Here is a 114666-nt window from a genome sequence, read left to right on the forward strand (position 1 = left end):
CTACGGTTGACAAAGAGCCCTAAATATAACAAGAATCCGTCCCTTTCGAGACGGATTGTGGTGCGGGAAACAGGACTTGAACCTGCATGTGCGTATTGCACACTAGAACCTGAATCTAGCGCGTCTGCCAATTCCGCCATTCCCGCTTGTTGGTGGATGGGGGTGGATTCGAACCACCGAAGTCTGCGACGGCAGATTTACAGTCTGCTCCCTTTGGCCACTCGGGAACCCATCCAAGCCATGGTACTCAGACTGTCTTCGTCGCCGGTGCCAGCTTCATTTGGAGCTGGCGATGGGACTCGAACCCGCAACCTGCTGATTACAAATCAGCTGCTCTGCCAATTGAGCTACGCCAGCTGGCCGCATACTTGGGCGCTTATCTGAGCCTCAGTCAGCCGCGAAACCACAGGGGATTTCAAACTGACAGATGCTATTATACCGCAACCGGAGCAAATGTCAAGAACCATCCGCGATTCTTAACACGATGTTGTGGCCGCGCGTTCGGCGCAAAACTCCGCGCAGAATTCCGTTTGACCTTTGACCGACGCTCCGGATAATCACGATAGGGGAGAGTGTTTTCGCGCCTATGGACTTGCGCCTGCCGACTATCTTTACAGAATCGCTGCATAGGCGCAGACTACACGGCGGTTTTCTTACCTTTCATCATCCGGCTTTTGCTGTTTGCGTTGCGCCGGTCCATGAGCAATCCGGTCCCCGTCGGAACAAGCATGATGGATGCATACGCTGCCATCCGCCATTGCCTCGCCTTCCATTTTTCTCGCCAGCGGGCGTGTTCGCAAATCGCACATGCGGTCAGCCTTCCGGCCGCGTTCGTTGTGGCATACAGGCGTTCCGGCTGCGAGCATTTTCGACAATATTTCCGTATTCAACCCCCACCAACGTCAGCCCCTTCGCCGGCGCGGTCGGGCCTAAGTCCAGGCGGTCGCGGCTTTGAATCGCGCGCCCGACCGCGCCCGGGGCGAGCTTTAAGCTGCCTACGGCGATCAGCGTACCGGCGGCGATGCGCACCATGTTGTAGAGGAAGCCCTTGCCGCGCACCGTGAAGACGATAAAGCCGTCATTGCCGCGCGCGACCGCGCATGCGTAGATGTCGCGCACGGTGTCTTTGACCGCCGAGCCGCTGGCCGCAAAGGCGGCGAAGTCGTGCCGGCCGACGAGCGAGAGCGCCTCGCGGTGCATGAGGTCTGTATCGAGCGGGTAGATCACATGCGCCGACAGGTTGCGATAAATTGCGCTGGCGTGCGGACCGTCCCATATGCGATAGGCGTAGCGCTTGCCGGTGGCCGAGAAGCGGGCGTGGAAGTCGCCGTCCACGGCCTCGGAGGCCGTCACCCGCACATCGGGCGGCAGCATGGTGTTGAGCGCGTAGGCGAACTTGTCCGGGGGGATGCGCGAATCGGTGTCGAAGTGGGCCACTTGCGCAAGCGCGTGCACACCGGCGTCGGTGCGGCTGGCCCCGACAATCGCCGCCCGCGCGCCGGTCAGCCTCGTCAGCGCGTCCTCGACCACCTGCTGCACGCTGAGCGCGTTTTCCTGGCGCTGCCAGCCGGCGTATCCGGTTCCGTCGTAGGATATGGTCAGCTTGATCCTCATACCGGCAGCGCCACCACCAGCGCGATCAGGAGCGCCATCGAGATCAGCGCGTACAGGTCGAGCCGCGTGTACCTGAGCACCTTCATGCGGGTGCGGTGTTCGCCGCCCCGATAGCAGCGCGCCTCCATCGCCAGCGCCAGCTCGTCCGCGCGGCGGAACGCCGACACGAACAGCGGCACCAGCAGCGGCAGCATCGCCTTCGCGCGCCGGGTCAGGTTGCCGCTCTCGAAGTCGGCGCCGCGCGCCTTTTGCGCCTTCATGATTTTGTCGGCCTCCTCCATCAGCGTGGGGATGAACCGAAGCGCGATCGACATCATCATCGCCAGCTCGTGCGCCGGAAAGCCGATGCGCTTGAGCGGCCGCATCAGCCGCTCGAGCCCGTCGGTCAGCGCGATCGGCGAAGTGGTCAGGGTGAGCAACTGCGTGCCAAACACCAGCAGGACCAGCCGAAGCGCCATGTAGCTCGCCATGCGCAGCCCCTGCCAGGTGATCGCGAACGAGCCGATGCGCACGATCGCGTCGCCGTCCGGCGTGAACAGCACGTTCAGCGCAAACGTCAGGGCGACGATGAACAGGATGGGCCGGATGCCCTTGAACATCAGCTTGATGCGCACAGCGGATATCAGCGCCGCGCCCAGAATGTAGCCAAACATCAGGGCGTAGGACACGAAGCCCTTGCACAGAAACACCGCCACGATCACGGCCGCGGTCAGGATCAGCTTCATGCGCGGATCCAGCCGGTGTACGACCGAATCGCCGGGGAAGTACTGGCCGAGCGTGATGTTAACCATGCGCCGCGCCCCCCTTCAGCACCCGGACGATCGCCGCCTCCACGTCCTCCATGCGCCACAGCCCCTCGGGCAGAGCGAACCCGGCCTTGTGAAGCGCCCGGCTCAGTTGAGCGGCGCGCGGCAGGCCCAGCCCCATCGCCTCGAGCGCTTCCGCCTGGGCGAACACCTCGGCGGGTGTGCCGTCGAGCGCCAGGCGGCCCTTGTTCATCACCAGCACCCGCCCGCATAGGCGCGCCACGTCGGTCATCGAGTGCGACACCATGACGAGCGTCAGGGCGCCCTCGGCGTGCAGCGCCTTGAGCATTTCGAGCATGTCGCGCCGCCCGGCCGGGTCGAGCCCCGCGGCCGGCTCGTCGAGCACCAGCGTCTTGGGCCGCATCGCCAGCACCCCGGCAATCGCTGTGCGGCGCTTCTGCCCGCCCGACAATTCGAACGGCGACCGCTCGAGCAGTTCCTCGGGCAGCCCCACCTCCCTGGCCGCTTCGCGCGCGCGCGCTTCGGCCTCGGCCTGCGAAAGCCCCAGATTCTTCGGCCCGAACGCAATGTCGCGCACGACCGTCTCCTCAAACAGCTGGTATTCGGGGTACTGGAACACCAGCCCCACCCGGCAGCGGATCGCCTTGAGGTCGGCTCCCTTCTGAAACAGGTCCACCCCGTCGACGAGCACGGTGCCGGAGGTGGGCCGAAGCAACCCATTGAGATGCTGCACCAGCGTCGATTTGCCGCTGCCGGTGTGGCCGATCAGCCCCACCAGCTCGCCGTCCCTGATCGTCGCGCTCACGTCCTCGACCGCGATCGAGGTAAACGGACTGTCCGGCGCGTATACATGCGTCAGATTTCTGATTTCAATCGGCACAGTGCCACCGCCATTTCATCGACCGTCAGGATGCCGTCCGGCACCCCGACGCCCTGTCTTTGCAGTTCGATGCCCAGCGCCGTCATCTCCGGCACCGCCAGCCCGAGCGCATCCAGCTCGTCCGCGCGGGCGAACACCGCCCGCGGTTCGCCCTCCATGGCGATTCGTCCCCGGTCCATCACCAGCACCCGGTCGGCGAGCGCGGCCTCGTCCATGAAGTGGGTGATCCACACGACCGTCACGCCCTCTTCGCGGTTGATGCGCCGAACCACATTGAGCACGGCCTCGCGCCCCGACGGGTCGAGCATCGCGGTGGCCTCGTCGAACACGATCGCGCGCGGGCGCATCGCCAGCACCCCTGCGATCGCCACGCGCTGTTTCTGCCCACCCGACAGCATGTGGGGCGCGCTCTGCGCCGCATCCTGCATGCCCACGAGCGCGAGCGCCTCGTCCACCCGGCGGCGGATCTCGGCGGGTTCCACGGCCATGTTCTCAAGGCCGAACGCCACGTCCTCCTCGACGACGGTCGCCACCAGCTGGTTGTCCGGGTTCTGAAATACCATGCCGCATGACCTGCGCACGTCCCAGGCGTTCTCGGGGCGGGTCGCGTCGATGCCCGCCACCGCAATCTTGCCGCTCGAGGGCGTAAACAGCGCGTTCATCAGCTTGGCCAGCGTCGATTTACCGCTGCCGTTGTGGCCGAGAATCGCCAGGAACTCGCCCTCGCATATCGTCAATGAAACGCCGGCCACCGCCTCGCCCGCCTCCTGCGGATAGGCAAAGTGAGCGTCGTTTATCTCAATGATCGCTTGCTTGTCTGCCGTCATCTGCTCGCATCCCTCCTTGGGGACATTATGGCATGCGCTTGGATAAATTCCGATCCCTACTATATCATTCTCACGTTAAATATGGAGCAATCTCATCAATTGATTTTTGCGCTACTTCCCAGATTAACATTGACGGAGTAAGATATGTTTGGTATAAAATTGTCAGACTTAAATTGAAGAAGGAGCGATGCTGCATGAATAAGAAGACCATCCGGGACATCGACGTGAAGGGCAAGAAAGTGCTGGTGCGGTGCGACTTCAACGTGCCGCTCGACGCTGAGGCTAAGATCACCGACGAGACCCGCATCAACGCGGCGCTGCCCACGATCAAGTACCTGCTCGAAAACGGCGCGCGCGTCATCCTGTGCTCGCACCTGGGCCGGCCCAAGGGCGAATTCAACATGAAGTACTCGCTCGCGCCGGTGGCTGCCTCCCTGAGCGGCAAGCTGGGCTTTGACGTGAAGCTCGCCAAGGACGTCGTCGGCGAGGACGCGCAGCGGCTGGCCTCTTCCGTCGAACCGGGCCGCGCGGTGCTGCTCGAGAACGTGCGCTTCCACGCAGAGGAGGAAAAGAACGACCCGGCGTTCGCGAAGAAGCTCGCAGACCTCGCCGAGCTGTATGTGTCGGACGCGTTCGGCACCGTGCACCGCGCGCACGCCTCCACGGCGGGCGTGGCCAATTACCTGAGCGCGGTGGCGGGCTTCCTGATCGGCAAGGAGCTCGACTTCCTGGGCGGCGCGATCGAGAACCCCAAGCGCCCGTTCGTCGCGATTCTGGGCGGCGCGAAGGTCAAGGACAAGATCGGCGTCATCACCAACCTGCTCGAGAAGGTGGACGCGCTGATTATCGGCGGCGGCATGGCCTACACCTTCCTCAAGGCCAAGGGCTACGGCATCGGCAACTCGCTGCTGGACGAGGAGCGCATCGACCTCGCGAAGGACCTGATGGCCAAGGCCGAGCAAAAGGGCGTGAAGCTGCTGCTGCCGGTTGACAGCGTCTGCGGCGACCAGTTCAGCAACGACGCCAAGATCGTGACGGTCGACAGCGAGGCCGGCGTGCCCGAGGGCTACATGGCGCTCGACATCGGCCCGAAGACGATTACACTGTTCGAGAACGCGGTCAAGGACGCCAAGACCGTCGTGTGGAACGGCCCGATGGGCTGCTTCGAGATGCCCAACTTCGCGGAGGGCACGCTGTCGGTGGCCAAGGCGCTCGCGGCGTCCGATGCGACCACGATCATCGGCGGCGGCGACAGCGCGGCGGCGGTCACCCAGATGGGCCTGGCCGACAAGATGAGCCACATCTCCACCGGCGGCGGCGCGTCGCTCGAGTTCCTCGAGGGCAAGGTGCTGCCCGGCGTCGCGGCCCTGAACGACAAATAGCCACAACCATTACGACGATAAATTGTAGGAGGAATATCCCATGCGCAAACCGATCATTGCCGGCAACTGGAAGATGAACAAGACCCCCGAAGAGGCGGTCGCCCTCGTGAAGGAACTGATCCCGCTGGTCAAGGACGCCAAGTGCGACGTGGTCGTGTGTCCGCCCGCCGTGTGCCTCGGCGCCGTCAAGGACGCGATCGCCGGCACCAACGTCAAGCTCGGGGCGCAGAACGTACACTTTGCGCAAAGCGGCGCGTACACCGGCGAGCTGTCGGCCGACATGCTCAAGGCCGTGGGCTGCACCCATGTAATCATCGGCCACTCCGAGCGCCGCCAGTACTTTGGCGAGACCGACAAGAGCGTCAACCGGCGCACCGTGGCCGCCGTCAAGGCCGGCCTTACCCCGATCATTTGCGTGGGCGAGCTCAAGGACGAGCGCGAAGACGGCTACACCGACCCGATCGTGTGCTGCCAGACGCTGATGGCGCTGACCGGCCTGACCAAGGAAGAAGTCGCCGGCGTGGTCGTGGCCTACGAGCCGGTCTGGGCGATCGGCACCGGCCTGACCGCCACCGACGAGCAGGCCAACGAGACGATCGGCGTGATCCGCAAGGCGATCGCGGGCCGGTACGGTAAGGACGTGGCCGAGCAGGTGCGCATCCAGTACGGCGGCTCGATGAAGGGCTCCAATGTCCGTGGCCTGATGGCGCAGAGCGAGATCGACGGCGGCCTGATCGGCGGCGCCAGCCTGAAGGCGGCCGACTTCGCCCAGGTGGTGAATTTCTGATGACAACCACCGCACTAATCATCCTGGACGGCTTCGGCGTCGCGCCGCCCTCCGATGCCAACGCCATCCACGTGGCGGGCACGCCCAACATCGATCGGTTTCGGGCGGCCTATTCGGCCACGCAGATCGGCGCGTCGGGCCGCGACGTGGGCCTGCCGGACGGCCAGATGGGCAACAGCGAGGTGGGCCACACCAACATCGGCGCGGGCCGCGTGGTCTACCAGATGCTGGTCAAGATCACCAAGGACATCGAGGACGGCGTGTTCTTCGAGAACCCGGCGCTGCTTAGCGCGATGGAAAATGCAAAGAAAAAGAACACCGCGCTGCACCTGATCGGCCTTGTGTCGCCCGGCGGCGTGCACTCGCACCAGGAGCACCTGTACGGCCTGCTGAAGATGGCCAAGGCGCACGGCCTCTCGCGCGTATACGTACACGCGCTGCTCGACGGGCGCGACGTGCCGCCGTCCTCGGCCGCGCTTTACATGCGCGAGCTGGTCGCCGAGATGAATGCAATCGGCGTCGGCCGCGTGTCCAGTGTGATGGGCCGTTTCTACGCAATGGACCGCGACTTCGCCTGGGACAGGGTAGAGAAGGCCTATGCCGCCATGAGCTACGGCGAGGGCGTCAAGGCGAGCGACCCGGTCCGGGCAATCGAGGACTCCTACGCGAACCACGTCACCGACGAGTTCATGCTGCCTACGGTGATCGAGGGCGGCGAGGTGATCGGGGAGAACGACTCGGTGGTGTTTTTCAACTTCCGGCCCGACCGCGCGCGCCAGATCACCCGCGCGTTCGTGGACCCCGCGTTCACGGGCTTTGCGCGGCGGCGGTTCTTACCGCTGACCTACGTGTGCATGGCGCAGTTCGACGCCACGATGCCGAATGTGCAGGTCGCCTACCCGCCCGACACGCTGGCGATGACGATGGGCGAATACGTCTCGGGGCTGGGGCTTACGCAGCTGCGCATCGCCGAGACGCAGAAGTACGCGCATGTGACGTTCTTCTTCAACGGCGGCGAGGAGAAGACCTTCCCGGGCGAGGATCGGATCCTGGTGCCCTCGCCGACGGTGGCTACGTTCGACATGAAGCCCGAGATGAGCGCGTACGAAGTCACAGAGGCGGTGCTCAAGGAGATCGAGGCGCGCAAGTACGACGTGATTATCCTGAATTTCGCCAACTGCGACATGGTGGGCCACACGGGCATCATGGAGGCGGCGGTCAAGGCGGTCAAGGCGGTCGACGAGTGCGTGGGCCGGGTGGTGGACGCGATCGTCGCCCAGGGCGGCAAGGCGATCATCACCGCCGACCACGGCAACGCCGACCAGATGGAAGACCCCGAGACCCACGGCCCGTTCACCGCGCACACCACCAACCCGGTGCCGGTGATCGTGGTCGACCCGGCGCAGCCGAAGCATACGCTGCGGAAGAGCGGCAAGCTGTGCGACCTGTGCCCCACGATGCTGACGCTGATGGGCCTAAAGCAACCCGCCGAGATGACCGGCGAAAGCTTGATCCTGTCCTAACGCATCCCACACGCGCACGGTTACGGGGATTCTCAAGGGGCAAAGTCCCTGTGGGGGTTGGAGGGCGCCAGCCCAATGAGCAGGGGAGCATCCACGCCAACGGCGCGGGACGACCACTGCGAATTGAGTGGAGGGCCCAACGCACCCCGTTCCTGTTCCGGTTGGTAAAACCGCGGCAACGGTTCTCGACTTGCTGGATGCGGTTTTTCGCGGTAAGCATGACGACAGGAGATAAACGAATCGCCATGCAGTCCGACCTACACGGCGATTCCATAAAAGGATAACCGGCGGGCGCAAGCCCATGGGATACGACAACGGTCTTCCTCGCTTTGATTGTATCAATTTAGCCGCCGCGCAGGGTCGAAGCACCCTTGCGCGGCGGCTTTTCTTTAGCTGAACGCATCCATCATCCGATCAAAGAACGACTTGCGCTGCTCGTATTCCTTGCCGGTCATCGTGCCTTCGAACTGGCGCAGCAGGTCCTTTTGCTTGTCGGTCAGCTTCTTGGGCACCTCCACGTTGATCTCGATGAACAAATCGCCCTTGGCCCCGCTGCGCAGCGAGGGGATGCCCTGGCCCTTGATGCGGAACACCGTACCCGGCTGCGTGCCTTCGGGCACCGCATACTTGATCGGCGCGTCCAGCGTGGGCACGTCGATCTCCGCGCCCAGCGCCGCCTGCGTCAGCGAGACGGGCACGGCGCAGTGCAGGTCGGTGCCCCGGCGCGTGAAGTACTTGTGGGGCTTAACGCGCACCAGTACCTGCAGGTCGCCCGGCGGGCCGCCGCGCACCCCCGCTTCGCCCTGGCCGCTCACGCGGATCACCTGGCCGTCGTCGATGCCGGCGGGGATCTTCACCGTGCGGCGCTTGGTGACGCGCACTTGGCCCTGGCCGCCGCACTTTAAGCAGGGATCCTTGATTACCTTGCCGGTGCCGTGGCAGGCGTCGCAGGCGCGCACGTTCTGGATGCGCCCGAACGGTGTGTTCTGCGTCACGCGCACCTGGCCCGCGCCCCTGCAGGCCGAGCAGGTCTGGGGCTGGGTACCCTCCTTGGCGCCGCTGCCGTGACAGGCGGTACAGGTTTCGCGGCGCGTCAGGTTGATGTCCTTGGAACAGCCCTTGGCCGCCTCTTCGAACGACAGCGTCACCTCGTAGCGCAGGTCGTCGCCCTGCATGGGGCCGCTATGCTGTCCGCCGGTCGCGCCGCCGCCGAAGAACGCCGAGAAGATGTCGTCGAACCCGCCGAAGCTTGCGCCGCCACCCCCAAAACCCCCGAAGCCCTCGAAGCCGCCGTAACCATAGCCCTGTCCCGGCTGCTCGTGGCCGAACTGGTCGTAGCGCGCCTTCTTCTGGGCGTCGGACAGCACCTCGTAGGCCTCGTTGAGTTCCTTGAACTTCTCCTCGGCCTGCTTATCGCCGGGGTTCACGTCCGGATGCAGTTTTTTGGCCATCTGCCGATAAGCCTTCTTGATCTCGGCGTCGGAGGCCGACTTGGTCAGCCCCAGCACCTCGTAGTAATCACGCTTGGTCGCCAAGCGCACGCCCCCCTTTCCACAGGGCAAGGTGCTTGCCCCAAATCATCGGCAAGCACCCCTTCCCCCCTGCGGCCCGTTAGGTTGGATTAGTTGTTCTCCTCAAAGTTCGATTCAACCGTGCCGTCCTCGTTGACGCTGCCGCTCGCGGGGCCTTCGCCTTCAGGCCCGCCCTGCGTGCCCTGCTGCTGGTACACCTTGCCAAAGATTTCGTAGGTCATCTGCGCGAACTGCTCGGACGCCCGCTTGATCTCGGCGGCGTTATTGCCCTCGCGCAGCTTCTTGAACTGCTCGAGCTCATCCTTGAGCTTGGCCGCGTCGGCCGGATCGAGCTTGCCCTCCATTTCCTTCATGGTGCGCTCGGTCTGGTAGATCAGGCTGTCGGCGTGGTTGAACGCCTCGACTTCTTCCTTCTTGGCCTTGTCCTCGCCGGCGTAGCGCTCGGCGTCGGCCATGGCCTTCTTGATCTCGTCCTCGGACAGATTGCTCGAGGCGGTGATCGTGATCTTCTGCTCGTTGCCGGTGCCCAGGTCCTTGGCGCTCACGTGCACGATGCCGTTGGCGTCGATGTCGAACGTGACCTCGATCTGCGGTACGCCGCGCGGCGCGGGCGCGATGCCCGACAGCTGGAAGCGGCCCAAGGTCTTGTTGTAGGCGGCCATCTCGCGCTCGCCCTGCAGCACGTGCACGTCAACGGCGGTCTGGCCGTCGGCGGCGGTGGAGAATACCTGGCTCTTCTTGGTGGGGATCGTGGTGTTGCGGTCGATCAGCCGGGTGAACACGCCGCCCATGGTCTCGATGCCCAGCGACAGCGGCGTCACGTCCAGCAGCAGCACGTCCTTGACCTCGCCGCCCAGCACGCCCGCCTGAATCGCCGCGCCGATGGCCACGCACTCGTCGGGGTTGATGCCCTTGTAGGGCTCCCTGCCGACCACGCGCTGCACGGCTTCCTGCACCGCGGGGATGCGGGTGGATCCGCCCACCAGGATGACCTTGTCTACCTGCGAGGCGGCGAGCCCGGCATCGCGCAGCGCCTGGTTGAGCGGGGTGATGGTCTTATCCACCAGGTCGGCGGTCAACTCGTTGAACTTGGCGCGGGTCAGCGTCACGTCCAGGTGCTTGGGGCCGGTCGCGTCGGCGGTGATGAACGGCAGGTTGATGTTGACGCTCATCAGGCCCGACAGCTCCACCTTGGCCTTCTCGGCGGCCTCGCGCAGGCGCTGGAGCGCCATGCGATCCTGCCTGAGGTCGATGCCGTTCTCGCGCTTGAACTCCTCGGCCACGTAATCGATCACGCGGTTGTCGAAGTCGTCGCCGCCGAGGCGGTTGTTGCCCGCGGTGGCCAGCACCTCGAACACGCCGTCGCCGATCTCCATCAGCGATACGTCAAACGTGCCGCCGCCCAGGTCGTACACCAGGATCTTGTGCGCCTCTTCCTTGTCGAGTCCGTAGGCCAGCGCCGCGGCGGTGGGCTCGTTGATGATGCGCAGCACCTCGAGGCCGGCGATGCGGCCGGCGTCCTTGGTGGCCTGGCGCTGGGCGTCGGAGAAGTAGGCCGGCACGGTGATGACCGCCTGGGTCACCTTGTCGCCGAGGTAGGCCTCGGCGTCCGACTTGATCTTAGAAAGGATCATCGCGCTGATCTCCTGCGGCGTGTAGTCCTTGCCGTCGATCTTGACGCGGTGGTCGGTGCCCATCTCGCGCTTAATAGAGGAGATGGTACGGTCGGGGTTGGTGACGGCCTGGCGCTTGGCCACCTGGCCGACCAGCCGCTCTCCGTTCTTCGCAAAGCCCACCACCGACGGGGTGGTGCGGCTGCCTTCGGGGTTGGGGATGACGGTGGGCTCGCTGCCCTCCATGACCGCCACGCAGGAATTGGTGGTGCCCAGGTCAATGCCGATGATCTTGCCCATATGATGATCCTCCTAAATGAATCTGGATTGGATGTTGATTGTGTATGCTGCTATTCCGCGGCCACTTTCACCATGGCGTAGCGGATGATGCGGTCTTTTACGCGGTAGCCCTTTTGAAACACCTCGAGCACCATGCCGCTCTCGCCTTCCTCGGCGCGCATGACGGCGTTGTGCAGCTCGGGGTCGAATCTTTCATGAAGCGCCGGCACCTCCTCGAGGCCCAGCTTGCCCGCCTCTTCCATAAGCAACCGACGGGTCATCTTCACGCCCTCGGCGAGCGGGGATCCGTCGCCCGCCTCGTCGGCCGCCCGAATCGCCCGGTCGATGTTGTCGAGCGCCGGCAGCAGCGCGGTTAACGCTTCACATATGCCGTCCTGGTAGCCGTCCGCGCGCGACTGGGCGTTGCGGCGCTTGAAATTCTGAAAGTCGGCCTGCACCCGCTGCGCCATTAACAGGTACTCGTCGCGTTGCTTGACCGCGGTCTCGAGCGCCGCCTGCCATTCGGCGATGGGCGCCGCCCCGGCCTCCGGCTGTTCGGCTTCGGTGGCCTCGGCGTCGCTGAGTTGCTCCTCGATCTGCTCGCCCTCGTTGGGCATGGGTCTTTTCAGCTCCCTGTCCTTCAATGCTCACACCTCTTAATTCTCCGACAACATTTCGGTGATCATTCTGCCCATGTAGGACAAAACCGACAACACCCGGCCGTAATCCATGCGCGTGGGCCCGATGATGCCGATCGTCCCGCCGGCTTGCTTGCCCATGTGGTAGCCCACCGTGACCAGCGAGCACTCGCTAAGCTCGGGCAGGTCGTTTTCCGGCCCGATGCGGATCGTAAATTCCATCGCACCCGCCTGCTTGAGCAGCGGGTACAGCTTCTCGCGCGATTCGAGCACGCTCAGGAAGTGCTTGGCCTTCTCGACGTCGGCATACTCGGGGTGGCTGAGCAGGTTGGCGCTGCCGCCCACCATCACCTCACCCTTGGCCTCGTCCTCGAGCCGGTTCTCGATCACTTCCAGCACGCCGGCGAGCAGCCGGCGGTTTTCCTTCATGCCGACGAACAACTCCGCGAACCGGCGGCGCACCTCGGAAAGCGACAGGCCGTGCAGCTGGTTGGTGAGCATCTGCGACAGCTCGTACAGGTGGTGGGACCCAAGCGCCTCGGGTACGCGGATCACCGCGTCCTTAATGAGCCCGGCGCTCGTCACCACGATCACCAGCGCCTTCGACGCGCTGACGGGCACCAACTGCACCCGCACGATGCGCAGCGCCTCCACCTCGGGCGCGGTCACGAGGGCCGTGTACTGGGTGATGTCGCTGAGCACCTGCGCCGCGCGCTTGATGACCTGCTCCACCTGGGTGGCGCGCTGGTGCAGGTAAGCGGATATCCGCTCGGCGTCCTCGCGCCCAACCTCCGACACCTTGAGCAGATGGTCGACGTACAGCCGATAGGCCTTGGGCGAGGGCACCCGGCCGGACGACGTGTGCGGCTGGTCGAGGTAACCCAGTTCCTCCAGGTCGCTCATCTCGTTGCGAATCGTAGCCGGCGAAAACCCGACCCCCTGCTTGCGCGAGATGGTGCGCGAGCCGACCGGAACGGCGGTCATGATGTAGTCGTCGATGATCGCCTGCAAGATCAAAAACTTGCGCTCGTCCATCCGCATCGGCCGCCCCTCCCCTCGCTGTTAGCACTCTCGATGGTCGAGTGCCAGGTCTTGGGTATAGAGTAACACTCGGGCAAAGCTTTGTCAATGGGTTCAAACGCTAATTTCCGGTTAAAGGTCAGGAATGGTCAATCCGCATTCGAGCGGCCAAAGGTCGCCCTTACGGCAATGGACGCAATCCGGATCCGTCGGCCCGGAGCGAGGCGATGCGGGCATCGGCCCCTACTTATGATAGCGTTCCCCCGACGCTATTTTCCGCGCGCGGTAAATCTGCTCAAGCAGGATCACGCGCATCAGTGTGTGCGGGAAGGTCAGCCGGGAGAAGGACAGCCGCTCGTCGGCGCGGCGCAGGATTGAATCGCTTAAGCCCAGCGAGCCGCCGATCACGAACACCACGCGGCGGCCGTCGCCTGCCCAGGCGGAGAGCTTTCTCGACAGCCCGACCGAGTCGGGCGCGTCGCCGTCGATCGCCAGCGCCACCACCCGGTCGGCGGGCTTGATCTGCCGAAGCAGGGCCTCAGCCTCGCGGTCGAGCACCTGCTTTTTGAGCGCGGGCGCGGGCTTCGCGGGCTCGGGGCAGTCGTCCACCTCGGTCATCCCAAAGCGCCCGTAACGGCCGAGCCGCTTTAGGTACTCGCGGCAGGCCTCGCGCTGCCAGTCTTCCTTCAGCTTGCCCACGCACAGCACCAGCGCATTCATCGCATCACCCCGGCAATCATAAGCAGATTGATAAGGTACAGGCACAGCGCGGTCACGACGCCGGCGGCCAGTATCACCAGAGCCCAGGGCTCCATGGACTCCGGCGCACGCGCAACCTTGGCCGGCCGTCCCCGCGCGCCGCCCAGATGCCACGCCACGAGGAGCAGCCCCGCGTATATCGCGCCGAGCGTGCCGGCGCGCATCGCGGTCAGCCACACCTCGCGCACGCCGCCCAGTGCGTCGTACAACCGCTCGCCCGTCGCCTGTGCGCCCGGGCTCATGAGGAGCAGCAGCGCGTTGTAGAACGCGTGATGGATCATGGCGGTTACGACCGAATCGGTCGCCAATGTGAGCACGCCCAGCGCCAGTCCAATGACGAGCTGTATCGGCAGACCCTCGAAGCTTGCGTGCAGCGAGGCGAACAGCACGGTGGAGATGAAGAGCGCGGCGCGCGTGCCGCGGCGCTCCCAGGCGCTGAGCATCGCGCCGCGAAACATCCACTCCTCGCATAGGCCGGGCAGCAGCGCGCCGGTCAGCAACCGCGCGGCCAGGTGCCAGGGCGTGGCGGGCGGCGGCGCGCCGCCGCTCAGGCGACCACCGAGCGCCTCGATCAGCAGCAGCCAGAGCGTGCCCAGATTGCCCGCGAGCATGACGCCCACGACGGCCGCGAGCAGCGCGATGAGCACGCCCCACAAGGGCGGGCGCTTGAGGCGCATGCCGAGCGCCGAGCCGGGGTTTTGCACGGCGTAGCGGGCCACGGGCCAGAGCAAGAAACCCAATTGGAACAGCGCGGACAGCGCGGAAGCCGCCGCGCCGCCCCAGGCGGGCGAGAGATGCCGGGCCAGCGCGCCCAGCGCCTGGATGAGCACGAGCCCCGCCGCCGCGAAAAAATACATGATTGCGACCGCCGACAGCATAGGCCGCCGCGCCCAATCCCGGAACTCGCCGTTTATAGGATAATCGCCTTGCATGCGTATTCCCTCCGTCCCCGCGTAAGCGGTGATGGGTGTCCAGAGGGCAAAGCCCTTTGGCGGGGTCTGGGGCAGCGCCCCGGCGTCCCCCCGTTCCCCGTTTCCCGCGCCGCCGTCCCCGTGCCCGACGCACCGGAACCGCGCGGCCGAGTCCGGGCAAGGGCGACGCGGCTCTCCCGATGTTCTGAAATGTGAGGCGCCGCCCGAAAGGGCAGCGCCTCACATTTCAGGACGAGCCCGCTCCTGTTTCGTAAAACCTTGTCCCCCATTTCCCTCGCAGGGGCGACCTGCGGCCGCCCGCACCTGTCCGGCGTAGCCGTTGTAAGAGGCGTTGCCCATCATTCCCCTCCAAGGAGGGGAATGGGTCGGCTCGACCGCGAGGCGTCTTCCGTCTACCCAACCACCGCCGCTTCGCCCACCGCCAGCCGATACACCCCGCTCAACTGATCCCTCCGCGCCACGTCCAGCCCGATGTCGTCCCCCGGGCGGATTCCCGCCGCTTCCAGCACGTCGGCCACGGTGCGCCAGGCAAGTTCCGGGAAATTGTTCTCGCCGCTCAGGTGGCCGAGGATGATGTGCTTGACGCCCAGCGCGTATAGCTTGACCGCGGCGCGCCCAGCGTCCTCATTGGACAGGTGCCCGCGCGCGCCCAGGATCCGGCGCTTGAGCTCGTAGGGGTAGCGCCCGGCCTTAAGCATGTCCACGTCGTGGTTGCTCTCGAGCAGCAGCAAATCGCAGCCGGCGAGCGGATCAATCCACTTCTCGCTCAGGCAGCCTAGGTCGGTCGCGACGGCTACCTTCGCGCCCCGGCCCTCGAAGGCGTAGCCGACCGGCTGCGCCGCATCGTGCGGGATCGCAAAGGGCATCACGTCGATCGTCCCGATGTAGAAGTTTTGACCCGGCTCGATCACGCGCCGAAATGCCGGGTCGATCGCGCCGAACTTCGACGGCAGCGACTGCCAGGTGCCGGCGGTGGCGTAGATCGGCAGGCCGTGCCGCCGGGACAGGATGCCCGCGCCGGCCACATGGTCGGCGTGCTCGTGGGTAATCAGCAGCGCGTCCAGCTGCCCGACCTCCACGTTCAATCGTTCCAGCTCCCGCGCCACGCGCGAGCCCGACAGCCCGGCGTCGATCAGGATGCGCGTATCGTCCATCCGCAGGTAGATTGCGTTGCCGCTCGAACCGCTGAACAGCGGCGCAAAATCGAGTGTCATCGGTCAGTATGCCCTTCCTCTATGAACTCCATCAGCGCTGCGCGTACTTCCTCGGCGGAGGTCAGCGCGTTGATCCGCGCGCGCAGCTTGGCACAACCAGGCTCGCCCGACAGGTACCGGGCGATGTGGCCGCGCATCATCAGCACCGCGCTGCGCTCGCCGCGCAGCAGGATCTCTTCGTCCAGGTGCCGCATCGCCATCCGCACGCGCTCGGCGAAGCGCGGTTTCTCCCAAGACTCGCCCGAGAGCGCCGCGCGGATTTCGGCGAAGATCCACGGGTTGCCCTGCGCCGCGCGGCCCACCATTACGCCCGCGCAGCCGGTCTCGCGGATCATCCGAAGCGCGTCCTCGCCCGAGGCGACGTCGCCGTTGCCGATCACCGGGATGTCGAGCCGGCTTGCGGCCTCGCCGATCACCGACCAGTCGGCCTTCCCGGCATAGAACTGGTCGCGCGTGCGCGCGTGCAGCGCTACGGCGGCCGCGCCCGATTGCTCGGCGATTTTCGCAAGCGCCACGGCGTTTTGATGCCGCTCGTCCCAACCGCTGCGCAGCTTGACCGTGACCGGCAGGCCGGTCGTGCGCACCACCGCCTCGATGATCCTTCCGGCCAGCTCCGGCCGCTTCATCAGCGCCGAGCCGTCGCCGCCCGACACGATCTTATGCGCGGGGCAGCCCATGTTGATGTCGATGAACCGAAAGCCCCGGTTCTGAAGCCGCTTCGCGGCCTCGGCCATCACCTGCGGCTCGTGCCCGAACAGCTGCAGGCCCACCGCGTTTTCGTTCGCGTCCAACTCGAGCAGCTCGGTCACCGCGCGCGGCTCGCGCGGCGCGCTCAAATAACCCTTGGCGCTGAGCATCTCGCTGACCGACCAGGCCGCGCCCAACTCACCGCAGATGCGCCGGAAGGGCATGTCGGTCACGCCCGCCATCGGCGCGAGCGCCGCGCCGGCGCCCGGTTCAATCGCCCCGATTTTCATCCTTATTGTGCCGGTGCGGGCGCGGGCGTCGGCGCGGGCGTGGGCTCGAGGATCACCTGGGTCTGCGTCATGCCGGCGATCTTCCAGCGCCCCCCCGCGCGGTGGAGCGTCATCTTGTAGCGTCCGCCCTGCCAGGCCGGGGGACTGGCGGGCAACACACCGCTCTTGACCAGCGCGGCCTTTTCGGACAGCACCGAGCCGCGGATGGCGGACACGCGGTGCACCATCGTGGCCTGCGCCACGTCCTCCCAAGGCCAACTCCACACCCATTCGAGCTTGACGTCCGAATCGAACGAGGTGACCTTGTAGTTGCGGTAGGGCGACTGGTCGGAGAACCCGACCGCCAGCGCCTGGTCGCTCGACAGGAAGTCGTCGCGGAAGAAGCTGGGCAGATCCTCGGCGTCCTGACGGGTGAGCACCACCTGGGTGCGCAGCTTCATGCCGTCGGACAGCAAGATGTAGATGTTGGCCGTGTTCATGGCAAGGTAGAAAGCCAGGATCAGCACCGACACGATCACCGAAAAGATCAGCAGCCGCGAGGCGATGAACCACAAAAACCGGCGCACAAATTTCACGCGTTTCGCTCCATTTCTTGCTCTATCAATCCATGGTCCCGAGTATTTGACGCATATCCTCGATCATTTGCTCATCCTGCATGCGGAACTTGAACTCCACGCGCCGGGACGCGTCCTTGTCCACCGTGCCGTCGGCGGCGTAGACGGGGTTCGCATACGAGCGGCCGTTGGCGGTGGATATCTGGCGCAGTCGGCTCTTTATGCCGCCGGTCAGCGTCTGGTTCTCGTCGCTCAGGATGTAGCGCATCACCGAGTAGGCGCGATCCTGCGACAGCCGCAGGTTGTCCATGTAGCTGCCGTCGGTATCGGTGTGGCCCTCGATGATGATTTCCGAGATGTTGGCCTCGTTGGACGGGTCCATCAGCACCGATAGGTACACCGGCAGGAACTGGTCAAGCGCCGCCTTGCCGGTCTCCTTGAGGTCGGAACGGGCCACGTCGAACAGCACGTTGGCGTCCAGCGTGATCGAGCCGGTGCCCGCGTCGACCGACGCGCGGATGTTGGCCGAGCGCAGCGCCTCGCCGAGCGAGGCCACGATGCGCGCGCGCATGCCGACCAGCGCGTCCAGCTTCTGCTGTTGGCCCGCGAGCTGATCCTGCTGGTGGGTGAGCAGCGCCTGCTGCTCGTCGACCGTCGTCTGCTGGGCCGCCAGCTGCGCGCGCGCCTCGCCGAGCTGGCCCTCCTGCTCGGCCAATAGGACGCGGGCGGATTCGAGCTCGGCGCGCTGCTGTTCAAGCAACTGCTGCGAGGAGGTGAGCTCCTGCTGGGACAAGAGCAGCTTGGCCTGCTCGGAGATCAGGTCCTGCTCGCTTTGGGTCAGCTTGTCCCTTGAGGTTTGCAGCGCTTGGTCCTTCTCGCTGAGCGCGGCGTCCTTCTGCGCGAGCTCGGTCTGCTTCTGGTCGAGCAGGCCCGACTGGCGCATCAGCTCCGTCGTCTTGATTTCGAGCATGTCGAGGTATTGGTAGATGCTGTAGAACAGCACCAGCACAAACACCAGCAGCAGCGCGCTCATCAGGTCGGAATAGCACAGCCAGAAGCTGCCGCTCGACGACCCGCGCGCGCTTCTGCGCCGGGCATAATGGCGCATCGGTCCTCCTCCTATCGATTGGTGTAGGCGGCTTGCGCCAGCCGGTCCACCGCGTCGTCGAGCGCGGCCTGGGTGCGCCTGAGCGCGTCGGTCAGCCGGTCGGCCTGGTGGCCGTACAGGTTGGCGGCGGCATCCAGCGTGTCGGGCAGGCGCGCGACGGAATTTTTCACGTCCTCGATCAGCCAGGTCAGGTGATCCACCGCCTCGTTTGTGGACTTGAAGAAGCTGTTGTAGGTGCGGTCGATGTCCTTCGCGACGCCGCCGGTGAGCGCCTTGTGGTTGGCGGCGAGCAGCTCGCCCGACTGCTTGAGCGCGCCCGAGGCCTCGCGCATCGAAGCGGACGCCTGCTTGCTGTGCTCGCCGAAGGTTTCCACCAACCGCTGGCCGGTCGATTCAAAGCGATCGATCGACTTGGAGATTTCCCCTTGCAGCTTGCCGACCGATTGCAGGTAGCCGTTGTGCTGGCGCGCCAGCACGTCCAGCCGCTCAACATTGCCGGCCACGCGCTGGTAGGCCTCCTCGGCCAGCTGGGCGTTCTGGTCGAGCTTGGCGGTGTAGGCCTCCATCCGGGAGAGCATATTGCCGGTCAGCTGCGCGGTGGCGGCGATGCCCTGTGCCACGCGGTTCAGATCGACGATCGCTTGATGCACGACGTCGTTCAGCGCGCGCTGGTTCTGGGCGGTAGCCTCGAGCGTGCCCGCGAGCAGCTCGAACTGGCCGTTCACCGCCCTGTTCAACTCGTGGATGAAGCGCTGCACCATCACGTCCAGGCCCCGCAGCTGCTCGCGCGAGCTGTTGACCATAAAGTCGTCCAGGCTGCGCTGCATGCCGCCCACCGCGCGGCCGACCGCCGTGCCCAGCTGCTCGGCCATGCGCTCGGCCAGCGCGCCCGACAGGTCGCGCACCAGGCCCTGAATCAACGCGGTCTGCTCCTGTTGGTAGATCGCGATTTGCGTCATCGGCTCGACCGATACCACGCCGGCGTGCTGCCTCATGGCGGCGTAGAACGCGCCGAGCGCCTGCTGCGTCCGGTTCTCGGTCAGACGCACGAGGATCGTGCACGAAATCGCGCAGATTACGCCCACGATCGAGGTCATGAACGCGTACTGCATGCCGGGCACCAGCTGGCGGATGGCGCGCATCACCTGCTCGGCGTTGTCCATCGAGAAACCGCGCAAACCCGCCGATATGCCGATCAGCGTGCCCAGGAACCCGAGCGATGTCATGAGACCCGGCGCGGCCTCGGCAAACTGAGAATGGCCCGGCCCCAAGATCGCGGTATCCTCGTTGATGAAATCCTCCACGTCGCTGGGGTTGTGGAACGCGCCGTCGGCGAAGAACAGGTTGTTCAGGTATTCGCACCAGTGCGCGTACAGCGCGCCCTTGCCCAAAAACTCCTGCTCCTGCCATGACTGCTTGGCCTTATCGCCCTTGATGATGCGGCGCGCGGCGCGCCTGAGCAATCGGCCCGATTGCAGCACAGGCGCGACGCAACGCACCACGGCGATCGCGAACACCGCCGCGATCGCCAAATAGACGAGCGAACTGGCGGCGTCGGCGGCCAGCGTCGCCATCAAACCCTGTATAACCTCCGGCATGGCATATCCTTTCCACCCGATCCGGGCGACTCGAACTTGCGTAGATGTATCATTATAACACGCCCGCGCGCGCAGTTCAACGGTCAGCGTCCCAATAGATCGTCGGTGATCGCCGATGTCAGCGTAATCAATGTGACCGTCGGCGGATTGAACAGCCGGAAATTGGGCAGCGCGATCGCGTCGGTCACCGACAGGCCGGGCGAGGTGCACAGCTGGGTCGAGCCCAGCGCCTTCAGGCCCTGCACGTCCTCCGGGGCCGGGAACCAGCCGTGGCGGTCGAGCAGGGTGTTGGGCACGTACGGCGCGCCCAGGAACGGCAGCTTCCAGCCGCCGCCGCAGTAGTGCCCGGCCAGCACCAGGTCGACGCTCGGCAGGTACTGATGCTCCCGGTTCTCGCTTTCGCCCAACTGCTGGGCGACCTCGATGTACTCCTTGCCGGGCGGGTAGTGCGACAGGGCCAGATGCGTGTCCGCCGGTTTCATCGCGCGCACGGCGCGGTCGAGCCGGGCCGCGCGCTGCTTGCGGTAGTCGGTGAAAGGCAGGGTGCGGCGGTCGGCCTCGATCTCGTAGAGCACCCCGTCCGCCTCCTGGTCCACCTGAGCAGTCAGCGTCTTCAGCGTATCCTGAATGTCGAGGCTCAAATCGCCGACATTCGACAGCCACAGCGTGGTCTGGCCGACCGGCACGCCCTCGGTGGCCGAAAGATAGGTCGCGCCGCGCTGCTGCGCGCCCAGCACCCAGTCGCTGAGCACCAGTTCGTCGAGCGTCGAAGTGATCTGGCGCGGCTCGCTGAGCAGCGGGCTCGGGTCGGAGTCGCCGGCGATGAAGTACATGGGGCGCTTGGCCTTCAGCCCCTCGAGCAGGTCGTAGAACGGCTGCGGGTCGTTTGAGCGGCCCACCATGTCGCCGGTGAACACAGCGAGGTTGTAGTTCAGGCCGTTGACGGTGCGCAGCAACGAGGTCTGCTTGGCGCCGAACGAGCGGCCGTGCAGGTCAGAGATGTGCAGGATGGTATAGCCCTCGAGCTCCTTGGCCAGACCGACCACCGACACGGTCAGCCGCTCGACGCTGACGGAGGCGTTGTTGAGCACCATGAGCGCCACCGACATAATCAAAAAGATGCTGAGCAGGAAGATCGCGTACGAAAGGTTGCGCGGAATCGCCCGGCGGCTCGGGGCCGCGCCCCGGCGCTTCTTGTCTGCGGGCAGCTTGCCGGTCTGGGTGAAGGTATTGAACCCCTTGTAAAAACGCTCGCCCGCCCGCATGATGTAGGCGCCGCCCGTGCGCAGCGAGCGGCCCATCTTGAGCGCGCCTGCGGGGCCGGGCTGCGCGCGCCGGCGCTTCCGCCCGTCCTGCGCCGCGCCCGGCTTCTTCGCGCCCTCGGGCCGGGTTCCGCCCTTACGCTCTTCGTCGTTCTTCATGGGGAAAGTCGTTCCTCCCGCTGTGTCACTATTCGTTTATTATATCGCCTCGCGCCCGATGTGGCAAGTCCCGGCAGGATATGTTATACTGGTCAGCGTGGTGTCGGATTGCGGCACATACCGCAGGGGCACAGGCCGTCCCTGCAAGAGGGGACGTGGCATCATGGCGAAGGCGAAGACACGCTACGTGTGTTCGGAATGCGGGTACGAAACGACGAAGTGGCTGGGTAAGTGCCCGGAATGCGCCAATTGGAATACACTTACAGAAACCCCGCCCGAGGCGGCGGCCGTGCCGGAGAAAAAGCTCAGGCGCCGGCCGGGCGCGGGGGCCGCGGCGCTTAAGATCGACGAGATCCCCGAGGCGGGCATGGAACGGCTGTCGACCGGCGTCGCGGAGCTCGATCGGGTGCTGGGCGGCGGCGCGGTGGAGGGTTCGCTGCTGTTGGTGGGCGGCGATCCGGGCATCGGAAAATCGACGCTGCTCACGCAGGTGTCGGCGCACATGGCGCAGGCGGGGCACAGGGTTCTCTACGTGTCGGGCGAGGAGTCGGCGCGGCAGATCAAGCTGCGCGCCGCGCGCCTTAACGCGACGAGCCCCAATTTTTACATCCTGCCCGAGAACGACATGGACGTGATCGAGGCGCGGCTGAACGAGGTCGCGCCGCGGGTGTGCGTGGTGGACTCGATCCAGACGATGTATTTGAGCGATATGGCGAGCGCGCCGGGCAGCGTATCGCAGGTGCGGGAATCGGCGGCGCAGCTGATGCGCTACGCGAAGCTGTCGGGCTGCTGCGTGTTCCTGGTCGGGCACGTAACCAAGGAGGGCGCGATCGCGGGGCCGCAGGTGCTCTCTCACATGGTGGACGCGGTGCTGTCGTTCGAGGGCGACCGCCAGCACCAGTATCGGCTGCTGCGCGCGGTGAAGAACCGGTTCGGTTCGGTGAACGAGCTGGGCATGTTTGAGATGACGGGCGAGGGCATGCGCGAGGTGCCCAACGCGTCGGAGGCGCTGCTGAGCGAGCGCGCGCACGGCATGAGCGGCTCGTGCGTGCTCTGCGCGATGGAGGGTTCGCGCCCGGTGCTGGCCGACGTGCAGGCGCTGGTATCGACGACGGTGTTCGGCAACCCGCGGCGGATGGCGAGCGGCGTGGATCAGGGAAGGCTTTCGCTGCTGCTCGCGGTGCTTGAGAAGCGCGCGGGGCTTTTGCTGTACAATCAGGACGTGTATGTGAACATCGCGGGCGGGCTGGAACTGAGCGAGCCGGCGGCGGACCTGGCGCTGTGCGCGGCGGTGGCGTCGTCGGCGAAGAACGCGGTGCTGGGCGCGCAGGTGGCGGTGGTGGGCGAGGTTGGCCTGGCGGGCGAGGTGCGCGCGGTGGGCCAGGCCGAGCGCAGGCTGGCCGAATGCGCGCGCATGGGCTTCACCGACGTGGTGCTGCCCAAGGGGAACTTAAAGGGATTAAGGCCCCCCGACGGCCTGCGCGCGCACGGCGTCGCGACGGTCGCCGAAGCGCTGGCGAAGTTGCTCTAGGTAACCGCCGATCAAATCCCACGCGCGGAGGCGGCTGCCTTTGCGCCATCTTGCGCCTCAAAAATCCTCGACGCAGCGCCGCTACGCCTTCAGATTTTGCAAGCGCAATCTGACGAAAATTCAGCGCGCCACCGCACGCATGCCTTAATCAGCGCTTACCTAGGGATGGGGTTGACGGGCAGGTGGGCCCCTTGAAGGGGGGCCTGGGCCGATAGCCCAGCGGGGTTTGGGGGCGCACCCTCCCGCACCCAGTGTGCGCGGAAGGGTGCCAGCCCAATGGGCAAACGGGCACCGATTCTGTGCGAAACGGGGTTCTTTGACAGCCTGAGCGCCCATCGGGTGATGGGCGCTCAGAACTTATCTTTAGGGTTAGAAAGAAGTCATGGTAAATCCAGCGACCGAACGGTTCGCAGCATATTGGGCAAAATAGGATGTTGTCGTTAGGTCGCTCATAGAGGCAATGCCGCAAAGTGACTTTTGTCCGCTATACGGTTCATAGTATAGTGGGCCACCGCTGTCACCGTGGGCAAGCGCGATATCAGTACCAATCGCTTTCGTTAGCGTTCTTCCGGTGGAATCAACGACAGTCGCGTTGCTACTTATCACCTTCCCGCTTCCGATCGTAATACAACCGTTCGACCACACTGTAGCGTTAGTTGCGGGAAGTCCACCCTGGTATGGCGCGCTGATGCCCCCAATGGATATGCCTGCCATGTGGACATCGCTATTGGCTCTGGGGATTAGCGCACAGTCCATATCATTACCAAGGTAGATATCATCCACATCTCCAATGTATATCTCATCATCCCATGAATGATTCCCGGGATTGTATGTGTTGGTGTATGGCGGCGGCAAGTACATCATACGGCGTCCTGCCTGTTGACCATGTCCGCAAGTGAGAATACCGTACTTCGTCACTCCATTTTTTGTCCATTTCACTCCACATGTTGCTGAGCAATATCCAGCGTAAAACTCACCTCCGCCAAGAATAAGGCCCGCACCATCCTGTACGAACACCCCTGCCTGTTCTCTCCTAGTAAGTTCAGCGACATCGCCCATAACAGAAACAATAGGGTGCTCATCCCAAACCACCTTGTACATATCCGAATCTGGCGCGTATCGCTGAAGCCTTTTGCCGATATCAACGTCAGGTTGGTAGACATGCACCTCCAGTTTATTCTCTTGGGTGTTCACAAAGAGGCTCTGAATATGCAGTTCGTGCATCCGCGTACTTAGTTCTTCCTGAAGGTCCTCGAGTTGCCCAAGAGAGTACCGAACAGTATGCATCTTCACCATATCCGATTCGGAGATTCCGATCGGATGGCTGGGCAACAGATTCACGTGAATTGACTCGCCATCATCGTTCAGGTAGTACCCGCCATATTCGCCCTTGTCCAGCCCGCTTATCATCGAAAGCGCAAGCTCGCGCTTTTCCAACGAAGAATCGTGATCCATAACAACACCTCCAACAATCGTTCCGATCAAAAACAGCACAACTGTCACCGAGAGTGCGATGGCCATCGACCTCTTGCTTCTCATTGCAGCCTCCCCTCTACGCCTTCGACGCGCATGTTTACAACTTGGTTCCATATAAACACTTTGATAGCAAATATTTACTTGCAAACCCTCTAGGAAAGCGCTGGTTAAAGCACGCGTGCGGAGGCGAGCCGAATTTCCGTCAGATCGCGCTTGCAAAATCCTCGACGTAGCAGCACTACGCCGAGGATTTTGCAGGCGCGAGATAGCGGAAATTCGGCTCGCCTCCGCGCTTAGGATTTGGTCAGCGCTTCCCTAAATCTCCACCTCCAGCTTATACGTCCTGAGCCAGTCGTCGATCTGCAGCAGGTAGGCGATCATCTGCGGCCCGGCCATCAGCTGACCGTACCAGGGCGTTTCGCTCGCGCGCAGCCCGCCCGCCATCAGCGCGCGCACCGCGTCCGCGTCCAGCACCTTCAGGATCGGCGACGCCTTATCGCCCAGCACCTCCTGCATCCGCGCGCAGACCAGCTCCGCGTACAGTGGGTGGTGCGTCTTCGGATACGGGCTCTTCCTGCGCTTCAGCAGCCCCTCCGGCAGCAGGTCCCGCATCGCTTCCCTGAGCAGCCCCTTCTCCTGCCCGCCCAGGTTCTTGACCGCCCAGGGCACGTTATACATATACTGCACCAGCCGGTCGTCGCAGTAGGGCGTCAGCACGCCCACCCCGCTCGCGCCGCACATCGCGCTCGCCCGCTCCTGCAGCACCGGCATGAACCACTCAAAACACAGCCCATGCTGAAGGCGAAGCCGGGCTTCCTCGGCGCTGTCCTTCGTCAGCCGCGGCTGCCGCGCCGCCGACTCGTGGTAGCGCGCCGCCGCGTACTCGTTCAGCTTCAGCTTGTCCCGGAGGCTCTTCCTGAGCACCGACTCGCGCAGCGCGATTGAACCCGACCACGCGAAAGCGTCCCGCGCGATCAGCTCGCTCCGGTGGAACCAGGGGTATCCGCCGAACACCTCGTCCCCGCACTCGCCCGACAGCACGAACCGGTCCCGCCCCGCGATCTCGCGCGCGAACAGCATCAGCGAAGCGTCCACGTCGGCCATGCCCGGCATGCCCCGCGCCGTCATCGCTTCGTGCAACGCATTCATCAGCGCCTGCTGGCCGAGCCGCACCGTCCGGTGCTCGGCGCCCAGCAGCTTGACCGCCTGCTCGACAAACGGCCGGTCGCGCTCGTGCTGGTAGTCGTTTTGGATAAAGTGCTTTTCGTCCTCCTCGTATTCCACCGACCAGGTGCGAATCGGCCCCTGCCCCGTGCGGCTCAGCAGCGCGCTCAGCACCGTGGAGTCGAGCCCGCCCGACAGCATGCTGGCGGGCCGCGCCCACAGCACCTCGCCGAGCGCGTCCTCGACCAACAGCCGCACCTGCTCGATCGTGTCGGGCAGCGAGTCTGGGTGCTCGCGCGCTTCCAGCCGGAAATAGCGGTGCAGCCGCTGTCCCGCGCCGCCCGCCACCAGCGCCGTGCCCGGCTCAAGCGCCTTGAGATTGACGATCGGCGTCAGCCCCGGCGTGCGCGCCGGCCCCAGCGCGAACAATTCCTTAAGGCCCTGCGCGTCCACCGCACGCCGCGCGAACGGCGCGGCCAGCAGCGCCGAGGGATGATCGGCAAACGCGACCGACGCGCCCTGCGCCAGGTAAAACACCCTCTGCTCGCCCATCCGGTCGCGGCTGAGCACAAGGACGTCCATGTCCCGGTCGATCACCGCACTGGCCACCGGCCCCTCCAGGTGCTCGGGATAGCGCTCACCCCACAGCCGATAGGCCGCCAGCACCAGCGCCGACAGCCCGCCCGCGGCGTCCACCCGCACACCCGCCTCGCGCAGCCGCTCATGAAGCGCGTGCTCGTTGCGTATGTACCCCGCCGCACAGGCCATCGCGCCGCCGTCGGTCGCGCTGTGCGCGCACAGCGCATGCCGCCCCATCACCGCGTACGGCGCGTCGAGCGCCCCCATCAGCGCCTGCGGCTGTCTGGTGAAAAACAAACCCGCATACCTCATACCACCACTCCCCCCGGCATCGTATGCGGGCGGGGCGGAATTGTGCAGGCATCCCCGACCCCGTCCTTCCCATCCGCGCCGTTCCGTGTTATACTAACCGCAACGCTCATGCAAGGGTGGTGCCCCCATGCAGTTCACCGCGCCCAATGGGCCGGACGCGCCGGTCGAGCGGTTCATGCGCAAGCGGCCGCTCGCGCTGGCGGCGGCGTTGCTGGCGGTCGGAACGGCGGTCGGCGCGCTCGGCGTCGTGCCATGCGCGCTGTTCGGCGCGGCGGCGGCGCTCTTGGGCGGCTGGGTGCCGTTCGCGCGGCGGCCGGTGGCGGCGTTCGCCTTGTTTTTATTCGTGGGCGCATGGGGCGCGGGTGCGCTGGCGACGCTGCCGGGGCCCGAACCGGGCGACGGCGTGCTCGTGCGCGGGCGGGTGTGCGCCGCGCCGCGCGTCGAGGATGACCGCGTGACGCTGACGCTCGACCGCGTCGCGATCGACGGCCGGCCGGCGGACACGCGGCTCTGGCTCTACCGCTACGCGCCCACCGAGGTTAAGGTTGGCGACACCGTGACCGCCACCGTCGAGACCTGGCGGCCGCAGGGACAGCGTAATCCGGGCGGGTTCGACTTCGCCGCCTTCCTGCGCCGCCAGGGCGTACGGCTGTGCGCCACCGTCAAGGGCGAGGCGTTCCGCGTCGAATCCGGTCGGGCGTTATCGCCGATGCCGCTGCTCGAACGATTGCGCGCCGCGGCCGGCGCGGCGCTCGACCGGCTGTTTTCCGATCACGCGGCGCTTGCGCGCTCGATGCTGCTGGGGGACAAGGGTGCGCTGCCCGAGGAACTGCTCGAACAGTTCCGCACCGCGGGCGTCGCCCACCTGCTGGCGGTGTCGGGGCTGCACGTCAGCGCTCTGGCCGTGGCGCTGGCCTGGCTGCTCAGGCGGTTCGGCCTCGGGCGGCGACGCGCGTTCTTCATTACGCTGCCGCTGATTGCGCTTTACGCGCTGCTGGTGGGGCTGCCCGCGTCGGCGGTGCGCGCGGCGTTGACCTTCGCGCTGGCGGGCGGCGCGCGGCTGTCCGGCCGGCCCTACGACGCGCTGACCGGCCTTGGCGCGGCGCTTTCCATATTGTTGGCCGCGCAGCCGCTGTCGATCGGCGACCCCGGGCTGATCCTGTCGTTCTCGGCGATCGCGGGTATCCTGCTGCTCGCGCCCACGCTGCGCACGCTGCTGCGCTCGTCCGGGCGCAGCCGTCCGGTGCGCCATCTGCTGGACGCGCTCGCGGTGTCGCTGGGGGCGCAGCTGGCCACGCTGCCCGCGCTGTGCTGCCTGTACGGCGCGATCACCCCCTACGCTTTGCTGACCAACCTCATCGCGGTGCCGCTGGGCATGCTGGCCTTGCCGCTGATCGCGTTGGCGCTGCCCTTCGCGGCGCTGCCCGCCGCCGCCGCCGTCGCGCTGCCGGCCCGGCTATGCCTGGATGCGCTTACGCTGCTGACCGGCCGGATGAGCGCGCTGCCCGGCGCGGTGCTCGCCGCGCCCCATTGGCCATGGCCGCTGTGCGCCGCGTTCGCGCTTTTGTGCCTTGCCTGCTCGCCCTACCTGCGCGTGCCGGAGCGCCGGCGTGCGCTGCTGCTGCCGGGGCTGCTGCTGCTGTGCGCGCTGTCGTTCGGCTGGGCGCGACTCAATTGGCCCTCGGGGCTCGCGGTCACCTTTCTGGACGCCGGGCAGGCCGACGCCGCGGCTGTCAGCGCCGAGGGCAGGCTGTACTTCGCCGATCTCGGCAAGGGGCACTCGCCCGCCGCCGACTACGCGCGCTACACCGGCCGCCGCGCCTGCGCCGTGTTCCTGACGCACCCGCATAGCGACCACGCGGGCGGGCTCAAGGAACTGATGAGCCTGGGTTATGCGCCCGACCTCTATCTGTCCGGCCTCTGGGGTGATGTCGAGCCCGATCCGGGGATTCAGGCGCTGGTGGACGAGGCCGGGCGCCGGGGCGGCGCGATTCGCTACCTGTGGGCGGGCGACCGGGTGCAGTTGTCCCCCGGCGTGGTCTGCGAGGTGATCGCGCCCGAGCGTGGGTTCCGCCCGTCGAGCGGCAACGCGGCCTCGATGATGCTGCGCTTCGTGTACGGCGAAGGCTCGGTGCTGATCGGCGGCGACCTGCCCGCCTCGGCCGAGCCCGCGAACCCGCCCGAGGCGTCGCTGATCAAGGCGTCGCACCACGGCGCGGCCGACGCCACCAGCACCTTTCTGCTGCGCGCGGCCGGCCCCCTGGTCGCGGTGATCCCGGTCGGGCGCAACGGCTACGGCCATCCGTCGCCCGCACTGCTTGAGCGTCTGCGCGCGGCGGGCGTGGCCGCCTATCGCACCGACCGGTCGGGCGCGGTGACCGCCCGCATCGGCGCCGATGGAACGATTGAAATGGAGACGTTTTTATGACGGTGACCTGGACGCAATACTTCGACCAGATCAAGGGCGGCGACATCGCGCCCGTCTACCTGTTCACCGGGCCCGAGGCCTTCGTCAAGGAACAGGCGCTCGCCCGGTTGCGCGAGGCGCTGCTGCCCGCCGGGCTCGAGGCGATGAACGAGACGACCTTCGAGGGCTACGCCCCGGCACAGTCGATCATCGAGGCCGCGGAGACGCTGCCCTTCCTCAGCGAGCGGCGGTTGGTCGTCGTGCGCGACTGGCCGGCGCTGATGCCCGGCAAGATGCGCAACGAGGCGCAGGATGCCGACGCGCTCGTCGCCTGGCTGCCCCGCGCTCCGCAAAGCTGCTGCCTGGTGTTCTACCTGCGGGACGCGTTCGACGCTCGCAAGAAGGCCGGCGCGGCGCTTTCGAAGGCGGGCCGCGCGGTGGCGTTCGAGCATCTGCCCGACGACAAGCTGGCCTCGTGGCTGCAAGCGCGCGCCCGGCAGTCGGGAGGCTCCATTGATCCCGCCGCCGCGGCGCGATTGTGTTTCCTCGCCGGGCGAGACCTCACGCGGTTGGCCGGCGAGATCGACAAGCTGGCCGCCTACGCCGGCCCCGGCGGCATGGTTACCGCCGCGATGGTGGACGCGCTGGTGACGCCCTCGCTCGAATCCACGGTGTTTCAGATGATCGACTGCCTGATGGATCGGCGACTGCCGCGCGCGATCGAGCTGACGGGCGCGGTGCTGTCGTCGGGCGAGACGCGCATCGGCATCCTCGCGATGCTCACCCGCCAGATGCGGCTGCTCACCCACATGAAGCTGCTCAAGCTGGACGGCTTGCCGCTGCCCGCGATCGAGCGGCAGCTCTCGCTCAACCACTACGCCGCCACGCGGATGGAAAGGCAGGCCGCGCGGCTGTCCGCCGAGCGGCTCGAAGAAGCCTACCGCGCCTGCGTGGACGCCGACTTTGCGATCAAGCAGGGCAAGGCGCGCGACGAGGACGCGCTGAACGCGCTGCTGTTCACGCTGGGGGCGCTGTAGCATGGGGATTGATTTGGGCAGCGCGCGCCGCTGGGCGCGCGCATTACAGGAAGCCGCTGCGACGCCGGGCGCGCGCTGCGTGGACGCCACCATGGGCAACGGCGGCGACACCGAGGCGCTGTGCCGTCTGGTCGGGCCCGAGGGCCATGTGTGGGCGTTCGACGTGCAAGAAGCCGCGCTGGCCCAGACGCGCGCGCGGCTTATGCGCTCGGGGCTTCACGACCGGGCCACGCTGTTGCTGTGCGGGCACGAGCGCATGGCGGAGCAAATACCGGGCGAAATCACTCTCGCGGTGTTCAACCTGGGCTGGCTGCCCGGCGCGCCCGACAAGGCGCTGACCACGCGCGCGGACACTACGCTGCGCGCGCTGGACGCGGCGATGGCGCTGATTACGGTCGGCGGGCTCATCACCGTCTGCGCCTACCCCGGCCACGACGAGGGCGGGCGGGAGCTGAACGCGGTGCTCGGCTGGGCGTCAAAGCAACCGCCGCGCCTCGCCCAGACGATGGTTCAGCGTTACCTGAACCAGGGTGACGGCGCGCCGGTGCTGATCGCGTTGACCCGGCTTTGCTAGTCCACCCGCTCCAGCGGCTGCGCCCGATGCACGCACGCGCATGAGCGCCGAATCACCGGCTGCGCCCAGCGCGCGGCGTTTTGAATCACGCGCAATATGTGCGGGTCGTAGTAGGTGGGGTATGCCTCGTGTCCCGGCTGGAAGTAGAAGACCTTGCCGTAGCCGCGCTTGTAGGTCACGCCGCTGCGAAACACCTCGCCGCCCTTGTACCAGCTGATCGTCAGCAATTCGTCGGGCGCAGGGATGTCGAACGGCTCGCCGTACATCTCCTCATGGGGCAGCTCGATGGCGGCGGGTACCCCTTGCAGGATCGGATGCGCGGGTTCCACCGCCCAAACGCGGCAGTTGCCCCCGTCTTCGCGCCAGGTCAGGTTGCCGGTGGTGCCCAGCAGCATAAGGAAGGGCTTCGAATGATGCGCGGAGTGCAGGAAGATCGCGCCCATGCCGGCGTTGACATGCCGGCACACGCGCGCCGCCACCTCGTCCGCCACCTCGTCATGGGCGATATGCCCCCACCAGATCAGCACGTCGGTGTCCCGCAGGACCTCCTCGGTCAAGCCGTGCTGCGGCTCGTCCAGGCACGCCAGCCGGATTTGAAAGTCCGGCATGGCAATGCCCTGCGCCAGCGCGGCGTGCAAGCCGCGGGGATAGATCTTTGCAATCGCTTCGTCATGCTTCTCGTGACGAAACTCGTTCCAAATGGTGATGCGAATCACGCCTGACACCCCTCCTGCGTTGATAGCGTAATCTGGCGCCCTTCCTTCGCGGAGCGATAGATGGCGTCCAGGATCTGCGTGACGACGGCGGCCTGTTCCGGTAGCACCACCAGCTCGTTTTCTCCCCGGATCGCGCCCAGAAAGACCTTCTGCTCCGTGATCTCCGGGGTTTCGGAGGCCCCCTCGAAGAAGTCGACGTCGCCCGCCGACAGGTTGGGCTTGAGTTCATACTGGCGGTCGTGCTTGGTGCCGTTGATCGTCAGGCCGTCGAGCATGTCCGCGCCGGCCTTGGTGCCGCACAGCACGGTCTTGGCCTCGTGCACATCCAGCGTGTTCAGCGCCCAGCTCGCCTCCACCGTGATCGTCGCGCCGTCCTCCATGATGATGAAGCCAAAGGCGCTGTCCTCCACGGTGAACCGCCTTGGGTCCCACGGCCCGAAGGCGTTGGCGGGCTGCGTCTCGCCGTTGAGCTTGTGATAGACGGTGCCGACCACGCTCCTCGGCCTGTAGTTGTTCATCATCCACAGCGTCAGGTCCAGCGCGTGGGTGCCGATGTCGATCAGCGGACCGCCGCCCTGTTCCCGCTCGTCCAGGAACACGCCCCAGGTCGGCACCGCGCGGCGGCGGATCGCCTTTGCCTTGGCATAGTAGATGTCGCCCAACTCGCCGTTCTCGCACTCGCGCTTGAGGTAGGCGCTGTCCGGGCGGTAGCGGGCCTGATAGCCGACGGTCAACAGCCGGCCGGTTCGCTTGGCGGCCTCCACCATCCGCAGGGCTTCCCGATGGTTGATGGCCATGGGCTTTTCACACATCACATGCTTGCCGGCCTCAAGCGCCGCCACGCTGATCTCACAGTGCGAGCGGTTGGGCGTACACACATAGACCGCGTCCAACTCCAGCTCGATCAGCTCGCGGTAGTCGGTGTATACTTGGGCGTCCTTCGTGCCGTATTGCGTCGCGGCATCCGCGGCGCGCTGCCTGACGATGTCGCAAAAGGCCACGATGTCCGCCTCGCCGGTCGCCGCGATGGCGGGCAGATGCTTGCCTTTTGCGATGCCGCCGCATCCCACAATGCCTACCTTGAGCTTTGCCATGCGCTGTCATCCTCCTGACCATGTGTTATCGGGAGATTGCCAAGATCATTATAATCAAGTCACGGCCCTTGCGCAATCCCGATGTTGCCGCGCCTCGGCGAGCGTGATACAAATCCTTGTTAAGAATCGCGAATTTTGCGTCGAAGGCGCTGTGAACCGCCGCGTCGCGCTTTGCGCAATGCCGGGAGGCGCCTCATCCGCCAAGCCCCAAACCTTTTTGTTTACATGGGTCCCCGCTTCATGTTATACTATTGACATATTCTAGGTGCGAAGACATCTTCGACGGGGAGGGGATGACGGCGATGGAACAGGCGGTCGTTCATTACAAATGTCCGTCATGCAGCGCGCCGCTTGCGTATGACGGCGTGAGTGCGAAGCTTGCGTGTAAATCGTGCGGCAACGAGTTCGAGGCGGAGGCGGTCAGGCAGGCCGACGAGGTGCTGCGCGCGGCCGAGCAGCAGCCGGCCGCCGAATGGGCGCGCGCGGGCGACGGCGCGTGGCCGGCGGGCGAGGCTGGGCAGCTTCGCAGCTACGGATGCCCGTCCTGCGGCGCGCAGATCGTGGTGGACGAGACCACCGCCGCGACCGAGTGCGTGTACTGCGGCAACAACGCCATCATGCCGGAGCAACTCTCCGGCGCGTTCCGGCCCGACGCCGTGCTGCCGTTCGTCAAGCGCAAGGAGGACGCGGTGGCGGCCTACAAGGCGCACATCGCGGGCAAGCCACTGCTGCCCAAGGCGTTTGCGAGCAAAAACCGCATGGAGAAGATCACCGGCGTGTACGTGCCGTTCTGGCTGTTCGACTGCGAGGCCGAGGGCGACGTCGCCTACCGCGCAGAGCGCGTCCACACGCACACGAGCGGCGACGAGCGCGTGACCGTGACCGAGCACTACCTGGTGCAGCGCGGCGGCGCGCTGGGCTTAACGGGCGTGCCGGTGGACGGTTCGAGCAAGTTTGACGACGTCTTGATGGAGTCGATCGAGCCGTTCGACTACGACCGGGAGGTCGCTTTCTCGACCGCCTACCTGCCGGGCTATCAGGCCGAGCGTTACGACGTGGACGCGCAGGCGGCCGAGCCGCGCGCCGAGCGGCGCATCGCCGACAGCGTGGCGGACGCCTTTCGGGATACGGTCGTCGGCTACCACAGCGTCACGACCCAGTCGTCGAGCATCCGCTTGGGTTACGGCAAGGTACGCAATGTGCTGCTGCCGGTGTGGATGCTGAATACCCAGTGGCGGGGCAAGACGCGCACGTTCGCCATGAACGGGCAGACCGGCAAGCTGGTCGGCAACCTGCCGATCTCCGGGGCGCGGGCGTTCAAGTGGGGGCTTTCCGTACTCCTGGGCTCTACGATCGGCCTGTTCGCGCTGGCCTTCGCGCTGGCCTCGATGGGGGTGCTGTAAATGCTGAAAAGGATTGCATGGTTGGTCGCGGCGCTGCTCATTGCGGCCCTGCCGGTACTGGCCCAGGCGCCCGCGCTGGTCGTGGACGACGCGGAGCTTTTAACGCGGGAGGAACTGGACGGTCTGTTGGACGAGGCGCGCGCGCTGTCGGACGCGCATCGGATGGACATCGTGATCGTCACCCAACGCTCGATCGGCGGTCAGGCGGCGCTCGACTACGCGGCCGATTACTACGACTACAACGGCTACGGCCAGGGTACGCGCGGCGACGGGGTCCTGCTGCTGCTCAGCACCGAGGAGCGCGACTGGGCGATGGCGACCACCGGACGCGGCATCGGGGCGTTCACCGATTACGCGCAGGAGCGGATTGCGGACGACATCGTGCCCTTCTTCAGCGCCGGCAAGTATGCGCAGGGCTTTCAGCGCTTTTTGCGCGACGCGGATATCTGCCTTACACAGGCCGAGGCCGGTCGGCCCTACGACGTGGACAACCCTCTTCAGCTCAAGAGCGTGTCCGAGCGCGTGCTCGGCATGACCGGCTGGATCGTGCTGGTCGCGCTGGTCATCACGGGCATCACGATGACGGTGCTGATCCTTAAGATGCGCTCCGAGCGGCCGCAGCGCGGCGCGCGGCGCTACGTGCGCGATGGCTCGATGCGTTTGGAGCGGAGCCTCGACGTGTATCTGTACCGCAGCGAGGTACGCACGAGGATCGAGAAATCGTCGGAGAGCGGGTCTTCCGGCGGCAGTTCGACGTTCACCTCGTCAAGCGGCACGACGCACGGCGGGAGCAGCGGCAAATACTGAGTACGGACATAGAGAGGATGGGGGCATATGGGTCTTTTGCAGGCGGGCATCGGCGCGCTGTCGGGTGTGCTGGGCGACCAGTGGCGCGATTACTTTGTAAGCGACGCGCTCGAGGCGGACGTGCTGGCGGCCAAGGGGAACAAGCGCCAGAAGCAGCGGTTGTTCGGCGGCGCGGGCGGCGGCAACGTGATCTCGAACGGCTCGATCGTGGCGGTCAACGAGGGGCAGTGCATGCTGATCGTCAACCAGGGCAAGGTGGTCGAGCTGTGCGCCGAGCCGGGAGAGTTCGTCTATGACGCCTCGACCGAGCCCAGCATTTTCTACGGCGAGCTGAACAAGGAATCGATCATGGACGTGTTCAAGCTGGTCGGCGAGCGCTTCGCGTTCGGCGGCGAAGCGCCCAAGGATCATAGGATATACTTCATCAACACCAAGGAGATCGTGGGCAACAGGTACGGCACGCCGAGCCCGGTGCCGTTCCGCGTGGTGGACAACAATATCGGCCTCGACGTGGACATCGCCATCCGGTGTTTTGGCGAATACTCCTACCGGATCGTCAACCCCCTGCTGTTCTACAAGAACGTGTGCGGCAACGTGGAGGACGCGTACACCCGCGAGGCGATCGACGGCCAACTCAAGACCGAGCTGCTCACCGCGCTGCAGCCGGCGTTTGCACGCATCTCGGAAATGGGCATCCGCTACAGCGCGCTGCCCGGCCACACGGTGGAGATCGCAGACGCGCTCAATGACGTGCTGTCGGGCAAGTGGGCCACGCTGCGCGGCATCGAGGTGGCTTCGTTCGGCGTGAGTTCGGTGACGGCCTCCGAGGAAGACGAGGCGATGATCAAGCAGTTGCAGCGCAACGCGGCGCTGCGCAACCCCACGATGGCGGCGGCGCACCTGGCGGGCGCGCAGGCGCAGGCCATGCAGGACGCGGCGAAAAACCAAAACGGCGCGTTCATGGGCTTCATGGGCATGAACGCGGCGCAGGGCGCGGGCGGTATGAACGCTCAGAGCCTGTTCCAGATGGGGCAACAGCAAGACCGGCAGCCCGCCGCCGCGCAGAGCGCGCCTGTTGCCCCGGCGGTGTCGGCCGATGGTTGGGCCTGCGCCTGCGGCGCGGTCGGCAACGCCGGCAAGTTTTGCGGAAACTGCGGCAGTCCCCGCCCGGCCGAGGGCTGGACATGCGGCTGCGGCGCGCAGAACCAGGGCAAATTCTGCTCGAACTGCGGCGGGGCCAGGCCTGTCCAGTTGTCCCTGTAAATAGAGGAATAGGGGCGGCGGCAAGGGGCCTGCGAAGCGACGGGGCATGGCGATCAAGCGATCGCCATGCCCTTTGCGCGCGGGCGCGGGCGCGTTATAGCGTTTGGAGCAGATTTTCTCGCAGCGCCTGTTGACATCGGGACCGACTGCCATTATTATTAAAAAATAAACAAAACCCCCGCAATGCCGAAATATAACATGGGCGATTGCCGCGCCGGCGACGGGCCGCGCGCATTTACCGAAGGAGTGTGGACAGACCGGGCATCGCGCACAAGGCGGGCGGCGGAGGAATGCATATGAGTAAGGTGCAGCCAAATATCGCGGCGAAGAGCAGGGAGATCGGGCGGGTGTGCCATTTGAGCCTGATCCTGGGCTTCGCGTCGGGCATGGCGCTGGTCGCCGGCATACTGTTCGCGCTCGGGTGCTTCCATCTGCGGGCTGCGGCGCGGATGCAGGCGGATACGGCGCTCGGCATCGCGGCGCTGCTGCTCGGGCTGTCGGTGATCGGGGCGCTCGGTTGGGCGTTGGCGAAGCTGTGTCGGTTGGCGGCGCGCGCCCGGCAGTTGGCTGCGGACGAGGCGCTGTTCCGCGCGGTGTTCGACCAGGCCCCGATCGGCGTCGCGGTCACCCGAGGAGGGATGCTCGGCTTTGACGAACTGGGCGAGGACAGCAGCTTTAACCGCATGACCGAGCAGATCCTCGGCCGGTCGCAGCAGGAGCTTAAAACCAGAAACTGGCGGGGCTTCACGCATCCCGACGACATCGCTGCGACCGCCGATATGTACGAGCGCCTGAACAGCGGACAAGCGTCCGACTTTTCGATCGACAAGCGCTACATCCGCCCCGACGGATCGGTGGTGTGGGTGCGCTTGAAGATGAGCAAGTTCCTGGACGGGCAGCCCGAGTCGGACGCCTGTTTCCTGGCGTTGATTGAGGACATCACCGCGCGCAAGCAGGCGAACCAGGCGCTGCGCGAGAGCGAGCGCAGCAAGGCGGTGCTGTTGTCGCACCTGCCGGGGATGGCGTACCGCTGTAGGCTCGACCGGGCGTGGACGATGGAATTCGTGTCGGAGGGCTGCGAGGCGCTGACCGGCTACCCGCCCGAGGCGCTGATCTCAAACCGCGTGCTGTCCTTTAACGACCTGATCGTACCCGAGCACCGCGAGCGGATCTGGTCCGAGTGGCAGCGCGTACTGCCCATCCGGGAGAATTTCCGGCAGGAATACCAGATACAGACCGCGGTCGGCGAACGCAAGTGGGTGCTCGAGCTGGGGCAGGGCATATTCGACGAGGCGGGCGAGGTCGCCGCGCTCGAGGGCATCGTCATCGACATCACCGCCCAGAAGGACAACGAGGCGCGCATTCTGTACATGAGCGAGCACGACGCGCTGACCGGCCTGTTTAACCGGTACTACTACGAGGGCATGCACCGATCGATGGACGTGGACGATTGCCTGCCGCTGTCGGTCGCCGTGTGCGACATCGACGGGCTGCACCTGGTCAACGCGGTGTTTGGCCTTGAGCGGGGCAACCAGTTGATCGTCACCGCCGCTCGGCTGATCGAAGGCGTGAGCCGCGAAGGCGACGCGCTGATCCGCACGGGCGGCGACGAATTCCTGCTGATTATGCCGGGGACGGATGCCGCCGAGGCCGAGCAGGTTCAGCGGCGCATCCGCGAGGCGGTGGCGGCGAGCAACGCGGGCTTGCCCAAAAAGGAGTGCGAGCTCAGCCTGTCGGTGGGCTGCGCCACGCGCATGGACCTGTCCACCGGCTTCTTCGACGTGGTCAGGACGGCACAGGAAAACATGTCCTACCATAAGCTGCTCGAGCGCCGCAGTTCGCACAACTCGATCATCTCGTCGGTCATGGCCACGATGCTGGCGCGCAGCCGCGAGACCGAGACCCACGGCGAGCGGCTGGTCAGCCTGTCGAAGCGGCTCGGGCGAGCGCTGGGGCTCAGCCAGCGCGAGATGGATGAGCTGGAGCTGTACGCGATGCTGCACGACATCGGCAAGGTAGGCGTGGACGACCGCATCCTCAACAAGCCCGGCCGGCTGACCGAGGATGAGTGGGCGCAGATGAAGAAACACAGCGAGATCGGTTACCGCATCGCGGCGTCGACCATGGAGCTGTCGCACGTGGCCGACTACATTTTGTGCCACCATGAGCGCTGGGACGGGGACGGCTATCCGCACGGCATTGCGGGCGAGCAGATTCCGCTGCTCTCCCGGATGCTGTCGATCATTGACGCCTACGACGCGATGACCGAGCATCGCGTCTACCGGCGGGCGATGGAAAGCGAGGACGCGCTCGCCGAGATCGAGCGCAACGCGGGCACGCAGTTCGACCCGCAGCTCTCGCGGGCGTTCATAGACATGATCCGGGGGACCTTAGCACAATGAAGGAGATGCGTGCCATGAAAAGGCTGATCGCGCTTGTTGCCGCCTGCCTGACGCTCCTATGTGGTGCCGCTCAGGTCTTCGCCTACCCCGTGCGATCGTTGCCCAACGCCGCGCCCCTCGAATTGTCAGAGATGTTCATCCACCGCGGGGATGTCATGTTCATGGTCGATCCCGAGGACGGCGAAATCCTGTGGGCCAACCGCGCGGCGGCGGTGTTTTACGGCTATTCCGAGATCGGGATGCGCAGGCTGCGCTACGCCGACATCGTCGCGACGCCCCTGGATCAGATGGAAGGCGAGATGCGGTTGGCGCAAGAGCAGGGCCGCGATCACTACCGCCTCAAGCATCGGCACAGTTCGGGCCGGGAGATCGACGTGCAGATGAGCGCCTATCCGGTCATCTATAAGAACCGCGGCGCGCTGCTCGCCATCGTGCACGACAAGACCGATGTGGCGGAGCTCGAGGCCGATCAGTTGCGCCTCACCCGCATCTTCGCCTGGGTGGGCGGGGCTCTGACCGTGCTGATGGCGGCGCTCCTTGTGGTCACGCTGCGCGGTCGCGCCAAGATCAGGCGGGCGTACCGGACGCTTGAGACGGTCGACGCGCTGCGCAACGCTTTTTTTGAGGCGTCGGACGATATCATGTACCTCAAGGATGAGGAAATGAAATACCTGTTTGTCAACGGCGGGGTAGAGAAGCTGTACGGACGGCCGGCCGACGAGATCGTCGGCCTCGACGACTACGAGTTGTCCTCCAGGGCGTTCGCCGACCTGCGCAACAGGAGCGACGTGGCGGTCGTCGAGACCAGGGCCCCGGTGCGCGACGAGATCGAGTGGGACGGCCGGTCGTTTTCGAGCGTTAAGTTTCCGGTCTCGATGCCCGACGGATGCATGGGCATCGGCGTGATTGCGCGCGATGTGACCCGCGAGCGCGCCGAGGAAAAGTGCCGCGCGATGATGTACCGCCGCCACGAGATTTTGGCCGACGTGATGGTGCGCGGCTTCCACAGTGAGGACGAGCAACTGCGCTACGCGCTGGGCGAGGCGCTGGAGCTGACCGGCAGCGGCTGCGGCTACATCTACCGATACAACCATGCGGCGCGCGCCTTTTCGCACGGCTGCTGGACGGGCGGCCCGGTGGGGGCGGATGAGGACTGGCAACCCCGGACAGAATTTTCGCTGGACGATGGCGGCGTGTGGGCCGAGGTGGCGAGCGGCGGGAAGCCGCTGATCCTGAACGACCTGTACCCGCGCGATTCGAACTGGCTGGGCTGCCCCTCGAACTGCTCACGCTGCCGGCGCTTTGCGGCGGTGCCCGTGATCTTCGATGAGCGGATTGTCGCGGTGGTCGGCGTGGGCCAGAAGACGACCGACTACGACGAGCTGGACGTGTCCGAGCTGTCCATCTTGATGAACGGCGTGTGGAACGCCGTCCGGCGGCGCGAGGTCGAGGAGCGCATGAACTTCGAGCGCGCCCGCTATCTGAAGACGCTGGTGTCGATCGGCGACGGCGTGCTGGTGGTGGACGGCGAGGGCCGCGTCGAGATGCTCAATCCGGTGGCCGAGCGGCTGAGCGGCTGGACGAGCGCCGAAGCGGTCGGACATCACTACCGGGACGTGCTGTCCATCGAGCACGAGGACGCAGGCAGGCACATCAGCGATGTGATCGCCGCGGCGCTTACGAAGGGCGAGGTGCAGGAGCTGTCCAACCACGCGGTGCTGGTCTCCCGGCAGGGCACGCGCTGCAACCTCGAGGACAGCGCCGCGCCCATACACGGTGAGGACGGCAAGGTGGAGGGCGTGGTCATGGTCTTCCGCGACGTGACGCACCGCAAGCAGCAGCGCAGGCGGATCGAATACCTGAGTTTCCACGACGCGCTGACCGGGCTGTACAACCGGCGCTTCTTCAACGAGGAACTCAGGCGCTTGGATACCCCGCGCAACCTGCCGCTGGCGGTCATCATGGGCGACGTCAACGGGCTCAAGCTGACCAACGACATCTTCGGCCACGCGGCCGGCGACACGTTGCTGGAGCGCATCGCGCAGGTGCTCAAGCGCGTGTGCCGGGCGGACGACATCGTCGCGCGCTGGGGCGGCGACGAATTTGTGCTGCTGCTGCCCAAGACCGAGGCGGCGACGGCATTTGGCATCGTCGCGCGAACCAAGGAGGAGTTTGCCAAGGAGCGCATTCAGGCGATCAAGGGCAGCATCTCGATGGGCGTCGCCGTCAAGCGGACCGCCGAGGAAGACGTCGACCGGGTGCTGAGCACGGCCGAGGAGGTCATGTACAACAACAAGGTGCTCGGGCGGGACGAGGCGCGTTCGTCCACGATCGGCGAGATCCTGCGCACCCTGCACTTGGAGAGCCCGCGTGAGCGCGCCCACGCCGACCAGGTGAGCGCCCTGTGTGTTTCGCTCGGGCGCGCGCTCAACCTGCCGCCCGAGGAACTGCACAAGCTCAGGGAAATCGGCCGGCTGCACGACATCGGCAAGATCACGCTCGACCGCGAGACGCTGTGCCGCGCGGGCGAACTCAGCGAGCGGGAGTTGAGCGAAATGCGCCGTCACCCGATCGTCGGCTACCGGCTGCTGAGCACCTTCGACGACACGATCGACCTGGCCCCGGCGGTGCTGGCGCATCACGAGCACTGGAACGGGTCGGGCTTCCCCAAGGGACTTGTGGGGGAGGAGATTCCGCTCAATGCGCGCATCCTCGCCATTTGCGAAGTGTACGAGCGCCGGCTGTGGGAGGCGGGCGGCGATGCCCAGGCCCAAGCCCGGGTGCTCGCCTACATGCGCGAGCAGATCGGCGCGCGGTTTGAGCCCCGCCTGGCCGAGGCCTTTATAGACATGATCGAACGTGAACGACAAGGAGAAATCGCATGAAGACATTTGCCGAGCTGTACGACCGGGCTGTAAAACTGGCGCTGTCGGACGACCCGGAGGCGCTCGATAAAGCGAGCCTTGAGTACGATCCCTATCACCTGGACTGCCTGCTGCATCCGCACAAGCATCCGCTGGTGATCCGAGAAGGCGCCTGCGACTGCCCGCATGAGGAGCGCGCAGCCTGCGCCGCGCGCTGCCCGTTCGGGGCGATGCGCGTGGGCGGGGACAAAAACATCGAGATCGACCCCGCGCTGTGCGTGGGCTGCTCGGAGTGCATCCGGGGCTGCGCCAAGGACAAATTGGCCGCCAGCACCGACATCCTGCCCGCGCTCAAGGCGGTGCGCGCCGGCAAGGGCCTGAGTTACGCACTGATCGCCCCGGCGTTTCTCGGCCAGTTCCAAGCGAGCGTCACGCCCGGCAAGCTGCGCACCGCGCTCAAGGCCGTGGGTTTCGACGGCATGATCGAGGTGGCGCTGTTCGCCGACATCCTGACGCTCAAGGAGGCGTTGGAGTTCGACAAAAACATCGTCAAAGAGTCGGACTACCAGCTAACCAGCTGCTGCTGTCCGATGTGGATCGCCATGATCCGCAAAATCTACAAGGAGCTCATGCCCCACGTGCCCGGCTCGGTCTCCCCGATGGTGGCCTGCGCGCGCACGATCAAGGCGCTCTACCCGGACGCGCTGACGGTGTTCATCGGGCCGTGCCTGGCCAAGAAGGCCGAGGCGCGCGAGAAGGACCTGGCCGGTGCGGTGGATTATGTGCTCACGTTCAACGAGGTACAGTCGATCTTTGAGCTGTTGGGCATCGACCCGGCCGCGATGGGGGAGAGCGACAAGGATCATTCCTCGCGCGCCGGGCGCATCTACGCGCGCGTGGGCGGCGTCAGCGAGGCGGTGCGAGAGACGGTCGCGCGCCTGAACCCCGATCGCCCGATCACGGTCAAAACCAGGCAGGCCGACGGCGTGCCCGCGCTCAAGGCGATGATCGGCGACATCCTGGCCGGCAACGGCCGCGGTAACTTCTACGAGGGCATGGGCTGTGTGGGCGGCTGCGTGGGCGGTCCGCGCGCGATCGCGCCGATGGAGGCGGGCCGCGCGGCGGTCGAGGTCTACGGCGACCGGGCGCTGTACCGGACGCCGGCCGAGAATCCCTATGTGATGGAGTTGCTCAAGCGCCTCGGCTTTGACACGATCGAGCAACTGCTCAGCGAGGATGAGATATTCACGCGGCATTTTGATTGAGGGCGACGCCGCGCAAATCCCTCTGCGTCTACGTTCTTTGTGCGGTGTTGCCCTAATTCGCCTTGCCTTTGCGCGCGCCGGGTACAAACCGCTTGAGCCTAAGCGCGTTGGTCAGCACCGACACCGAACTCAGCGACATCGCCGCCGCGGCAAACATGGGGTTGAGCAGCGGCCCGCCGAACAGGTGCAGGAGCCCTGCCGCGATCGGAATGCCGATCACATTGTAGCCGAACGCCCAGAACAGGTTCTGCTTGATGTTGCGGATCGTGCGGCGGCTCAGCTCGATCGCCGTGGGCACATCCGTCAGGTCGGAGCGCATCAGCACGATGTCGGCGCTCTCCATCGCCACGTCGGTGCCCGAGCCGATCGCAATGCCGATGTCGGCCTGCGCCAGCGCGGGCGCGTCGTTGATGCCGTCGCCCACCATGGCCACCTTGCGGCCCTCAGCCTGCAGCTTCACAACTTCGTTCGACTTGTCCTGCGGCAGCACCTCGGAGAGCACGCGGTCGATGCCCACCTGCCGCGCAATGGCGGCGGCGGTCTTCGCGTTGTCGCCGGTAATCATGGCCACCCGGATGCCCATCCGGTGCAGGCTGTCGATGGCATTCCGGCTGCTTGGCTTGACCACGTCGGCCACCGCCACAATGCCCGCGAGGCTTAAGTCAACCGCCACGTACATGGGCGTCTTGCCCTCTTCGGCGAGGCGGCCTTCGGCCTCTTCGAGCGCCGCAAGCGCGATGCCCCGCTCGACCATCAGCGCGCGGTTGCCCACCAGCACGGCCCGGCCGTCGATCTTGGCCTCGATGCCGCGGCCGGTGATCGACGAGAAGTCCTCGACCGGCTGAAGGGCCATCCCCTTGTTTTGCGCGTCCGCCACAATCGCCTGGCCCAGCGGATGCTCGGAGCCCTGCTCGGCGGAGGCGGTGAGCCCGAGCAGTTCGTCTCGCTCGAAGCCGGGGGCCGGCTTAACGTCGGTGACGGTCGGCTTGCCCTCGGTGATCGTACCGGTCTTGTCGAACACGACCGTATCAATTTTGTGCGCGATCTCGAGCGCCTCGCCGCCCTTGATAAGGATGCCATGCTCCGCGCCCTTGCCGGTGCCCACCAGGATGGCGGTCGGCGTGGCCAGGCCCAGCGCGCAGGGGCAGGCGATGACCAGCACCGAGATGAAGATCGTCAGCGCGAACTTCACGTCGCCGCCCGTGCCGAAGTACCAGGCAACGCCCGCGAGGATCGCGATCGCGATCACGATCGGCACGAAGTAGCCGGACACGACGTCGGCCATCTGGGCGATCGGGGCTTTCGAGCCCTGCGCGTCCTCGACCAGCTTGATGATCTGAGCCAGCGCCGTGTCGCCGCCCACCTTCTCGGCGCGGAAGGTCACCCGACCCGTGGTATTGAGCGAGGCGGCGTATACCTTATCGCCCGCCTGCTTGTCGACCGGCATGCTCTCGCCGGTCAGCATCGACTCGTCGATGGCGGTGTGGCCCGACAGCACGGTACCGTCCACCGGAATCTTCGAACCCGGCTTTACAACCAGCACATCGCCGATCGCGACCTCATCGATCGCAATCTCGCGCTCCGCGCCGTCCTCCACGATGATCGCGGTCTTGGGAGCCAGCCCCATCAGCTTCTTGATGGCTTCGCTGGTGCGGCCCTTGGAAACCGCTTCGAGCGACTTGCCGAGCAGGATCAGCGTGATGATGATGCCCGCCGTCTCGTAGTACAGCATGTCTACCGCGTGGAAGTGGCCATAGGCGATCCGGGAGGTGCTGTACATGCTGTAAACGACGGCGGCGGTGGTGCCGACGGCGATCAGCGAGTCCATGTTGGGGCTGCGCGAGAACAGCGCCTTGAAGCCGACCGTGTAGAACCGATGGCCCACGGCGAGCGACGGGATGACCAGCAGCAATTCCGCCAGCGCGTACCTGAGCGGGTATCGCATCGGGTCGAGCCACGCCGGGAAGGGCAGCCGCACGAAGCCGATCATCGGCGCCATCGCGATGTACAACAGCGGCAGCGAGAACACCGCCGAGATGGTGAATCTGGTCCACAGGGTGCGGATATCGCGCTGCTTGCGCACGCGGTCCTCGTCTGAAGCGCGTTCCTGTTTGACCTCGAGCGCCTGGTAGCCCGCCTGCTCGATCGCCGCGCGCAGGTCGGACAGCCGCGTGACGCCGGGCTGAAAGACCACGGTCGCTTTTTCGGTGGCGAAGTTGACCGACGCGCTGTCGACGCCCTTAAGCTTCGCAAGCGTCTTCTCGACCCGTTGGGCGCAGGCCGCGCAGGTCATGCCGCCGATGTTGAGGGTGATTTGTTCCATAGAAAGAGGCTCCTTCCCAGATGTTTTGCGGCTGGCACACGCCGACCACGTTCACAGTCATCCTAACCATGTCCACGATCATTCTAACTTAAACGGAGGATAATTCAAGTACGCACATAAATGTGCTATAGTACCTCAAAAGATACCGAGGGAGGACGAACACATGGACGAACAGGCCGTGAACTGCCCGGTGGACGCCGCGCTCGACATGATCGGCGGCAAATACAAGGCGCTGATCCTGTGGCACCTGACCGACGCCACGCTGCGCTTCGGCGAGCTGCGCAGACTGATCCCGAAGGCCACGCCCAAGATGCTGACCCAGCACCTGCGCGAACTCGAGGCGCAGCGCATGGTCGTGCGCACGGTGTACCCGGTCGTTCCGCCCAAGGTGGAGTACACGCTGACCGAGCTTGGGCGCAGCATCCGCCCGGTCCTGCAGGGGATGTACGACTGGGGCGCGGACTATCTGCGGGGGCAGGGCATCGAGGTCAACTGCTCGATGACAACGCCAAGGACGTGATCTACGGCTGGACGCCGCCTGCGCCGACGGGCGTCGGTTCGTTGCCGGCGGTTAGTGCGCGTCATGCCGCCGATGATGGGCCGCATGGCCGCGGTAGCGTCCATGGAGCACTCCTCCGTCATTTTTGTTCACATAATAGCATGATGCCTGATTTTGCAGAGATTATGTGGGTACATATACTCATGGGGCGTTCTCGGACGCTGATGAAAAGGCCAAGGAGGCGCGCACGGGAAGAAAGGGCACCGGGGCATCCCCGCCGGCTGTATCGGCGGACGGGCGCGGACGGCGAGAGCCGCAAGGTGTCCTACGGGCGCGGCTCCAGCTCCAGCTGACTTGCCCGAGCGGCCGGGCTGGTCCGAGCTGTTTAGAATCGGCCCATAAGAAGGGAGCACTCGCATGCAATACTTGATTTTGTTTCTCGAAGGCATCATCACCTTCATCTCGCCCTGCATCCTGCCGATGCTGCCGATCTACATCTCCTATTTCGCGGCGAGCGGCGAGGATCGGCGCAAGACGCTAATCAATGCGATCGGATTCGTGCTGGGGTTCACCGTGGTGTTCGTCGCGATGGGCGCGTTCGCGGGCAGCATCGGGCGGCTGATGCGCGAGCACGTCCAAACCCTGAACCTCATCACCGGCCTGATCGTGATCGTGTTCGGGCTCAACTTCATGGGCATCCTGAAGATCGGTTTTCTGAACCGCTCGAGCGGGCCGGACGCCGAGGTCGGGAATCTGGGGTTTTTCTCATCGGCACTGTTCGGCATGGTGTTCGCGGTCGGCTGGACGCCCTGCGTGGGCGCGTTCCTGGGCTCGGCGCTGCTGCTGGCCTCGCAGGCCGGATCATGGCTCAAGGGCGTCGTCATGCTGACGGCCTTTTCGCTGGGGCTGGGCATTCCGTTCATCGCGAGCGCGCTTCTGATCGACCGGCTCAAGGGGGCCTTCAACTTCATCAAGCGGCATTATAAGGTCATCAACATGGTGTCCGGCGCGCTGCTCGTTGCGATCGGTATCCTGATGGCCACCGGCCACATGGGCAAGTTTCTCTCAATGCTGACGTTTTAGAGGAGGGTGTCATTTATGAATAAAAAGACAAAGACCGTGCTGCTCGTGGCGGCGTTCGCGCTGTTTATCGCCGTGGCCGTCCTTGCCTACAACCGGCTGGGCGAGCGGGTGAAGCCCGAAGGCAGCCTCGACCTCGCGCTGAACGAGGCCGAACAGGCCACGCCCGAGCCCGCCGAAGCGCCGACCGAGCCCGCCGCGGCTGCGGAACCCACACCCGAGGCGCAGACGGCCGAGCCCTCGCCCACACCCGGCAAGCAGCGCAGGAAGGCGCCCGACTTTACGGTGCTCGACAAAGACGGCAACGAAGTCAAGCTGTCCGACATGCTGGGCAAGCCGGTGGTCATCAACTTCTGGGCCAGTTGGTGCCCGCCCTGCAAGGGCGAGATGCCGGAGTTCAACGACGTCTATCAGGACGTGAAGGACGACGTCCACTTCATGATGGTGGACCTGGTGGACGGGGAGCGCGAGACCATGCAGAAGGGCGCGAAGTACGTCGCCGACCAGGGCTTCACCTTCCCGGTGTACTACGACACCACCCAGGAGGCCGGCATGACCTACGGCATCATGTCGATCCCCACCACCCTGTTCCTCGATGCCGAGGGTTACGTGGTGACCGGCGTGCAGGGCGCGATCGACGCCGACGCGCTGCGCGGGGGGATCGAGTTGAGCAAGTAGGAGACCGTGGCGGATTGCGAAGGGGTTGCAGCGTCTTTTCCGATGCTGCAACCCCGCCTCGGCTTGATGTGCAATGACCGCGAATGAAGAAGAGCGCGACCGTCGGCGCGCCCTTCTTTTCTGCACCTTTATTATACCGCAAACGAAGAAAAATGACAAGACTGTTCTTTTGGCCGCGATCGTGGTATCCTAGCCACTACCACAATCGAGGGGGTGCGCAGGTGGAGATACGGGCGCATGAGATGGAGGCGGAACGGGCGCGGCTTGCCCGGACGCTTGCCATCGTGCGAGAGCAGCTTCAAACGTTTGAGCGCGCGCAGGCGGGGCAGAACACGGCGCTTTCCGAGTCGCGCCGAGAGCTGCGCGAGCAGGCCGAGGAGCGCCCCGCCAGCCTGTGGTCGGCGGACGGTTTTGAAGCGCTTGTCAACCTCAACCAATACGCGCAGGCCATTGCGGTTGACGAAAAGACGCGCGCGATGCGCGCGCAGCGCGCGCAAGCGCTCGCCGGCATGCTGGACGCGCCCTACTTCGCGCGCGTCGATTTCACGTTTGACGACGGCGGCGACGCCGAGCAGGTCTACATCGGGCGCGCGACGCTCAGGGATGAGGGCGGGCGCGACATCGTCGTGCACGACTGGCGCGCGCCGATCGCCTCGGTGTTCTACCGCTTCGGCGTCGGGAAGGCGCGGTACGACGCGCCGGGCGGGGTAATCTCCGGCACGGTGACGCGCAAGCGCCAGTACGAGATCCGGCGCGGACAGCTCGAGTACTTTTTCGACGCCGACGCCTACGTGCAGGATCGGTTTTTGCGCGAGATGCTTTCGCAGAATGCGTCGCCACGCATGCGCGCGATCGTTGAGACCATCCAGCGCGACCAGGACGAGGCGATCCGCGACGCGCGGCACGACCTGCTCATGGTGCAGGGCGTCGCGGGCAGCGGCAAGTCGTCCATCGCGCTGCACCGCGTGGCCTACCTGATGTATCAAAACGGCGAAAAGCCGCTGTCCGCCGGCGACATCCTGATCCTGTCGCCGAACGCGCTGTTTGAGCGCTACATCCAGCGGGTGCTGCCGGAACTCGGCGAGCAGAGCGTCGCCACGCGCACGATGGGATGGTTGCTGTCCGCCGCGCTCGGCGGCGCGCCGGTCGAAGGGGGCCTCGAGCGGCTGGAGCGGGTGAGCGGCGGAAAAGGCGCGGCGCTCAAGGCCTCGCCCGCGTTCGTGCGGGCGCTCGACCGGTTTGTGCGCGAGCTGCCACGCCGATGGATTCCATTCGAGGACGTGTATTACGCCGGTCGCGTGGTTGCCACCCGGCATCAACTCAAGGCGCGGATGCTGGCCGAAGGCGACGCGCTGGGGCTGGGCGCGCGGCTTGCGCGCATGGAGCGCTCGCTGTGGGCCGGCATTCGAGAACGCAGGTGCGCGCGCATGGAGAAACTGGCCGACTGCGCGCGCCGCGCGGGCGGGCACACGCTCGAAATCGACGCCTGCGCGCGGGCGTACTCGATCCTCGAATGCGCGATTTTGGCGCAGCGCATCCGGCGGTTTACGAGGCTCGACCACCGCGCGCTCTACGCGCGGCTGATGTCGGACGAGCGCGCGGTGCGCCGCCTGCTGGGCGACGATGCGCCGGACGACCTCGCGGATATCCTGGCCTATACGCGCCGCGCGCTGGCCAAAGCGGTGCTGCCGCTCGAGGATGCGGCGGCGATCGCCTATCTGAAGCTGCTCACCGAGGGCGCGCCCCCGAGCTCGCGCATCCGGCAGGTGGTCGTGGACGAGGCGCAGGACTTGGACGCGCTGCAGTTTGCGGTGCTGGGGCGGTTGTTCCCCGACGCGCGCTTTACGGTGCTGGGCGACGTGAACCAGGCGCTCGACCGGCCGCTCAGTCGGGCGCTGTACGACGAGATCGCCCGCGCGCTGAACCGCAAGAGTGTTTTGCTCGTCGATCTCAACAAGAGCTTTCGCATGACGCGCGAGATTTTGCAATTCAGCCTAAGATTCCTGAGCGATCCGAGCGGCATCGAATGCTTCAACCGCAGCGGCGACGCGCCGGGCGAGCACATGGCGCGCAGCGAGGCCGGGCTGATCGATCAGATTGCGGAGGAAATCGCGCTGTGCCGCTCAAGGGGTTTTCAGTCGATCGCGCTGATCGCCCGCACGGCGTTGGGCGCCCGCGCGTGGCATGCGCGGCTCTCGGGCGTGCCCGAGGTCAAGCTGATCGACGCCGAGGACGCGGGCGAGACGGCGGGTGCGTTCGTGATTCCGCTGGCGCTGTCGAAGGGGCTGGAGTTCGACGCGGTGCTGGTGCTGGACGCCGGCCGATACGAGCGCGCGGGGGAGAAGCGGCTGCTGTACGTGGCTTGCACCCGCGCGCTGCACCGGCTGAATCTGTATTCGCTGGACAAAGAGGGGGCAAAGGCGTGAGCGATCAGGCGATCCGCCGCATGCTGGCGGAGATTCAGGGCGTGGACGAGGAGCTGATCGGGCCTACGACGAGGCTGTGGCGCGCCGTGGACGCGATCAGCCTGGCGCAGCTGATCGTCGGGTGCGAGCGCCGGTTCCGCATCACAATCGACGACGAGCGCGTCTGCGAATTCGCGCGCGTGAAGGACCTTTCGGACTACGTCGACCGCCGCGTCGCCGACGGCCAAGACGACTACGCGCCCCCGTCCGAGGAGGCGCGCGCGGCTTGGTATTACGAGTGACAACAGCGAGATCGGCTGGCAGGGCGCGATAAAGCCACCGGGTTTGAGCCGGCGGCTTTATCGCGTTCTCCGTCTGGGGCTGCCCGACGGGCGGCTCCGGCGTGGATCAGTTGTCGTCCAGATGCGTCCGGATGCCGTCGGCCATCGCGGTCAGCAACAGATGGCAACTGGTCGCGCCCGCATCCAGCACGCCGCGGGAACGCTCCCCCAGCCGGCTGGCGCGGCCGATCCTGGCCACCATGTCCTTGGTGGACAGCCAGCCCGCCTCGGCGGCGGTCTGCATGGCGGTCAGGCAGTCCGCGAAGTCCCGGTCCTCGGCGAGCGCCTCGCGGTAGGCGGTTTCGGCCGGAACCAGCACGTCCATCAGCGTCTTGTCGCCCACCTGCGCGCCACCCAGTTCCGCAAGGCCGGCGAGCGCCGCGGCCAGCATGGACCCGAACACCGCCCGGTCGATCCGGTCGGTCCGCTTGCACGCGCGCGCCATCTCGGCGAACATGGTGCCGTACAGCGGCCCCATCGAGCCGCCGATCTCCATCATCAGCACCCGCCCGAGCGTCTTGAGCGCTTCGGAAAGGCCCATCTCCGCCCCCGCGATGCGCGCCTCACACAGGGTAAACCCCTTGTTCATGTTGACACCGTGGTCGCCGTCGCCGATCAACCCGTCGATGTCCGACAGGTACGCCTTGTTCTCCTGAATCACCCGGATCATCGAAGAGACGATGTCCTTGCCGTCCTTTTCGCAAAACCCTGTCATGCGCGTCCCCCTTCAGCAGACTGTCAGGCCCATCGACTGGGCCGGCATGTCGAGCATTTCCTTGAGCTCGTCGTCCAGCTTCATTGCGGTGAAGGTGGCGCCCATCATCTCAAGCGACGTAAAATAGTTGCCCACGAAGGGCCGGTAGACCGAAATCCCCCTTGCGGCGAGCAGCCGCTCGATCTTGTCGTAGAGGATGTACAGCTCCATTACCGGCGTCGCGCCCAGGCCCGACACCACCACCGCCAGCTCGTCGCCCGAGACGAAGGGCATGTCGCTTGCCACCGCCTCGACCATCATCTCGGCCATCTCGTCGGCGGTCTTGATCGCACACACCTCGACGCCCGGCTCGCCGTGGTGGCCGATGCCCACCTCCATCGTGCCCGGCTCGATCGTAAAATTGGGGTGTCCCACCGCCGGGATGGTGCAGGGGGTAAGACCGATGCCGATCGAGCGGGTGTTGTCGATGGCCTTCTGCGCGCAGGCGATGACCTCGTCAAGGCTCGCGCCGGTTGCGGCCTTCGCGCCGCCCACCTTCCACATCAGCACCTCACCCGCCACGCCGCGCCGCTTCATCGGCTGATCCTTGGGCGCGGAGGCCACGTCGTCGTTGGCGATCACCGTCTTGACCTGGATGTCGTCGTCGTCCGCCAGCTTGGCGGCCATCTTGACGTTCATGTTGTCGCCTGCGTAGTTGCCGTACAGGCAGGCCACGCCCGCGCCCGCGTCGGCCTCCACGAACGCGTCGTAGAAGGCCTTGGCGGTGGGCGAGGAAAACACCTCGCCCACGGCGGCCGCATCCACCATGTGCTTGCCCACATAGCCGATGAACGCCGGCTTGTGGCCCGAGCCTCCGCCGGTCACGATGCCCACCTTGCCGGGCGCCTTCGCAAAGGCGCTGGCGATCACGCGCGGATTATCGGTTGCCCTGACCAACTGGGGGTGTGCCTTGACGAACCCCCTGAGCATGTCCTCGACCACCAGGTCGGGGTTGTTGATGATGCGTTGCATAGGATCCTCCCGCCTTTTTACGCTTATACGGGCGCCGCGCCGCCGCGGCCTGATTCGTACGCCTTGATCCGGTCTACCTTGTCGGCGGAGCCGCCGCCCTCAAATTCGCATTCCAGCCACTGTTCCACCAGCATGCACCCCAATTGCGGCGCGATGACGCGCGCGCCCATGCACATGATCTGGGCGTCGTTGGATTTTCTGGAGCGCGCGGTGGAGAACGGGTCGTGGCAGACGGCCGCCCGGATACCGGCCACCTTGTTGGCGGTGATCGCCATGCCGATGCCGGTGCCGCAGATCAGGATGCCGCGCTCGAACGTCCCGCGGGCGACCGCCTCGGACACTGCCACCGCGATGTCTGGGTAGAGCACCGGCCGGTCGTCAAATGTGCCGAAATCCTCCACCTCAAGGCCCTTCTTGAGCAGCAGCGCCTTGACGGCGTCACGAAACGCGCAGGCCGCCTCGTCGCAGCCGATCGCGATCCTTCCCATTTGTGTATCAACTCCTTACATGCCGGGGATGAGCGCCACCTTGAACGAGTTGTCCTTGCCGGTCGCGGCGTACTCAAATGCGCGCACCCAGTCCTCGAGCGCAAACTTGTGGCTGACCACGCCCTCGGTGGGCAGACTGCCGTCCGAAATCCACTTGATCACCCAGTCGTAGGAGTAGGGCGACAGGTGCGCGCCAAGCAGGTCCAGCTCCTTGCGGTCGGAGATGATCGACCAGTCCACGGTCACCAGATCCTTGAACACCGAGAACTCGACGAAGCGCCCCATCTTGCGGATCATCTCCAGCCCCTGCTGGACGCTCGACGGGTGGCCGGTCGCCTCGATGTAGATGTCGCAGCCGTAGCCCTCGGTCATCGCTACGATCTCCTTGACCACGTCCTGCTTGCCCGGGTTCATCACCAGGTCCGCGCCGAAGGCCTTCGCCTTCTCGAGCCGGACGTCGTTCATGTCGAGCACGATCAGCTTGGCCGGGTTGCGCTTCTTGATCGCGCCCACCATGCCCAGCCCCAGCGTGCCCGCGCCCGACAGCACCACCATGTCCTCATTGGTGATCTGCGCGCGGTCGACGCAATGCTTGGAACAGGCGTACGGTTCGACCAGCAGCGCCTGCTCGACCGGCATGTCGGCCGGGATTTTATAGACGAGGGCCTCGGGCGGAAAGCGCATGTATTCGGCCATGCCGCCGTTGACATTGTTCTGGAAGCCGTAGAGGTCGTGCTTCTGGCACATCCAGTAGCGGCCGCTCTTACAGAACTTGCATTCCCAGCAGGGCACGATCTGCTCGGACACCACATGGTCGCCTACCGCGAAGCCCTCCATGCCCTCGCCCACTTCCACGACCGTGCCGCAGAACTCGTGGCCGGGGATGACCGGCGGCTTGACGTAGGAGGGGGATCCGTCGCCGCCCCAGAAGGAGGGCGCGCCATGGTATGACTTGAGGTCGCCGGCGCAGACGCCGCAGCCCTCGACCTTGACGATCAGGTCCTTGCCGGTCGCGCGCGGCACGGGGAAGTCGGTCACCAGCCGGTAGTCGCCCGGCGCATACGCCACCAATGCCCGCATGGTCTTCGGAAGTTCCATTGTCTTCTCCTCCTCTATTCTCCTCGCCGCGCTAATTGGCCGCGCGGATTCGCTCGCCCGATTCCACGTCGAATAGATGCGTCTTTTCACCGTTGACCGTCAGCCGCACGATGTCGCCCCGGCGGAAGCGCCGCTCGTCGGTGATGATCAGCATCAGCAAGTCGTCGCCTACGCGCACGCCCACGCGGCCCTCGTCGCCCAGGTTTTCGTACATGGCGACGCGCTCCGGCGTGCCCTTGGAGTCCTCCGCACCGATATACAGGTCCATCGGGCGCACGCCCATCTTGACCTCGTAGCCGTCGTGCAGCTTGTCGTAGTAACGGCGCGGCACCACGATGCGCAGATCGCTGCCGGCAAAGGTGAAATAAAAATCTCCATCATACTTGATGATGCGGGTCCTCAGGATGTTCATCGGGGGTTCGCCGATGAACGCGGCGACAAACTCGTTAGCCGGATCGTCGTAGACCTCGATCGGGGTACCGAACTGCTGCAGCACGCCCAAGTCAATTATGGCGATGCGGTCGGCCAGGCTCATGGCTTCCAGTTGGTCGTGCGTCACATAGACCGACGTACACTGGATCTCGTTATGAAGCCGCTTGATCTCGGTGCGCATCGCTTGGCGCATCTTGCCGTCCAGGTGGGAGAGCGGCTCGTCCATCAGCAACAGCTCCGGCCGCCGTACGATGGCGCGGGCGATGTTGACCCGCTGCTTTTGCCCGCCGGACAGCTTGACCGGCATCATGGTCAGCAGGTCCTCTACCTTGAGCAGCGACGCAATCTCGCGCACCCGCCGGTCGATTTCGTCCTGCCGCACCCCTTTGGCTCGCAGGTTGAAGGCGATGTTCTCATACACCGTGAGCGGCGGATACAGCGCGTAGTCCTCAAACGCCAGCCCGATGCGCCGATCCTTGGGATGCACATGGTTGACCAGCCGGTCGCCGATGAAGATCTCCCCTTGGGTGATGTCCTCCAGGCCCGCGATCATGCGCAGCGTCGTGGTCTTGCCGCAGCCGGACGGCCCCAGCATCGCGATGAATTCGCCGTCATAGCAGTCAAGCGTCAGGTCGTTGACCGCGAAGCTATTGAGGATGCGCCTCTTTCGACCGCTGTTTTCGTACCGTTTGAACAGGTTTTTGAGCGTCAGCTTGGCCATGCATTACGCCTCCTTTGCGCTGTGCGTGGTAAACTCGCGCACAGATGCCTCGTCATAGCGCCCGATATAGTTCGTGTTCAGGGCGTCGAAGAACATGGCCCGTTCGATTTCAAAGGTGACGTATACATCCTGATCCAGGCGGACCTTGAGCCCGTTGGGCGCGATCATCCGAACCAACTGGCCCCCGATCTTGGCGATCAGCACCGACTTGTTGCCGATGGCCTCGAAGCTGTAAACCGTGCCCGGAATCGCCCCCTCGACTGGCTCGAAGTGGTAGTGGATGTTCTGCGGGCGCAGCCCCATGTGCACGTCGCCGCACCCAAGCGCGTCAAAGCGGTCGTCCATCACCCGGTCGGCGGGCAGCGCGAGGATTTTGTTCGGAGCTTCCGCCCATTTGAGGGCATAGCCCTCACCAGAGCGCATCAGTTCGCATTCAAGCAGGTTGATTTCCGGGTCGCCCATCAACTGCGCGACGAACTCGTTCGCCGGCATGTAATACACCTCGTCGCCGGTCCCTACCTGGATAATCTCGCCCTGGTTGATGATGGCGATGCGGTCGCCCAGGCTCATGGCTTCCATGAAGTCGTGGGTGACGTAGATCGAGGTGGTCTCGAAGCTGTGCTGCATCTCCTTGAGCTCGCTGCGCATCAGGTTTCGCAGCTTGGCGTCCAAATGCGCCAGCGGCTCGTCCATCAGGAACACGTTGGGCGTGCGCACCAGCGCCCGACCCAGCGCCACCCGCTGCCGCTGACCGTTGGACAGCTGACTGGGCAGGCGCTCGAGCAGCATGTCGATCTTCATCAGCTTGGATACGCGGTGTACGGCATCCCGGATATAGTCCTCATCCTTGCGGTAGCGGGGACTGCGCAGCGGCGAGGCGATGTTGTCGTACACGGACATGTGCGGGTAGAGCGCGTAGTTTTCAAACACCATCGCCACGTTGCGCTCGGACGGGTCCAGCTGATTGACCACGGCTCCGTCGATCTTGATCATGCCCTCGGTGGGCACCTGAATGCCGGCGATGTTGTTCAAAATGGTGGTCTTGCCCGCGCCCGCCGGGCCGAACAACACGAAAAACTCCTTGTTCTCAATGGTCAGCGTGACATCCTTGAGCGCGGTCAGCTTGCCAAAGCGCTTGGTCACGCCGATCAGTTCGATCTTTGCCATATGCCACCTACCCCTTCACTGCACCAAAACTCAGGCCGCGAACCAGGTGCTTCTGGATGATAATCGCGAAGATGATCGCCGGAAGCGCCGAGAACGTGGCCGCCACCGCCATCTGCCCGTAGTGGACGGTGGCCTGGGCCAGGTACTTGGTCGCCGCCACGGTGATCGGCTCCACCTGCATGCCCGCCAGCAGCAGCGGGAAGGTAAAGCTGTTCCACGCGAAGATAAAGCACAGAAGCGCCGCCGCCACCAGGCCGGGCTTGATCAGCGGCAGCAGGATCTTGAGGAAGATCTGCCACCAGGTGTAGCCGTCCACCTGGGCCGCATGTTCGATCTCGACCGAGATGTCCTCAAAGTACCCGCGCACCACCCAGATGATCAGCGGCATGGAGATCAGCTGGTATACCCAGATCAGGCCGAAGTAGGAATCGTAGAGGCCCAGATGCTGATAGATCATGTACAGAGGCAGCACCACCAGGATTTCCGGCGCGAACTTGAAGGACAGAATCTGGAAGGCGATGTCTTCCTTTTTTTTGAAGTTGTAGCGCGCGAAGGCGTAGGCCGCCGGCACGCCGGCCAGCACCGACACCAGCACCGCGCCGCCCGATACGATGATCGAATCGCGGATGTAGCGGAAGTAGTCTGACTTAAGGAAGACTTCTTCATAGTTGACCAGTGTGGGCGTAAACACAAAGGTGGTGGTCAGCATCTCGGCGTCCGATTTGAAGGTCAGGATCAGCATCCACAAAAGCGGAAACAGCGCGAAAATCGCATAGATCACCAGCGCGCCGTTCTTGAGCGCCGCGTAGAGTCTTTTTTGGGCGGTCATGCGCTCTCTCCTTTCCGAAAGCGCGCGAAGGCGCGCTTGGGTTTTTCCTCCAGTTCCTTGCCGGAGGCCTGATACTGCGACTTGCGCCAAGCCTTGACGATCTGCTTCGCGATGATGTTGACGATGAACCAGAGCACCAGAATGAACGGCAGCGCGCTCGAGAACTTCTGGTACATGTAGCCGCGGGTGTAGGCGGTGACCGACAGTGACATAAGCGTGTCCCCCGGACCGCCCTTGGTCAGCGCGAAGATGATGCCAAACTCCTGCAGCGCCGCCATCAGCCGGAACAAAAGCGCGATCAGGATGCACGGCTTGAGCATCGGGAGCGTGAGCGTTTTGAAGTTGAACCAGGCGCTGCCGCCGTCGATCTTGGCCGATTCAAACGGGGATTTGGGCAACGACTGGATGCCGGCGAGAATCAGGATGATGACGAACGGGCAGTTGACCCATACGTCGATCATGACGACGGTCATCATGGCGGTGCGCTGGGATGCGCCCCATTGCATGCCGTACAGGCCAAACAGGTTCAGAAACTTCTCGATGATGCCCACGGAACTGGAGAGCATCAACTGCCAGATGATGGTGGCAATGACCGGCGCGACCATCAGCGGGAAGATCAGCGCTACCCGCATGACGCGCGAAAAACGGTTGTTGATGGTGTCGAGCAGCATCGCGATGCCCAGGCCCAGCAGCATCTCCACCAGCGTGGACCAGAACGCGTACCGGATGGTCACCCCCACTCCGTTCCAGAACTGGTCGTCCTGAAACATGCGGATCCAGTTGCGCAGGCCGACAAAATTGGCGATCGGCTGGCGGAAGGTATACCCGGTCAGCGAGAAGTAGATGGCCATCGCGAACGGGATCAGAATGCCGATTGTAATCAGCAGCGCAGGCGCGACGATCAGGTAGGGCCTGAGACGCGTTTTGAACGGTACGGTATTCAGCTCCCGCGATGGCGACGCGGATTGCCCGGCTCCGGGAACATTCTGGGTAGCCATTTGGTTTCAACTCCCTCCTGATGCCTTGGGAAGCGTCCTGAGTCGGGGAGCGGAGCGCCTGCGGCCGCTCCCCGACGGCATGCGGATTGACGGCGATGAGTTAGCCTACTTGGATGTCCTCCACCGCGATGTCCAGCTTGGCCTTGAGCGCCTTCATCGCGCCGGCCGTGTCACAGGAGCCGGTCGTGCGGTAGGCTTCGACCAAGTCTTGCAAGGTGGCGGCCCACTCGGTCGTGGTCTCGAAGAAGTAAGGCTGGGGCGTGAACTGGATGGTGGCCTTGGGGAGCAGCACCGCCAGCGCTTCGAGGTAGCCGGTCGACTTGCCGACGACAGAGACATAGGCTTCGGAATCGGCGACCGAAACGCGCGGGCTGTCGGCGCAAGCGCCCTCGGTGCCGGAGAACAGCATGAACTCGGGGCTGGTGAAGTACTGGAGGAAGAGCCACGCCGCGCCCTTGTTGTCGGAGTTGACGTTCATGCCCATCGACCACACCCATACGTTGGACTTGATGTCATTCTCAGTCAGGCCCATACCGTCCGGCACGACGCCCGGATGCCAGGCCAGGTTGCCCGCTTGAGCCGAGGCGCCCTCCGGATAGTTCTGGAAGTAGCCGTTGCAGGTCGCGTCGTAGAGGATGCCTGCGACGCCCGCGCCCAGGTGTGCGCCCGCCTCGTACCAGGTGAAAGTAGCCCACTGGGGCGAGGAGCCCTCGACGACCAGCTTGACCCAGTAGTCGGTCATCGCGATGGCCTCTTCGCTGTCGAGCTTACAGACCAGGCGGCCATCCTCGATTTCAAAGTCCTTGGCGCCCCAAGTGGAGAACAGCGTCATGTAGGCCGGATGGATGGTCGCCCAGTTGCGGGTGCCGCGCACCGCAATGCCGTAGGAACCGGCGCCGCTCCACCCCTGCAGCCCCTTGGACAACTCGAGCAACTCGCTGGTGGTCGTGGGGAGCTTCAGGTTGTTCTCGTCAAAGTACTTCTTGTTATAGGCGATGTTGTTGAGTTCGTAGCCCATCGGCAGCGCCCACTGGGAGCCGGAGCCCACCGGGTGGCCTGCGATGCAGTCCCAGGCCAGGGTGCCGACGACGCCGGGGTAGAAGTCCGCGAAGTCATAGGAGGCTTCGGTCTTCGTGGGGTCGGAGATGTAGTTCTCGAGCGGCTCCATGTAGCCGGCGGAGGCATACTCCCACACCTGGTAGGCGCCGGTCATGAAGACGTCCGGCTCGCCGCTCTTGGAGGAAAGCGCGATGTTCAGTTTGTCAAAATAGTTCTCCTCGGGGGTGACGGAGAATTCGACGTCGATTCCGGTCAGTTTCTCGAACTCCTCCATCTTGCCGTAGTCCGTGATGGCCTTTTGATAGTTGTGCTGATTGAACATCACTTGCAGCTTGGTACCCGAATAAGCCTGCCAATCAATCTGCGAACTTTCGGCCGATCCGACGCCCGCAAACACGGCGGACATCAGTACCAGCGCCAGCACCAACGCGAAACACTTCCTCATGATAGTTTTCCTCCTCCTCTATTGCCTGTGGGGAGCCGCTTTCGGGCGTCTCGCCTGCCGGATAGATGCCATCCCTCCTTAACCCCGGCGTTCATTGGATGTGTGCCCTTGCGCGTATCCCGGCACAACCATTCACTTGGGCCGATCAACGTGAGTCGGTACGCTTGTGTGGCATTCTTTGGCATCGTGAGCGGAAATTTGGAGCGTCGGTTTACATAACTGGCCGTAGCGTGATTTCAGATAGTTAAAATTTAGACGATTTGCTTGAATCATTTCGAGCAATCGAAATATCAGGTATCTTTTGTAAATAACGTTGACACAAGAATACTCGATCGCGCCACTTTTGTCAACATGCATTACATTTCAATATTGGCCCATGTAGATTGTACATGTGGCACAATGAATTAACTTATTTTATACGGTTGTCCATCCTGTTTCCGTGTGCTATACTTACAATCGTATGCAATGCGGCGCGTGACCGGGATCCGCGCAGATAGGAATGATCCCTTTGAAAAAAGCGACCACGGCGGAACTCAAAAAGACCAACACGCAGAACGTGTTGGAATTTGTCTATCGACGCAAAAAGACATCAAAGCTCGAAATTGCGACCGGGCTGGGCCTGAGCCGTCCGACCGTCAGCCAGATCGTACGGGAGCTGATCGATCAAGGGACGATCGCCCAGCAGGGCAGTTTTCAATCCACCGGCGGACGCAAGGCGGAGGCGCTGGTCTTTTTGTCGCGCGCCCACGTGGCGGTGGGGGTCGAGCTGCTCAAGGACAGCTTTGAAATCGTCGCCATCGACCTGTACGGCGAGATTCTGGCCTCCGACATGCGGATGTTTCCGTTTTCCAACACGCCGGCCTACGTGCGCACCGTATGCGAATCGGTCAACCGCTTCATCGGCGGCCTGCCGATCAATCCCGCAGACGTCTTGGGCGTCAACCTGGTGCTGCAGGGGCTGATCTCATCCGACGGCACCCTGGTCACCTATGGAAAGATACTGGATTGCACTGGTATGTCGGTCTGCCAGTTCCGGCCCTACCTGAGCTATCCCTGCTCGATGGTGCATGACGGCGAGGCCGCCGCGACGGTCGAGCTGTGGTTTTCCCCCTCCATCATCGACGCCATATTCGTCCACCTGCGCTACAACATGAGCGGCGCGCTGATCATCAACGGAAGGTTTCTGCAGGGCAACGAGCTCAAAAGCGGCGTATTCGAGCACATGACCATCGTACCGGGTGGCCGGCGCTGCTACTGCGGTAAGCGGGGCTGCATGGACACCTACTGCACGCTGAGCGCCCTGCTGAAGCCGGGCGAGCGAGTGGAGGACTTCTTTCAATCCCTCAGGGCCGGGGGGACGGACGAAGAAGCCCGCTGGCGCGCGTACCTGAATTACCTGGCCACAGCGATCGACAACATCCACATGATGATGGACTACGACGTGATCCTGGGCGGTATCATGGGACGCTTCCTGACGCCGTCCGATATCGACCGGCTCCACGAGCTGGTCGCCGAGCGCACCGCCTTCCCCACAGAGCGGCGCTTTATCCGCATGGGCGCGACCGCCCACATCCCGGTCGCCACCGGCGCGGCGCTGCCCTATGTCATCCAGTACCTGGGGATGCAATCCAGGGGCCAGGGCGTATCGTAAACCGCCAACCCGTCCAGCACCGCGTCGGCCAGCTGTCGGCAAGCGATGCGCGCGCGATCGGCTGCATCGCGGCGCTGTCGACCAGCATTCGCATGTTGCCGTACACTTTTGGCCTGCGCATGAGGGCGGCAACGCCTCTTGACGCTACCGCCCTCGCCAGATCTACGCCTTGATATACAGTCCCCCGCCGGAGGGGGCGCTCGGTTCGCCGTCGGAGGCATCCAGGCCCACATCGTCACCGACCGCCGCGTCATCCTGATCGGCGTCCGATTCGCGCGACGCGTCGTTCGCGGAGGATATCCGGCTGTCTTCTTTCTCTTCCTCTTCGGAGAGGCGCTTGTACTTCTTGGGCTTGGGATTTTTGCGCAGGGTCCTCAGCATGAGGGCCTTCATGTACAGTTCGGGCTTGTTCTTCATCAGAAACTGATGGTCGGCCTTGGGAACCTTGTGCCCCCGCATGATCCGGCTCGCGATGATCATGCACTTGATCTCCACGTCCATGGCGTCGCCCAAAGCATCTGCGCTGGCGTTGGCGTCCTCCAACTGGCTCAGCATCTTCTCCATGTAGGATTTCGAGTCGCGGGCCTGGCCCGCCCCGGCCTCGCGCGCGTCCGGGCGCGGCTGCTCGTGGGCCTCGGCGTCCGGCGCGGGATCGGCGTTCACCCGATCCACGCCCAGCGGCCGCTGCCCGGTGAGGGCGTTGAAGCCCGGGGACCCGATGCTTGCAATGCGCATGACAACACCTCCTCTGCGCTCATCGTTTCTACCCCTTTCATCGGCATTTGAGGGTGATAATTTAGGGTATTGCCGACCGTCACAGAAAAATCGAAATGCGATTGATTCTGTGACGGATTTGTGATATGATGCAAACAAATGGAAACATCTAGGGATCTAGGGGGACGTGGAAATGACGTACATGCGCCGCGCGGTTTCGGCGTTGCTTATGCTCTCGCTGCTCTGCGCGTGGGGCGCGCTGGCCGAGGGCGGCTTTACGCTGACGGTGGAGGGCGGTTCCTTGGTGGGCGGGTATTATGAGCTCAAGCAAAACGACACGCTGGGCATCACGCCGGTCAAGACCGGCGCCTGGGCGAACGCCGTGGTTGCGTATTCGAGCAGCAACGAAAATGTGGCCACCGTGCTTGAAGGCGTGGTGTTCGCCTCTGCCACCGCCACGGGCACCGCGACCATCACGGCCGCGGCGCACATCCCTTCGACCGGCGAGCGCGCCAGCGAGTCGATCAACGTGTGGGTGATTAAGGGCGCCGCGCCCGTCACGACGGTGTCGGTGCGTGGGGAAGGCGGCGCTACCTCGCTGAGCAAGGGCGGGACGCTGCAAATGATCGCCGACGTGACCCCGGCGGGCGTATCCGTCAAATGGAAGAGCAGCCGGCCGGCGGTGGCCTCGATCGACAAGGACGGCCTCGTCAAGGCGCTGGCCGCGGGCAAGACGCAGATCAGCGCGACCGCACAGGATGGAAGCGGCGCGAAGGCCATGGTGACCCTCACGATCGGAGCCTCGGCGGCCCAATCGCTCAAGCTGAGCGCCTCGCGCATGAAGCTGTACGTGGGCGGCGTGACCCGCACGCTCAAGCGCACCGGGCAACTGAGCGCCAAGGTGAAGCCCGCCGACAGTCGGCCCGCGCTGACCTGGAGCAGCAGCGCCCCCAATGTGGTCGGGGTCAAGCAGGGCAAGCTGCTGGCCAAGAAGGCGGGCAACGCCACGATCACGGCGACGACCGACGCAGGCCTCTCGGCCAGCTGCGAAGTGGTGGTCGATCGGCTGCCAACCAAGATAGGGCTGCCCAAGCGCAAGGCGGTGCAGGTGGGCAAGACGGTCAACCTGAAGGCCGAGCTCAAGATGGACGGCACGGCCGATGTGCGCTGGCGCTCGCTTAACCCCCGCATTGCCCAAGTGCAAAACGGCGTGGTGAAGGGCATACGCGCCGGCAAAGCCCGCATAGGCGTCAAGACGGTCAACGGCAAGGTCGCGGTATGCGCCATCCTCGTGACAGGCGGCAAGGGGACGGTGGGCTGGATGCCCGGAGACGTTTTGGATGCGGATGTAAACGCGCAGATCGAGCAGCTTTTTGATTGACCTTTGATTGGAGAAGTACGGGCCGCGACGTCAGCGGAAGACGTTGCGGCCCCATTTGCGCTTATGCGTCCGCATCTTCAGCCTCGGTCAGCGCGTTTGATTCCGGCTTGCTTCGGCTGGCAATCCAGTTCTTGATCTCGGTCATCACCTGGGGCGCGAGCTCGATCATGCGGTCGAGCGGCGCGTAGGGCTGCACCGGCAGCAGGCGCACCTGGCCCTCGCTCACCACGAGAAAGCCCATCGGTTGGACGGTTACGCCCGCGCTCGCGCCGCCCGCGAACGGCAGCTCGCCCTGCGCGCCCGGCTGCTGAGCCGGCTTGGGCGGGGCGTTGTTGTAGTCACCGCCGCCCGCCACGAACCCAAAGCACACCTTCGAAATGGGGATCACGGTCGAGCCGTCGCCGGCGGCGATCGGCTCGCCGATCACGGTATTGACGTCCACCATGTCGCGAATGGACTCCATCGCGGTGGTCATAATGCTTTCAATCGGCCTTCTGTCCATGTTTCAGCCTCCATGTTATCCATATCCGGGCGGCGAGCAGCGCCGCGAGGATAATATGCCCCAGCCGGACGGTTGCGATGCACAGCGCGGCCAGCTGCGCGCGCGGCGCGTCGAAAGCCGGGCGTACGCGCGCGTGCGGACTGACGAGCGACAGCGCGGCCTGCAAAAGCCCCGCGAGCAAGGCGGTCTTGCAGGCGTCGTCGAGCGCCACGCGCGCCTCCAGCCGGTCGATTGTCAAGCGCCGGTACAGGAAGCGCGCCGCCTTAAGCATATCGCGCGGCGGCGGGCCCCTTTTTTGTTTTTTTTTGTCTTCGGGGTGCGGCAGATGCAGCGGAACAGGCTTCACCCACAAGCGAGCGCGGTAAAAGACGCCCAGCCATATGAGAGGCCGGCCTTCCTGGCCCGCCCGCACCTCGACGCCCAAGCGCACCGGCACGGCGCACAGGTAGAACGCGGCGACCAGCGCCGCAACCAGGTACACAATCATGCCTGTATCGTGCCCGGCGCGCGGCAAGTTTAACCAAAATACCTTTTGCGCCATGAGCGGACGCGCTATACTGGGGGAGCAGTCTGCGCAGCCCAAGACCCGCCTCATATCATTGGCCTTGGGCTGCGCAGATTGCTCAGAGGAGGAGGGGACGTACATGCACTACGCGCTGTCGACGCTGGCCGCGGTGGCGATTTCGGTGATGATCCTGATAAACGGGGAGCTGACGCGCGCGTACGATTTGTATGCGGCGACGGTGACCATCCACGTAGTGGGGCTGGTCCTGGTCAGCGCCGCCTGCGCGCTGCGCGGCGAGAAGCTGAGCGCGGCGCGGGGACTCAAGTGGACCGCGTTCCTCGGCGGCGCGGTCGGGGTGGCCACGACGGTGTTCAACAACCAGGCGTACGGACAGATCGACGTATCGGCCATCGTGGCGCTGAACCTGGTCGGACAGGCGGGCTCGGCGCTCGCAATCGACCAGTTCGCTCTGTTCGGGATGAAGCGCGCCCCGATGAGCGCGGGCAAGGCGCTGGGGCTGCTGGGCGCCGGAGCCGGCATCGCCTACATGCTCGCGGGCACGGCGTGCTCGCCGGTGCCGGTGGGGCTGTCACTGCTGACCGGCGTGACGCTGACGCTCAACCGCTACCTGAACGCCCGGCTGGCCGCGCGCACCAGCGCGCTGGTCAGCACGTTTTATAACTATGTGGTCGGGCTGGCCGTGGCGCTCGTCGTCTGGGCGATCGCGGGTGCCGGCGGGGCCTCGGCCTGGCCCACGCGGCTGGCGTCGCCCTGGTGGATCTATTTCGGCGGCGCGATCGGCGTGCTGATCGTGCTGCAGGCCAACATCTCCACGCGGCACATCCCGGCGTTCCTGATGACGCTCACGCTGTTCATCGGCCAGCTGTTTGCCGGTGTGGCGCTCGATTGGTCGCTCGCGGGCGCGCTGTCCACGCGCAACTTGGTCGGCGGCGCATGCGTGCTGGCCGGGCTGTGCGTCAATGTGTGGATGGACATAAGGCGGGGTCGGGCGGGGTAGCTTCCCGTGTGGGCGCCGAAGGCCAAATCGGCTTTGCGGGGCAGGGGGAACCCGTTCATAAAATGGAGGCAATGCCGACAGGCAATGCCTCAGACCATTGACAAACCCAGCGCTGCTCTCTTGCACGCTGGGTTTGTCAATGGTCTGAGCGCCCGCGCGGGCGCTTTTCAGCCGGCAGATTGAACAGAGTGGACGTTGGTCTACGGCGATGAGGGGGGCGCCGGCGTGGGCTCCGCTTCCCTGAAGAGATCCGGTTGCTGGACAGCGCGCAGCAGCCCGGTGGGGCGCAGGGCCCTGGCCCTTTGATAGCGCTTGACCGCCGCGGAGGTGGCCGCGTCGTAGGCTTGATTCGGGGTGCCCTTGAAGTAGCCGAGCGCCTTGAGCCGCTCCTCAACCTTGCGCACGATCGGGCCGGTGTCGCCGGTCTTCAAATCCACCGAGAAGGCCGTGGTCTGGTCGTCGAGTGCCATTTCGGCCTGCTGCTCGGTCGTCGCGACGCCGTCCTCGGGCCAGCCCTTGGCCTTCTTGTAGGCGTTCCAGGCGGCGACGGTGGCCCCGTCGTAAAGCCCGTGCAGCTTGCCGTTGTAGAACCCGCGCTGGCGCAGCCGGCGCTGGAACGACTGGATCACGCGGCTCTTGCCCGCGCCCAGCTCGAGCACCGGCGGCGGCGGGCTGGGCGTGGGGCTGAGCGTCGGCTGCACGCTTGAGGGGCCGTTCCGCACGAGCTCGGCCTTGATCCTGTCGTGGATTTCTGCCAGCCCCGCCGCCTTCGCATTCACAATCCGTACGCGCGTGCCGCGCTTGCAGTTGTAGTTCACCCACTGCGCGTCCAGCGGCGTCAGCCGCACGCAGCCCGCGGACGCCTTGTAACCCAGCCTGTGCCACGTCTTCCATTCGAGCGACTTGTCCGTGCCGTACAGGATCGAATGGAAATAGTACGGACGCCGGATCGTGGTGGGGTAGCGCACGTAGTGCGTGCCCCACTTGTCCCAGCCGCTCGTGTAGGTGGCGGGCATCGTAAAGGTGCCGGTCGGGGTCGCATTGCCCAAGCCCGTCGAGCAGATCATATACCGCACGGGCTCGAGCGTCTGGCCGTCGTAAGCCACAGCCACCTGGTTGCCGATGTACACCGTCAGCGTGTAGGGCATGTCATAGCCTTTCGAAACGGGCGGTTCGACGCCGTAGAGATCGCGCCGGTCCGCCGCCTGCGCCGAGGCGCACAACATCAGTCCCACGAGCGCGAGCAGCCAGGAGAGTTTTTTCAAAGGCAAAGCCACCTTCCGCATAGAAGATGGCCTCAATATACCATAACTTGCCAGCGACCGCAACAGGTTCTGTGGATTCACAACCTACTCATTACAGATCGATAACGGTTCGCCTTGCCTGGCTTGCGTATGCGGCCTCGATCACGCGCTGCGCCGCGAGTGCGTCGGCGGCGCTTACCGGCACGGGTCTGCCCTTGAGGATGGCCTCGGCAAACGCGTCGAGCTGGCGGGTATACAGGTTGCCGAACTCGCCCGGCACCATGAGCCCCTGATCGTCCGCGTGGTTCTGCTCGGGGTCGTAGGCCTGTTCGCGTTCGAGCGCCAGCAGGTTGAGCGTGCCGCCGTCCACCTGGCCGATCATCGTGTCGCCCATCAGCCGCCCCTTGGTGCCGAACAGCTCGAACCGCCATTTGCTGGCGGCGTCCGGGATGTTGAAGTTGGTCTGCACGACACACTGCGCGCCGTTCTCAAGGCGCAGCAGCACGGTGGACGTATCCTCCACGTCGTAGCCGAAGGTGATCGTCTCGTTCATGGCGGCGACGCGGGTAATGCGCATGCCGGTGACGAACCCAAACAGGTCGATGACGTGCACGCCCATGTCCATCAGGCAGCCGCCGCCCGCCCGCGCTCGGTCCAGCCGCCAATTACCGCCCGGCAACCACAGCGTAAACTGGCTGTAGCCGGACACGATCTGGCCGAGCTTGCCTTCGTCGACGGCGCGCTTCATGCTTTGTACGTGGCTGGCGAAGCGCATCATGAACCCCGCGCCCACTTGCACGTTTTTCTGCGCGCAGTGGTTCAGCACGCGCTCGCCCTCCTCGCAGCTGAGCGCGATCGGTTTTTCGAGCAGGATGGGCTTTCCGTGATCGGCGGCCAGCATCGTCTGACGCGCGTGGTCGCCCACGGGCGACGCGATGTAGACGGCGTCCACGTTCGGGTCGGCCAGCAGCGCGCGCTCGTCGTCGTAGGCGCGCGGCGCGCCGTACTTTTGACGGATGGCCTCGGTACGCTCGAGGTTCGGGCCCATGACCGCGCTCAGCTCGGCGTGACGGCAGTGAAGCAGGCCCGGGATGGTGCGCCGGTCGGCGATGCCGCCCGCGCCGATGACGCCTATACGCAGCTTTTTCATAAGGGGATTCGCCTCCTCGGATCGGTATAGCAATCCACCATCATTATGACATAAGCCCGCCTGCGCGTCAATTGTTGCCGCCTAATATCCCTCCATCACCATCGCGCCCACCTTCTGATCGAGTTGCGCGAGAAACGCCCGTCGGTCCAACTGCCCATCCAGGTATCGTTGGATCAGCCTGTGCACACCTTCGTCCCCGCTGCCCTCCAGACCGCCGGCCGTGCTGTTGCGCATGACCACGATGCGCGGCGCTTGCGCACGGTAGAGGGCGGTCAGCTCCGCGTTGACCGTCCACATATGCTCGTCGGCGACCGCCCATCGCCGCTCAAGGTCGGCAAGCTGCAGCTGCAGATCGGTCTTGTCCGGCCCTTCGGCCCGCTCCGCACGCTCGCGCAGTTCGTTGATCGCCGTTTCAAAATTCCGCCTCACCTCCTCAAAGTCTGCCCTTCGCGTCGGCACCGCCTCGTCGGGCACCAGATTGAACCGGGTGTAGACATCCATCCGCCTTGCCGCGGCTTCGAGGTACGCGGCGGCGGCCTCCTTTTTCTGAGAATAGGGGTTCAGGATCATGACGTTCAGCTCCATCCCGTAGTAGGGGCCGACGCCCGGCTCCAGCGTCAGCCCGAGCGCGCGGTTGCCGTCCTCGCGAGCGGCCACAAAACCGACGTCTGTGCCAAACTTGAACAGCGCCTCGCCCTCTGAAAACGCCTCGCCGCCAAACGAGGGCGGAAACGCCGCGCGATCGACCGCCTCAAACGCCGTCAGCAGCCGGTCAAACAGCGGCGTATCGAACGACGGCACCCCGCCCAACTGATCCAGGTGCAGCGAATAGTCGTTGTAGAACGCGTAGAATAGGAGTTCGCGCCGCGTGGAGAGGTCGATGGTGTCGTCGAACAGCGCGACTTCCGGGAAATTCTCGGCGTAGGCGCGCGGCCAGTCGCTCACAAATTGCAGAAATTCGCTCCAACTGCCCGGCAGCGCCGCCTCATCCAAGCCCAACTTGGCGGCCACCGCCGGATTGTAGCTGAGCGAACCCAGGATGCTCAGGCTGACCGGCAGCGCGACCGGATGCCCGTCCCGCTCGATGCGCGCGCGCACCTGGGGCAGCATCGGCCCAATGGCGGGCGACAGCGCGTCCGCCTCGCCCAGGAACCCCCGCTCGTACAGCGCCTTGTAGGCAGGTTCGTTGACAAACAAACAATAGAGATCCACCGCGTCCGAGCGCGACAGGATATCCGTCATCACCTGCTCGTCGGAGACATACGACGAAAGCGGCTTCAGCGCAATATCCGGATGCGCCCCGGCCATCGCAGTATAGGCCTCGTCGACCTCAGAGAAATTGGCCACCACCAGTTCGGTCTTGCCCGGGAGCGCCTGTGCGTTTGCGGGCAGCGCGCATAGCGCCGCGAGCAGCATCATCATCGACAGCAACCTGTTCATAAAATACCTCCCTGCTTTGTCATCCTGTAACCCGTGCCAATCAGGCGATCGGCATCACGACCCACCACCCTTTGGAAGAATCGGGACTCTTGCGCCGCTACTGAATTTTGGTCAGTCGCCCGGCGTCCATCTCATACACCGCCAACGCGCAGACAACTCTGCATTGCCCAGGGCAGGCAATGTCATTGCAAGGAAATAGGAATATCACATATGCAAATGAAACCAGCAACATCCCGGGCATATCGCCCAATACAATACATCGCCTCCTTGCGCTCCTGGTCTGACGCTAAAATATACAGAAAAATTATTTCTGCTGTAAGTAATTAATTTATTGAAATTTTCGCGCCTTTATATTACCGCATACCTGACGGCCCGTCAAGTGTTTTGAAAAAATATATTAAAATTGGAGTATTGATGCCATTGCTGTTTACATCCATGATTACACCATAAACCGGCTGCGCAAGTTTGACGGGCGGCCATGGGCTGTGCTATGATGCGCTCGGGTGATTTGTATGGACGGGTTTTCCGCGCCGCTGCTTTCGGCGCTTGAGGATTACGCGGCTTCGGGCATGGTGCCTATGCACATGCCGGGGCACAAGCGCAACGAGGCGCTGCTCGGCGACGCGCTGCCCTGGCGGCTCGACGTCACCGAGGTTGAGGGCTTTGATAACCTGCACGGGGCCGAGGGCCTGCTGAAGGCCGCCATGGAGCGCGCGGCGCGGCTGTATGGCGTCAAGCGCAGCTTCTTTCTCGTAAACGGCTCGACTTGCGGGCTGCTCGCCGCGATTCGCGCGCTGACCGGGCGCGGCGACCGGATTCTGGTCGCGCGCGGCTGCCACCGCTCGGTCTACCACGCGATGGAGCTGAACGGGCTGCGACCTGTTTACCTGATGCCGCCGGTCGACGGGGCGTCGGGGGTGGCGGGCGGCATCGAACCCGCGTCGGTCGCCGCCGCGCTGGCGGCGCATCCGGACATCCGGCTGTGCGCGCTGACTTCGCCCACCTATGAGGGCGTGGTGTCCGACATTCGCGCGATCGCGGACATCTTGCACGCGCGGGGCGTCGCGCTGCTCGTCGACGAGGCGCACGGCGCGCACTTTCTGTCGCCCCGCTTTCCCGAGAGCGCCGCGCGACTGGGCGCGGACTGCGTCGTGCACAGCCTGCACAAGACGCTGCCCAGCCTGACGCAGACCGCGCTGCTGCACGTGCTGACCGACCGGGTCGACGCGCAGGAAATCGCGCGCCAGCTGTCGATCTTTGAGACCAGCAGCCCGTCCTACCCGCTGATGGCGTCGATCGACCGATGCGTCGGGTTGATGGCGGAGAGGGGAGAGGAACTGCTCGCGGCGTTCCGCGCGCGGACCGACCGCTTCCGCGAGCGGGTGCGGCCGATGGAGCGGCTCCGGGTGCTGGAGAAGGCCGATGTGTTTTACGCGCTCGACCCCGGCAAGATCACGCTGGTGACGCGCGGGAGCTCGACGAGCGGCTATCAGTTGATGGACGAGCTGCGCGCGCGCGGGTTCGAGCTCGAGATGGCGACGCCCGGCTACGCGCTGGCGCTGGCCACGCTCGCGGATGGGGAAGATGCGCTCGACCGCCTGGCCGGGGCGCTGCTCGAGATCGACCGGGGATTGCTGGCCGCGCCGGCCGAGCCGATTGCGCTGCCCGGCCCGCCGCGCGTCGAACTGACGATCGACGCGGCGCTCGCGCTGCCGGGCGAGACGGTGGCGGTCGAGCGAGCGGTCGGGCGGATCGCGCAGGAATACGCCTGGGTCTACCCGCCGGGCGCGCCGCTGATCGCACCGGGCGAGCGCGTGGGCGAGGAACTGCCGGGATGGATCGCGCGATTGCGCGCGCGCACAAGCTCGGGGCAGCCGGGCACGCTGCGGGTGGTGACGTGTTAAATTGTGGCCAAAACGATTGACGGAGCCAACCGGAACGGCTATCATAGTAGGGAAGTGGGCAGGCAGTCGCCTGCCGGTTTGAGCGAAGGAGATGAAAGATTATGAAGAGAATCATCAGCCTGGACACGCGCGAGCTTCCCAAGAGCCTGACGACCGGCGGCTGCGGCGAATGCCAGACCTCCTGCCAGTCCGCGTGCAAGACCTCGTGCGGCGTGGCCAACCAGCCTTGCGAGCAGGGGGATAAGTAATCCGATAAGTATATAACTCCGAGGGGCCAATTCCTCATTCTCCTCCCGGGGAATGGGGAATTGGCCCCTCGAAGTTATAGATTTGTTGCCATTTTTGGCGGAGGAACCATGATACACCAATACAAGCTCAACGGCATGAACATCGTGCTCGACGTCAACAGCGGCTCGGTACACCTGGTGGACGAGCTGGCCTACGACGCGATCGCGCTGTACGAAGAGGGCGACGAGGCCGGCGTCATAAAGACCCTGCTCGAGCGCTACGGCGATCGGCCGGGCGTTGACGAGGCGGAAATCAAGGAGACACTCAACGACATTGAGGAACTTAAAGCGGCCGGGCGGCTGTTCGCGCCCGATATCTATTGCGACATGCCCGCGCTCAAAAAGAAGGTGGGCGAGGTCAAGGCGCTGTGCCTGCATGTGGCGCACACCTGCAATCTGAGCTGCGACTACTGCTTCGCCAGCCAGGGCAAGTATCACGGCGAGCGGGCGCTGATGAGCTTTACGGTGGGCAAGCGCGCGCTCGACTTCCTGATGGACAGCTCGGGCAACAGGCGCAACCTCGAGGTGGACTTCTTCGGCGGCGAGCCGTTGATGAATTTTGACGTCGTCAAGCAGCTGGTCGCCTACGCCCGCTCGGTCGAGGGCGCGCGCGGCAAACGCTTCCGCTTTACGCTGACCACCAACGGCGTGCTGCTGGACGACGAGGTGACCGACTTCCTGAACCGCGAGATGCACAATGTGGTGCTGAGCCTCGACGGTCGGAAGGAGGTGCACGACCGGCTGCGCAAAACGGCGAACGGGCAGGGCAGCTACGATCTGGTGGTGCCCAGGTTCCGGCGGTTCGTTGAGCGGCGCGGTCAGCGCGGCTACTACATGCGCGGCACCTTCACCGCTCGAAACGTGGATTTCACCGAGGATGTTTTGCACATGGCAGACCTCGGCTTCACCCAGCTGTCGATGGAGCCGGTGGTGTGCGCGCCAGGCGAGCCCTACGCGCTGACCGAGGCCGACCTGCCGGCGCTGTGTTCGCAGTACGAGCGGCTTGCGCGGGAGATGCTGGCGCGCGAGAAGGCCGGGGTGGGTTTTACCTTCTATCACTACATCCTCGACCTCAAACACGGCCCCTGCATCCACAAGCGGGTGGCGGGCTGCGGTTCGGGCACCGAATACCTGGCGGTGACGCCCTGGGGCGACCTGTATCCCTGCCACCAGTTCGTGGGCGACCCCGCGTTCCTGATGGGCAATGTGTGGGACGGGGTGACCAATCAGGCGCTCGTGAACCGCTTCGCCGGGGTCAATGTGTTCTCGCGCGAGGCCTGCCGCACGTGTTGGGCGCGGCTCTACTGCAGCGGCGGCTGCGCCGCCAACAGCTACCACGCTTCGGGCGACATCGAGGGGCTGTACGAATACGGCTGCAAGCTGTTTAAGAAGCGCATCGAGTGCGCGATCATGATGCAGGCGGCGAAGGCGGTCCCATCCGATTGATGGCGCGGCAAATCGTGGCGAAAGTTTGACTTTGCAGGGCGGAGCGGGTAACGGTTGGCCGCGCCTCGTTGACATCGAGGCGCGGCCGTATTATGATGAAGGACAATTGGCAAATTTGTTGACGTAAGGAGACCGGAGCGTGGCAAAGCGCAGGAAAAGGGGTCGCTGGGTGTGGTTGCTGGTCGCGCTGGCCGCGATCGTGGCTTTCTTGTTCTGGCCGCGGAAGGGGGCGAACGACGCCTTCCTGAGCGCGCAGGTGCAGCGCGGCGAGATCGCCACCTGGTACAGCTTCGAGGGCAATGTGTACGCGCCGCGCGCGCAGTCGCTGCAGGCGGCGCGCGAGGCGACCGTGCGCGCCGTCTACGTGCGCGAGGGGCAAAGGGTCGGCAAGAACGACCGGCTGATGCGCCTCAGTACCGGCGAGCTGCTCAAGGCCGACATGGCGGGCGAGGTGGTGGGGCTGCATGTGGCCGAGGACGACGTGGTGGCGGCCGGCGGCGCGCTGATCGACCTGATGGACATGGATCGGCTGGAAGTTCGGATCAAGGTGGACGAGTACGACGTGCCCGCGGTCAGCGTAGGCAAGGCCGCGCTGGTCACCGTCAACGCGCTCGAGAAGGAGATCGGCTGCCGCGTCGAGTCGATGGCCAAGCAGGCTACGCAGGAGGGGCAGACCGCCTACTACCTGGCCACGCTCAGTCTGCCTGACCGGGCCGGGGTGCTGCCCGGCATGCAGGTGGAGGCGCGGTTAATCAACCGACAGGCCGAAGACGCGCTGAGGCTTCCGATGGAGGCGCTGTCGTTCACCGAGCGCAACGAACCTTTTGTCCTGGTACCCGGCCCCGAGGGCAAGGGCGCGGTGCAAAAGGCCGTCGCCGTGGGCATCAACGACGGGCTGATGGCCGAGATTACCGAGGGGCTTTCTGAGGGCGATACCGTGCTCTACCGGCCCCAGCGCGCGGTCATACCGGCCGGGGGGCCGGTGATGATGGCGGGGCCCCGGAGGATACGGCCATGACGCAGGGGCCGTTCTTCTCGATGACAGACATCGTCAAGCAATACCAGATGGGCGAAGAGCTGCAGACGATCCTCGACCACGTGGATCTGGACATGGACGAGGGTGAGTTCCTGTCGATCTTGGGCCCGTCGGGCAGCGGCAAGTCCACGATGATGAACATCATCGGCTGCCTCGACACCCCGACCAGCGGCGACTACATCCTGCGCGGGCGCTCGATCCCGAACCTCGATCAGCGGGAACTTTCCGAGATTCGCTGCCACGAGATCGGGTTCATCTTCCAGTCGTTCCAGCTGCTGCCGCGGCTGGACGCGATGAAGAACGTCGAGCTGCCGCTGGTGTACGCGGGCGTCGGCGCGCGCGAGCGCAGCAGACGCGCGCGGGCGATGCTCGAGCGGGTGGGGCTTTCCGACAAGCTGCACCACTACGCCAATCAGCTCTCGGGCGGCCAGCAGCAGCGGGTGGCGATCGCGCGCGCGCTGGCTTCAAACCCCACGCTGCTGCTGGCTGACGAGCCGACCGGCGCGCTCGACCAGAACACCGGGCGGCAGGTGATGGAGCTGTTCGGCGAGCTGAACCGCGAGGGCCGCACGATCGTGATGATTACCCACGACCTGTCGATCGCCCGGCACGCGCGCCGCGTCGTGAACATCCTGGACGGTCGATTGACGGAGGGCGCCCAATGATTCGCTGGGGCATGATCCGCGAGAGCGTGTCGATGTCGATCGGCAACATCTTCGCCAATCGGATGCGCTCGTTTTTGACGGTGCTGGGCATCGTGATCGGCGTCACCGCCATCATCGCGCTGATTACGATCGTCGAAGGCGTGACATACGAGGTCAACGCCCAGTTCGAGTCGCTGGGCGCGGGCAAGCTGAACGTGACCGTCACCGGCACCGCGCTCAAGCGGGGCTTGAACGAGGGCGACATGGAGGCGATCCGCGCGCTCGACGACGTGTCCGGCGTGTCGCCCTCGGTCAGCCTGACCAAGACGGTGCTGGCGAACGGGCGCTGGGAAGAAGACATTCCGATCGACGGGCAGGACGAGCTGTACTTCCGAAAGAGCCCCAAGCTGGTGGGCCGCGGGCGCGAGCTCAATCGGCTCGACATCGAAAGCGCGAGCCAGGTGTGCCTGATCGACGAGGTGCTGATGAAGAAGCTGTTCTTCGGCGTCGATCCGCTGGGCAGGCAGGTGTGCGTGGGGGGCCGCTGGTTCACCGTGGTGGGCATGCTGTCGTCGGACGACGCCGACGTGATGGCGCAGATGTCGATGGGCGAGGACGGGCGGCTGATCGTGCCCTACACCGCGGCGATGCAGCTCGACGGGCTGCGCGGCATCACCTCGCTCGCGGTTTACATGGGCGATACCGCCAAGAGCGAGCGCATCATCGCGCACCTCAAACAGGCGTTGACCAGCGCCTTCAACGGCAAGGACGACACCTACCGCGTGATCAACATGCAGAGCCTGCTGGACACGATGAGCACGATGACCGGCATGATGACCGGTCTGCTCGCCGGCATCGCCTCGATCGCGCTGCTGGTGGGCGGCATCGGGATCATGAACATGATGCTGGTGTCGGTGACCGAGCGCACCGCCGAGATCGGGCTGCGCAAGGCGCTGGGTGCGCAGCCCGGTCAGATCCAGCTGCAGTTTTTGATCGAGTCGTTCCTGCTGTCCACGATGGGCGGGCTGATCGGCATGGGGCTGGGGCTCGCGATCTCGTTTCTGTTCAGCCTGGCGATCGATACGCCGTTCAGGCTGTCGCCGTTCGCCGTCTTGCTGGGCGTCGGGTTTTCGGCCACGGTGGGCGTGGTGTTCGGCTGGACCCCGGCGCGCAAGGCCAGCAACCTGAACCCGATCGACGCGCTGCGGAGCGTATAAAGAATAAGCAGGAGGATGGTGTGCTCATGCGCAAAATCTGTTGGGCGATTTTGCTGTCGTTGCTGCTCGCGACGCCGGCGGGGGCCTCGCAGGCCTCTCAGGCCGCAACGGAAACCCCGGGGATCACGGTGGCCAGTTTCACCGGCAAGATCGTGGCGGGGCGGACGGTCAGCGTGACCGCGCCGTTCGGCGGCACGGTGCAGGACTTCAATTGGCGCGCCGGCGATGCGGTGAGCGCGGGCGAGGTGCTGCTGTCTCTGTCCGCCGACAAGGTGTACGCGCCGGTCGACGGTGTTGCCCGGAGCCTGCGCGTGCAGCCGGGCGACAGCTGCGAGGCGGTGCAGTCGCGCTACAGCGCGCTTGCGCTGATCGAGCCCGACAGCCGGTTCCAGGTACAGGGCAACTCGAAGAGCGCCTACGACTCGACCGCCACCAAGTACGTGCACGCGGGCGAGACGGTCTACCTGCAAGCGTCGAAAAAGAGCCGCGTCGGCGAGGGCTTCATCAGCGCCGTCAAGGGCTCAAGCTACACCGTCGAGGTGACGGGAGGCAATTTGAAGTTGGGCGACAGCGTGTCGATCTACAGAAGCGCCGACCATTCGCGCAAAACGCGCGTGGGCAAGGGTTCGGTTGCGCGGATGGACCCGGTCGCGGTGACCGGCGAGGGCAGCGTGCTGCGGGTGCATGTGAAAGAGGACGCGCAGGTCAAGAAGGGCGACCTGCTGTTCGAGACGGTGACGGGCGACCTGCTGGGCGCGCTGCCGCTGGACGAGATGGTGCGCTTCCCCGAGCGCGGCGCGATCGCGACGCTGGCCGTCGCGCCCGGCGACGTCGTGACCGAGGGCCAGGTGCTGGTCACGATGTACCCGACAGGCACGCTCGAGGCCTCGATCGCGGTCGGCGAGATGGAACTGTCCCGCGTCAAGGTGGGCGACCGGATGACGATCGCGCCCGATGCCGACGCCGACCGCAGCTACCATGGCACGGTCGCCTCGATCTCGTCGGTCTCAACGGGCCAGGACGGAGACGCCGAGTACACGGCGTATCTGACGTTTGACAACGACGACTTCGTGCGCGAGGGTATGAGCATCGTGGCGACGAAGGGACCGTAGGGGAGACCTTCGGCCGCCCGCTCCGCCCAGGTAACCGCCGATCAAATCCCACGCGCGGTGGCGGCTGCCTTTGCGCCATCCTGCGCCTGCGAAATCCTCGACGCAGCGCCGCTGCGCCTTCAGATTTTGCAAGCGCAATCTGACGAAAATTCAGCGCGCCGCCGCACGCGTGCTTTAATCAGCGCTTACCCAGGTAACCGCTGATCAAATCCCACGCGCGGAGACGGATGCTTTTCCGCCCCGGTGCGCCTGCAAAAACACTTGAATTAGCGCTGCTAGTCCCGCGGTTTTTGCAGGCACACCGGAACGAAAAATCACCTCGCCACTGCACGTGTGCTTTAATCAGCGCTTACCTAGATGACCCCCAAGTGATCGAGCAATATCTTCAGCCCGATCAGGCTCAGGATCGCGCCGCCGATGAAGCCGGCGGCGCCTTGGCATTTCGCGCCCGCCAGGCTGCCCAGCTTGACGCCCGCGGCCGAGATGGCGAAGGTGACGAGGCCGATCAGGGCGACCGCCGGGCCGACGTCCACGTTCAGGCAGGCGAACGTGACGCCCACCGCCAGCGCGTCGATGCTGGTCGCCACCGCGAGCGGAAACATCGCATGGGGATTCAGCGCGCTGTCGCCGGGCTCGTCGCCGCCGCGCAGCGCCTCGCGGATCATGCCTGCGCCCAGCGCCCCCAGCAGCACGAATGCGATCCAATGGTCGTAGGCGTGAACCAGCGCGCTGAACCGGATGCCCAGCAGGTAGCCCAGCAGGGGCATCAGCGTCTGGAACCCGCCGAACCACAGCCCCACGGTCAGCATGCCGCGCCCATCCACGCGCTTCAGCGCCAGCCCCTTGCAGATCGCCACCGCGAGCGCGTCCATCGAAACCCCCAGCGCCAGGATCAGTACCTCTGCAATGCCCATGTAATGACCCTCCCCGCAATAAAAAGACCCATGGACGGCGAAAAACGCAGTCCATGAGTCTCGTTCTTTAAGACAAGCCAGATCTTTATCAAGATCAGTATGTTGGCGTTGCCACGGCTATGCCGCGAACTACTCCCTCATGCAACAGTGAGTATATAGATCATTATACCATGCCCCTACCGATTTGTCAATACGCAGATTGCCCGCTTGACAAGGCGGAAAGGATTGGGTAGTATGGCATTGTACAAATTGTGAGGTGAACGGTATGGGTTTGCGCGGTGTGATCTTCGACCTGGACGGAGTGCTCTGCCACACCGACCGCTATCACTACCTGGCGTGGAAGGGGCTGGCGGATCGGCTCGGCATCCCCTTCGACGAGCGGGCGAACAACGCTCTGCGCGGCGTCAGCCGCATGGAGAGCCTGTCGATCGTGCTCAGCCTCGGGAATAGACAATATGCGGATGAGGAGAAGGCCGCGATGGCGGATGAAAAGAACGAGGCGTACCGAGCCTACCTGATGAACATGGGGCCGGAGGATCTGGCCCGGGACGCGGCGCAGACGCTTAGCGCGCTGCGCGCGCAGGGCCTCAGCCTCGCCGTCGGTTCGTCGAGCAAGAATACGCCGCTGATCCTTACGCGCACGGGCATCGGCCATTGGTTTGACGCGGTCGCGGACGGCAATCACATCTCGCGGTCGAAGCCCGACCCCGAGGTGTTCCTGCTCGCGGCGCGGCGGCTGGGCCTGACGCCCGAGCAATGTATCGTGGTGGAGGACGCCCGCGCGGGGATCGAGGCGGCCAAGGCCGGCGGCTTTGTGGCGGTGGGCATCGGCGAAGCCGCCGCCGATCCGAGGGCCGACCATGCAATCGACAGCCTGGGTGAGCTTGCGCCGCTCTGTACAAGATTAAAAAAGGGGGACTATCCATGAAATCGCTGACCGACGCATACGTACTTTCGAACGGGGTGCGCATCCCCTGCATCGGCTTTGGCACCTGGCAGACGCCCGACGGCGAGGTCGCGACCTCGTCGGTCAAGGCCGCGATCGACTCGGGTTATCGCCACATCGACACCGCCGCCATCTACGGCAACGAGGAGGGCGTCGGCCGCGGCATCCGCGAAAGCGGCGTCCGCCGCGAGGAACTGTTCATCACCACCAAACTGTGGAACGACAGCCACGGCTACAAGCAGGCGCTAAGGGCGTTCGACGAGTCGATGGACCGGCTGGGACTCGACTACCTCGACCTGTACTTGATCCACTGGCCCAACCCGCCCATGTTCCGCAGCCGCTGGCAGGAAGCCAACGCCGAGGCCTGGAAGGCGATGGAGGAGCTGTACGAAAAGGGCCGCATCCGCGCGATTGGCATCAGCAACTTCCGGCCGCACCACATCGAGGCGCTCGTCAAGGTCGCCAGGGTCAAGCCGATGGTCAACCAGATCCGGCTGTGCCCCGGCGAGACCCAGGACGAGGTGGCGGCCGCCAGCCGCGCGCACGGCATGCTGCTCGAAGCCTACAGCCCGCTGGGCGTGGGCCGAATCTTCGATGTGCCCCAGATGAAGGTGCTGGCTGAGAAATATGGCAAATCGGTCGCGCAAATCTGCGTGCGCTGGAGCCTCGAGCGCGGCTATCTGCCACTGCCCAAGTCCGTCACGCCCTCGCGCATCGCGGAGAACGCCCAGGTGTTCGACTTCCAGCTTGATCCGGCCGACGTCCGGATGATCGCCGAGATGAAGGGCGTGTGCGGTTACTCGGACGACCCGGACCAGACGGACTTTTAGGTAAGCGCCGATCAAATCCCACGTGCGGTGGCGGCTGCCTTTACGCCATCTTGCGCCTGCAAAATCCTCGACGTAGCGCCGCTACGCCTTCAGATTTTGCAAGCGCAATCTGACGCAAATTCAGCGCGCCACCGCACGCGTGCTTTAATCAGCGCTTACCTAGGTAACCGCCGATCAAATCCCACGTGCGGTGGCGGCTGCCTTTGCGCCATCTTGAGCCTGCAAAAGCCTTGACGTAGCGCCACGATGTCTGCGGCTTTTGCAGGCTCAATCTGACGCGCGTTCATCTCCCCTGCATAATTGTAAGCAAGAAAACAATGATAGTCTTTAGCAAAAAATAAAAGTATAATATTCTGAGAAGAGTGATTTCTCGCCAAGGTGATAGACGGGCGAATGTCGGTGCTATGCTGCTGCCATTAACCGGAAAGCGGTGTAGTACGCGCAAAATCTTATCTAAGGCAAACCCTCCGATGCGCTTGCAAAGACCTTGACGCAGCGCCGCCATGCATGCGGCTTTTGCGGGCTCGGGCTGACGCGCATTCACCGCCCCCTGCGTACACGCTCTTTGTGCGGTGTTGCCGATGAGAATTTAAAAAAACCTTGTTTTCGTGTCAGGATTGGGTCTTCTCGATACATTAATAAGTGAGGCGGTCAAGCAGCGTATGATGATGGTCAGGCGATGGGTCGGCGCACTTTTGCTGATGGAGTTATTGCTCGGCGGGCTTTCCCCTTTTGGGGTCTCGGCCGAGCCCGTTCAGACGGTCGAGCTTCATTCGGAGGACGCGCATGTCGACATCAGGGATATTTCGGCGGCGCCGGATGGGCGGCACGTCGCCGTGCTCGCGGGGGACGCCGTGCAGGTTCGCGGCGCGGACTTTGCGCCGGTCACTTCCGTCGCCTTGCCGCCCGAGGGCGCCTGGTCGGCGGTTGCGTGCGCGAACGAGGGCGTGTGGGTTTACGATGAGACCGCGCGTCGGCTGAGCGAGTACGATTTCAACGGCGCGTGGCGGCGGGATCTGCCTGCGCTGCCGGACAACGCGGGCGATGCGCGCGAGTTTGCGGTTATGGGCGGCGCCCTGATGTTTCGAGGGGGCGGGCAGGGTGAATTCGATCCGGCGAAAGCGTGGATCATCGATCCTGTGGACGACGCGCCCAGGCCGCTTTTGTTGGCCTATCCCGTCTTCGGTTATTCGGTGACGCGGGGTCGGGCGATGATGTGGTGTTTTACGGGTCAAGCGCACCGCTACATCGCGTATGATCCGTCGGGCGGCGAGGCGACGTCTGAGTATGAGATCGAGGGGAGTCCGAGCGCGTTCGCGGCGGACGAGGTCAATCGGTATTGGATCGAAGGCCGCACACTGTACCGCGCGCCTCACGGCGACGACGCTTCCCGGGCGATGGCCTGCTTCCCGGAGGGTGGCATGGACAGAAAGCTGCTCATGCTGGGGGATTCCGTGGCCGTCTGGCCGCTCGGCGGATGCGAGGTGCAGGTCGTGCCCAAGGATCACGTCGCGCCCGAAAAGGTGCTGAGGCTCGCCGGCACGGAGGCATACGACTACGAAGCGGCGGCGCGGCTTACTGAAGCCTTTCCGGAATACCGTGTGGAAATGGCGCAGAAGACCGTCCATAGCGCCGAGCCGTTTTTGACGGCGCTGATGTCCAAAGATCCCGGCGTGGATATTTTCTACGTGTCGTCCGCCGAGCAGGGCGCCCGGCAAATGATCGAAAAGGGTTTTTTTACGGATCTCACGACTTCCGAGTTGCTGCGCGAGGACGCGCGGGGCTGGTATCCGAAGATGCGCGAATTCTGTTCGCGCGACGGCAAGCTCTTCGGCTACCCCTGGGAGTGCTTCGGGCAGGCGCTCATCTGCGACGATCTGCGCCTGAAAGAGTACAAGGTTGAGCTCGACGAGGACATGACCTGGGCGCGCTTCTTCGAGGTGATTGAGCGGGCCGAGCGGCCGGATTTGCCCGTCTATCAGGCAAACGCCTATTTCCATGCGTCCGTGCTGGAAGGACAGCTGTTGTCGGAGTACTTCCTCGGCAAGCCCGTCACGCGCGAGGCCGTCCGGCAGTTTCTGGAGGCGCTTGCCTATCCGGGGGAGAACGCGCTTATCACCCGGGAATGGAGACGGCTGGACGCGCTGCCGGAGACGGTTCGGCTCGACTACATCGACGAGGCCAAGACGGGCCTTCGCGTCGCGCCCGTTCCGACGCTGACCGGGAAGGGCGAGGTGCCGGTCACCGTATGGTGGATGATCGTCAATCCCTATTCCACGCAGCGGGAGGTGGCGTTGCGCTTTATCGAGGAACACGCGAAAATGCGACAGGAGACCGGCGGCGTGGGTCAGTGGACGTTGATCGCCCCCGACCAGTTGGAGAAGTTGCGCTCGCTCGCGCAGGGGGACGACGAGCGTATCGTCGGCGAGATGGCACACTACGATCAATGGATGGATCGATTGACGGTTTGCTGGGCTTCGCCGCTCGATCAATCGGCCCAAAACATCATCGACCAGTATACGGCGGGCACGATCGAGCTTGACGAGGCGACGGACAACCTGTACGACCGGCTTCAATTGCTGATGCTGGAGCAGGGCGTTGGATAAGGCGAGGAAGAGGCGCCGGCGTCTCGAAACAGAGGCGCCGGCGCATGGCGGGGTGTTCATATGCTCAATAGCCGCAAGGGATTTGCCGCATTTCTGTCGCCCAGCTTGGCGGGGCTTATGTTGTTTTACCTCGTTCCGTTTATCGGAGGCATTTCTTTCGCGCTGGTCGAGGATGGTTATGCGGGGGCCTTTGTCGGGATTGGCCGCTTTATGGAGACGTGGGAAAATGCCGCGTTTCGCCTCGGACTCAGTAACACGCTGGGGCTCTCGCTTTTATGCGCGCCCGGAACCGTGCTGCTCGCGTTTGTCCTGGCCTGCGCATTGTGGAAATTCCCCTCCATGTCCGCGCTGCGCGTGGGCATGATGCTGCCCTATGTGTTGCCGTCCGTGTGCCTGGCCATGGTCTGGTGGGTTTTCTTTGAGGATCACGGCTTGGTCAACTGGTCGCTTGTGTCCCTGGGATTGGAGGGGCATGCCTTTTTGGCCGGCGCGGACATGCGCGTGCCGGTGGTCGTGCTATTCGCCTGGCGGAATCTGGGGTTTCTGGCGATCATCCTGCTCTCGGCGCTTCAGGCGCTGCCGACGGACTACTACGACTACGCCCATTTGGAGGGCGCGACGTTCGCGACGACCCATTTGCGCATTACGTTTCCGCTGCTTGCCCCGACCATATTGTTTGCCTTGATGCTCGCCTTTACGGGTTCGCTCAAGGTATTCAAGGACGTATACCTGATCGGGGGGAATTATCCGGATCGGTCGGTTTATACATTGCAGCACTATATGAATAACCACTTTCAAAACCTCAATTACGGTATGTTGGTCAGCGCGGCCTACATTCTGGCCGCGATCATATTTGGGGTGTTCGGGACGCTCAACGCGGTAGAGGCGCATGTCCGCCGGCGTGTTTATTGAGGCGCGCCATGATCTAGACGACGGATCAAATGAGGGCAAGAGCAAACGCGCAAAGGCGCGAGGCATGCAGGCGGGCGATGCTCAAAACCTTTGTTCGCGCGGCCTTGTTGTTTTCGATTGTTCCCATTGGGCTTACGGTTGTTTATGGATTTGAGGCGCCGAATGCAATCGGCGACTATCTTTCGCAGATCCATAGCGGTTTTGAGCTGGTCGGCTTTCCGTATCGGCTGTTGCCCCAATCGGCCGGCCTGTCACAGTATGGAGCCTTGCTGCTTGATCGGATTGAGTTCGTCAGGTTTTATCTGAATTCCATCGGATACGCCCTGGCGATTGCCGCGGGCCAGGTGGTCATCGGCGCTATGGCGGCATACGCGTTGACTTGTTTTCGATTCCGCATTTCGAATTGGATATTCGGGCTCTATATCCTGCTCATGATCCTGCCGTTTCAAGTGACCATGGTGCCCAATTTCATCATGCTGAGCAGGCTGCGCTTAATTGATACGGCGTATGCGCTGACACTTCCCGGGCTTTTCGCGCCGTTTTCGGTCTTCCTGTTCAGACAGTACATGACTACGCTGCCGAGCGCGCTGATCGAGGCCGGCACCATCGACGGGGCTCATTCCGGTCACATATTCGGGCTGATCATTTTGCCGATATGCAAACCCGCCGTGTGCGCGTGCGCAATGCTTGGCTTGTCGGAAAGCTGGAATATGCTGGAGCAGCCGTTGGTTCTTTTGAAAAGCGCCAGGCTGTATCCATTGTCTCTGGCCCTGGTGGATGGCGGGTATGTGGACGCAAGCGTGCAATTTGCGGCGGCAACGCTGTACATGCTGCCCATGCTGTTGTTCTTCCTCTATTTCCAACAGGACATTGTGACGGGCATTCAAATCGCGGATTTGAAGTAGGGGGAATTCCCATGCGGTATAAAAAGGCGGCCTTGTACGGGTTCGGACTCCTGGGCATATTGCTGGCGGCCAGCCTGTTTTTCGCGCAAACCTGGATGAACATGCGCTCCGCGAAGGTGCTGGTAGCATCCCCCGTAAAGGGTACGATTACCAAGCGCTACGACATAAAGGGCATTCTGGATTTTTATCCAAAGGGCGAAGTTGTATTGCACGATGCGGCAAAATACCCCATTACAATCGACGAGGTGTTTGTCGGCGCGGGGCATGCGGTGACCAAGGGGGAGCGCCTGTTTTCCGCCAGCGTGGATCATTCCTTTGCGCGAGACTGCGATCAGATTACGGAAGCATTGCGGGCCGCGCGCGCGGCGCTCTCGCAATTGGAGTTTGACGGCGTACAGTCAAAGGTGAACCCAAACGCAACCCAGGCCGAGGAGGCGATCAACGATATCGAACTCAAAGCCCGGGCGTTTGAGCTGCGGCTGCGCATCATGGATCTTGCGGATAAGAAGGACGCTTCCTTGCCCGAAGATTGCGCATTGTGGCGCGGCGCGGCGACGCGAGATCCGGAACTGGACGGATTGCTCGCGAAATGGCAAGAGACATGCGATGCGCTGGCCGAGCGCGATAGAAGCGCAAAGAAGCGCTATGGCAGGATAAAGGCGAAAGATTATCGCTATTGCCTCGAGCGCTTTCGGATGGTGCGGGAAATTGAGCGGTTGGAGAAGGAGGCGCTTCGACTTGCGAGGCTCAGGCAAGCGCTCACATGTGTGCGAGCGGACGAGGACGGCGTCTTGCTGTCGACGGCGGTTCAAAAAGGCCGGCGCTACAATGGAGAAACGCCCCTTTACACATGGGCAAAAAAGCCGGTTCCCGCCGTATTGACGCCCGTGAACGCGCGGAACCTGAATGCCATGAGCATTGGAAGCCCATGCGCCTTTCAGCTGGGGGATCTCGATCTGAGCGGCGTCGTGGCGGAATTTGCGCGCCTGGATGTGAAAGGCGAGCATATGCCATGCGCGGTCATACAGCTTGAAAGCGGGAAAGCTTTATCGCTGGAGGACTTTCAACGTATGGCCGGTCAGCAGATTTCGGGTGAATTCTCCTGGGAAAGCGACGTATACGATTGCCTGGTGCCGACCAGCTGTATCGTGACGCGGAGCGGGGGGCAATACCTCTACGTCATTGGGCGCGTACAGGGGGCGTGGGGGGATGAAATGCGCATCAGCGAGCAGAAAGTTACGGTGGTCATGTACAACGATCAATACGCGGCGCTTGCAAAACCCTTGCCCATGGGGACGCAATTGGCGGACAAGTGGGATAGGCCGCTGGCAAGTGGGATGAGGGTGATAAAACTCTTATGAACCACGAAAAGGGATCGGGCCGCCCCATCGTTTCGGTCGGGTTGGCCGCGGTGCTGCTGGGCGTCATGGGATTGCTTGGCCTTTTGACGGCAAAGGTTTTTGACCCGGGCGTACCGTTTGTCGCCATCGGGCCGCCGTCGGAGCAGTTCCGGGCCGACGCTTTGGCGTGTATACGGGACGTTTCTCTGGAGGCGGAGGCGCTGGCCGATCGTTGGACGCTGCATACGGCGGCGAAGACCACGATAGAAGGCGAAACCATGGATGTGTTCGGCATTGATGAGCGGTACTTTTCCTGCTATGGCGCTCAAATCATCGAGGGCCGGACGTTTTTAACGCGGGATATTGAGGACGCGGAATTTGTCGCGGTTCTCAGCGAGTCGGCGTCGTTTTCTTTGCTGCGCATCGTTTATGGCGTGGGGCAACGCGTCGTGCTGGGCGATCACAGCTACCGCGTCGTTGGCGTGGTCGCGGATGATCGGGCGGTGGGGGCCAACGCGCACCGCATCTACATTCCTTTGACGATTGCGGCCGCGCAGCCACATGACGCCGTGTCGCTCAGCGCATGCCCGAAACCGGCCGCGCGCCAAGCCGGCGCGGCACTTTTGTCCATTGCCCGGGTCGCGATACCCGGCGCGCGCGCCTACGCGCTCGAAAGGGAAAGGGCGTGCGCCCTGCTGCCCGTTCTGTTGCTCGTGTCGGGGCTGGCTTTCTCTCTTTGCGTTCAATTGACCCGTGCGGCCATGCGGGGCATGAAGGATATGGGGGTATGGGTCAAAGGACAACTGAGATATCGCTATTGGGATCAGATGCTGGGACGGCTCATGCTGCGCTTGCTGATTGTCCTGGGCCTGGCCGCGAGCGCGCTCCTGGGATATGCCGCGTTGGCGCACGGCTTATCCAAACTCTGGCTGTTGTTCCCGGAGTGGATACCGGCGGATACCGAGTCCGCCTTGTCCCATCTGCTGATGGAGAATGCCCGCTCCGGCACGCCTGTGTTGTACATTCCGCCCGCCATGCACAGGCTTAGAATTTTGGGAGAGGGGATACGCTGGACGAGCTTTATCCTGCTGGCCTTGGGCGTTTGCCCGCGTATGACGTCGGCGTTTTGCCGCGTGGGGCATGTCTGCTCAACCCCGTCCGCGTGGGGAGGTCAGGTAGAAAATCACAGCGCGTTTTGAGAAGGCAATCGGGCACAAAGCCCCTCGCCTGCCAAACGCCAAATCAGTCGGCGCCCGCCCAATTCGCACCCTTGCGATATTCTGCCGGCGTCATCCCCGTATATTTCTTGAACACCTGGATGAAGTAGCTCTGGGAGCAGAACTGATAGAAACCGGCGATGTCGGTCAGCGAGCTATTGGTATAGCGCAGGAAGTGTCGGGCTTCCTCCACGCGCCTGCGCTGTATGTAGCGGCTGACCGCCTCGCCGGTGTCCTTTTTGAATTGGCGGGACAGGTGCGCCGGGTGAACGAAACCGGCCCTGGCGATGACATTAAGCTCGAGCTCCTCGGACAGGTGGCCGTCGATGTAGCGGATCGCCTGCCGGGTGACCGGGCTCATCTTACCCAAGACCTGCGCCTCCACCAGGTCGATGAACCGCATGGCGATGGCCTGCTCCAGCGCCTCGAGCGTGCGCGGATCACTCTGCGCCTCGAGCGCCTGGATGCAGGCGTCGCTCAGCGTGAACGCGTCGTCGTCCGACGCGCCCCCGGCGATCGCGGCGCGTGCGAACAACGCAACGCTGCCGATCAGCGAGTTCTTGAGCGAGCGCAGCGGGTCCTCGGCCAGCGTGGCGCGGCTTTGCGCGTTGATCTCGCCCAGCACCCGCACGCTGCCGGCCCGGTCGCCGCCGGCGATTGCGCGCACCAACTGCTGCTCGAGCGAGTAGGGAGGATGGGTGAACAAGGCCTGCTTATTGTGGCGGTTGTTCTCGAACAGCCGCTTTTCGATGTCCAATTGTTCGTCATATCCCCGCTTCACGACGACATCCCCTCCGGCGAATTGCGCCCCCATTTACAGATGCTTTGATTTTATCACAAATGCTGTGATATTGGTAGATTAAATCTTGGTCATTTGGTATGCTTAGCGTATCGGCTTAATGTGCAGGGCGGTGCGGACGGCGGGGAGCGTGAAGGCATGAGCATACTGTACCAGGAGGGCTTCGACCCGGCCCTCATTGCGCGCCAGGAAGCGATCTTCCACACGGCCAACGGCTATGTGGGCGTGCGCGCGTCGCTCGAGGAGGGGGTGCCGGAGGGCGTCAAGTCGATCCGGGGTACCTACCTGAACGGCTTCTACAACCTGCGGCCGATCGCCTACGGCGAAAAGCTGTACGGCTTCCCGGACGAGCAGGAGGTGATGCCGGGCGTCGCCGACGCGCAGACCATCCGCCTTAACGTGGGGGACGAGCTCTTCAGCCCGTTTACGGGCACGCTTGAGCACTACAGCCGCACGCTCGACATGGACGCCGGGGTGTCCACGCGCAACATCACGTGGCGCACAGAAAAGGGCGCGACGGTGAAGCTCACAATCGACCGGCTGGCGTCCTGGGTGGAGCCGGCGCTGTTTTTGATCCGTTACCGGGTGGAATCGGTCGATTATGAGGGCGCGCTGACGTTCGAATCCACGCTCAGCGGCGAGGTGCGCGCCTACGCCGACCCGACCGACCCGCGCGTCGCGCCTCTGGCCGTCCGGCATCTGGCCGTCGAGAAGGCCGAGCGCCGCGAGGGCGTCGAGGTGCTGACCTTGAGGACGCTTAACGCGCAGCAGCGCATGGCATGCGCGGTGGGGCACCGGCTGAACGGCCGGCCCGCCGGGCGGCTGTCGGCGCAGGTGCGGCCGGGCGAGGCGATCGTGCTCGAGAAGTGGTGCGCCTTTCGGGACAGCCGGCGTGCGGTCGATCCGGCGCAGGCGGCGTTCGACATCCTCGAGCGGGCGATGGCCGAGCCGATCGACGCCTGGTTTGCGCGCCAGCGGGCGGCGGTTTCCGCGTTCTGGGACAGGGCACGCGTCGAGATCCGCGGCGACGAGGCGCTCCAATCGGCGATCGACTTCAGCCTCTACCAGCTCATGCAGTCGGCCGGGCGCGACGCGCTGTCGAGCGTGGCCGCCAAGGGCCTGAGCGGCGAGGGCTACGAGGGGCATTACTTCTGGGACACGGAAATCTACATCTTCCCGTTCTTCCTGCTCACCGACGCCGCGCGGGCGCGAGAGCTGCTGCGCTTCCGCCACGGCATCTTACCGGGCGCCAAGGCGCACGCCCGCGTCATGGGGCACGCGCGCGGGGCGCTCTATCCCTGGCGCACGATCGCCGGGCGCGAATGTTCGAGCTACTACCCGACCGGTTCGGCGCAGTACCACATCAACGCCGACGTGGCGGGCGCGGTGCTGCAATACTGGCACTTGAGCGGAGACATCCGGTTCATGGCCGAATGCGGGGCCGAGGTGCTGGTCGAGACGGCGCTTTTGTGGCTGGACGTCGGCCATATGAACGGGGATAAATTCGAGATTCACTCGGTCACCGGCCCCGACGAATACACTTTGCTCGTTGACAACAACTACTACACCAATGTGGGCGCGCGCGCCAACTTAATCGGGGCCGTCCGTGTCATGCGGGCCCTGACGGAGGCCGGCCTGGCGGACGGGGTCATCGCAAAGACGGGCGTGACGCCGGCGGAGCTCGACGCGTTCGAGGATGCCGCGCGCCGCATGCTGTTGCCCTACGACGAGGAGCGGGGCATCTACGCCCAGGACGATTCGTTCCTGCGCAAGAAGGTGCTGCCGATTGCGGACATCCCCCGCGACCAATTCCCGCTGTTGCTGAACCGCCACCCGTTGTTCCTGAGCCGCCATCAGGTGCTCAAGCAGGCCGACGCGGTGCTGGCCCACTTCTTGCACGAGGAGGGGGTGGACGAGGGCGCGATGCGGCGCACCTACGACTACTACGAGCCGCTGACCACGCACGATTCCTCGCTGTCGCCCTGCATCCACGGCATCATGGCGGCGCGGCTGGGTGACATGGACAAGGCCATGGCCTATTTCCGCGAGACCGCACGCCTGGACCTCGACGACACCCACTTAAACACCGCCGACGGACTGCACACCGCCAACCTCGGCGGCGTGTACCTGAGCGTGGTGATGGGCTTTGCGGGCCTGCGGATTGGGGAAGAAGGGGTGTCGCTGTGCCCGCAATTGCCGGGCGGCCTGGAAGGCTATGCGTTTTCCTTCCTCGTAGGCGGCAGCCGCGTGCGCTGCGAGGTCGGGCGCGAGGGCTGTCAGCTTACGCGGCTCGAGGGGCCGCCCGCGCGGCTGCGCGTATATGGCGAAGGGGTGCTCGTCACCGGGACATATCGATTCCCGGTGCGCAGTAAATAGGATTTCCCTTAAAGACAATCAGCGGTTTTGCCCATTTTGGAGGTGATTTTCGTAGGCAGATATCCGCATTGTAAAATGGAACTTGACAAGGCGCGCGTTTTCCAGTATAGTTAATGTTACGGCATAACACATTGCAAGGAGGAGACCCATGAAGAAGATCATCGCTCTGGCCCTTACGCTGCTGTTCGCGTTCGGCATGATTTCGAGCGCGTATGCGGAGGATGTCACCGTCACCATGTTCCAACTCAAGGTCGAGATCGACGCCGCGCTGCAGGAATTCGCCAAGCAGTACAATGCCTCGCATCCGGGCGTTACCGTCAACGTTGAGACGCTGGGCGGCGGCGCGGACTATCACGGCGCGCTCAAGGCCAAGCTGCAAGCCGACCAGATGCCCTCCATCTTCGTCATCGAAGGCAAGGGCGGTTACGACGTCTGGAAGGACAACATGGCCGATATGGCCGACTGCGCCTGGGTCAAAGATACCGACTTCGCCTTCATGGGCGACGACGGCAAGGTCGTGGGCTTCCCGGTGGCCGTGGAGGGCTTCGGCCTCGGCTACAACGCCGAAATCCTCGAAAAGGCCGGCATCGACCCCGCCACGCTGACCACCTTCTCGGCGGTCAAGGCCGCCTTCGAGAAGCTCGACGGGATGAAGGCCGAGCTGGGTCTGGACGCGGTGACCTCGATGGCCGCTTCGATTGCGGGCGGTATGTGGTGGGTTATGGGCAATCACAACTTCAACGCGTACTACGCCGGCGGCATCGGCTATGAAGACACCACCTACCTCGACATGGCGCTCAAGGGCGAAGTGGATGCGGATCGTCTGGCCGCATACGCCAATTACGCGAAGCTGCTGTTTGACTACGCCGATCAGGACATCCTGACCAACGGCAACTACGACGCGCAGGTGTCCGCGTTCGCGCAGGGCAAGACCGCGTTCATCAACCAGGGCAACTGGATCGATCCCAACATGAAGCAGATGGACGCCTCCTTTAAGATGGGCTACATCTCCCACTGCTTCACCGAGGAAGAGACGACCGGCCTGTTCATGGCCGCGCCCAGCTGGTACTGCCTGAACGGCGGCGCGTCCGAAGCGGAGCAGAAGGCCGCGAAGGACTTCCTGGACTATATGGCCACCACGCCCGAAGGCGCGGATTACATGGTCAATCAAGCGGGCATGGTGCCGGCGTTCAAGTCGGTTACCCTAAAGCCCACCGGCCAGTTCTCCGCCGCGCTGGTCGAAGCCAGCGCCCGTGGCGGCAACTACAACTGGCGCTTCGGCTCGATGCCCGACGGCTTCGCGCAGAACCACCTCGGCCCGGTGTTCGACCTGTTCGCGCAGGATCACTCGGATGTGAATGTGCTCATTCAGGACCTGACCGACACCATCGCCAAGGCCCCTACGGTATAACCTTCGATACGAGGGGGGGACCTCCGGGTTCCCCCTTTTTATCATGATCAGCCGGGCTTGCCCGCGCCATAAAGGGGGTTCTAAGCCTTGAAGCGCAAAATGTCGGTTGACATTGTGTTCATGTTGCCCTGTCTATTCGCCTTCGTTATGGTGATTATTTGCCCGTTTTTCCTGGGCATCTACTATTCGATGACCGATTGGAACGGCGTGCGCGAGACGATCACCTTCGTCGGCCTTGAAAACTTCCGAGGCATGTTCCGGCAACCGCAGTTTCTGTATTCGTTCATGATTACGGTATCCTACACCGCAATCAATGTGGTGCTGGTCAATGTGGTCAGCTTCTTCTTATCGCTGTTGGTCACCGGGCAATCGCGGCTTCGGAACCTCTACCGCGCCGGCTTCTTCGTGCCCAACCTGATCGGCGGCATCGTGCTGGGCTACATCTGGCAGTTCTTGTTTAACAATGTGTTCACGCTGGCGGGGACGGCCTTCCCCTTCCTCGCGAAGTCGCTGATTGCCCGCACCGATACGGTCATCTGGGCGATGAGCCTTGTCAACACCTGGCAGTATGCCGGCTATATCATGCTGATCTACGTGGCGTCGATCCAGTCGGTGCCCGCCTCGGTCATGGAGGCCGCGTCGGTGGATGGAGCCAACTACTTTACGCGGCTGCGTCGTGTGCTGATCCCGATGATGGCCAATGCCTTCACGATCTCGCTGTTCCTGACGCTGACCAATTCATTCAAGCAGTTTGACATGAACTTTACGCTGACCAACGGCGGCCCCAGCGCCCGTTTCATGGGCGGCGCGGTCAAGGCCAGCCAGCTGTTGGCGATGGACATCTACGCGACGGCCAACGCCGCGAACAAGATGGCCGAGGCCCAGGCCAAGTCGGTGGTCTTCTTCCTGGTCCTGGTCGTGTTCTCGCTTGTGCAGGTCTACTTCAACAAGCGCAAGGAGGTGGAGGCATAATGGCCAAGAATCCCATGATGCTGGACGCCGTCGGTTCCCGGGACGGACGTTCGCGCCGCGCTGGCAAGATTGCGGTGGAAGCGGTCGGCATTATCCTGTTCCTCCTGTTCCTGATGCCATTCTGGATGGTCGTGCTGAATTCCGCCAAGGACGCGCGAGAGATCATCCTGAGCGCCACCGCCTGGCCGGCCAATTGGGGCCAGATGCTCACCAACATCGTCAAAATCTTCAACAACCCCACCACCGATTATGTGGGCGCGTTCATCGATTCGGTAATCATCACCACGGTGTCGCTTGCGGTCATCCTGCTGTGCTCTTCGATGTGTGCGTGGGTGCTGGTGCGCAACAAGACGCGCTGGTCCACGATCATCTTCATGGCGTTCGTGGCGGCCATGGTCATCCCGTTCCAGGTGGTCATGTTCCCGTTGGTGCGCTGGCTGCGCATCCTCGGCACCGGCACCGGCATTCCGCTCTTGGGTACCTACCAGGGCATCGTGTTCGCCTACCTGGGTTTTGGCTGCTCGCTGTCGGTGTTCGTGCTGCACGGCTTCATCAAGGGCGTGCCGATGGAATTGGAGGAGGCCGCGACGATCGACGGATGCAGCCAGTCTGCGACCTTCTTCAGGATCGTGCTGCCGCTGCTGCAGCCGGTGGCGGTGACGGTGCTGATCCTAAACGGCATCTGGATCTGGAACGACTACCTGTTGCCGCTGCTCGTACTCGGCTCGAACAGCCAGGTGCAGACCATCCCGCTCGCGGTCACCGCGTTCGTTGGTTCGTACCTCAAGCAGTGGGACCTGATCCTCACCAGCGCCATGCTGGCCATGGTGCCGATCATCGTGCTGTTTCTGTTCGCACAGAAGTACATCATCAAGGGGATGGTCGAGGGGTCGATCAAGTAGCCATTTGTTGACGGGCTGAGCGGCTCGTTTCGTATCGAAACGGGCCGCTTTGTGATGTGGGTTACAACCGCCGATCAACACTGGGCGATATCGGGCGCTTGAACGGATTGAGGTGCTTACTTACTCCCCAGCTCGACCGCATAGACCATCCTCGCCGCGAACGTCGCCAAGTCGCTCTGATCCGGCTCGAACACGCGCACGCCGCGCATGCGGCCGCTGTTCTCGCCGCCCAGGCCGCAGGTTGGACAGCCGATTCTCCTGCATTACTTGATAAGGTCAACCGCGCCCTGCGGTACATACAGGTCGCCGCTGTTCACCACCACGCCATCCAGCGTCACGGTCTCGCCGTTCAAGGTGGCGGCGTTGCGGTTGACGATCATGCGCAGTTCCGCGTCGTCCTTTTTCACGACGATGGCGGGGTTGGCCGCGTCCGATTCGTCGAAGGTCACAGTCGCGCCCTTGGCCTCAAAGGCCGGGATCGCGCGTACGAACAGCTTCTGCGTTGCCGCGTCCAGATCGACGCCCATGGCCTTTTCCATATAGCGGGCGATGTCGGTGTTCTCCACGGTGCCGGTCAACTGGGTGAGGCCCTCGGGCGCGAAAACGTAGAGCGTCACGTCGCCGCCGGTGTGGCCACCGGTGGTGAACCCGATGTTTGCGCGCCTGCCGATCATCGGGCCGACGGCGTAATTCATCGAGCCGGCCTCGGCTTGCTTGATGGTTGCGATTTCCCCGTCGGTCAGATCGGTGATGCCGAAGCGCTCGGCTATGACTTCCGCCGCGTTGGAGCGATCCTCGTTCAGCAGGCTCTCGATGCCCTCGCCGGTCAGCCTGGCCTTGAGCAGCGGGTCGATGAAGTCGGACAGCGGGCGCTTATCGTAGTCGCCGGTGGTGTCGGCGCTGCCGATGGTGATGCCGCTGTTGCCATGGTCGGTGGCGGAGACGATCAGCGTATGGCCGTCCTGCTTGGCGAAGTTGAGCGCGACGCCCATCGCCTCGTCAAACGCGAGCACGTCCGAGATGATGCCGACCGGGTCGTTGGCGTGGGCGGCCCAGTCCACCTTGCTGCCTTCCACCATCAAAAAGAAGCCGTCCTCGTCCTGAGAGAGCAACTCGATGGCCTTCTTGGTCATCTCGCCGAGCGAAGGTTCCTCATCCGGATTGCGGTCCATGTCGTATGCCAGCGAATCTTCTGCGAACATGCCCCACACCTTGCCGGAGGTGATGGCGGCGAGTTCGGCGGGCGTGGTGACGTACTGGTACTTTTCCCGAATCACGCTGAGGATGTCGTCGCCGTCCTTGCGGTTCGCAGCCTCGAGGAACTTCGAGCCTGCGCCCAGCACGACGTCGATGTCCTGATGCGCCTGCTGCTCGGACAGCGCGTCGTAATTCTTGCGGCTGGGGTCATGCGCCGAGAAATCGGCGGGCGTGGCGTGCATGATCTCGCTGGTGGCAATGAGCCCCGTCGCCTTGCCGGCAAGCTTCGCCGCCTCCAGGATCGAGGCGACCGGCTTTAACGTATCTTCCGGCGCGAGGGGCGCGAGGCCGGGCATGGTATTCTCCTGCGGCAGTACGCCCACGAAGCCGGTGTGGGACTTGTGCCCGGTGGCCATGGCCGTGCCGGCGGGTGCGGAATCGGCGATGGCGGCGTCGGCGGAGTAGGTGCGCACCAGGCCGCTGGCTAGTTCATCCATGTTGAGCGCCTGTCCGCCCCGGTACCACCGGGCCAGCGTGACGCCGTCGGTGCTCATGCCGTCGGGGATCAACAGGATCACGTTTTTGACCGGTTTGTCCACGACGACCGAATCGAGCCCGCCCGCGAACGCGGACACCGTCGCCAAGAGCATCGCGATAGTCAACAGGAGACCCAGTGCAGATTTGAGCTTCATAACTCATCCTCCTCATTTCCTTTTTCCGAAATCATGGTACATGAGGAAGATATGGTGGCGATATGGTATAGGTCAGGCGCGTGTAAATTCTACAGACCGGCTTATATCAATCTCGACCATGCCCGCATTCATCGGGCGGCGTCTTTTCCCCCTGCCGCACCGTGCGGCACCGAACGGCGCTGAGGGTTCCGCCGGAGCAAAGCTGAAAGCCTCGGTGCAGCGCCGCTGCGCCTGCGTTTTCATGCTGCGCCAGGACGAATAATCCGCTCGCCCGATGAACGCGTTCATGATTTCGGCTGATATAAGCTGCCTTGGCCATCTCCAGTAGACGCCTTTCGATTCTCTGGGAGTCCAAGTTTCCGGTATTCACTCCAGTTCGAATCCCTTGGAGCCTATTATCACATTGTCCCTCGCTCTGTTTCAAGGCGCCGCTTTATTCTGCGCTTACGGCGTGCTTGCGCGCCTATATTCAAAATTAACATAAATTTCCGGCAAAATGCTATTGCGCAATCGTTTGGTATCTGGTATAATGAGCACAAAATCAGGGAGAAGGTTAAAGGTGGGTTGCGCCCGTGAACGCGGTGAAATTGGAGGACATTGCGAAAAAGCTCGGGCTTTCCATATCCACCGTCTCGCGCGCGCTGAGCGGCAACGGTCGCGTGGGGGAGAAGACCCGCAGACGCGTGCTGGAGGCGGTCAAGGAGTCCGACTACACGGTAAACGCCGTGGCGCGCTCGCTCAGGCTTCGCGACGCGAAGAACATCGGCATCCTCGTTCCCGACATCACCAACAGCTTCTTTGCTTCGGTCATCAAGGGCGCGCAGGGCGCGTGCCGCGAAAACAGCTACACGCTTATGGTGTGCAACTCAGACGAGAGTCCGGAAATCGAGGAGGAATCGCTGCGCACGCTGCTCGAAAAGCAGGTGTCCGGGCTGATCCTCGCGACCGTCAGCAACCGTCCGGAGGGCGTGCTCCCCTACCGGCGGCTCAACACCCCGGTGGTATTCATCGACAACCTGCCCTCGGAATCCCATGCGGCAGACTTCGTGTCTATCGATAACCGCGCGGCGGCGTACCGCCTGACGCGGGAGGTGCTTGCACGCGGCTATCGGCGCATTGGCATGATTACGGGACCTCTGACGCAGAGTTCCGGTCGGTTGCGACTTCGCGGCTACAAGGATGCGCTCAAGGAAGCGGGCGTCGCGCCCGAGAAAAACTGGGTCGTCGAGGGGGACTTCCGCTTCGCATCCGGCTACGCGCACATGCGCGCCGTGCTTTTGCGTGAAGACCGTCCGGAGGCGATGCTGATCGCCAACAACTACATGACCTACGGCGCGCTGAACGCTGTGCGTGAAATGGGGCTCGAAGTGCCGCGGGACATTGCGGTCGCCGCCTTTGACGCCGAGGACCACTCCGGTTTGATCGTGCCGCTTATCTCCTGCATCAATCAACCCGCATTCGAAATCGGCTTCCAGTCCGCCCAGATCATTCTGCGTAAGCTTTCCGGAAAAACCGAACCAACACAAACCCATCACATCGTGCTTGAACCGACGCTCTCAGACGGCAACTCCTGGTAACGGTGTAAATTGTCGAAAAATGGAGGCCGCGGTTTTTTTGCCGGTTTGCGCAAACGATTGCTCAAATCCTATCACTCAAAACTCATGTCGAAGGAAGTGAAGCGAAGGTGGTACAGGAACTGATCCGCATGGAGGGCATCTCCAAGGAGTTCCCGGGGGTCAAGGCGCTCCAAAACGTGTCCTTCCAGCTCAACGCCGGCGAGGTCCACGCGCTGGTGGGTGAGAACGGCGCGGGTAAGTCGACGCTGATGAAGGTACTGACCGGCGTGTACACCAAGGACACGGGCAGTATCTTCCTGCGGGGAAGCCCGGTCGAAATCGACGACGTACGCAAGAGCCAGCTGCTCGGCATCGCCATGATTCACCAGGAGTTCAACCTGATGAATCACCTGACGGTGGCGCAGAACATCTTCATCGGGCGCGAAGAAAAGCGCGCGGGCATCTTCATAAACGATGCGCAGCTCAACCGCCGCGCGCGCGACCTTTTCGACCGGCTGAATGTCGACATCAACCCGACGGTGCGCGTGGGAAGCCTGACGGTTGCAAAGCAGCAGATGGTCGAGATCGCCAAGGCGCTTTCATACAATTCCGATGCGTTGATTATGGACGAGCCGACCGCACCGCTGACAGACAAGGAGATCGAGGACCTGTTCCGCGTGATCCGGATGCTGCGTTCCGAGGGCAAGGGAATTATCTACATATCGCACAGGCTTGAGGAGCTCAAGCAGATTTCCGACCGTATCACCGTCATGCGCGACGGCGGCTATGTCGGCACCGTCGCAACCGAGGATGCGACCGTCAAGCAGATCATCTCGATGATGGTCGGGCGCGAGATCTTCATCACCCGCAGCGAGCGGCAGGTTCCGGATGGAGCAAAGATCGCGCTCGAGGTCAGGAATATCAACCGCGGGCGCATGGTGCGGGGTGTGTCGTTCTCGGTGCGCAAGGGAGAGATCTTGGGAATCGCAGGGCTCGTCGGCGCGGGCAGGACAGAAACCGCGCGCGCGATCTTCGGCGCGGATCGCAGAACAACCGGCGAGATCTTCGTAAACGGCAAGAAGGCGGACATCCGAACCCCGGAGGACGCGGTTCGAAACGGCATTGCGTATTTGTCCGAGGACCGCAAGCGCTACGGGCTGATGCTGGGGATGAGCGTCGAAACGAATGTGTCCATTGCGACGATGCGCAAATTCCTCGCCGGCGGGTTTTTCTTGAGCGACCGGCGCGAGGCGAGGCATGCGCGCGACATGGCGGAAAGCCTTTCCATCAAGACGCCGACGGTCAAGCAGCTCGTACGCTTCCTGTCCGGCGGGAACCAGCAGAAGGTTGTGCTGGCAAAGTGGCTGACCCGAAACTGCGACGTTTTGATCTTTGACGAGCCGACGCGCGGCATAGACGTCGGCGCGAAGAGTGAAATTTACAAGCTGCTCGATCAGCTCGCGGCGTCCGGCAAGGCGATTATCATGATTTCTTCGGAACTTCCGGAGATCATCCGTGTCAGTAACCGCGTGATTGTGATGTGCGAGGGGCGAATCACCGGCGAAATTGCAGGCGATGGAATCGACCAGACGACCATCATGCAGTACGCGACGATACGCGAAGCATAGCGCGTTGGAGGCGAAGAAAATGAACCGTACAAAGAGCAAGGCAATGGCACAGCTTCTGATCATCATATGCGTGCTGATCGCGATGTTCGTGTTTTTCACGGCGATGAAGCCGGGGTTCGCGAGTTGGGTCAACATCATGACGATTGCGCTTTCGACCTGTGTTAACGGACTTCTGGCAATTGCGGTGACTTTTGTCATCACGACGGCGGGTATCGATCTTTCGATTGGTACGACCATGACCTTCAGCTGCGTCATGAGCGGCATCGCCTTCACGCGCTGGGGGTTCCCGATTGGGCTTGCCATCGCGTTCAGCTTCGTGGTGGGCGCGGTGTGCGGCGGCGTGAGCGGCTTTGCGGTCGCGAAGATGAAGCTTCCGCCGTTCATTGCGACGCTTGCGATGCAGATGATGACCAAGGGCTTGTCGCTGGTGGTTTCCGGCATCAAGCCGGTGTACTTCACCGCCGAACCGGGTTATCAGGCGATCGCGCTCGGAAGTTTCCTCGGCATCGACGGCTTCTACAACGCGTTTGCGCTGTTTATTCTCGGAATCGCCATTGCCTACATACTGTATTCGCGGACGCTTTTTGGGCGCTACACGCAGGCGATCGGCTCCAACGAGGAGGCGGCGCGGCTTTCCGGCATCAACACCGACCGATGGAAGATACTCGTCTACATGGTCAGCGGTCTGTTCAGCGCTTTTGCCGGGCTTATTATGTCCTCGCGGCTCGGATCCGCGCAGCCGCAGCTCGGCGCGGGCTACGAGTCCGAGGCAATCGCTGCCGCCGTCATCGGCGGGACCTCGATGTCGGGCGGCGAGGGCTCGATCTTCGGGGTCGTCATCGGCGCGTTCATCATTTCGGTTTTAAGCAACGGACTTCGCTCAATGGCGGTGTCGACCGAGTGGCAGACGGTAGTCACCGGCACGGTGCTCGCGGGCGCGGTGTATTTTGACCTGCTGCGCAAGCGCGGCAGGACGGATTGATTCGGCCAAATCCCGCGAGGAAGCGGGTACAGAATAAAGGGAGGTATGGTTCATGAAAATGGTTCTGTCACTGGTTCTGACGCTCATCATGCTCGTTTCCGCCATGGCGGTTCCCGCGCTGGCGGAGGCAAAGCCGCTCGAGGGCGGATTCATCCCGGTCATCCCGCTGGGCGTGGCGCACCAGTTCTGGCAGGCGGTCAGGATGGGCGCGGAGCAGGCCGCCGAGGAATACGGCGTGACCATCGTCTTTGACGGACCGCAGGAGGAAACCATGGTGGACAAGCAGGTGGACATCCTGCGCGCCAACCTGACCGACGAAAACCTGATCGCGGTTTGCATGGCGGCGATTGACGAACAGTCCGTGCTCTCCGACCTGACCGCGGTTAAGGAAAAGGGCATGCCGATCGTGGGTTTTGACGCCGGCGTAGGCGCGATTGCGAACGCGCACTGCTCGACGTCCAACTACGCTGCCGGCGAGCTCGCCGCCGAGAACGCCATCCGGCTTTTGAACGGCAAGGGCAAGGTCGCCGTGGTCGGGCATTCGCAGACCGTCGTCGACGCTGTGGCACGCGTTCAGGGCTTTATCGACTACATCAAGGCAAACTCGGCCATCGAAATCGTGGACACGCAGTACGGCGACGGCGATCATCTCAAGTCCGCCGACATCGCGAAGTCCATGCTGGTTGCGAACCCAGACATCGCCCTCATCTACGCCTCCAACGAGGGCGCGTGCGTCGGCGCGTACAACGGGCTCAAGGAAATCAACATGATCGGCAAGGTCATGCTGATCGGGTTTGACTCCTCCGCGGCGCTGAAGGCTGGCGTACGCAACGGCGAGATCGCCGGTGCGATCACTCAGGACCCGGTCGGCATGGGCTATGCGGCGGTCGCGACCGCATGCAAGCTGGTGCTGGGCGAGGAGATCAAGGGAGCGGTTGACGAAAATGGCACCATTGTCGTCGACACGGGCTGCTACTGGTACGACGCCACCAACATGGACGAGGGTCACATCGCTCCGCTTCTGTACGACTGATCGCCCGGGGGGGCGGATTTCCGCCCCCTTCCTCGGATCGCATGAACATGGGAACGAGGCGCAGAGGTCTTCCGATAGAAATCCACCGAGGAGGAGAACCATGCACGGTAAGAAGCTCTGGTTTTTCCCGGACGGCGACCGTCCACCGCTGGGCGATAGCCCTATGCAGGGGCACGAGTCCTATGTCATCCTCAACCCGAACGAAGCGGACGCGCACATCGAGTTCACGCTGTACTTCGAGGATCGCGCGCCGGTTCGCGGCATTCGCATGACCGTCGGGGGCGAGCGCGTCCAGTGCTTCCAGACGCACAACCCGGATCACTTCGGCGAACATACGCTGCCGCTTTCGCTGCAGTACGCGGCGAAGGTTGAAAGCGACGTGCCGGTGATTGCGCAGTATGGAAGGCTGGATGCGCGGCAGCAGAACCTCGCCTACTATACGACGATGGGGTATCCCTTCGATGCGTAGGCGTTTTTGCCAGCGCGCGTTCCTGAAGCCAAACCGGATCGACGAATACCGACAGCTACACGCGTCGGTGTGGGCGGAGGTTTTGGATACCATCGCAGACTGCAACCTCGAAAACTACTCGATTTACATCCTGGGGAATATGGTCATTTCATATTTCGAATACACCGGCGACGACTACCAGGGGGACATGCGCAAAATGGAGGCGGATCCGGTGACCCAGCGCTGGTGGGCGCACACCAAGCCCTGCTTTCTACACCACGGCCGGGGCATCTACTACGAGGACCTCGTGGAAATATTTTACCAAGCGTAAAGGAGATGGACAGCATGGAACACGGAAGTATCTTCATCCCGAAAAGTGAGTACATGGAGCGCGTTTCGCGCGCGGCGGCGCTGATTCGGCGCGAAGGTTTGGACGCTCTGATCATCAACGGCAACGAGGCGGACTACGCTAATCCCCGCTACTTTTCCGGCTACTGGCCGCTGTTTGAGCGCGCGGGCGTGGCGATCTCGGCGGGCGGAGAAGCCGCGTTGATGTGTGGACCGGAGTCGAGGCACTTCGCGGGCGACCGCTCGAAGCTCGACAAGCTGTTTGTGCTGAAGGAGTACCGCGAGGGCGCGGACCCGGCGTATCCGGAGTTTCAGGCGAGCAGCTTCCATGACGTGTTCAAGGCAATCGGCGTGACCGGCAAGCAGCTGCGCATCGGCGTGGCAAGCTATCTGGATACCTCGGTCGTCATCATGGAGGGCATCAAGGATGCGTTCCCGGAGGCAAAGATCGTGCGCGCGGACCACATCATGGTCGAGCTTCGCCGCATTAAGTCCGCAAACGAAATCGCGTGCCTGCGCGAAGGCTACCGCATCGCCGACCTCGCGACCCAGCAGGTCATCAAGGAAATTCGTCCCGGCATGACGGAATTACAGGCGGTCGGCATCGCGCAGCGCGTGATCTACGAAAACGGCGCGGAGTACGAGGGGCTGCCGATGTATGTGTTCTCCGAGGCGTCCACGCGCCACGCCATCTCGCGCTCGAGCTACCGCAAGTTCGAAAAGGGTGATATCGTGCAGCTGAACCTGTCGGCGAAGATCGACGGCTATTCCGCGGCGATCGGCTACCCCATCGTACTCGGCAAACTCGAGGGCAAGCGCCGCGAAGTGGTGATGTTCGGGCTTGAGGCGCACAACTGGACGACGGAGCAGATTAAGTCCGGCGTCTTCGCCGCAGACATCGCGAAGAAGTTTTACCAATACTACGCCGACAACGGCTACAAGGACAACTTTGTCTACGGACCGATGCACGGCACCGGCATGATCGAGGTCGAGGCACCGTGGGTCGAAACCAGCTCCGACTACTACCTTGAGCCGAACATGACCTTCCAGGTCGACACCTACATCTCCACCGACACCTTCGGGGTACGCTGGGAAAAGGGCGTCGCGGTTACGGAGCGCGGGTGCGACGTGCTGAGCGCGCCCATCGGGAAGCTCTACGAGCTGGAATTCTGACCTCCGTGGAGCCGTCCGCACGCCGGGCGGCTCCTTTTCATCAAAGGAAAGGAAGCGCGATATGAACCTGATCGATATGTTTTACCGCGAGATCGAGGACGCGAAGAAGCGGCGTGTGCCGCTCATCATCCCGATAGGCACGATTGAGTACCACGCCGAGCATGCGAGCTGTGGCTGCGACACCATGGTCATAACCGGCGTTCTCGAGCGCCTGGGAGCACAAAAGGAGGTCGTCGTCGCGCCGCCGATCTGGTACGGCGTGGCGAGCTACGCCGTTTCGGGCCCTGAAAAGGGCACGATCCAAGTCGATGTCGATGCATATGAGGCGTACTTGACCGAGATTTTGAAATCCCTCGTGCTGGGCGGCTGGCGGAACATCTACCTTGTCTACCACCACCAGAGCGAGGCGGGCGTGCTGATGCCGATGACGCTCGCGTGCATGAAGGCGGCCAAGAAGGTCACCATGGACCATATGGAAACGGCGCGCGGCATGGGCTGGTGGGGCGACAATTCCACACGGGACTACTATGAAAACCTTGAAACGGACCTCAATCCGCTGACGTTTATCAAGACCGTGCCGCTGATGGACGCGCAGGCGCAGATCGACTGCGGCGGCTTCGACCATGCTGGCAAGTTCGAGACCTCGCTCCTGAGCGCTGTTTATCCCGAAAACGTCGATTTCGAACGAGCCGCCTGGAACACCGAGTGGTTCGCCATCCCCGCGAAGGACGCAAGCCCCGAGCTCGGTGAAAAAATGGCGGCGCTGGCGCTCGAGTATCTGAAAAAGACCATCATCTGAGTCAAGGACATCATTTCGCAGCGGCGTCGGGCACGCACATGCTTTTTCCGGAGAGGGGGGGAAAGGGGCGTGTATGAGTTGAGCTATGAGGAGGTGGCCAGAGGGTTTTCTCTAAGCGCCGGTCAACGGGCGGTATGATGAGAGCCGGGAGACGCTGCACCTGGATATTCCGAAGGGGGAGATGCCGGGGAAGCTTCGGGAACTCAAGGAGCGCGCGGCGAAGTACCGCGGCTACCAGAAGCGATTCGCCGAGGGCGAGACACAAATCCTGGAGACCGATCCTGAGTGCCGGACGCTGCACCCGAAGGACGGACTGCGCCCGGTGTACAACGTGCAGACGGCTGTGGACGGTGGGAGCCACCTGATCGCGGAGTTTCTGGTGACGCCAGCCAACACCGACCAGAATCTTTGAGCGAGGTATCGGAGCAGACAAAGCAGGCGATGGGGCTGGAAGCCCTCCGGGTGGTGGCGGACAAGGGGGACGAAAGCCGGGAGGACATCGAGGAGTGCCTTTTGAACGGCGTCTCTGCGGACGTGGGGTTCAAGTACGACAAGGAGGAACGGGTCTTCACGCTGGAACACATGCCCATGGAGATATCCGAGGCGAAGCGCGCCTCCGCAAAGCCGGAGGACATCCTGGACTGCCTGAGAGCGGGCGTACTGCCTCAGTGCTACGAGGGGACCAACATCCGGGCAGAAGCGCAATACCGCGGCGCGGTCAGCTGCTTCATACGGCACGAGGACGGCACCGTCACCTGCCCGATGGGGCGTCAATTGTTCAAGCACGCGGACAAGAAGTACGGCACCGTCTATGGCAGCCGGGAGGCCTGCCGAACCTGCCCAAACCGCTGCACCGACTCGAAAAACGCCAAGACCGTCAGCATCGGCTACAACTCCACCTATGTGCCCGTCATCATGTACGGCGACCCCAGGTACCCGCTCCAGCAGCTGCCGGATGTGGCCCGGTAGCCCCTACAACCACTTCGGCAAGTGGAAGCACGCGCAAAGTAAGGTCAAGCTGACCATCCGCCGGGACATGCAAAAGCAGCAGCTGCGAAAAGAGCTGTCGGAGCACCCGTTTGGAACGGTCAAGTGGGCGGACGGCGCGCACCACTTCCTGTGTCGCGGCAAGGAAAAAGTGACAGGCGAAATCGCGCTCAGCTTCCTGACGTACAATCTCAGAAGATCAATCAAGCTTACGACGCACAATCCCGGCGACGTCCCGGGCATTCTTATGTACCTAAGGGCGAAAAACCAGGCAAAACGCGCCGGTTGAGGGGTCGGAGAACCCTTTTCACCGCGATCATCGGGCTTTTCGGACTGCCCGACAGTTAATTGACATAAAAAACTTGTCCGAAAACTGGCGTTTTCAGACAAATTGTGGTGGAGCCAAGGGGATTCGAACCCCTGACCTCTACGATGCGAACGTAGCGCGCTACCAACTGTGCTATGGCCCCACATATGAAGTTTGTTGCCTCGATCGCCGAGGATATGGGCTTGCGTTGACCTTAGGGGATTAAATACCGTTGCCGTGTCCGCTGATGCCCATCTATGGTTTTCGGTCGATCCCATGCAGGGGAATGTTTCCGAGGATAGACTTCTGGAGGTGCGCCCGGCCAGCGATGCTCGGGCCTCATGCGTTGCGGGATTGCTCCCGACAGTTTGATATTATAGCACGGGGACCGCCAAAATGCAATTGGTTTTTGCCCGAAATGTGAAAGTAAGCGTGTTAATTCATTGTTGAGGGCCGGGCTGTGTCTACAGCCCCTAGCCGATCAGTTCCAGCACCACGGCGTTGTGCACGTCCAAGCCTTTATCGGTCAGGCGCAGGCGGTCTGCGGTGCGCTCGATCAGGCCGAGCGCGGTCAGGCGGACGAGTGCCTGCTCTCGGCCTGCGACCAACGCAAGGTCGATGCCGCGCGCGGTGCGCGTGCCCAGCATGATGGCTTCTTCGCGCGCCGCCTCGGCGGTGATGGGTTCGCGGCTGATTTCGCGTGCGCCCGCCAGGTAGTCGTCCAGCGCATCGGTGTTGGCGAAGCGCTCCCCGTTCATCAGCGAGTGAGCGGACAGCCCGAGGCCCAGGTAGTCGCCGCGCGCCCAGTAGACTTCGTTGTGGCGGCAGGCGCGGCCGGGGAGGGCGTAGTTCGAGATTTCATAGCGAGCGTAGCCGCGCCGGGCCAGGATGCGCGCCGCGGCGTGCTGCATGGCGAGCGCCGCGTCCTCCCCAGGCGTTTCGAGCGCGCCCGACTCCACTTTTAGCGCAAGCGGCGTGCCCGGCTCCAGGATCAGGCTGTAACAGGACAGGTGCTCGGGCCGAAGCGCCATGGCCGCCTTGAGCGTGTCCACCCAGTCGGCCATTGTCTGGCCGGGCAGTGCGTACATCAAGTCGAGGCTCAGGTTGTCGAAGAGCGCCGCGCGCGCCCAGCGGGCCGACTGCTCGACGTCGGCCTGGTTGTGGATGCGGCCCAGCAAGTCGAGCAGATGCGGCTGCGCCGCCTGCATGCCCATCGACAGCCGGTTTACGCCCGCTGCCCGCAGATCGCGCAGCATCGCGGGGTTGAGCGTACCGGGGTTGGCTTCGACCGTGATTTCGGCGTCCGGCTCGACGGCGAACAGCGCGCGCGCCATGGCGATCAGGTGCACCAAGGCGTCGCTCTTAAGGATCGACGGCGTACCGCCGCCGATGTAGATCGTGGGCACGCTCAGCCGTCCGTAGCGGCGCGCGGCGGCGAGGATTTCCCCTTCGAGCGCGGCCAGATAGCGCGAAAAATCACCCTCGCGCCCAGCGTAGGAGGCGAAGTCGCAGTAGGCGCACTTGCGCGCACAGAACGGGATATGAATGTAGAGGGCGGCTTTCTGCATGGATGCCTCCCATTGGGTAGATTTGGAACAGTGGATAGCCCGGCAACAATTCGGACGATCCGGCGAAGCGACAAATTAGAATTTGTCAGCCTCTCGTTGGCTTATAAGATTCGCTCCATGCCAACCGCTACATAGCCTTCGCACTGTGTTTCCTTCCCTGTCTTGGCGAACCCATTTTTCAGCCAAAAGTTCTCGCTTTGAGGATTTCCCTTTGCGTAGCCAAGACAAACCGTCGAGTATCCAGACGTTTTGAAATAATCGCAAGCAGCGGTTATGATTTTTGTGCCAAGACCTTTGCCTTGCAAATCGCGGTTGGTCATGAAAAAACCAATGAATGCGATCCCAGAGCCAGGATAACCGTCAATCAAATCCATCACAGCAAGCAAGGCGCCATTTTCAAAAAACCCAATATAGTACTTATCCTTTTGAGCTTTGCCGGGTGGAAACACAGTCATATCAGCCATAATGCCGTCAACCGTCAAGGCGGGGGGACAATGTTGGTAATACATCGGATTGCCGTGGCAGAGGCTGAATATTGCCGGAACATCGGACACATTCAATTTTCTCACCGCATATTCTGCCGATAATGCCTTGATGTTCATTGCATCCCCCACCAAATCTCTGTTTGGGGAGGGATGCCAGGGGGCAGTTTCCCTTGGCATCCCTCGTACCCTAATCCATCTTCAGCACCGTCATAAACGCCTCGCTCGGCACTTCCACCGACCCGACCTGGCGCATGCGCTTCTTGCCTTCCTTTTGCTTTTCAAGCAGCTTTTTCTTGCGGGAGATGTCGCCGCCGTAGCACTTGGCGAGCACGTCCTTGCGCAGGGCCTTGACGGTTTCGCGGGCGATGACCTTGCCGCCGATCGTGGCCTGGATCGGGATCTCGAACAGCTGGCGCGGGATGGCGTCCTTGAGCTTCTCGGCGATCGAGCGGCCGCGCGCATAGGCGCGGTCGCGGTGTACGATGATCGAGAGCGCGTCGCACATGTCGCCGTTGAGCAGCATGTCCAGCTTGACCAGGTCGCTCTTCATGTAGCCCTTGAGCTCGTAGTCGAACGAGGCGTAGCCGCGCGTGCGGCTCTTGAGCTGGTCGAAGAAGTCGTAGATCACTTCGTTGAGCGGCAGGTCGTAGCTCAGGTGCACGCGCCCGCCCTCGATGTACTTCATGTCGCGGAAGGTGCCGCGCTTGTCCTGACACAGCTCCATGATCGTGCCCACGTACTCCTGGGGCGAGATCACCTGCGCGTCCACATACGGCTCCTCCATCCACGCGATCTCCTGAACCGGGGGCAGGTTGGTCGGGTTGTCGATCGTGGTCTTGGTGTCATCGGTCTTGACGACATGGTAGACCACGCTGGGCGCGGTGGTCACGAGGTCGAGGTCGAACTCGCGCTCGAGCCGCTGCTGGATGATCTCCATGTGCAGAAGGCCCAGGAAGCCGCAGCGGAATCCGTATCCGAGCGCCACCGATGTCTCGGGCTCGAACGACAGCGCCGCGTCATTGAGGCGCAGCTTCTCGAGCGCGCCCTTCAGCGACTCGTACTCCGCGCCGTCGGCGGGGTAGATGCCGCAGTACACCATCGGCAGCACCTTCTTGTAGCCCGGCAGGGGAGAGGACGCGGGGTGATTCGACAGCGTGATCGTGTCGCCCACGCGGATGTCGGCGATGTCCTTGATCGACGCGGCCACGTAGCCCACGTCGCCCGCCAGCAGCGTGTTTGTCGGCAGATAGCCGCCGGGGATGAAAGCGCCCACCTCGGTCACGTCGAACTCGCGCCCGCTCGCCATCATGCGCATGCGGTCGCCGACGCGGATCGTACCCTCTACGATGCGCACCGAGCTGATCGCGCCGCGGTAATTGTCGTAATAGGAGTCGAAGATCAGCGCCTTGAGCGGCGCTTCGCGGTCGCCCTTGGGCGGCGGGATGCGCGCGACGATCTGTTCGAGCACCGCCTCGATGCCGATGCCCTGCTTGGCCGATACCAGCGGGCAGCCCTCGGTGTCCAGCCCGATCTCGTCCTCGATCTCCTTTTTGACCACGTCGGGCTGGGCGCTCGGCAGGTCGATCTTGTTGATTACCGGCAGGATCTCGAGGTCGTGATCCAGCGCCATGTACACATTGGCCAGCGTCTGCGCCTCGATGCCCTGGCTTGCGTCCACCACCAGCACCGCGCCCTCGCACGCGGCCAGCGCGCGGCTGACCTCGTAGGTGAAGTCCACGTGGCCCGGCGTATCGATCAGGTTGAGCTCGTAGGTTTCGCCATCGCTCGCGGTGTAGGGCAGGCGCACGGGCTTTGACTTGATCGTGATGCCGCGCTCGCGCTCGAGTTCCATCGAGTCGAGCACCTGCTCGGTCATGTCGCGCGTCGCCATGACGCCGGTCGCTTCGAGCAGCCGGTCGGCCAGTGTGGACTTGCCGTGGTCGATATGTGCGATGATGCAGAAATTGCGGATCCTAAGCTGGTTCAAGGGGCCACGCTCCTTTGGGAGGATTTAAGATAACAACATCCGATCACTCGCCAGTTCGCTGCCGCTTAAAGCGGCGAAGGCGGCCATCAGTTTGTCTACGGTCAATTCGCGCTTTTGTTCGCCGGATACGTCCAGGATGATACGGCCGCCATCCATCATGATTAGGCGGTTGCCCAGTTGGATCGCCTCGCGCATGTTGTGGGTGACCATGAGCGTGGTCAGGCGGTGCTCGGCGATCAGCTTCTCGGTCAGATGAAGCACCGTGGCGGAGGTCTGCGGGTCGAGCGCGGCGGTATGCTCGTCGAGCAGCAAGAGGCACGGCTTCTCGGGCGTCAGCGTGGCCATGAGCAGCGTCAGCGCCTGGCGCTGTCCGCCCGACAGCAGGCCCACCTTGGTGGTCAGCCGGTCTTCGAGGCCCAGGTTCAATTCCGCGAGCAGCTCGCGAAACAACGCCCGTTCGCGGTTTGTGATGCCCCAGCGCAGCGTGCGGTGCTTGCCGCGCCGGTAGGCCAGCGCCAGATTCTCCTCGATGCCCATGTTCGCCGCCGTACCCAGCATCGGGTCCTGGAATACACGGCCCAAGAAGCGCGCGCGCTTGTGTTCGCTAAGCGCCGTCACGTCGCGGCCGTCGATCAAAATGCGGCCCCCGTCGATCGGGAACACCCCGGCCACGGCGTTCAGCAGCGTGGACTTGCCCGCGCCGTTGCCGCCGATCAGCGCCGCGAAGTCGCCGGCGTTCAGGGTCAGGCCGACGCCCGAGAGCGCCTGCTTTTCGTTGACCGTACCCAGGTTGAATGTCTTTTTTACGCCTTGAATGTCAAGCATGCGCACCCTCCCTCTCAGAGGTCAGCGACTTTTTGAGGGTGTTCCAGTAGGAGCGGAACATCGGCAGCGCCAGGCAGATCGCCACGGTGGCCGCGGTGAACAGCTTCATGTCGTTGGGGTCCATGCCGGCCTTGAGCACCAGCGCGATGATTACGCGGTACAGCACCGCGCCCAGCGACACCGACACCAGCCGGTTTTTAAACGAGCGGGTGCCGAACAGCACCTCGCCGATGATTAGCGAGGCCAGCCCGATCACCACGGAGCCGGTGCCCATTTGCACGTCGGCAAACGACTGACTCTGCGCGATCAACGCGCCCGCGAAGCCCACCAGGCCGTTGGAGAGCACCAGCCCCAGGATTATCATGTGATCGGTGTCGATGCCCTGGGCCTTTGACATCGCGCGGTTGTTGCCGGTTGCGCGGATGGCGCTGCCCAGTTCCGTGCCGAAGAACCAATACAGCGCGAAGGATACCAGCGTTACCACCATGACGCCGACCACCAGCGTCGGCAGCGACTTCGTAAGCCCCATGTTCTGGAACCGGGTGTACACCGTTTCGATGCGCAGCAGCGGTATGTTGGCCTTGCCCATCACGCGCAGGTTGATCGAGTACAGCGCGATCATGGTCAGGATGCCCGACAGCAGCGCCGGGATCTTGAGCCGGGTGTGCAGGAGGCCGGTGACCAGCCCGGCTGTCATGCCGGCGGCCAGCGCGGCCAGCGACGCCGGCCAAGCCGGCGTGCCGGCCGTTATCAGCCGCGCCGCGACGGCGGCGCCCAGCGCCACCGAACCTTCCACGGTCAGGTCGGCGATGTCGAGCACGCGGTAGGTGATGTACACGCCGAGCGTCATCACCGCCCACAATAGGCCCAGAGACACCGCCCCCAGCAGAATGTTCACCATACAATCTCCTTATATTACCAGGGCAATCGCTTGCGCCCCTCGGGAGGTTTGGAGGGCCGGGACCCTCCGTGTTCAATCATTTGTACGGGCTTTGCGGGTGCAAATGGATTCCTCCAAGGGGCGCGCTTGCCCTCACTCAATTCACAATGGTCGCCCCACGCCGTTGGCGCGGCGGCTCGCGTGCTCATTGGCCGGCGCCCTCCCTTCCCCGCCCACTGGGCGCGGTCGGGCGCGCCACGACTCCCTCGCATACGGCCGCAGCCGGATGCGAGGGAATTGCTTCATTGCCGGCCGGGGTAGACGACGTACTGCCGGAGGTCTTCGGGCACCTCGATGCCGATCGCCTCGGCGACCTCGCCGTTGACTGCGTAGCTGAACTGGTTCGAGGTTTCGACCGGCATTTGGCTGATGTCCGCGCCGTCCAGCACGCGCGCCGCCATCTCGCCCGCCTGGTACCCGAGACTTTCATAATTGATGCCCAGCGTGGCCAGCGCGCCGCCCAATACCATGTTCTCCTCGCCGCAGATGACCGGCAGCTTGGCGTCCACCGAGACCGCATGCACGACCGGCATGGCCGAGGCGAACACATTATCGGTGGGCAGGTAGATGGCGTCGCACTCGGAGGCGACGGCCAACACCGCCTGCTGCACCTCGTTGCTGTTGGTCACGGTCTGCTCGATGTAGCCGATGCCCTTCGCGTCGAGCGCCGCCTTGGCGACATTTACTTGCAAGACCGAGTTGTCCTCGCTCGAGTTATAGAGGAAGGCCACGGTCTTGACCTCGGGCACGAACCTCAGCATCAGGTCGATCTGCTCGGTGATCGGGTTCATGTCGCTGGTGCCCGACACATTGGTGCCGGGCTTCGCGTTCGAGTGAACCAGCCCCGCCACCTCGAAGTCGGTGACGGCGGTGGCGATGATCGGGATGTCCGCCGTCTTGCCGGCCATGGCTTGCGCCGACGGCGTGGCGATCGCCAGCACCAGGTCCATTTCGTCGCCCACGAACTTGTCGGCGATCGTGGCCAGGTTGTTGGTGTCGCCCTGCCCGTTCTGATAGGTGATCGCGATCGACTGGCCGTCGACATAGCCCTTGTCGTGGAGCGCCTTGACGAAGCCGTTCTGCGCCGCGTTCAGCGCCGGGTGGTCGACCAGTTGCAGGATGCCGATCTTGCGCGGGCCTTCCGCCAGCGCGGCGCCCGCCGTCGCGAGCATCAGGATTGCGAGGCACAGGGAAATCATCTTCTTCATGTTGCTACCGTCCTTCCATATTGCGTTTTGCCGGCCTGCGCCGGTTCGCTACATTATATAGAATATTTGCTTGATTTGTCAACGCAGCATAGATTATATTGTCGCGTCGATCAGCCCGAAATGCCTGAGCGCCCGCTCGATGCCGTCCTCGTCGACCGAGGAGGTGACATACGTGGCCGACGCCTTGACCGCATCCGCCGCATTGCCCATCGCGACCGACGCGCCCGCGAAGCGGAACAGGCTGAGATCGTTTTCGCCGTCGCCGATTGCCAGCGCCTCGTCCGGTCGGATGCCGTGCCGCTCAAGCAACACGCGCGCGCCCTTGTGCTTGCCGCCGCCGCGCGGCAGCAGGTCGAACGCGCGGGCATGCCAGCGGGCGGTATCGGTGTTTGACAGCGCGCGGACGAGTTCCCGATCAAACGGCGCGGGCTTGAACGCGATCATCTGGTAGAAGGGCTCGCGCGCCGCAAGCTCCGCGAGGTCGCGCACGGGCGGTATCGCGGTCGAGATGCCGGCCTGCGCGCGAAGCACGTCGTCGTCGACGCGGTTGATGAACAGCCCGCTTTCGCAGACCGCGCCGCAGGCGAACGGAATGGATGTGCTCAGCTTGAGGACGGTTTGAACGTCGCCGTCGTCGAGCGGGCGCGCGAAGAACACCCCGCCCAAGTCCCAGCAATATTGCCCGTTGCTGCCGACGTAGCCGTCGAACCCCATTCCGTCGAGAAAGTGAAGCTCCTCGAGCTCGCCCTTGAACCGCCCGGTGGCGACGAACGCCTTAATGCCCCGCGCGCGCAACCGCGCCACCGCCCGGCGCGCGCCGTCCGGCACGCATCCCTGCGCGTGCGACATCAGCGTGCCGTCCACGTCAAAAAAGACCGCCTTAATCATGGCTTCCTCCTATGTTGTGCTTTCTCAATCCTAGGGGAGCGGCGAGGCGCTGTCAAGCACGTTTGTGGTTGAATCGGCGCGCGGCGGATGATATCATGGAGGCCAATTGATCGTCCCCAAGGAGGATGGCCCCGACGAGCGGTGATGTCGGCGGTATCCGCGAGGATATGATCGGCTCCATCTGGGACATGGGCCGCCGCTACGGCGCGGGGAAGACCGTGCTCTATGTGGCTCGCGCGCGGGGGATTGCCGTGAACGCAGCGATGTGAATCCCATTGAAGGAGCCGGTCCCGCTCATTATGGTTTCCCTCAAGCGCGTGAACCTATCGTATAAGATTGCCAAAAACGCTATCCGTTTCCCCTTCCATTCCCCCCGAAAATCTGTTATACTAGCGCTGTAGGGTATGTGAAGCCCGCACAATTAGAGGAGGTATACCCCATGAAGAAACTGCTCTCATTGGTTCTCGCGCTTGTGCTGGTTCTGGCGCTCGGCGCGGCGGCGTCGGCGGACGGCTACGAAGTCGGCATGATTACCGATCTCGGCACCATCGACGACAAATCCTTCAATCAGGGCACTTGGGAGGGCATCAAGGCCTATTGCGAAGCCAATGGCAAGACCTACAACTATTATCAGCCCACCGGCCAGTCCACCGAGCTGTACCTCGAGAAGATCGAGCAGGCCGTGAACGATGGCTGCAAGATCATCGTGACCCCGGGCTACCTGTTCGAGGAGCCGATTGGCATCGCCCAGGAGATGTATCCGGACGTGAATTTCGTGCTGGTCGACGGCAATCCGGTCGGCGGCGCAAAGGAGAACACCGTCGGTTTCGTGTACGCCGAGGAGCAGTCCGGCTACCTGGCCGGCTACGCGGCGGTCGTGGAGGGCATGACCAAGCTCGGGTTCATGGGCGGCATGGCGGTTCCGGCGGTCGTCCGGTTCGGCTACGGCTTCGTGCAGGGCGCGGACGCCGCGGCCAAGGAGCTGGGCGTCACCGACCTGAGCATCAACTATCACTACACCGGCGGCTTTGCCGCCACGCCCGAGGCGCAGGCCATGGCCGCCAGTTGGTTCAACGACGGCGTTCAAGTCATCTTCGCCTGCGGAGGCGCGGTGGGCAACAGCGTCATGGCGGCCGCAGAGGACAAGGGCGGCAAGGTCATCGGCGTGGACGTCGACCAGAGCGCCGAATCCGCGACCGTCATCACCTCCGCGACGAAGGGCCTGCAAACGTCCGTGCAGCGGATGCTGGCCGCCTATTATGACGGCACGTTCCCCGGCGGCCAGAGCCTGGTGCTGGGCGCGGACAAGGGCGGCGTGAACCTGCCCATGGCCACCAGCAAGTTTGAGAAGTTCGACCAGGCGCAGTACGACGCGCTGTTCGCGAAGCTCGCCGCGAACGAGATCGCCATCCAGAAGGACACCGACGTTGCCGCCGCCGATCAGATCAAGGTCGACGTGGCGAAGGTGACCGTCATCCAGTAACCGATTTGCTCCATGCGGGCAGGCAGGCAACGGCCTGCCTGCCCGCGTTGTATTGGGAACAACAATGTTTTGAACCAAAGGATGTGATCCGCCTTGCCCCCCTCCTTCATCATCGAGATGCTGAACATCACCAAGGACTTCCCCGGCATCCGTGCCAACGACGACGTAACGCTGCAACTGCGCAAGGGCGAAATCCATGCCTTGCTGGGCGAGAACGGCGCCGGGAAATCCACGCTGATGAGCATCCTGTTCGGACTGTATCAGCCGGACGGCGGTCAGATCAAGAAGGACGGCCGCCCAGTCAGAATCGACAACCCCAACGATGCCAACGCGCTCGGCATCGGCATGGTGCATCAGCACTTCAAGCTGGTGGAGAACTTCACGGTGCTTGAGAACATCATCCTGGGCGTGGAGACGGTCAAGCACGGCGTGCTGAGGATGGACGACGCCAAGGCGCGCGTGATGGAGCTCTCGACCCGGTATGGGTTGATGGTCGACCCTGACAAGAAAATCGAGGACGTCACCGTGAGCATGCAGCAGCGCGTCGAGATTTTGAAGATGCTGTATCGCAACAATGAGGTGCTGATCTTCGACGAGCCCACGGCCGTGCTGACGCCGCAGGAGATCGACGAGCTGATGAAGATCATGCAGGGCCTGCGGTCTGAAGGCAAGTCCATCCTGTTCATCACCCACAAGCTGAACGAGATCAAGGCCGTCGCGGACCGATGCACGGTGCTGCGCAAGGGGCGGCATATCGGCACGGTGGACGTCGGGGACACCACGGCCGAGCAGCTCTCCGAGATGATGGTCGGACGCAAGGTGGACTTCGTGGTGGGTAAGGGCCCGGCCACGCCCGGCGAGCCGGTGCTCGACGTGAAGGACCTCAGCGTAATCAGCCGCGAAACGGGCAAACGCCTGGTCAATAATGTGTCGCTGACGGTGTGCAGGGGTGAGATCGTGTGCGTGGCGGGCATCGACGGCAACGGCCAATCGGAGCTGGTTTATGCGCTGACCGGCCTCACCAAGCCCGACGCCGGGCAAATCACGCTGAACGGCGAGGACATCACCCACGTCAGCATCCGCCGGCGCAACGACATGGGCCTCTCGCACATCCCAGAGGACCGGCACAAATACGGGCTGGTGCTGGACTATTCGCTGGCCGAGAACATGATCCTGAAGTCCAGCCATAAGCCCCGGTTCCAGAAATGCCACTTCATCAAGTTCGACGAGATGAAGCGCTACACGGACACGCTGATCGATTCGTTCGACATCAGATCCGGTCAGGGTGGCGACACGCGCGCCCGCAGCATGTCCGGCGGCAACCAGCAGAAGGCCATCGTCGCCCGCGAGCTGAGCCTGGAACCGGACCTCCTGATCGCGGTGCAGCCCGCGCGCGGGTTGGACGTGGGCGCGATCGAGTCCATCCACAAGCGCATCGTCGCGGCCCGGGACGCGGGCAGGGGGGTGCTGCTGATCTCACTGGAGCTGGATGAAGTGATGAATATATCGGATCGCATCTTGGTGATGTTCGAGGGCGAGATCGTGGCCGAGATGGATCCCAAGGAAGCGACCGTGCAGGATCTGGGATTGTATATGGCCGGGCACAAGCGCGGCGGGAAAAGGGTGGGTGAAGCGGTATGAAGCGGCTCAGGCGGTTGCTCTCCACCAGCGTCTCCGCGTCGCTGCTGGCCATCGTGGCCGGCCTGGCGGCGGGGTTTTTGATCCTGCTGTTCTCAAATCCGTCCTCGGCGTTCCAGGGCCTGCTCATCATCCTCAAGGGCGGCTGGAATACCGGCGTCAAGGGCCTGGGGCAGGTGCTGTACTACGCCACGCCGATCATCATGACCGGCCTGAGCGTGGGCTTCGCGTTCAAGACGGGGCTGTTCAACATCGGCGCGCCGGGACAGTTGGTGGTCGGCGGGTTTGTGGCGACATACGTCGGCGCGCTGTGGCCAATGCCCGCCGGACTGCATTGGGCGTTCGCGCTTTTGTGCGGCATGGTGGCGGGCGGGCTGTGGGGCCTGGTGCCCGGGCTGTTCAAGGCGTATCTGAACGTGAACGAGGTCATCTCGTCGATTATGATGAACTACATCGGGCTGTACGGCACGCGCTATCTGATTAAGCTCACGCCGCTGTTCGACTC

General features: G+C 63.7%; 98 protein-coding genes, 4 tRNA genes and 1 pseudogene (1 of these 103 only partly in view). 53 read left to right on the plus strand and 50 right to left on the minus strand.

The genetic code is table 11. From position 1 onward, the window contains the following. Window positions 1–58: 58 nt before the first annotated feature. The 7 genes from ACH6CV_RS03575 to ACH6CV_RS03605 form a co-directional block, all read right to left on the minus strand. Window positions 59–146: transfer RNA gene (locus ACH6CV_RS03575), tRNA-Leu, on the minus strand. Between the two features lie 4 nt (window positions 147–150). Next, a tRNA-Tyr gene (locus ACH6CV_RS03580) sits at window positions 151–235 on the minus strand. 46 nt (window positions 236–281) lie between these two features. Beyond that, window positions 282–357: transfer RNA gene (locus ACH6CV_RS03585), tRNA-Thr, on the minus strand. 456 nt (window positions 358–813) lie between these two features. After that, entirely contained in the window at window positions 814–1614 is an 801-nt protein-coding gene (gene truA / locus ACH6CV_RS03590) for a tRNA pseudouridine(38-40) synthase TruA (protein WP_456356797.1), read from the minus strand. Next, window positions 1611–2405 carry an energy-coupling factor transporter transmembrane component T family protein gene (locus ACH6CV_RS03595; RefSeq protein ID WP_456356798.1) on the minus strand — a complete coding sequence of 265 codons (795 nt, stop codon included), beginning with the start codon at window positions 2403–2405 and terminating at the stop codon, window positions 1611–1613. The genes truA and ACH6CV_RS03595 overlap by 4 nt, the downstream gene beginning before the upstream one ends. Continuing rightward, window positions 2398–3261: an energy-coupling factor transporter ATPase gene (locus ACH6CV_RS03600; protein ID WP_456356799.1), complete on the minus strand. Its 864-nt coding sequence runs from the start codon at window positions 3259–3261 to the stop codon at window positions 2398–2400. Before ACH6CV_RS03600 ends, ACH6CV_RS03595 begins: the two co-directional genes overlap by 8 nt. Continuing rightward, window positions 3237–4088 (minus strand): energy-coupling factor transporter ATPase, encoded by an 852-nt coding sequence (locus ACH6CV_RS03605; protein WP_456356800.1) that lies wholly within the window; start codon window positions 4086–4088, stop codon window positions 3237–3239. Before ACH6CV_RS03605 ends, ACH6CV_RS03600 begins: the two co-directional genes overlap by 25 nt. Window positions 4089–4282: 194 nt before the next feature. Between ACH6CV_RS03605 and ACH6CV_RS03610 the strand changes: the two genes are divergently transcribed. The 3 genes from ACH6CV_RS03610 to gpmI are packed head-to-tail and all read left to right on the plus strand — an operon-like array spanning window position 4283 to window position 7780. Continuing rightward, the gene (locus ACH6CV_RS03610) at window positions 4283–5470 is read left to right on the plus strand and encodes a phosphoglycerate kinase (protein ID WP_456356801.1); all 1188 of its coding nucleotides are present in this window, start codon (window positions 4283–4285) and stop codon (window positions 5468–5470) included. Between the two features lie 40 nt (window positions 5471–5510). Further along, on the plus strand, window positions 5511–6257 hold the full coding sequence (gene tpiA / locus ACH6CV_RS03615; protein ID WP_456356802.1) for a triose-phosphate isomerase: 747 nt from the start codon (window positions 5511–5513) through the stop codon (window positions 6255–6257). After that, window positions 6257–7780 (plus strand): 2,3-bisphosphoglycerate-independent phosphoglycerate mutase, encoded by a 1524-nt coding sequence (gpmI, locus tag ACH6CV_RS03620; RefSeq protein WP_456356803.1) that lies wholly within the window; start codon window positions 6257–6259, stop codon window positions 7778–7780. Before tpiA ends, gpmI begins: the two co-directional genes overlap by 1 nt. Window positions 7781–8169: 389 nt before the next feature. Here the strand turns inward: gpmI and dnaJ are convergent, their stop codons facing one another. From dnaJ to ACH6CV_RS03680, 12 genes are all read right to left on the minus strand, one after another. Further along, window positions 8170–9315: a molecular chaperone DnaJ gene (dnaJ, locus tag ACH6CV_RS03625; RefSeq protein ID WP_456356804.1), complete on the minus strand. Its 1146-nt coding sequence runs from the start codon at window positions 9313–9315 to the stop codon at window positions 8170–8172. A gap of 86 nt (window positions 9316–9401) precedes the next feature. Continuing rightward, the gene (gene dnaK / locus ACH6CV_RS03630; RefSeq protein WP_456356805.1) at window positions 9402–11225 is read right to left on the minus strand and encodes a molecular chaperone DnaK; all 1824 of its coding nucleotides are present in this window, start codon (window positions 11223–11225) and stop codon (window positions 9402–9404) included. Window positions 11226–11275: 50 nt separating this feature from the next. Then, entirely contained in the window at window positions 11276–11848 is a 573-nt protein-coding gene (locus tag ACH6CV_RS03635; protein ID WP_456356806.1) for a nucleotide exchange factor GrpE, read from the minus strand. 12 nt (window positions 11849–11860) lie between these two features. Continuing rightward, window positions 11861–12883 carry a heat-inducible transcriptional repressor HrcA gene (gene hrcA / locus ACH6CV_RS03640; RefSeq protein WP_456356807.1) on the minus strand — a complete coding sequence of 341 codons (1023 nt, stop codon included), beginning with the start codon at window positions 12881–12883 and terminating at the stop codon, window positions 11861–11863. Window positions 12884–13105: 222 nt separating this feature from the next. Further along, entirely contained in the window at window positions 13106–13582 is a 477-nt protein-coding gene (rlmH, locus tag ACH6CV_RS03645) for a 23S rRNA (pseudouridine(1915)-N(3))-methyltransferase RlmH (protein WP_456356808.1), read from the minus strand. Then, window positions 13579–14553 carry a CPBP family glutamic-type intramembrane protease gene (locus tag ACH6CV_RS03650; RefSeq protein WP_456356809.1) on the minus strand — a complete coding sequence of 325 codons (975 nt, stop codon included), beginning with the start codon at window positions 14551–14553 and terminating at the stop codon, window positions 13579–13581. Before ACH6CV_RS03650 ends, rlmH begins: the two co-directional genes overlap by 4 nt. A gap of 392 nt (window positions 14554–14945) precedes the next feature. Further along, a complete protein-coding gene (locus tag ACH6CV_RS03655) occupies window positions 14946–15767 on the minus strand; it encodes an MBL fold metallo-hydrolase (RefSeq protein ID WP_456356810.1) in 822 nt (273 codons plus the stop codon). Next, a complete protein-coding gene (gene dusB / locus ACH6CV_RS03660) occupies window positions 15764–16744 on the minus strand; it encodes a tRNA dihydrouridine synthase DusB (protein ID WP_456356811.1) in 981 nt (326 codons plus the stop codon). Before dusB ends, ACH6CV_RS03655 begins: the two co-directional genes overlap by 4 nt. A gap of 2 nt (window positions 16745–16746) precedes the next feature. Further along, entirely contained in the window at window positions 16747–17319 is a 573-nt protein-coding gene (locus ACH6CV_RS03665) for a hypothetical protein (RefSeq protein WP_456356812.1), read from the minus strand. Between the two features lie 25 nt (window positions 17320–17344). Beyond that, window positions 17345–18406 (minus strand): OmpA family protein, encoded by a 1062-nt coding sequence (locus tag ACH6CV_RS03670; RefSeq protein ID WP_456356813.1) that lies wholly within the window; start codon window positions 18404–18406, stop codon window positions 17345–17347. 11 nt (window positions 18407–18417) lie between these two features. Continuing rightward, window positions 18418–20004 carry a MotA/TolQ/ExbB proton channel family protein gene (locus ACH6CV_RS03675; RefSeq protein WP_456356814.1) on the minus strand — a complete coding sequence of 529 codons (1587 nt, stop codon included), beginning with the start codon at window positions 20002–20004 and terminating at the stop codon, window positions 18418–18420. Window positions 20005–20087: 83 nt separating this feature from the next. After that, complete coding sequence (locus tag ACH6CV_RS03680; RefSeq protein WP_456356815.1) at window positions 20088–21425, minus strand: metallophosphoesterase; 1338 nt, start codon at window positions 21423–21425, stop codon at window positions 20088–20090. A 163-nt stretch (window positions 21426–21588) separates the two neighbouring features. Here ACH6CV_RS03680 and radA point away from each other — a divergent pair, with 163 nt between their 5' ends. Further along, window positions 21589–22956, plus strand: coding sequence for a DNA repair protein RadA (radA, locus tag ACH6CV_RS03685; RefSeq protein ID WP_456356816.1), 1368 nt, complete (start codon window positions 21589–21591; stop codon window positions 22954–22956). Between the two features lie 369 nt (window positions 22957–23325). Here the strand turns inward: radA and ACH6CV_RS03690 are convergent, their stop codons facing one another. Together ACH6CV_RS03690 and ACH6CV_RS03695 are read right to left on the minus strand one after the other, a co-directional pair. Further along, a complete protein-coding gene (locus tag ACH6CV_RS03690) occupies window positions 23326–24477 on the minus strand; it encodes a hypothetical protein (RefSeq protein ID WP_456356817.1) in 1152 nt (383 codons plus the stop codon). A gap of 270 nt (window positions 24478–24747) precedes the next feature. Continuing rightward, window positions 24748–26472, minus strand: a complete 1725-nt coding sequence (locus ACH6CV_RS03695) for an asparagine synthetase B family protein (protein ID WP_456356818.1) — start codon at window positions 26470–26472, stop codon at window positions 24748–24750. A gap of 142 nt (window positions 26473–26614) precedes the next feature. On the opposite strand from ACH6CV_RS03695, the gene ACH6CV_RS03700 reads away from it, so the two are divergent. From ACH6CV_RS03700 to ACH6CV_RS03710, 3 genes are read left to right on the plus strand one after another with little or no spacing between them, the layout of a single operon-like run. Beyond that, entirely contained in the window at window positions 26615–28915 is a 2301-nt protein-coding gene (locus ACH6CV_RS03700; RefSeq protein WP_456356819.1) for a ComEC/Rec2 family competence protein, read from the plus strand. Then, on the plus strand, window positions 28912–29931 hold the full coding sequence (gene holA / locus ACH6CV_RS03705) for a DNA polymerase III subunit delta (protein ID WP_456356820.1): 1020 nt from the start codon (window positions 28912–28914) through the stop codon (window positions 29929–29931). Before ACH6CV_RS03700 ends, holA begins: the two co-directional genes overlap by 4 nt. Window position 29932: 1 nt before the next feature. Next, window positions 29933–30505, plus strand: coding sequence for a class I SAM-dependent methyltransferase (locus ACH6CV_RS03710; protein WP_456356821.1), 573 nt, complete (start codon window positions 29933–29935; stop codon window positions 30503–30505). Here the strand turns inward: ACH6CV_RS03710 and ACH6CV_RS03715 are convergent. Then, the gene (locus ACH6CV_RS03715) at window positions 30502–31221 is read right to left on the minus strand and encodes a ThuA domain-containing protein (RefSeq protein WP_456356822.1); all 720 of its coding nucleotides are present in this window, start codon (window positions 31219–31221) and stop codon (window positions 30502–30504) included. The genes ACH6CV_RS03710 and ACH6CV_RS03715 overlap by 4 nt on opposite strands. Next, a complete protein-coding gene (locus ACH6CV_RS03720; protein ID WP_456356823.1) occupies window positions 31218–32315 on the minus strand; it encodes a Gfo/Idh/MocA family protein in 1098 nt (365 codons plus the stop codon). Before ACH6CV_RS03720 ends, ACH6CV_RS03715 begins: the two co-directional genes overlap by 4 nt. Window positions 32316–32617: 302 nt before the next feature. Between ACH6CV_RS03720 and ACH6CV_RS03725 the strand changes: the two genes are divergently transcribed. The 6 genes from ACH6CV_RS03725 to ACH6CV_RS03750 all read left to right on the plus strand — a co-directional run bounded on the left by ACH6CV_RS03725 (window position 32618) and on the right by ACH6CV_RS03750 (window position 42319). Beyond that, window positions 32618–33718 carry a hypothetical protein gene (locus ACH6CV_RS03725; RefSeq protein ID WP_456356824.1) on the plus strand — a complete coding sequence of 367 codons (1101 nt, stop codon included), beginning with the start codon at window positions 32618–32620 and terminating at the stop codon, window positions 33716–33718. Next, on the plus strand, window positions 33719–34525 hold the full coding sequence (locus ACH6CV_RS03730) for a TPM domain-containing protein (protein ID WP_456356825.1): 807 nt from the start codon (window positions 33719–33721) through the stop codon (window positions 34523–34525). A gap of 27 nt (window positions 34526–34552) precedes the next feature. Beyond that, window positions 34553–35788, plus strand: coding sequence for an SPFH domain-containing protein (locus tag ACH6CV_RS03735; protein ID WP_456356826.1), 1236 nt, complete (start codon window positions 34553–34555; stop codon window positions 35786–35788). A gap of 296 nt (window positions 35789–36084) precedes the next feature. Beyond that, window positions 36085–38190, plus strand: a complete 2106-nt coding sequence (locus ACH6CV_RS03740) for a sensor domain-containing diguanylate cyclase/phosphohydrolase (RefSeq protein ID WP_456356827.1) — start codon at window positions 36085–36087, stop codon at window positions 38188–38190. A 14-nt stretch (window positions 38191–38204) separates the two neighbouring features. After that, complete coding sequence (locus tag ACH6CV_RS03745; RefSeq protein WP_456356828.1) at window positions 38205–41075, plus strand: diguanylate cyclase; 2871 nt, start codon at window positions 38205–38207, stop codon at window positions 41073–41075. Beyond that, complete coding sequence (locus ACH6CV_RS03750) at window positions 41072–42319, plus strand: [Fe-Fe] hydrogenase large subunit C-terminal domain-containing protein (RefSeq protein WP_456356829.1); 1248 nt, start codon at window positions 41072–41074, stop codon at window positions 42317–42319. Before ACH6CV_RS03745 ends, ACH6CV_RS03750 begins: the two co-directional genes overlap by 4 nt. 52 nt (window positions 42320–42371) lie before the next feature. On the opposite strand, the pseudogene ACH6CV_RS03755 reads toward ACH6CV_RS03750, so the two are convergent. Beyond that, window positions 42372–44645: pseudogene (locus ACH6CV_RS03755) on the minus strand (heavy metal translocating P-type ATPase); the annotation flags it as partial. Window positions 44646–44805: 160 nt separating this feature from the next. On the opposite strand from ACH6CV_RS03755, the gene ACH6CV_RS03760 reads away from it, so the two are divergent. The 5 genes from ACH6CV_RS03760 to ACH6CV_RS03780 all read left to right on the plus strand — a co-directional run bounded on the left by ACH6CV_RS03760 (window position 44806) and on the right by ACH6CV_RS03780 (window position 49606). Beyond that, window positions 44806–45162, plus strand: a complete 357-nt coding sequence (locus ACH6CV_RS03760) for a winged helix-turn-helix transcriptional regulator (RefSeq protein ID WP_456356830.1) — start codon at window positions 44806–44808, stop codon at window positions 45160–45162. A 396-nt stretch (window positions 45163–45558) separates the two neighbouring features. Beyond that, the gene (locus ACH6CV_RS03765; RefSeq protein WP_456356831.1) at window positions 45559–46224 is read left to right on the plus strand and encodes a cytochrome c biogenesis CcdA family protein; all 666 of its coding nucleotides are present in this window, start codon (window positions 45559–45561) and stop codon (window positions 46222–46224) included. 15 nt (window positions 46225–46239) lie between these two features. After that, entirely contained in the window at window positions 46240–46899 is a 660-nt protein-coding gene (locus tag ACH6CV_RS03770) for a TlpA family protein disulfide reductase (protein WP_456356832.1), read from the plus strand. A gap of 221 nt (window positions 46900–47120) precedes the next feature. After that, entirely contained in the window at window positions 47121–49325 is a 2205-nt protein-coding gene (locus ACH6CV_RS03775; protein WP_456356833.1) for a HelD family protein, read from the plus strand. Beyond that, window positions 49322–49606, plus strand: coding sequence for an acyl carrier protein (locus ACH6CV_RS03780; RefSeq protein WP_456356834.1), 285 nt, complete (start codon window positions 49322–49324; stop codon window positions 49604–49606). The genes ACH6CV_RS03775 and ACH6CV_RS03780 overlap by 4 nt, the downstream gene beginning before the upstream one ends. A gap of 106 nt (window positions 49607–49712) precedes the next feature. Here the strand turns inward: ACH6CV_RS03780 and dhaL are convergent, their stop codons facing one another. From dhaL to ACH6CV_RS03825, 9 genes are all read right to left on the minus strand, one after another. Next, window positions 49713–50360 carry a dihydroxyacetone kinase subunit DhaL gene (gene dhaL / locus ACH6CV_RS03785; protein ID WP_456356835.1) on the minus strand — a complete coding sequence of 216 codons (648 nt, stop codon included), beginning with the start codon at window positions 50358–50360 and terminating at the stop codon, window positions 49713–49715. Window positions 50361–50372: 12 nt separating this feature from the next. Next, the gene (locus tag ACH6CV_RS03790) at window positions 50373–51371 is read right to left on the minus strand and encodes a dihydroxyacetone kinase subunit DhaK (RefSeq protein WP_456356836.1); all 999 of its coding nucleotides are present in this window, start codon (window positions 51369–51371) and stop codon (window positions 50373–50375) included. 23 nt (window positions 51372–51394) lie between these two features. Beyond that, window positions 51395–51859 carry a ribose 5-phosphate isomerase B gene (gene rpiB, locus ACH6CV_RS03795; RefSeq protein WP_456356837.1) on the minus strand — a complete coding sequence of 155 codons (465 nt, stop codon included), beginning with the start codon at window positions 51857–51859 and terminating at the stop codon, window positions 51395–51397. 15 nt (window positions 51860–51874) lie between these two features. Beyond that, on the minus strand, window positions 51875–52957 hold the full coding sequence (locus tag ACH6CV_RS03800; RefSeq protein WP_456356838.1) for an alcohol dehydrogenase catalytic domain-containing protein: 1083 nt from the start codon (window positions 52955–52957) through the stop codon (window positions 51875–51877). Window positions 52958–52988: 31 nt separating this feature from the next. Further along, window positions 52989–54110, minus strand: a complete 1122-nt coding sequence (locus ACH6CV_RS03805) for an ABC transporter ATP-binding protein (RefSeq protein ID WP_456356839.1) — start codon at window positions 54108–54110, stop codon at window positions 52989–52991. A gap of 3 nt (window positions 54111–54113) precedes the next feature. Next, window positions 54114–55277: an ABC transporter ATP-binding protein gene (locus ACH6CV_RS03810; protein WP_456356840.1), complete on the minus strand. Its 1164-nt coding sequence runs from the start codon at window positions 55275–55277 to the stop codon at window positions 54114–54116. A gap of 7 nt (window positions 55278–55284) precedes the next feature. Continuing rightward, window positions 55285–56106: a carbohydrate ABC transporter permease gene (locus tag ACH6CV_RS03815; RefSeq protein ID WP_456356841.1), complete on the minus strand. Its 822-nt coding sequence runs from the start codon at window positions 56104–56106 to the stop codon at window positions 55285–55287. After that, window positions 56103–57104, minus strand: coding sequence for a carbohydrate ABC transporter permease (locus tag ACH6CV_RS03820; RefSeq protein WP_456356842.1), 1002 nt, complete (start codon window positions 57102–57104; stop codon window positions 56103–56105). The genes ACH6CV_RS03815 and ACH6CV_RS03820 overlap by 4 nt, the downstream gene beginning before the upstream one ends. 100 nt (window positions 57105–57204) lie before the next feature. After that, window positions 57205–58608, minus strand: a complete 1404-nt coding sequence (locus tag ACH6CV_RS03825; protein ID WP_456356843.1) for an ABC transporter substrate-binding protein — start codon at window positions 58606–58608, stop codon at window positions 57205–57207. Between the two features lie 508 nt (window positions 58609–59116). Here ACH6CV_RS03825 and ACH6CV_RS03830 point away from each other — a divergent pair. After that, window positions 59117–60259 carry an ROK family transcriptional regulator gene (locus tag ACH6CV_RS03830; RefSeq protein ID WP_456356844.1) on the plus strand — a complete coding sequence of 381 codons (1143 nt, stop codon included), beginning with the start codon at window positions 59117–59119 and terminating at the stop codon, window positions 60257–60259. 162 nt (window positions 60260–60421) lie between these two features. Here ACH6CV_RS03830 and ACH6CV_RS03835 read toward each other — a convergent pair whose 3' ends face one another. After that, window positions 60422–60994 carry a hypothetical protein gene (locus ACH6CV_RS03835; protein ID WP_456356845.1) on the minus strand — a complete coding sequence of 191 codons (573 nt, stop codon included), beginning with the start codon at window positions 60992–60994 and terminating at the stop codon, window positions 60422–60424. Between the two features lie 172 nt (window positions 60995–61166). Here ACH6CV_RS03835 and ACH6CV_RS03840 point away from each other — a divergent pair, with 172 nt between their 5' ends. Further along, on the plus strand, window positions 61167–62354 hold the full coding sequence (locus ACH6CV_RS03840) for an Ig-like domain-containing protein (RefSeq protein ID WP_456356846.1): 1188 nt from the start codon (window positions 61167–61169) through the stop codon (window positions 62352–62354). Between the two features lie 61 nt (window positions 62355–62415). Here ACH6CV_RS03840 and ytfJ read toward each other — a convergent pair whose 3' ends face one another. Both ytfJ and ACH6CV_RS03850 read right to left on the minus strand, forming a co-directional pair. Further along, a complete protein-coding gene (gene ytfJ, locus ACH6CV_RS03845) occupies window positions 62416–62856 on the minus strand; it encodes a GerW family sporulation protein (RefSeq protein WP_456356847.1) in 441 nt (146 codons plus the stop codon). Beyond that, on the minus strand, window positions 62837–63343 hold the full coding sequence (locus ACH6CV_RS03850) for a hypothetical protein (RefSeq protein WP_456356848.1): 507 nt from the start codon (window positions 63341–63343) through the stop codon (window positions 62837–62839). Before ACH6CV_RS03850 ends, ytfJ begins: the two co-directional genes overlap by 20 nt. A gap of 157 nt (window positions 63344–63500) precedes the next feature. Here ACH6CV_RS03850 and ACH6CV_RS03855 point away from each other — a divergent pair, with 157 nt between their 5' ends. Then, on the plus strand, window positions 63501–64379 hold the full coding sequence (locus ACH6CV_RS03855) for a DMT family transporter (protein WP_456356849.1): 879 nt from the start codon (window positions 63501–63503) through the stop codon (window positions 64377–64379). Between the two features lie 200 nt (window positions 64380–64579). On the opposite strand, the gene ACH6CV_RS03860 is transcribed toward ACH6CV_RS03855, so the two are convergent. From ACH6CV_RS03860 to ACH6CV_RS03870, 3 genes are all read right to left on the minus strand, one after another. Beyond that, on the minus strand, window positions 64580–65644 hold the full coding sequence (locus tag ACH6CV_RS03860; RefSeq protein WP_456356850.1) for a L,D-transpeptidase family protein: 1065 nt from the start codon (window positions 65642–65644) through the stop codon (window positions 64580–64582). A gap of 91 nt (window positions 65645–65735) precedes the next feature. Further along, window positions 65736–66773, minus strand: a complete 1038-nt coding sequence (locus ACH6CV_RS03865; protein WP_456356851.1) for a Gfo/Idh/MocA family protein — start codon at window positions 66771–66773, stop codon at window positions 65736–65738. 81 nt (window positions 66774–66854) lie between these two features. After that, complete coding sequence (locus ACH6CV_RS03870) at window positions 66855–68213, minus strand: hypothetical protein (protein WP_456356852.1); 1359 nt, start codon at window positions 68211–68213, stop codon at window positions 66855–66857. Between the two features lie 512 nt (window positions 68214–68725). On the opposite strand from ACH6CV_RS03870, the gene ACH6CV_RS03875 reads away from it, so the two are divergent. The 7 genes from ACH6CV_RS03875 (at window position 68726) to ACH6CV_RS03905 (ending at window position 75859) form a co-directional block, all read left to right on the plus strand. Next, window positions 68726–70117 carry an aminotransferase class I/II-fold pyridoxal phosphate-dependent enzyme gene (locus ACH6CV_RS03875; RefSeq protein ID WP_456356853.1) on the plus strand — a complete coding sequence of 464 codons (1392 nt, stop codon included), beginning with the start codon at window positions 68726–68728 and terminating at the stop codon, window positions 70115–70117. A gap of 101 nt (window positions 70118–70218) precedes the next feature. Beyond that, window positions 70219–70365 (plus strand): six-cysteine ranthipeptide SCIFF, encoded by a 147-nt coding sequence (scfA, locus tag ACH6CV_RS03880; protein WP_456356854.1) that lies wholly within the window; start codon window positions 70219–70221, stop codon window positions 70363–70365. Between the two features lie 108 nt (window positions 70366–70473). Next, complete coding sequence (gene scfB / locus ACH6CV_RS03885) at window positions 70474–71850, plus strand: thioether cross-link-forming SCIFF peptide maturase (protein ID WP_456356855.1); 1377 nt, start codon at window positions 70474–70476, stop codon at window positions 71848–71850. A gap of 139 nt (window positions 71851–71989) precedes the next feature. Continuing rightward, window positions 71990–72868: an efflux RND transporter periplasmic adaptor subunit gene (locus tag ACH6CV_RS03890; protein ID WP_456356856.1), complete on the plus strand. Its 879-nt coding sequence runs from the start codon at window positions 71990–71992 to the stop codon at window positions 72866–72868. Then, a complete protein-coding gene (locus ACH6CV_RS03895) occupies window positions 72865–73551 on the plus strand; it encodes an ABC transporter ATP-binding protein (protein ID WP_456356857.1) in 687 nt (228 codons plus the stop codon). The genes ACH6CV_RS03890 and ACH6CV_RS03895 overlap by 4 nt, the downstream gene beginning before the upstream one ends. Next, window positions 73548–74747 (plus strand): ABC transporter permease, encoded by a 1200-nt coding sequence (locus ACH6CV_RS03900; protein WP_456356858.1) that lies wholly within the window; start codon window positions 73548–73550, stop codon window positions 74745–74747. The genes ACH6CV_RS03895 and ACH6CV_RS03900 overlap by 4 nt, the downstream gene beginning before the upstream one ends. Window positions 74748–74773: 26 nt before the next feature. After that, on the plus strand, window positions 74774–75859 hold the full coding sequence (locus tag ACH6CV_RS03905) for an HlyD family efflux transporter periplasmic adaptor subunit (protein ID WP_456356859.1): 1086 nt from the start codon (window positions 74774–74776) through the stop codon (window positions 75857–75859). Between the two features lie 353 nt (window positions 75860–76212). On the opposite strand, the gene ACH6CV_RS03910 is transcribed toward ACH6CV_RS03905, so the two are convergent. Continuing rightward, entirely contained in the window at window positions 76213–76773 is a 561-nt protein-coding gene (locus ACH6CV_RS03910; protein ID WP_456356860.1) for a manganese efflux pump MntP, read from the minus strand. Between the two features lie 265 nt (window positions 76774–77038). Between ACH6CV_RS03910 and pgmB the strand changes: the two genes are divergently transcribed. From pgmB to ACH6CV_RS03940, 6 genes are all read left to right on the plus strand, one after another. After that, window positions 77039–77701 carry a beta-phosphoglucomutase gene (gene pgmB / locus ACH6CV_RS03915; RefSeq protein ID WP_456356861.1) on the plus strand — a complete coding sequence of 221 codons (663 nt, stop codon included), beginning with the start codon at window positions 77039–77041 and terminating at the stop codon, window positions 77699–77701. Continuing rightward, window positions 77698–78549, plus strand: a complete 852-nt coding sequence (locus ACH6CV_RS03920) for an aldo/keto reductase (protein WP_456356862.1) — start codon at window positions 77698–77700, stop codon at window positions 78547–78549. The genes pgmB and ACH6CV_RS03920 overlap by 4 nt, the downstream gene beginning before the upstream one ends. A gap of 662 nt (window positions 78550–79211) precedes the next feature. Continuing rightward, a complete protein-coding gene (locus ACH6CV_RS03925) occupies window positions 79212–81155 on the plus strand; it encodes a hypothetical protein (RefSeq protein WP_456356863.1) in 1944 nt (647 codons plus the stop codon). Window positions 81156–81365: 210 nt separating this feature from the next. Further along, window positions 81366–82067: a carbohydrate ABC transporter permease gene (locus ACH6CV_RS03930; protein WP_456356864.1), complete on the plus strand. Its 702-nt coding sequence runs from the start codon at window positions 81366–81368 to the stop codon at window positions 82065–82067. Window positions 82068–82144: 77 nt separating this feature from the next. Next, entirely contained in the window at window positions 82145–82972 is an 828-nt protein-coding gene (locus ACH6CV_RS03935) for a carbohydrate ABC transporter permease (RefSeq protein WP_456356865.1), read from the plus strand. Between the two features lie 1357 nt (window positions 82973–84329). After that, window positions 84330–85511, plus strand: coding sequence for an ABC transporter permease (locus ACH6CV_RS03940; RefSeq protein ID WP_456356866.1), 1182 nt, complete (start codon window positions 84330–84332; stop codon window positions 85509–85511). Window positions 85512–85554: 43 nt separating this feature from the next. On the opposite strand, the gene ACH6CV_RS03945 is transcribed toward ACH6CV_RS03940, so the two are convergent. Further along, a complete protein-coding gene (locus tag ACH6CV_RS03945) occupies window positions 85555–86310 on the minus strand; it encodes a helix-turn-helix transcriptional regulator (protein WP_456356867.1) in 756 nt (251 codons plus the stop codon). Between the two features lie 156 nt (window positions 86311–86466). Here ACH6CV_RS03945 and ACH6CV_RS03950 point away from each other — a divergent pair, with 156 nt between their 5' ends. From ACH6CV_RS03950 to ACH6CV_RS03965, 4 genes are all read left to right on the plus strand, one after another. Then, window positions 86467–88704, plus strand: coding sequence for a glycoside hydrolase family 65 protein (locus ACH6CV_RS03950; protein ID WP_456356868.1), 2238 nt, complete (start codon window positions 86467–86469; stop codon window positions 88702–88704). A 148-nt stretch (window positions 88705–88852) separates the two neighbouring features. Continuing rightward, a complete protein-coding gene (locus tag ACH6CV_RS03955) occupies window positions 88853–90115 on the plus strand; it encodes an ABC transporter substrate-binding protein (protein ID WP_456356869.1) in 1263 nt (420 codons plus the stop codon). Window positions 90116–90202: 87 nt separating this feature from the next. Beyond that, window positions 90203–91087, plus strand: a complete 885-nt coding sequence (locus tag ACH6CV_RS03960) for a carbohydrate ABC transporter permease (protein ID WP_456356870.1) — start codon at window positions 90203–90205, stop codon at window positions 91085–91087. Continuing rightward, window positions 91087–91989, plus strand: a complete 903-nt coding sequence (locus ACH6CV_RS03965; RefSeq protein WP_456356871.1) for a carbohydrate ABC transporter permease — start codon at window positions 91087–91089, stop codon at window positions 91987–91989. The genes ACH6CV_RS03960 and ACH6CV_RS03965 overlap by 1 nt, the downstream gene beginning before the upstream one ends. Window positions 91990–92252: 263 nt before the next feature. On the opposite strand, the gene ACH6CV_RS03970 is transcribed toward ACH6CV_RS03965, so the two are convergent. Continuing rightward, on the minus strand, window positions 92253–93878 hold the full coding sequence (locus ACH6CV_RS03970) for an alkaline phosphatase (RefSeq protein WP_456356872.1): 1626 nt from the start codon (window positions 93876–93878) through the stop codon (window positions 92253–92255). Between the two features lie 572 nt (window positions 93879–94450). Here ACH6CV_RS03970 and ACH6CV_RS03975 point away from each other — a divergent pair. The 11 genes from ACH6CV_RS03975 (at window position 94451) to ACH6CV_RS04025 (ending at window position 103121) form a co-directional block, all read left to right on the plus strand. Next, on the plus strand, window positions 94451–95455 hold the full coding sequence (locus ACH6CV_RS03975; RefSeq protein WP_456356873.1) for a LacI family DNA-binding transcriptional regulator: 1005 nt from the start codon (window positions 94451–94453) through the stop codon (window positions 95453–95455). Between the two features lie 128 nt (window positions 95456–95583). Next, complete coding sequence (locus ACH6CV_RS03980; RefSeq protein ID WP_456356902.1) at window positions 95584–97062, plus strand: sugar ABC transporter ATP-binding protein; 1479 nt, start codon at window positions 95584–95586, stop codon at window positions 97060–97062. Window positions 97063–97081: 19 nt separating this feature from the next. Beyond that, window positions 97082–98044 (plus strand): ABC transporter permease, encoded by a 963-nt coding sequence (locus ACH6CV_RS03985; RefSeq protein ID WP_456356874.1) that lies wholly within the window; start codon window positions 97082–97084, stop codon window positions 98042–98044. A gap of 52 nt (window positions 98045–98096) precedes the next feature. Next, on the plus strand, window positions 98097–99077 hold the full coding sequence (locus tag ACH6CV_RS03990; RefSeq protein WP_456356875.1) for a substrate-binding domain-containing protein: 981 nt from the start codon (window positions 98097–98099) through the stop codon (window positions 99075–99077). Between the two features lie 100 nt (window positions 99078–99177). After that, window positions 99178–99546, plus strand: a complete 369-nt coding sequence (locus ACH6CV_RS03995; RefSeq protein WP_456356876.1) for a sensory rhodopsin transducer — start codon at window positions 99178–99180, stop codon at window positions 99544–99546. Next, a complete protein-coding gene (locus ACH6CV_RS04000) occupies window positions 99539–99856 on the plus strand; it encodes an L-rhamnose mutarotase (RefSeq protein WP_456356877.1) in 318 nt (105 codons plus the stop codon). The genes ACH6CV_RS03995 and ACH6CV_RS04000 overlap by 8 nt, the downstream gene beginning before the upstream one ends. Before the next feature lie 14 nt (window positions 99857–99870). After that, window positions 99871–101046, plus strand: a complete 1176-nt coding sequence (locus tag ACH6CV_RS04005; protein WP_456356878.1) for a M24 family metallopeptidase — start codon at window positions 99871–99873, stop codon at window positions 101044–101046. A gap of 61 nt (window positions 101047–101107) precedes the next feature. Beyond that, the gene (locus ACH6CV_RS04010; protein ID WP_456356879.1) at window positions 101108–101845 is read left to right on the plus strand and encodes a creatininase family protein; all 738 of its coding nucleotides are present in this window, start codon (window positions 101108–101110) and stop codon (window positions 101843–101845) included. Between the two features lie 181 nt (window positions 101846–102026). Then, a complete protein-coding gene (locus ACH6CV_RS04015; RefSeq protein WP_456356880.1) occupies window positions 102027–102257 on the plus strand; it encodes a hypothetical protein in 231 nt (76 codons plus the stop codon). Continuing rightward, entirely contained in the window at window positions 102254–102814 is a 561-nt protein-coding gene (locus ACH6CV_RS04020) for a hypothetical protein (protein WP_456356881.1), read from the plus strand. Before ACH6CV_RS04015 ends, ACH6CV_RS04020 begins: the two co-directional genes overlap by 4 nt. Continuing rightward, window positions 102801–103121: a transposase gene (locus ACH6CV_RS04025; protein WP_456356882.1), complete on the plus strand. Its 321-nt coding sequence runs from the start codon at window positions 102801–102803 to the stop codon at window positions 103119–103121. The genes ACH6CV_RS04020 and ACH6CV_RS04025 overlap by 14 nt, the downstream gene beginning before the upstream one ends. A 105-nt stretch (window positions 103122–103226) precedes the next feature. Here the strand turns inward: ACH6CV_RS04025 and ACH6CV_RS04030 are convergent. The 8 genes from ACH6CV_RS04030 to ACH6CV_RS04065 all read right to left on the minus strand — a co-directional run bounded on the left by ACH6CV_RS04030 (window position 103227) and on the right by ACH6CV_RS04065 (window position 111040). Then, a tRNA-Ala gene (locus ACH6CV_RS04030) sits at window positions 103227–103302 on the minus strand. Between the two features lie 310 nt (window positions 103303–103612). Further along, window positions 103613–104707 (minus strand): radical SAM family heme chaperone HemW, encoded by a 1095-nt coding sequence (hemW, locus tag ACH6CV_RS04035; protein ID WP_456356883.1) that lies wholly within the window; start codon window positions 104705–104707, stop codon window positions 103613–103615. Between the two features lie 101 nt (window positions 104708–104808). Further along, window positions 104809–105309 (minus strand): GNAT family N-acetyltransferase, encoded by a 501-nt coding sequence (locus ACH6CV_RS04040; protein WP_456356884.1) that lies wholly within the window; start codon window positions 105307–105309, stop codon window positions 104809–104811. A 70-nt stretch (window positions 105310–105379) separates the two neighbouring features. Next, window positions 105380–107179, minus strand: a complete 1800-nt coding sequence (lepA, locus tag ACH6CV_RS04045; RefSeq protein WP_456356885.1) for a translation elongation factor 4 — start codon at window positions 107177–107179, stop codon at window positions 105380–105382. 24 nt (window positions 107180–107203) lie between these two features. Beyond that, window positions 107204–108004, minus strand: coding sequence for an ABC transporter ATP-binding protein (locus tag ACH6CV_RS04050; protein WP_456356886.1), 801 nt, complete (start codon window positions 108002–108004; stop codon window positions 107204–107206). Further along, entirely contained in the window at window positions 107997–108902 is a 906-nt protein-coding gene (locus ACH6CV_RS04055) for an ABC transporter permease (RefSeq protein ID WP_456356903.1), read from the minus strand. The genes ACH6CV_RS04050 and ACH6CV_RS04055 overlap by 8 nt, the downstream gene beginning before the upstream one ends. Window positions 108903–109186: 284 nt before the next feature. Then, window positions 109187–110152, minus strand: coding sequence for an ABC transporter substrate-binding protein (locus ACH6CV_RS04060; protein ID WP_456356887.1), 966 nt, complete (start codon window positions 110150–110152; stop codon window positions 109187–109189). Window positions 110153–110245: 93 nt separating this feature from the next. After that, window positions 110246–111040, minus strand: coding sequence for a Cof-type HAD-IIB family hydrolase (locus tag ACH6CV_RS04065; protein ID WP_456356888.1), 795 nt, complete (start codon window positions 111038–111040; stop codon window positions 110246–110248). Window positions 111041–111165: 125 nt separating this feature from the next. Here ACH6CV_RS04065 and ACH6CV_RS04070 point away from each other — a divergent pair, with 125 nt between their 5' ends. The 4 genes from ACH6CV_RS04070 to ACH6CV_RS04085 form a co-directional block, all read left to right on the plus strand. Then, a complete protein-coding gene (locus ACH6CV_RS04070; protein ID WP_456356889.1) occupies window positions 111166–111309 on the plus strand; it encodes a hypothetical protein in 144 nt (47 codons plus the stop codon). Between the two features lie 170 nt (window positions 111310–111479). After that, on the plus strand, window positions 111480–112523 hold the full coding sequence (locus tag ACH6CV_RS04075; protein ID WP_456356890.1) for a BMP family lipoprotein: 1044 nt from the start codon (window positions 111480–111482) through the stop codon (window positions 112521–112523). Window positions 112524–112640: 117 nt separating this feature from the next. After that, a complete protein-coding gene (locus ACH6CV_RS04080; protein ID WP_456356904.1) occupies window positions 112641–114164 on the plus strand; it encodes an ABC transporter ATP-binding protein in 1524 nt (507 codons plus the stop codon). Beyond that, window positions 114161–114666 carry the beginning of an ABC transporter permease gene (locus ACH6CV_RS04085; RefSeq protein WP_456356891.1) on the plus strand. 619 nt of this gene lie beyond the right edge of the window, so the window shows 506 of its 1125 coding nt (coding positions 1–506); its start codon is at window positions 114161–114163; its stop codon lies beyond the right edge, outside the window. The genes ACH6CV_RS04080 and ACH6CV_RS04085 overlap by 4 nt, the downstream gene beginning before the upstream one ends.

The organism is Anaerozeibacter quisquiliarum, from assembly GCF_051162045.1.
In the GTDB taxonomy this organism is placed as follows: domain Bacteria; phylum Bacillota; class Clostridia; order Christensenellales; family Aristaeellaceae; genus Anaerozeibacter; species Anaerozeibacter quisquiliarum.

What these genes read in the sequence shown, in the direction of transcription:
- ACH6CV_RS03670 (WP_456356813.1), bottom strand. Translation starts at nt 18,406, where the DNA reads ATGCGCCATTATGCCCGGCGCAGAAGCGCGCGCGGGTCGTCGAGCGGC.
- ACH6CV_RS04080 (WP_456356904.1), top strand. Translation starts at nt 112,641, where the DNA reads ATGCTGAACATCACCAAGGACTTCCCCGGCATCCGTGCCAACGACGAC.
- ACH6CV_RS04000 (WP_456356877.1), top strand. Translation starts at nt 99,539, where the DNA reads ATGCGTAGGCGTTTTTGCCAGCGCGCGTTCCTGAAGCCAAACCGGATC.
- ACH6CV_RS03930 (WP_456356864.1), top strand. Translation starts at nt 81,366, where the DNA reads ATGGAGACGTGGGAAAATGCCGCGTTTCGCCTCGGACTCAGTAACACG.
- ACH6CV_RS03710 (WP_456356821.1), top strand. Translation starts at nt 29,933, where the DNA reads ATGGGGATTGATTTGGGCAGCGCGCGCCGCTGGGCGCGCGCATTACAG.
- ACH6CV_RS03940 (WP_456356866.1), top strand. Translation starts at nt 84,330, where the DNA reads ATGAACCACGAAAAGGGATCGGGCCGCCCCATCGTTTCGGTCGGGTTG.
- ACH6CV_RS03750 (WP_456356829.1), top strand. Translation starts at nt 41,072, where the DNA reads ATGAAGACATTTGCCGAGCTGTACGACCGGGCTGTAAAACTGGCGCTG.
- ACH6CV_RS04065 (WP_456356888.1), bottom strand. Translation starts at nt 111,040, where the DNA reads ATGATTAAGGCGGTCTTTTTTGACGTGGACGGCACGCTGATGTCGCAC.
- ACH6CV_RS03730 (WP_456356825.1), top strand. Translation starts at nt 33,719, where the DNA reads ATGCTGAAAAGGATTGCATGGTTGGTCGCGGCGCTGCTCATTGCGGCC.
- ACH6CV_RS03700 (WP_456356819.1), top strand. Translation starts at nt 26,615, where the DNA reads ATGCAGTTCACCGCGCCCAATGGGCCGGACGCGCCGGTCGAGCGGTTC.
- ACH6CV_RS03825 (WP_456356843.1), bottom strand. Translation starts at nt 58,608, where the DNA reads ATGAGGAAGTGTTTCGCGTTGGTGCTGGCGCTGGTACTGATGTCCGCC.
- ACH6CV_RS03605 (WP_456356800.1), bottom strand. Translation starts at nt 4,088, where the DNA reads ATGACGGCAGACAAGCAAGCGATCATTGAGATAAACGACGCTCACTTT.
- ACH6CV_RS04015 (WP_456356880.1), top strand. Translation starts at nt 102,027, where the DNA reads ATGCCGGGGAAGCTTCGGGAACTCAAGGAGCGCGCGGCGAAGTACCGC.
- ACH6CV_RS04050 (WP_456356886.1), bottom strand. Translation starts at nt 108,004, where the DNA reads ATGCTTGACATTCAAGGCGTAAAAAAGACATTCAACCTGGGTACGGTC.
- ACH6CV_RS03985 (WP_456356874.1), top strand. Translation starts at nt 97,082, where the DNA reads ATGAACCGTACAAAGAGCAAGGCAATGGCACAGCTTCTGATCATCATA.
- ACH6CV_RS03740 (WP_456356827.1), top strand. Translation starts at nt 36,085, where the DNA reads ATGAGTAAGGTGCAGCCAAATATCGCGGCGAAGAGCAGGGAGATCGGG.
- hemW (WP_456356883.1), bottom strand. Translation starts at nt 104,707, where the DNA reads ATGCAGAAAGCCGCCCTCTACATTCATATCCCGTTCTGTGCGCGCAAG.
- ACH6CV_RS03875 (WP_456356853.1), top strand. Translation starts at nt 68,726, where the DNA reads ATGGACGGGTTTTCCGCGCCGCTGCTTTCGGCGCTTGAGGATTACGCG.
- ACH6CV_RS03920 (WP_456356862.1), top strand. Translation starts at nt 77,698, where the DNA reads ATGAAATCGCTGACCGACGCATACGTACTTTCGAACGGGGTGCGCATC.
- ACH6CV_RS03810 (WP_456356840.1), bottom strand. Translation starts at nt 55,277, where the DNA reads ATGGCAAAGATCGAACTGATCGGCGTGACCAAGCGCTTTGGCAAGCTG.
- ACH6CV_RS03990 (WP_456356875.1), top strand. Translation starts at nt 98,097, where the DNA reads ATGAAAATGGTTCTGTCACTGGTTCTGACGCTCATCATGCTCGTTTCC.
- ACH6CV_RS03925 (WP_456356863.1), top strand. Translation starts at nt 79,212, where the DNA reads ATGATGATGGTCAGGCGATGGGTCGGCGCACTTTTGCTGATGGAGTTA.
- ACH6CV_RS03690 (WP_456356817.1), bottom strand. Translation starts at nt 24,477, where the DNA reads ATGGCCATCGCACTCTCGGTGACAGTTGTGCTGTTTTTGATCGGAACG.
- holA (WP_456356820.1), top strand. Translation starts at nt 28,912, where the DNA reads ATGACGGTGACCTGGACGCAATACTTCGACCAGATCAAGGGCGGCGAC.
- ACH6CV_RS03725 (WP_456356824.1), top strand. Translation starts at nt 32,618, where the DNA reads ATGGAACAGGCGGTCGTTCATTACAAATGTCCGTCATGCAGCGCGCCG.
- ACH6CV_RS04060 (WP_456356887.1), bottom strand. Translation starts at nt 110,152, where the DNA reads ATGAAGAAGATGATTTCCCTGTGCCTCGCAATCCTGATGCTCGCGACG.
- ACH6CV_RS04025 (WP_456356882.1), top strand. Translation starts at nt 102,801, where the DNA reads ATGTGGCCCGGTAGCCCCTACAACCACTTCGGCAAGTGGAAGCACGCG.
- ACH6CV_RS03770 (WP_456356832.1), top strand. Translation starts at nt 46,240, where the DNA reads ATGAATAAAAAGACAAAGACCGTGCTGCTCGTGGCGGCGTTCGCGCTG.
- ACH6CV_RS04010 (WP_456356879.1), top strand. Translation starts at nt 101,108, where the DNA reads ATGAACCTGATCGATATGTTTTACCGCGAGATCGAGGACGCGAAGAAG.
- ACH6CV_RS03835 (WP_456356845.1), bottom strand. Translation starts at nt 60,994, where the DNA reads ATGCGCATTGCAAGCATCGGGTCCCCGGGCTTCAACGCCCTCACCGGG.
- ACH6CV_RS03910 (WP_456356860.1), bottom strand. Translation starts at nt 76,773, where the DNA reads ATGGGCATTGCAGAGGTACTGATCCTGGCGCTGGGGGTTTCGATGGAC.
- ACH6CV_RS03895 (WP_456356857.1), top strand. Translation starts at nt 72,865, where the DNA reads ATGACGCAGGGGCCGTTCTTCTCGATGACAGACATCGTCAAGCAATAC.
- rpiB (WP_456356837.1), bottom strand. Translation starts at nt 51,859, where the DNA reads ATGGGAAGGATCGCGATCGGCTGCGACGAGGCGGCCTGCGCGTTTCGT.
- radA (WP_456356816.1), top strand. Translation starts at nt 21,589, where the DNA reads ATGGCGAAGGCGAAGACACGCTACGTGTGTTCGGAATGCGGGTACGAA.
- ACH6CV_RS03965 (WP_456356871.1), top strand. Translation starts at nt 91,087, where the DNA reads ATGGCCAAGAATCCCATGATGCTGGACGCCGTCGGTTCCCGGGACGGA.
- ACH6CV_RS03995 (WP_456356876.1), top strand. Translation starts at nt 99,178, where the DNA reads ATGCACGGTAAGAAGCTCTGGTTTTTCCCGGACGGCGACCGTCCACCG.
- ACH6CV_RS03655 (WP_456356810.1), bottom strand. Translation starts at nt 15,767, where the DNA reads ATGACACTCGATTTTGCGCCGCTGTTCAGCGGTTCGAGCGGCAACGCA.
- scfB (WP_456356855.1), top strand. Translation starts at nt 70,474, where the DNA reads ATGATACACCAATACAAGCTCAACGGCATGAACATCGTGCTCGACGTC.
- dhaL (WP_456356835.1), bottom strand. Translation starts at nt 50,360, where the DNA reads ATGACAGGGTTTTGCGAAAAGGACGGCAAGGACATCGTCTCTTCGATG.
- hrcA (WP_456356807.1), bottom strand. Translation starts at nt 12,883, where the DNA reads ATGCGGATGGACGAGCGCAAGTTTTTGATCTTGCAGGCGATCATCGAC.
- ACH6CV_RS04075 (WP_456356890.1), top strand. Translation starts at nt 111,480, where the DNA reads ATGAAGAAACTGCTCTCATTGGTTCTCGCGCTTGTGCTGGTTCTGGCG.
- ytfJ (WP_456356847.1), bottom strand. Translation starts at nt 62,856, where the DNA reads ATGGACAGAAGGCCGATTGAAAGCATTATGACCACCGCGATGGAGTCC.
- scfA (WP_456356854.1), top strand. Translation starts at nt 70,219, where the DNA reads ATGAAGAGAATCATCAGCCTGGACACGCGCGAGCTTCCCAAGAGCCTG.
- ACH6CV_RS03980 (WP_456356902.1), top strand. Translation starts at nt 95,584, where the DNA reads ATGGAGGGCATCTCCAAGGAGTTCCCGGGGGTCAAGGCGCTCCAAAAC.
- ACH6CV_RS04070 (WP_456356889.1), top strand. Translation starts at nt 111,166, where the DNA reads ATGGCCCCGACGAGCGGTGATGTCGGCGGTATCCGCGAGGATATGATC.
- ACH6CV_RS03815 (WP_456356841.1), bottom strand. Translation starts at nt 56,106, where the DNA reads ATGACCGCCCAAAAAAGACTCTACGCGGCGCTCAAGAACGGCGCGCTG.
- ACH6CV_RS03820 (WP_456356842.1), bottom strand. Translation starts at nt 57,104, where the DNA reads ATGGCTACCCAGAATGTTCCCGGAGCCGGGCAATCCGCGTCGCCATCG.
- gpmI (WP_456356803.1), top strand. Translation starts at nt 6,257, where the DNA reads ATGACAACCACCGCACTAATCATCCTGGACGGCTTCGGCGTCGCGCCG.
- ACH6CV_RS03800 (WP_456356838.1), bottom strand. Translation starts at nt 52,957, where the DNA reads ATGGAACTTCCGAAGACCATGCGGGCATTGGTGGCGTATGCGCCGGGC.
- ACH6CV_RS03850 (WP_456356848.1), bottom strand. Translation starts at nt 63,343, where the DNA reads ATGATTGTGTACCTGGTTGCGGCGCTGGTCGCCGCGTTCTACCTGTGC.
- ACH6CV_RS03900 (WP_456356858.1), top strand. Translation starts at nt 73,548, where the DNA reads ATGATTCGCTGGGGCATGATCCGCGAGAGCGTGTCGATGTCGATCGGC.
- ACH6CV_RS03855 (WP_456356849.1), top strand. Translation starts at nt 63,501, where the DNA reads ATGCACTACGCGCTGTCGACGCTGGCCGCGGTGGCGATTTCGGTGATG.
- ACH6CV_RS03840 (WP_456356846.1), top strand. Translation starts at nt 61,167, where the DNA reads ATGACGTACATGCGCCGCGCGGTTTCGGCGTTGCTTATGCTCTCGCTG.
- ACH6CV_RS03970 (WP_456356872.1), bottom strand. Translation starts at nt 93,878, where the DNA reads ATGAAGCTCAAATCTGCACTGGGTCTCCTGTTGACTATCGCGATGCTC.
- ACH6CV_RS03955 (WP_456356869.1), top strand. Translation starts at nt 88,853, where the DNA reads ATGAAGAAGATCATCGCTCTGGCCCTTACGCTGCTGTTCGCGTTCGGC.
- ACH6CV_RS03720 (WP_456356823.1), bottom strand. Translation starts at nt 32,315, where the DNA reads ATGGCAAAGCTCAAGGTAGGCATTGTGGGATGCGGCGGCATCGCAAAA.
- ACH6CV_RS03935 (WP_456356865.1), top strand. Translation starts at nt 82,145, where the DNA reads ATGCTCAAAACCTTTGTTCGCGCGGCCTTGTTGTTTTCGATTGTTCCC.
- ACH6CV_RS03790 (WP_456356836.1), bottom strand. Translation starts at nt 51,371, where the DNA reads ATGCAACGCATCATCAACAACCCCGACCTGGTGGTCGAGGACATGCTC.
- ACH6CV_RS04040 (WP_456356884.1), bottom strand. Translation starts at nt 105,309, where the DNA reads ATGAACATCAAGGCATTATCGGCAGAATATGCGGTGAGAAAATTGAAT.
- ACH6CV_RS03680 (WP_456356815.1), bottom strand. Translation starts at nt 21,425, where the DNA reads ATGAAGAACGACGAAGAGCGTAAGGGCGGAACCCGGCCCGAGGGCGCG.
- dnaK (WP_456356805.1), bottom strand. Translation starts at nt 11,225, where the DNA reads ATGGGCAAGATCATCGGCATTGACCTGGGCACCACCAATTCCTGCGTG.
- ACH6CV_RS03905 (WP_456356859.1), top strand. Translation starts at nt 74,774, where the DNA reads ATGCGCAAAATCTGTTGGGCGATTTTGCTGTCGTTGCTGCTCGCGACG.
- ACH6CV_RS03610 (WP_456356801.1), top strand. Translation starts at nt 4,283, where the DNA reads ATGAATAAGAAGACCATCCGGGACATCGACGTGAAGGGCAAGAAAGTG.
- truA (WP_456356797.1), bottom strand. Translation starts at nt 1,614, where the DNA reads ATGAGGATCAAGCTGACCATATCCTACGACGGAACCGGATACGCCGGC.
- ACH6CV_RS03745 (WP_456356828.1), top strand. Translation starts at nt 38,205, where the DNA reads ATGAAAAGGCTGATCGCGCTTGTTGCCGCCTGCCTGACGCTCCTATGT.
- ACH6CV_RS03765 (WP_456356831.1), top strand. Translation starts at nt 45,559, where the DNA reads ATGCAATACTTGATTTTGTTTCTCGAAGGCATCATCACCTTCATCTCG.
- tpiA (WP_456356802.1), top strand. Translation starts at nt 5,511, where the DNA reads ATGCGCAAACCGATCATTGCCGGCAACTGGAAGATGAACAAGACCCCC.
- ACH6CV_RS03735 (WP_456356826.1), top strand. Translation starts at nt 34,553, where the DNA reads ATGGGTCTTTTGCAGGCGGGCATCGGCGCGCTGTCGGGTGTGCTGGGC.
- rlmH (WP_456356808.1), bottom strand. Translation starts at nt 13,582, where the DNA reads ATGAATGCGCTGGTGCTGTGCGTGGGCAAGCTGAAGGAAGACTGGCAG.
- ACH6CV_RS03865 (WP_456356851.1), bottom strand. Translation starts at nt 66,773, where the DNA reads ATGAAAAAGCTGCGTATAGGCGTCATCGGCGCGGGCGGCATCGCCGAC.
- ACH6CV_RS03870 (WP_456356852.1), bottom strand. Translation starts at nt 68,213, where the DNA reads ATGAACAGGTTGCTGTCGATGATGATGCTGCTCGCGGCGCTATGCGCG.
- ACH6CV_RS03650 (WP_456356809.1), bottom strand. Translation starts at nt 14,553, where the DNA reads ATGCAAGGCGATTATCCTATAAACGGCGAGTTCCGGGATTGGGCGCGG.
- ACH6CV_RS03675 (WP_456356814.1), bottom strand. Translation starts at nt 20,004, where the DNA reads ATGCCGGAGGTTATACAGGGTTTGATGGCGACGCTGGCCGCCGACGCC.
- dusB (WP_456356811.1), bottom strand. Translation starts at nt 16,744, where the DNA reads ATGAAAATCGGGGCGATTGAACCGGGCGCCGGCGCGGCGCTCGCGCCG.
- ACH6CV_RS03950 (WP_456356868.1), top strand. Translation starts at nt 86,467, where the DNA reads ATGAGCATACTGTACCAGGAGGGCTTCGACCCGGCCCTCATTGCGCGC.
- ACH6CV_RS04005 (WP_456356878.1), top strand. Translation starts at nt 99,871, where the DNA reads ATGGAACACGGAAGTATCTTCATCCCGAAAAGTGAGTACATGGAGCGC.
- pgmB (WP_456356861.1), top strand. Translation starts at nt 77,039, where the DNA reads ATGGGTTTGCGCGGTGTGATCTTCGACCTGGACGGAGTGCTCTGCCAC.
- ACH6CV_RS03760 (WP_456356830.1), top strand. Translation starts at nt 44,806, where the DNA reads ATGGACGAACAGGCCGTGAACTGCCCGGTGGACGCCGCGCTCGACATG.
- ACH6CV_RS03595 (WP_456356798.1), bottom strand. Translation starts at nt 2,405, where the DNA reads ATGGTTAACATCACGCTCGGCCAGTACTTCCCCGGCGATTCGGTCGTA.
- ACH6CV_RS03805 (WP_456356839.1), bottom strand. Translation starts at nt 54,110, where the DNA reads ATGGCCAAGCTGACGCTCAAAAACCTGTTCAAACGGTACGAAAACAGC.